Raw genomic sequence first — 113,093 nt, forward strand, 5'->3', positions numbered from 1 at the left:
CCCCTTTTTTCAACAAACATGCATTTTTTATGACATTCATATATTTCCTAGTGTTTTAGCATAGTTAGATGAAAAAATTGCGCGAACCTTAGGTCATATCGAAACTTTCTTACGCGAAATGTGGGAAAGCCCTCGCAATTTTAGTCAGGACGCCAGCACGCATCGTTGTCACCCGCCAGAATCTCGCGCGCCTTAGGTGAATTGGCGATGTTTACACAATCCAAAGGCGTACTGCGCGGGAATCGGGGGCTGTTTTCGGCGAATCTGGCCGAAAAGTCCGGAATCATACCCGAAGATTCGTGCGCGCGGTCATAGTGATGACAAATTGCCCGCCCAGAGATTCGTAATTGCGTGTTTTGCTTTGTCAGGTTTCTTGCCAGTGATTGATCTTCTTCTTTCTTATGATGTGGCCATCGCGAGGGCGGCCATTGATTTTACCGCCGCGCACCCGAAATTCGCGCAAGCGGTCCGCGCAATCGTCGACACGCCCGAAACCAAAGGGCTGATCCCTGTCTTGTGCTTTTGGTATCTGTGGATCTCGCCGCGGGCGGGCTGGCAGCAAACGCGGATGAAGCTGGTCGCGGTGCTATTTGTTTCGCTTGTTGCGATTGCGGTGGGGCGCTTGCTTGCGCTCAACCTTATGTTTCGCGCGCGTCCGTTCGCATCTGCGGCCGTGATGGGGGATGATGTTGTAACGCAAGGGCGGCTAGTGGAGTGGAGCGCAATGCCGAGCGACCATGCCGTCGCCTTTGTTGCATTGGCAACGGGCATATTGCTGGTTTCACGGGGTGCGGGGATATTGCTTTTGCTGCATGCCGCGCTGATCGTCTGCGGGTCACGAGTCTTTGCGGGGCTGCATTTCCCTGCCGATGTTTTGGTCGGGGGCGCAATTGGCCTTGTGCTTGCCGTCGCGCTTGTGCCGGTTGCAGAGCGCTGGTTTGCCAAAGCATCGTTGCAGTTTCCCCGAACCTATAACACCCTAATAAGGCCCGAAATCGGTTACCTTCTTTTGGGGGTTCTTACGTTCGAGCTCGCAACGATGTTTGACGGGATCCGCAGGTTGGGGGCTACGCTGTTCGTTTTGCTGATGTAGCGCGCCAGTTTGGCAGTGACTGCCGCAATGCAAGCAACACGATCACAAGGATAAGGTAGACAAATGGTTCAATCTGGAACCCTTTGACCAGCCACAGATAATGCACCACCGCAAACAACGCGACCGGATAGGTCAGTTTGTGCAGCTTGCGCCAAGTCGCCCCGCCAAGTTTGCGGATCGACAGGTTGTTTGATGTCAGCGCCAGCGGGATCAGCATTACAAAGCTGGCCATGCCCACGGTCACATAGGGGCGTTTGACAATTTCGGTCCAGCCCCGGCCAATTGTGCCCACATCAAGCAGCGCCCAAACAAGGAAATGCGCAAGCACCACGAAAAACGCGGTGACGCCGATCGCGCGGCGGAATTTCATCAGGTTCAGCCCGGTGAATTTGCGCAGCGGCGTGACCATCAAGCCAAGAACGATGAGCTTGAGGCCAAGCTCACCATATTCACGCTCGAGCGCATTAATCGGCTCAGGGCCCATCCGGTTGGTAGCTGCAAGGTAGAACAGCCAAACGACCCACGCGGTCCCGACTATATATATAGTCCATGTCGGGATTTTGCGCAGGGACTGGTTCAGGCGGTCGACAATCGACATCAGATATCCACCGACAGGTCCATGCCTTCGTATAAGCTGGCGACTTCGGGGTAGCCGTTGAACATCAGCGTGTCTTGACGTCCGGCGAACAAACCGCCGCCGATCAGGCGTTCCGTTGCCTGGCTCCAGCGTGGATGATCAACGGTCGGGTTAACATTGCTATAGAACCCGTATTCGCGCGCGTTGGCTTTGTTCCAGCTGGTCGGCGGCTCTTGGTCGGTCAGGGTGATGCGCACGATTGATTTGATGGATTTGAACCCGTATTTCCACGGCACGACCAGACGGATTGGCGCGCCGTTCTGATTTGCAAGTGGTTCGTCATAAAGACCCGTCGCCATGATCGTCAGCGGGTGCATCGCCTCGTCCAGACGCAGACCTTCGACATAGGGGAAATCAAGCACGCGGCGCTGCACGCCGATCATATTGTCCGGCTGCACGACAGTTTCAAAGGCCACGTATTTCGCCGTTTCCTGTACGCCGACCTTGCTGAGGATATCCGCCAGCTCGATCCCGTTCCACGGCACAACCATCGACCACGCCTCGACACAGCGGAACCGGTAGATCCGTTCTTCGACGCTAAGCCCGTCAAGCAGGTCGGCCAAGGCGTAATCACCTGGATTATCGACCAGCCCGTCCACTTTGACCGACCAGTCAGACGTATCCAGATTATGCGCGTTCTGCGCCGGATCTTCCTTGCCGGTGCCAAATTCATAGTAGTTGTTGTAGGACCGGATTTCTTCCAGCGTGTTAGGTTCCAGCGCATCCTGCGCCTGCGCCCCGCCCGCAAGACCAATCGCCCCAAGCCCCGCAGTGCCTGCCAGAATCTGGCGGCGGTTCAAATAGACAGACTTTGGCGTGATGTCTGCGAGGCTAAGGTCGTTCTTCCAGCGATAGGCCATTGTGGGGGCTCCGATTCATGCGTTTCCTGACAGTATATAGTGCAGAACCTATGAAAGAAGTCTCACGATGCCGCCAGCGCGTTGAAATGTTACATTTTCCGCGCGGATCCTTAACGGGTAATCACAGTGAGTTGACTGGAAATCAAAACATGCCCCAGCTTGGGCGAAACCCCATGCGGTCAACGGCAACGCAGAAATATTTTTTTGATCCAAACAGGGGCGCCGCGCCGTAACATCCCCGATGCTACCACGGATGCATCTGTCACTCATAGGAGATACCTAATGCTACGCAGAACTTTCACAGCCATTTCCGCTACTGCCCTGCTTGCCACCGCTGCATGTGCAGGTGGTCATTCAAAAGACATCGTCGACACGGCGATTGATGCGGGGTCTTTCTCAACTTTGATCGCGGCAACGCAGGCCGCGGGTCTTGTCGAAACCCTTAAGGGTGATGGACCATTCACCGTGTTCGCCCCAACCGATGACGCATTTGCGGCCCTTCCTGCTGGCACAGTCGAAGCATTGCTTGCCGATCCCGACGCGCTGGCCGAGATCCTGACCTACCACGTTATCGCGGGTAAAGTCATGTCAACGGATCTGAGCGACGGTATGATGGCCGCAACTGTAAACGGAGCGGATGTGACCATCACAACAATGGACGGCGTCAAGATCAATGGCGCAAACGTCATTAGCGCTGACATCGAAGCCTCAAACGGCGTGATACACGTGATTGACGCCGTGATCTTGCCACCAAGCTAAATCCCAATAAACCACTGCCCCTCCATGGGGCGGTGGGACTTCTATGACGCGAGCCAGCTTTCGGCAGCGTCACGCTCGGACATTTCAAAGCTTTTGATCGTCATCCCCGGCAAAAGCATCCCTTCGAACGCGGCAACCTTGCGCACCCATGCCGCATCAGCCAGCACAGCACATTTGCTAACTTTGCCCAATAGGCCAAAAAGCTTGGGCAGTTTTTCCATCTCGACCCCGATTGCGCCAAGCGACGGCATCGCGATATTGGTAATTGTGTAAAGCATCCGGCCATTGGTGACGCCTTCAACCTTGGCAAATAGATCATCAAGACCAGCGCGCATCATATCAGCATCAATCGCACCATCTATCGCAACATCAACGCGGGTCGGGCTTTGTTTTGTGATTTTGATCATCTGAATACTCCTGTTTCCAACAACAGGCAGTATTGCACAATTCGGCCGGCATTGCGTTGATCTTGGTCAAACTGCGCGCGCCATTACTATGCAACGGAATGGCGCGCGGCATTGTCAAAACAAATATGAAGCCTTGATCGCAAGGTTGGTCAGGTCTTTTGGATAGTCTTCCTGATCCACAAAATCGACATCATCATAGATGAGTTCAACGCGCCCGGTGGCGCCAGTAGAAAATGCGGTCTGCAGGCCAATGCCGATCGAATACCCGTAACCATATGTATCAACATATATATCCGAGCCGTCCTCGACCTGACCCGCAGCAACAACCAGGCCAGCCGAACCAATGACGTCATAGCCACCGCCAACTGGCATGCCATAAATCCCACGAACATGGCTTAGCCCATCCACCCGGCACCAATCAGGTGACGCGTTAACGCAGGCATCTGGGCCCCAATCGTAGGACATTTCGCTTTGCACGGGCAGGCTGACGTCAGCCTCTGCGCTCCAGAACCGCCCTCCCGCAAGATCCTTGCGGTAGCCGATGACCCCACCTACCGTTGGGGTGTTCACAAAGGTAGAACCAAATTCGCTTGTGCTTTCCAGCACCGAAAGCCCCACGCTGGCCCCGTAGTATATACCATCTTCGGCATGTGCGATGTTCGCGATGCTTGCCGCGCTTGAAACTACCATTGCAGCAGAGACTAGTTTTTTCATTATCTCGGAAAACCTTTATGACAGATCATATGAACTTGCTAAGACCTACTCTGTTCATTGTCGATCTGGTGTGCCGAAAATCAATCGGGGCGTCCCCGTTTTGCAACAAGCACGCCCCGTCAGATCAATGCACAACCGCGTCTTTGGGCGGCTGCCGTTTGCTAGATGACACGCGGTCACCCACCAGTAATCCGTCGGCACCGGCGCTGACTGTGATTGCGTCGCCGTCCATCACATCCCCGCCAAGGATCATTTCGGCAAGCTGGTCCTGCAGCGCCCGCTGGATCACACGTTTAAGCGGACGCGCCCCAAAGACCGGATCATAACCTTCGTCGGCCAGCCATTTCAGCGCGGCGTCATCCAGATCAAGCGTGATATTGCGCCCTGCCAGACGTTTGGCCAACAAACCGAGCTGAATCGTGACGATCCCCGCCATATCTTCGCGGGCAAGCCGGTCAAAGATGATGGTTTCATCCAGACGGTTCAGGAATTCGGGCCGGAAATGTGCGCGCACGGCGTCCATCACATCGCGTTTGGCATCAGATGCATCGGCACCGTCTGGCAACTGGCTCAGCGCTTGCGCCCCAAGGTTCGACGTCAGGATGATCAGCGTTTGCTTGAAATCGACATGGCGGCCCTGCCCGTCGGTCAGCACCCCGTCGTCAAGCACCTGCAACAGCACGTTGAATACATCCGGATGCGCCTTTTCGACCTCATCAAACAGGATCACCTGATAGGGCCTACGCCGCACGGCCTCGGTCAGTACGCCACCTTCGTCATAACCGACATAGCCCGGAGGCGCACCGATCAGCCGCGACACCGCGTGTTTCTCCATGAATTCGGACATATCGATGCGCACCATCGCGCTGTCATCGTCGAACAGATACTCGGCCACGGCTTTGGTCAATTCGGTTTTCCCAACACCCGTTGGCCCCAAGAACATGAACGACCCGAGCGGGCGATTTTCATCGTTCAGGCCCGCACGCGCACGGCGCACTGCATTGGCTACCGCCCGCACCGCAGATCGTTGCCCGATCACACGTTTGCCTAACTCGTCTTCCATACGCAGCAATTTGTCGCGTTCGCCTTCCAGCATCTTGCTGGTCGGAATGCCGGTCCAGCGTTCAACCACTTCGGCGATCTGTTCGGGGCGAACGGCCTCTTCGACCATCAGGTCTTCGTTTCCTTCGGCATCGGCCAGCTTGCGTTCCAACGCGGGGATTACACCGTAAGACAGCTCACCCGCCTTGCCCAGATTGCCTTCGCGTTTCGCGATATCAAGTTCGGCGCGCGCGCGGTCAAGCTGCTCTTTCACCTCGCGGGTGCCTTCCAGCTTGTCGCGTTCGGCCTGCCATTTCGCCGTCATTTCCGACCCGCGTTCCTGCAGATCCGCCAGTTCCTTTTCCAGCTTCGCAAGCCGGTCAACCGAGGCTTTGTCGTCTTCTTTTTTCAACGCTTCAGCTTCGATCTGGAGCTGCAAAATCTGCCGGTCCAGCGCATCCAGTTCTTCGGGTTTGCTATCAACCTGCATACGCAACCGCGATGCGGCCTCATCCATCAAATCAATTGCTTTGTCCGGCAAAAACCGGTCGGTGATATAGCGGTGCGACAGGGTTGCAGCCGCAACAAGCGCAGCATCGGCAATCCGCACACCGTGGTGCAGTTCATATTTTTCCTTGATCCCGCGAAGAATGCTGACGGTATCTGTCACGGTTGGCTCTTCGACCAAAAGCGGTTGGAACCGACGGGCGAGCGCAGCATCTTTTTCCACGTATTTGCGGTATTCATCCAATGTGGTCGCGCCGATACAGTGCAATTCACCGCGCGCAAGGGCCGGTTTGATCAGGTTGGCCGCGTCCATCGCGCCATCCGATTTTCCTGCACCCACAAGCGTATGCATTTCGTCGATAAACAGGATGATTTCGCCCGCGGCGGTTTCGATTTCTTTGAGGACCGCTTTCAGACGCTCCTCGAACTCTCCACGGTATTTCGCGCCCGCAATAAGCGCGCCCATATCCAATGCCATCAGTTTCTTGTTGCGCAGGGATTCCGGCACATCACCGTCAATGATCCGCAGCGCGAGCCCTTCGGCAATTGCCGTCTTACCAACGCCGGGTTCGCCGATCAGAACGGGGTTGTTCTTGGTGCGGCGTGATAAAATTTGCATCGCACGGCGGATTTCTTCGTCGCGGCCAATGATAGGGTCGATTTTGCCCTGCTCTGCGGCTTCGGTCAGGTCGCGCGCATATTTCGCCAGCGCCTCAAAACTATCCTCGGCGCTTGCGCTATCAGCGGTGCGCCCCTTGCGGATATCGTTGATCGCGGCGTTCAGGGCCATCGGGGTGACACCACCGGCATCCAATGCGTCTTTGGCCTTGGATTTGATCACGGCAAGCGCCGTCAGCAAGCGTTCAACAGGCACAAAACTATCGCCCGCTTTTTTGGCAATCTTTTCGGCCTCGTCGACCACTTTGGCAGTTAAATTGTCCAGATAGACCTGCCCTGCATCGCCCGTCACCTGCGGGATCTTTGCGACATTTGCATTTACGACACTGCGCACAGTGGCGGCGTCGCCTCCGGCACGGGTAATCAGATTGGCGGCAAGCCCTTCGTCATCGTCCATCAGTGATTTTAACAGATGCTCGGGCGCAAGCCGCTGGTGGTTTTCGCGCATTGCAATGGTCTGTGCAGCCTGAATAAAACCGCGTGACCGCTCTGTGAACTTGTCTAAGTTCATGAGGTATCTCCTTTGTGTCAAGCGCCCGGTCTTTTGGATGCCCACACATGCGGCACACCCTGTTCGGGCCTCGCTATTAAGATGGGGATCGCGGGGACGTTGCGCAAGAGGCACGCAAGCGTTAGACCGCGCAAAACATACAGCAAAGGAACCCGCTATGTCTGATGACCGCCTGATTGTCGCAATGGATGTCCCCAATGTCATCGCTGGGATGGAGCTCGCTGATAAGCTGGGCGATAGCGTCAGTTTCTACAAGATCGGGTTGGGAATGCTGACAGGCGGCGGGCTTGCGCTAGCCAACGAGCTGAAGCAGGAACACGGGAAACGTATCTTTCTGGATATGAAGTTTTTCGACATCGGCGCGACGGTCGAAGCCGCCGTGCGGGGGATGGCACAATTTGATCTGGATTTCCTCACTGTGCACGGCGACCCGCATGTCGTGCGCGCCGCCCGTGAAGGTGCTGGCGGGTCAGATATGAAAATCCTTGCGGTAACAATCCTGACCTCGCTTGACCGTGCCGATCTGGATGCGTCCTGTATAAAATCGGGCGAGATTGCCGATCTGGTGCAAGAACGTGCAGGCATTGCGCTGATGAACGGTGCCGATGGCGTGATTGCGTCCCCGCAAGAGGCGGCACTGATCCGCGCCTTGCCCGAAGCAAAAGGCAAGCTGATCGTCACACCCGGTGTGCGGCCGGAAGGCGCGGCATTGGGCGACCAAAAGCGGGTGATGACACCGGCACAGGCGATTGCAAACGGAGCGGATCACGTCGTGGTCGGCCGTCCGGTCTGGAAGGCGGACGACCCCCGCAAGGCCGTGCAGGATATCTTGGCAGAACTGGCATAAGCGCAAATCAAAGCCCCCGACCGCAATGGATCGGGGGCCAAAAAATTTCAATTTTTTGGGCAAAACTCTGTACCAGTGTTTTGCGTCTGACAGCGTCCTAATCGTTGATATCCGTGTCCCAGATTTTGACCTGCCCGTTGCGCAGGCCAAAAACCTTGCGCATGACCAGATAGGACGCGAGCGACAAAAGCGCGAAGATCACTAATGTCAGCGCCAGCCCTTTTGCCGACACCCCGATCAGGATCAAAAGCCCCATCACCGCCGCGCCCAGCGCAAAGCCCAGAAAAATATACCCCGGGATAATCACCTCAAGTGTGGCAAGGACCACAGCGGCCGACATCCACACCCACCATTGTGTCCAAAGTGGCATCTTAACTACGTCCTTTCAGCATTTTGAACGCGTCACCAAATGCGTCCATGGCATTTGCAGGCAGCACGATCGTCTGGTTGCCCTGCTTGGATGCAACGGCCTGAAACGCCTCGACCTGTTTCAAAGCGACCTGATATTGCGCAGCCTCAAGCCCGTTTTCGGCAATCGCCACGGCAACCACTTGGGTCGCATAGGCTTCGGCATCGGCGCGCACACGGCGGGCTTCGGCCTCTTGGGTGGCCGCGTAAAGCTCGGCCTCGGCCTGCAATTCGACCGCCCGCTTTTTACCTTCAGCTTCGGTGACTTGGGCACGGCGCGCCCGTTCGGCATTCAACTGCTGCAACATGGCTGCGCGTGTTGCCGCATCAAGGTTCACGTCCAGAATTTCGGCGCGCGTCACTTCGATGCCCCAATCGTCGACCTGCTGGGCCACCTGTTCGCGCACGGCCGCAATCAGGCTCGACCGGTTCGCCTGAACCTGATCCAGCTCCATCCGGCCAATTTCGGACCGCACGATACCCGCTACAGTCGTCGAAATCGCACCATCAACATCGCGGATCCGGTAGACCGTCTTTTCGGGTTCGATAATCCGGTAGAACACCGATGTTTCCACCTGAACCAACACGTTGTCGGACGTGATCGCGTCTTGGGACATGGCTGGCAACTGGCGCTCAAGGATCGAAACCTTGTGCCGCACACGGTCCAGGAACGGCACGATAAAGTTGATACCCGGCCCAAGAACCGACCGAAGCCGCCCCAGCCGTTCAACGACAAATTTCTGCGATTGCGGTACAATCCGCACGCCTGCAAGAATACAGACAACAATAAACACAGCCAAAAGCACGAACAAAACGTTCTGCCCGATCAGCTCTGCTATCAAATCTTCATTTCTCATAATTTACCCCTCATTGTTATGAACAATAGATAGGCACAGTGTTGGATGAATTCAATGTATACTACTGCATACAGCGAAGATTCACTTGCTGCACCTGCAACCGGTCGGCCCATGATGTTGCCCTATTGTTCGCGCAGCCCGCGCCCATTAGACTGCGCACATGCCCGCACTTTGCCGTGATTGCCTGACCACATTTGACAGCGCAACCCGCTGTCCACACTGCCGCAGTCCCCGCGTGACGCGACACGCGGAGCTGTTTGACCTTGCGATCGCGCATATGGATTGCGATGCGTTTTACGCATCGGTCGAAAAGCGTGACAATCCGGAACTGGCCGATAAACCCGTGATCATCGGCGGCGGCAAACGCGGGGTTGTGTCCACGGCCTGCTATGTGGCGCGGATCAGGGGCGTGAAATCGGCCATGCCGATGTTTCAGGCGCTCAAACTTTGCCCGGATGCTGTTGTCTTGCCGCCGCGCATGGCGGCCTATGCCGAAGCCTCGCGCGCGATCCGCGCGATGATGGATGAACTGACCCCCATCGTGGAACCGCTGTCACTGGACGAAGCGTTCATGGACCTATCCGGCACAATCCGGCTGCACGGTGCGCCGCCAGCGGTGATGCTCGCGCGGTTGATCAAGCGGATGAAAACCGAATTGGGGCTGAGCGGGTCAATCGGGCTTTCGCACAATAAATTCTTGGCCAAAGTCGCATCCGACCTTGAAAAGCCCCGCGGTTTTTCGATCATCGGCAAGGCCGAGACAACCGCATTCTTGCGCCCCAAATCGGTGCGCCTGATCTGGGGGATCGGCCCTGCGGCGCAGGTCAGCCTGAACAAGGCGGGCATTCAGACCTTTGACGATCTGCTGCGCTGGGACCGCCGCGATCTGCACGACCGTTTCGGCAACATGGGCGAGAGGCTCTATGCGCTTGCGCGGGGCGAAGACGGGCGCCGGGTATCTACGCATGCGCCCGTAAAATCGCTGACCAATGAAACCACGTTCCATGTCGACACTGCCGACCCCGAAATTCTGGACGGGCATCTTTGGCGGATGGCAGAAAAGGTCAGCGCGCGCGCCAAGGCCACAGGCAAAGCGGGGCGCGTGGTGACGATCAAGCTGAAAACATCCGACTTCAAACTGATCTCAAAACGCCAAAGCCTGCGCCACCCGACGCAGATGACCGATACGCTTTACCGCAGCGCGCGCGGGCTGTTTGATCAAGTTGCTGGGCGTGGCCCGTTCCGGCTGCTGGGCGTCGGCCTGTCAGAGATCACCAGCGCCGATAGCGCCGACCGCGAAGGCGATTTACTAGACCCAGACGCCGAAAAACGCGCGCGCGCTGAACTGGCCACCGACAAAATCCGCGCGCGTTTCGGCAAAGACGCGATCATGAAGGGGCGCGCGTTAAGGTAGGGTGGGTCTTGACCCACCGCCCCTTTACTGGCTAGGCTCGCCCCATCAGTCACGCACCACAAAGGGAGGGCACAAGCTGAACATGCGTATCATCCGCCGACTTCAGCATGGTCCCCGCGCCGCCCTGTAAATTCATTTGCAGGGCTGATCATTGGTCAACCGCCACCGATCTGTCCTTTCCGTCGCCGCCGCGCGACACGACTGTTATGATCAGAGACATCAATGACACTTATCCATATCAATGCTTTGGGCGTGACCCTTGGCGACCCGCTATTCACTGACCTGACCCTGACCCTATCCAAAGGCGACCGTATCGGGCTGGTCGCGGCCAACGGGCGCGGCAAATCCACCTTGATGGGCTGTATTGCCGGCACGTTTGAGCCGACAAAGGGCGAGATCACCCGCGCGCGCGGGCTACGCATTGGCCATGTCGCGCAGCATGTTGCGGGCGAACAATTACAACAAACCCTTTATGAATTTGTGCTGGCGGCGCTACCGCCCGAACAGGCCGATTTCGAAGGCTGGTGCGTGGATGTTGTGCTGGGTGATTTGCAGGTGCCTTATGAACTGCAGCACAAATTGCTATCCGAGCTGAGCGGCGGCTGGCAGCGCACCGCGCTTTTGGCGGCGGCTTGGGTGGTGGAACCGGATGTCTTGCTGCTGGACGAGCCGACCAACCATCTTGATCTGCACCGGATCGGCCTGCTTCAGGATTGGCTGGCCGCTTTGCCGCGCGATACACCTGTTGTGATAACCAGCCATGACCGCGCATTTCTGGATGCAACGACCAATCGGACGCTGTTCCTACGCGCCGAAAGGTCGCGGGTATTTCAATTGCCGTTTTCCAAAGCCCGCATAGCATTGGACGAAGCCGATGAAGCTGACGAGCGCCGTTTTGCAAACGATCTCAACAAAGCGAGCCAACTGCGCAAACAAGCTGCAAAGCTCAAGAATATCGGGATCAACTCTGGCTCTGACCTGCTGATCACCAAAACCAAACAGTTGAACGACCGCGCTGCCAAGATCGAGGCGGCCGCAAAACCCGCCCATCAGGACCGCAGCGCGGGTGACATTCGGCTGACAAATAGCGGCACCCATGCAAAATCGCTGATCACGCTTGACGATGTGGAGGTCACAACGCCGGATGGCCGCACACTTTATACAACGGGTAAAAAATGGATCAGCCAAGGGGACCGGATCGTGTTGCTTGGCACCAATGGCACGGGCAAAACCCAGCTTGTCAAGATGATCCACCAGGCGCTTTTGGGGGCGCAATCGCCGGTCAAATGCGCGCCTTCGGTGGTTTACGGCTATTCGGATCAACAGCTTAGCCAGTTGAACGATGCAGACACGCCGATGTTGGCCGTTGCCGGCCAGTTTGACGTGGGCGACCAGCGTGCGCGCGGGCTTTTGGCGGGTGCGGGTGTGAACATCCAGATGCAAGACACGAAAATTGCAGGACTTTCGGGCGGGCAAAAGGCGCGACTTGCGATGCTGATCTTGCGGCTGCAACAGCCCAATTTCTACCTGCTGGATGAACCCACAAACCATCTTGATATCGAAGGCCAAGAGGCATTGGAGGCGGAGTTGATCGCCCATGGCGCATCCTGCCTGCTGGTCAGCCACGACCGCAGTTTTATCCGCAATACCGGCAACCGGTTCTGGTGGATCGACCGCAAACGGCTGGTTGAGGTCGACGATCCAGAAGCGTTTCTGGCAGACGAGATCGCGATGGGTTAAAAGCCCGCCACCGCGATCCCACATTGTTTACGTGTAAGCACCATTTGAATAGGTTAGTTCATAGCTGTGGCTATACAGTTCGAACACAATGCCAAACGGGTCTTCGACATAAACCATGCGATACGGTTTTTCGTCCGGGAAATATTCTCGGACGGGCATCCGTTGTTTCCCCCCTGCCGCGAGAATTTTCTCAAGCAAGCCTTCGAGGTTTGGATCTTGGATCGCAAAATGAAATGTCCCGTGTTGGCGAAAGTTTAAATTCTCTGCGGGGGCATGGTTCCCGTCAAATTCAAATAATTCGATTCCAACACGATCAGCAGTGGCAAGGTGGGCAATACGCAGCTTCTTCCAGCCCGCGCCAAAAACATCAGTACACATCTTCCCAATATCACTGTCATCTTCGACGACTTTCGTCGGTTGCATAATGACGTAGAAGCCAAGAACCTCTGTATAGAACTTAACTGCCTTTTCGACATCGGGAACGGATAGGCCGATATGTGAAAAAGTCCGTGGTGTCGGTAACATGTTGCTTTCCCTTTTTGAATTATCTGGGGTGCATACCGCACGCATTGCGATTTGAAAAATTATCAAATATGATAATTTTCATAATTTTTTGGAATGATTATGCTGAACGCTACGTGGCTAAATACCTTTATGGTTCTTTGTGAAACCAACCACTTTACGCGTGCCGCCGACCGGCTAGGCATGACGCAGCCCGGCGTTTCACAGCAGCTCAGAAAATTAGAAAGGCAGGTTGGAAAACCACTTATCCTAAAGGACGGAAAATCCTTTTCTGTAACCCCAGTGGGCGAAGCCGTTTTGCGGGTCTGCGCAGAACGCATGGAACAGGAACGCCAACTTCAAGAGACTATATCAGCCGACGATCCATTTTCAGGGACGGTGCGCATTGGATGCTCGGGCAGCTTTGCGACATGGTTGTATCCTCACCTTATTGAACAGATGCAGCAGGCCGAACAGCTTATGATCAGTCTCGAAGCGGCACCGCAATCACGCATTGAAAGCGACGTGTTAGATGGAAAACTTGATTTAGGGATCGTTTCCGGCACCACAACGCACCCCCGCTTGCAGGCCACTAAACTTGCCTGTGAGGAGCTTTGCCTCGCGCTGCCCGCACAATATGGGCAAAAGACCATGCGCCTAAACGACCTAAATCGTCTTGGATTTGTGGCCCACCCTGATGGCTTTGCCTATGCCGATGTCTTGTTCGCAGCCAATTTTCCACAAGAGTATACAGGATCTGATCGCTTGCGAATCCGCACGTATGTTAATCAAATTGGGCAAATCCTGATGCCCGTCGCGAACGGTTTGGGGTATACGGTTTTACCGCGATCAGGCGTCAAAGCGTTTGCACAGCAAAACAACATATCAATTTATCCGCTACAGCAGGCAAAGTCGCAAGAACTGTGGCTCATTTCACGGAAAGGGCGTTCTAAATTCGCCCGGATTGCGACAGTTACAGATGTTATCAAGCAAGCGGCGTTTGCTTTGCGCTAAGCGTCTATTCGGCTGCGATTTGTTGATCTGAGGGCATTCCAATTTCGGCGATTTGCGCAATCACCCCCGATATCACCGCCTGAATATGTGCGAAATCTGGTTTCGGGGTCAGCGTGTGTTCGTTCATGTAGATACCTCGGTCGATCTCTACTTGAATTGCATGTTGTGATCGGGCGGGATGCCCATAGCGCTGCACGATATAGGCCCCAGCAAAGGGCGCATTCCGCGCGACCCGAAAACCGGCCTCTGCAAATGCGCGTTCTACCTGATCCACCACGAACGGCGCTGCCGTGCTGCCAAACCGGTCCCCAAGCACAATATCGGGATAGGTCGTGTTCTTGGTCGACATGCTTGTCAGGGCTTCGTGCGGCATGGAATGGCAATCGATCAAAACCGACTGGCCGAACATCCGGTTGCTTTCGTCCAGCAGGGTTTGCAGATTATCGTGATATGGGTACCAGTAGTTTGCGATCCGCGCATGCGCCTGCGCGAGAGAGATCTTGCCGCGATAAATATGTCGCCCGTTGGCAACTACCCGCGGGATCACGCCCAAACCGCTCGCAACACGCGGATTTTGCGGCTTGCGCTTGAGGTCCGCGATCAAGGCAGGGTCAAGCTCGTCCGCGCCACGATTGAGATCGACAAAGGCGCGCGGCGCGCAGGCCTGAATGAAAGGCGCGCCAAATTCGGGTGCTGCGGCAAACAGATGATCAACAAATGCGTCCTCGGACGACCGAATTGTGGTGGCATCTATGTCGATCTGATCCAGAAATGCAGGCGCATAAGCGCGTCCGGAATGCGGAGAAGCGAAAACAACGCTGGTGCTGCGATGGCTGGGGCGCGTGATTTTAAAGGCAAGATCGGGCAAATTCGGCTCCTTCTGGGGCAAACCATAACCTGAATTTTGTTTTTTCCAAAAGCCCTTGATCCTGCCTGCGACTCCTTTTATAGACCGCACACCTGACGCGGTTTGCCCGCGTCCTATTTCGTTATAGGGCGATGGCGGCCAAAGCTGGTAACATGGATGATTAGCTCAGCGGTAGAGCACTTCGTTGACATCGAAGGGGTCACTGGTTCGATCCCAGTATCGTCCACCATGAATTCATCGGACTTTGGTCCGCCAATGCAACCAAGGCGCAATCCGCGCGCCGCGACAAGAAGGACACGACCATGAAGGTACGTAACTCCCTCCGCTCGCTCAAGCAGCGCCACCGCGATTGCCGCATCGTGCGCCGCAAGGGCCGCGTCTATGTGATTAACAAGACGCAACCACGGTTTAAAGCCCGCCAAGGCTAATTCCGCGAATGAGCATTAATAAAAAAGGTCGCACCCTTCGGGGCGCGGCCTTTTTTATTTGGGCTAAACCTGTCGCAGCGGGCGGATTGGCACTTGGTCAGGATTTCCGCACTTTTTACTGTTTGGTCTAGTCAGGCACGGCGCATTGCGATTATCGTGGCCCTACAAGGTAGCGAAAAAGCTAGAGGAACATTTTAATGCAGTTTTTGAATATACGATCAGGCGCGCTTGCTGTGGCAATGTTGGGTGCTGCGGCACCTGCTGTAGCGCAGGACACATATTGCGGCGGTGCCGGCAATGGCGGCCAGTGGATCGGTGGCGACGCGCAATCATCAGACATTGCGACAGCCGGTTCCTATCAGGAACAAATGGCGCTTGTACTGGGCGGCAACGAATATATTTCGCTCTTCTCGCTTAGCCAGGGCACTGATGTACGCATCGAGGCCGCGGGCCGTGGCGCGGGCGATACAATTATCGACGTACTTGATAGCAATGGCAGCATCGTGGCCTCTGACGATGATTCTGGCGGCAACGCCGCGTCACGCGCCGAAACATACCTTGAAGCAGGTACATACTGCATGGCGCTGCGCAGCTATGATGGCGGCCCGATGACCGCATTTGTGCGTGTCGGCCGGCAGGAACACGAAGCCCTGACCGAAGGTGTAATGGATAGCCCCGTCAATGATGGCAGCGCCGGCGGTTGCGCGACAGCAACGCCCATGGGCGGGCTGGGCAGCAGCGTGACCGGATCAGTTGCGGATAACCCCAATTGGAGCTTCACGCTTGATGCGCCTGCGCAAATCAGCATTACCGCCGAAAACGAATCTGCGGATCCTGTGGTGACGCTATACGGCGCTAACGATATGTTTATCGCCGAAAATGACGATTACGACGGGCTGAATTCACGGATCGACGTCACCGATACGCTTGATCCGGGCACCTATTGCATCGCAATGGCCGCGCTAAGCGATGAATATGCACCTATCACCGTTTCACTGACCGAATACGACCCGGAGGCGGCGACACTTTCTCTTTATGATCGTGGCGAAGCAGCCCCACCGCTTGATGGCAGCATCCCAGTGACCGATCTTGGTGTGCTCGAATCGCGCGTCCGCCAAGACGTGCAGGCAACCGATGATGTGACTTGGTTCACACTTGAAGTGCTGGACAACAGCCTACTTGTGATCGAGGCAATCGGCGGCGGCAATAGCGACCCGTGGTTGGTTGTCTATGATGATCTGGGCCGTGAAGTTGGCATGAATGACGACTATGGCGACGGGCTGGATAGCCTTGTCATGGCGCGTGTGCAGTCTGGCACCTATATCGTCGGCGTCCGCCAGTTCGACAATACTGCGGGTCTGATCCGGCTGTTGGCCGAACGTTACGTGCGCGCGCAATAGGCGCAACCGCGACAAATTCGGGGCCGTCTGTTTGCGCAGGCGGCCCCTTTTTTTATTTGTTTGTTGTGCTAGCGCCCAAAGGTATCCGCCAAAAGCCGCGCCAGCGTCGGCTCGCTTAGGTAGCCCGTCGCGGGCAGGCCAGAGCGTGTTTGATAGCGGCTGATCGCGCCGCGGGTGTCATTATCAAACCGGCCATCAACCTGCCCCGGATTGAAACCCATCTGCGCCAGCCGGCTTTCGATCAGCCGCGCAAGCACAGGGTTGATCCGCAAATCCGCCTCTGCATCTGCGGCGGCTTGGTTGCTGGGCGTGTCGTCACGGCCGGTGCCACGGTCAAATGAAGCCATCGCATCGCGGGCCTCATCCGCAAAGATGCCGTCGGGATAGCGGTTCAAATAGGCGCGCAAACCCGCCGCGTCTCCGCGTGCGCCGGTTTCTTCCCAATAGGCGCGGTCAAGCCGTTCGGCCTGTGCGCGTCCGCGTTCTTCTTCGGCTTCGATTTCCGCCCGTTTCCGGCTGGCTTGCGCGTCGATCCGGCTGATCTGTTCGGCGGTCAGAAACGACGTCTGTGCAAAACCGTTGGACTGCTGCCAATTGCGGATGGCACGGCGGCTACCTTGGCCAAAAATACCGTCAACACCACGGGTGTTATATTCAAGCAAAGTCAAATCCCGCTGAATATTGCGCCGCGCATTGCGGGTCAGCGCCAGATCGGCCTCGGCAATTTCGGCAAGCCGCACGGGATCATTTTCGATCTCGTCCAGCCGCGCGCGCGCCTCGCTTGCGTAGGGGCTACGCGGATAGTTCAACGCAAAATCGCGATAGGCATCCGCTGTATTCAACTGCTGCGCAATGATCCAGAATTGCTGGGTCGGATCACCGACGGGGGTTGGGTCATCATCGTCACGGGCTGGCTGCATGACCAATGCCCGTGGCGCGTAGCCCGCGATATTCAGCCAGCGCGCGTCGCGGGCAAATTCCATCACATTGGCGCCCGGGACAGTGATTGCCTCCATCACGACGCCGTCGGTCGCGTTGGGTTCGCCAAATAGCACGGTCACACCCTGCGGGATTTGCAGATCGCCCACGCCTTCGCGCAGATAGACACCGATCTTGTCGGTCCCGTCCAGATCATAGCCAAGGATCAACACCGCCTGCCCAGGGGCCTGCGCAAGAACATTCAGCACGCTGTCAATCGACACCGCATCAGCCAACCCGAAATAACTGGGGTCTACGGCATCGCTCGCCAAAAGCCAGCTGCGTGTGCCATCGGTGACAAAGCGCCCAGACAGCCCCACAACCAAGCGATCCGCATCGGTGGCCGCCTGCGCAAACTGGTTCAACAGCCGCGCCATATTCACGCTTGTCCCGTTGGAAAGCGTCGTGACATCATAGCCCGCGCGTCGCAAATCCTGCGCACTATCAATGACATCCGTCGCATTGGGCACGCGGCGCAATTCTTGGTAGCGCTCGACCCCCAGTAGCAGGGCGGCGTCATCCGCCAGCGCGGGCAAGGCAAAGCCCGACAGGGCGGCGATCAGGGTTAATTTGCGCATTTGCGTGTCCTCCAGAAAACATAGCTGCGCCGGCGCAAGTACCGCCGCAGGTTGTCCCAAGGCTCGCCTGTCTGGCGCTGCTATTCAATAGCGGCGGCTAAACAAGCGCCTGATCAGCGATTTTTTCGATCCTGACAGCCGCGAATTTGAATTCGGGAATTTTGCCATAGGGATCAATGGCGGGGTTGGTTAGCGTGTTTGCGGCCGCCTCGACATAGGCGAAGGGCACAAAAACCATATCGGGCGCCACAGCCCGATCCGCCCGCGCCATGATATCAATGCTGCCACGCCGCGTGGTCAGCCGGATCATATCGCCAGGTTGCGCACCAAGCGCGCGCAATGTCGCCGGATGCAGCGAACAATTGGCTTCGGGTTCCACCGCATCAAGCACCTTTGACCGACGCGTCATCGACCCTGTGTGCCAATGTTCCAACTGCCGCCCCGTGGTCAAAATCATCGGATAATCGGCATCGGGGACCTCGTCCGGTGCGATCACATTGGCAGGCGTGAATTTCGCCCGCCCGCCCGCGCGCGGGAACCCATCCGCAAAAACAATTGGTTGGCCCGGATCGGTTGGCGATAGTGACGGGTAGGTCACGGCGTTTTCAGCCGCCAGCCGGTCCCAAGTGATATTGGCAAGCGAAGGCATGACTTGCGTCATTTCCGCAAATACATCGCGCGGGTGGCTATAGGACCATCGCAATCCCAGCCGTTTCGCCAGTTCTACTGTGATCCACCAATCTTCGCGCGCCGCTCCCGGTGGTGCCAGCGCCGCACGGCCCATTTGCACCTGTCGATTTGTGTTCGTCACCGTCCCGTTCTTTTCTGCGAATGCGCTTGCGGGCAGGATCACATCGGCGAAATTCGCGGTCTCGGTCAGGAAAATATCCTGCACGACAAGATGATCCAGCTTGGCCAAAGCAGCGCGCGCATGATCCACGTCGGGGTCCGACATCGCAGGGTTTTCGCCAGAAATATACATGCCGCGAATATCGCCTGCATGCACGGCATCCAGAATTTCGGTCACCGTCAGCCCCTTATCGGGGTGCACGCCGCCATCTTGCCAGATTTCTTGGAATGTTGTGCGCACGTCCGCATCGCCAACAGGCTGGTAATCCGGCAAAAACATCGGGATCAGCCCTGCATCGGACGCGCCCTGCACGTTGTTTTGGCCGCGTAGCGGATGCAGCCCGGCGCCCGGGCGCCCCACTTGTCCGGTCATCAGCGCAAGGCTGATCAGACAGCGCGAATTGTCGGTGCCGTGGATATGCTGTGACACGCCCATGCCCCAGAAAATCATCGCGGATTTTGCGCTTGCAAAGGTGCGGGCAACATCGCGCAGTACCTCGGCGTCAATCCCGCAAATACCCGTCATCTTTTCAGGCGCAAAATCAGCAAGATGGGCTTTCTCGGCCTCCCAATTTTCGGTGTAGGCGTCGATATATTGCTGGTCGTACAGTTTTTCAGCAACGATCACGTGCATGATCGCATTCAGCATCGACACATCAGCGCCGGGTCTGAATTGCAGCATATGGCTGGCGAACCGTTTGAGCGCCTGCCCCCGCGGGTCCATCACAATCAGCTTGCCACCACGTTTTGCGAATTGCTTAAAGTAAGTCGCGGCAACCGGGTGATTTTCAATCGGATTCGCACCGATCACAATCGCCACATCAGCGTTTTCGATTTCATTAAATGTCGCAGTCACCGCGCCCGATCCGACGTTTTCCATCAGTGCCGCAACGGATGACGCATGGCAAAGCCGTGTGCAGTGGTCGACGTTGTTGTGGCCAAACCCCTGCCGGATCAGCTTTTGAAACAGATAGGCTTCTTCGTTGCTGCATTTGGCAGACCCAAAGCCCGCAACACCCGTGCCGCCAATCGCATTCAGCCCATTTGCCGCAGCATCCAGCGCCTCGTCCCATGACGCCGCCCGAAAATGGGTTTGCCAATTGCCAGGGTCAACGTTCAACCCTTTGGCGGGCGCATCAGCGCGACGGATCAGCGGTGTGGTCAGGCGGTGATCATGGTGGATATAGTCGAAACCAAAACGGCCCTTCACACACAACCGCCCCTCATTGGCGGGGCCGTTGATGCCTTCGACGAATTTCACCTTTTCGTCTTTGATCTTGAGCGAGACCTGACAGCCGACACCGCAGAACGGGCAGATGCTGGCGACCTCGCGGTCGAAATCGCCTGTGTCGCCTTGTTGGTTTTCATCCGTCACGGTCGCGGGCAAAAGCGCGCCGGTCGGGCAGGCTTGCACGCATTCGCCGCAAGCCACGCAAGACGACGCGCCCATCGGATCATCCATATCAAACACCGGATAGGCGCCCGCCCCGCGCCCTGCCATTCCGATCACGTCATTAACCTGCACTTCACGGCAGGCCCGCACGCACAGCCCGCATTGAATACAGGCATCCAGATTGACCGACATCGCAACATGGCTGCTATCAAGCAACGGGATGTGGTTCGATTTCGGCGCAAAGCGGCTGTCGGTCACGCCCTGCTGCGCGGCCATATCCCACAGATGGCTTGATTTATCATGCGCGATTTCTTTGGCGGGCTGGTCAGCGACAAGCAGTTCCATCACCATTTTGCGCGCTTGCACTTCGCGCGGTTGATCGGTTGTGACAACCATTCCGGCCGCCGGTTCACGGATACAGCTTGCGGCCAATGTCCGTTCGCCCGCGATCGCAACCATACAGGCGCGGCAATTACCGTCAGACCGGTATCCTGGGGCAGGTTTATGGCACAGGTGCGGGATCACAAGGCCACGTCCATGCGCCACCTCCCAGATGGTTTCACCGGGCTGGGCTGTGACGGTTTTACCATCGAGAGTAAATGTAATGGGGTCTGACATCTGAATACTCCGCCGCTTTGCCCCAGTTAATCATCTGTGGGCCTCGCGCGAAAGTAGGCTGATCAGACGCGGGCGCGCGTTCAAAAGCGACATGATGGTTGACCGTTCCGAATATATCTATAAAACTAGTTTTATCGAATCAATTGCGAGAGGTCCAAAATGGATAGTGTGACAGCCGCGCAGGGGTTTTCTGCGCTTGGATCCGAATCGCGGATCGCCGTGTTTCAGACGCTTGTGCGGGCTGGCAATGGCGGCTTGCCTGTCGGCGACATCCAGCAGCGCACGGGCATCCCCGCATCGACACTGGCGCATCATCTGAAATTTCTGGCAAGCGCACAGCTGATTGTGCAGGAAAAACAGGGGCGCACGGTGATCAACCGCGCCAATTTCGACCATCTTCAAACCCTTGCAGACTTCATCCTCGAAGAATGCTGCTCAGAGGCAGGCCCAAACCATGACTGAACTGAATGCGACACATACGCCACGCATTGGCGATTACCTCAAGCGGCTGAAATCGCCGTGGACATTGACCCTCATGATCCCTGTGATCGTCGCGATCCTTGATCAGCCGAACGCCGTGCCCGTTGTCACCTTTGCGGTCCGCGCATTGCTGGGCACCCTGCCCTATATCGTTTTTGCGGTGATCATGATTGCGGGGCTAAAGGCGGCGGGTGCAGAATCTGTCATCGCGGGCATCTTTAAAGGCCGTGAAGTCAGGATGATCGTCCTTGCAGCCCTATTCGGCGGGCTGGCCCCGTTTTGTTCCTGCGAGGTCATTCCGTTTATCGCCGGTCTGCTTGCGCTTGGCACCCCGCTCGCGCCCGTGATGGCGTTCTGGCTGGCGTCACCCCTGATTGACCCGCCCACATTATTAATTGCCGCAGGCACATTGGGCTGGCCCTTTGCCATCGGCAAGGCGGTCGCCGCCGTCGGGTTGGGCCTGATGGGTGGGTTTGCGATCATGGCGTTGCAGTCACGCGGGCTTTTTACGTCGCCTTTGCGGGTCCAGCCTGCAAAACGCTGTGGCTGCGGGCCTGATCCGATGAATGGCAAACCCGCTTGGGCGTTTTGGCATGATGCGGCCCGTGTGGACACGTTCAAACATGAATTTGCCCAGAACGCGCTGTTCTTGCTGAAATGGCTGGCCTTTGCCTATGCGCTTGAGGCGCTGCTGGTCACATATGTGCCTGCCGCGCTGATTGCGGGGCTTGTCGGCGGCGAAGGCATTGTTCCCATCGCGACAGCTGCCGTTGTTGGTGTGCCTGCATATCTGAACGGGTTTGTCGCACCGGCGCTGATCGCTGGCCTGATGGAGCAAGGCATGAGCAGCGGGGCCGCAATGGCGTTTGTCATTGGCGGCGGAGTCACATCTATCCCCGCAATGGCGGCTGTCTGGTCGCTGGTCAAACGTCAGGTCTTTGTCGCCTATATCGGGCTGGGTATGGCGGGCGCAGTCCTGTCAGGGATCGTGTTTCAGCTGGTGGCCTAAGCCACCAGCTGAAACACGTCAGTGTGCAAGCGCAATCGCGTTATTATACAGGAAAATGCGCAGAATTTCGAGCCCGACAAGAACCACGATAGGCGACAGATCAACGCCCCCCAGATCAGGCATAAAGCGACGGACCCGGCTGTAAAGCGGCTCTAGGATCCGCTGCAAACCGTACCAGATCTGCGCGACAAACTCTTGCCGGACATTCAGCACGTCAAACCGGATCAGCCAGCTCATGATGAAATGGGCAATGACAAAAAACCGGACCACGCCGATCAGCAAAAGCAGGACTTGGATAATTGACAGCATTATGTAGTGAACCCTTTGATTTGTTTGCACTGAATTAAGCGCTCGCGGCCTTTCCTACAAGCCCGTGCTTTCCGTTGCGTCAAAGTTGACGTTAGCGTCAATTCGGATCATCCCTAACGGGAAACAACCCAGAGGCCCCCGATGTACCCTGTTGTGCGTGTCATCAAAGAACTGATTGTCAACAAACGGCGTCCCAAGCTGCACCCGCTGGATACGCATGTGTCCTATCACCGCTGCTGGCCCCAAGACATTGATACCTATCTTGAAATGAATAACGGGCGCATCCTGACCATCATGGATTTGGGGCGCACGGGGCTGGCCCAGCGCGTGGGGCTGATTGATCTTTTGAAACGCAAACGCTGGGGCCTGACGATGGCGGGCGTTTCTGTACGTTATCGCCGCCGTATCCGGCCTTTCGCCAAATTTCGGGTAATCAGTAAAACGGCGGGCTGGGACCACCGGTTTGTCTATCTCGACCAGTCGATCTGGATCGGCGACACCTGCGCCGCCCAAGCGATGTACCGTTCGGCGCTTACCAGCAAAGACGGGATTGTTGCACCGGACGAGGCCTTTGCCGCGCTTGGATATGACGGTGCTTCGCCCGCATTGCCTGACTGGATCAAGAACTGGATCGACGCGGACGCCACGCGCCCATGGCCACCAACCGACGCCAGCACCTAAACACTTGCTTTTGGCGTGCTTAACAGTGTCTTATCCCCGCAAAGAACACGCAGGGGCAAAACATGGCAGTCGCAAAGAAACGCATCTGGGGATGGATGGCCTTTGATTGGGCATCGCAACCGTTTTATACGCTGGGGCTGACCTTTATTTTCGGCCCCTATTTTGCGGTTGTCGCAACAGAGCATTTTCTGGCGGGCGGGTTAACCGAACAAGCCGCGGACGCGCAAGCCCAATGGATTTGGTCCGCAGGTCAGACGGTTGCGGGTCTGATTATCGCGTTCTCCGCCCCATTCCTTGGCGCTTTTGCCGATAGTTCGGGCCGCAAGATGCCGTGGATCGCATTCTTTTCTGTGGTCTATGTTGTGGCGACATTCATGCTTTGGGGGCTCACGCCTGACGGCTCGTCGCTTATCCTGATGCTGGTGATTTTTTATGTCGGCTTTATCGCTGCGGAAAGCGGGCTGAACTTTGTGAACGCCATTCTGCCATCGCTGGGCGACGAAAAAGAAGTCGGCCGCATTTCAGGGTCGGGCGCCGCATTTGGCTATTGGGGCGGGGTTGTGTCGCTTTTCATTATGCTTTTGCTGCTGGCCGAGGACGCAAATGGCGTGACCTTGCTGGGCAATCCGCCGCTGTTCGGGCTTGACCCGATCATGCGTGAAGGCACCCGCGCCGTTGGTCCGTTTATCGCCATCTGGTACGTGATTTTTATTATTCCGTTCTTTCTGTATGTACGCGACGACCGCAAGGTCGCCAAAAAAACGCCCGGGCTTGGAACGGTCTGGCGCGAATTGATCGCCACATTGCGTTCGGTTTTCCATCGCAAAAGTCTGCTGAATTTCCTTGTCGGGTCGATGTTTTACCGCGACGCGCTGAATGCGCTATATGCCTTTGGCGGCGTCTACGCGGCGCTTGTTCTGGACTGGCAGACCATTCAAATCGGCGTATTTGGGATTATCGCGGCTATCGCTGCGGCTATCACCACTTGGGTGTCAGGGTTGTGCGATCAAAAATACGGCCCGAAACCGGTGATCAAGGTCGCTGTTTGGGTGCTGATCGCGGTGTCTTGCGTCATTGTCGGCATGTCGCGCGAAACCCTGTTTGGCATTCCATTGGCCGAAGGATCGTCCCTGCCCGACATCATCTTTTACGTCTGTGGCGTTTGTATCGGCGGGGCTGGCGGGGCGCTTTACAGCTCTTCGCGCTCGATGATGGTGCGCCACACCCATCCGGAACGCCCTGCCGAAGCCTTTGGCCTGTTTGCATTGACCGGCAAGGCAACAGCATTTTTGGCACCCGCGCTTATTACACTGTTCACATTCATGACCGGCAACAACCAATTGGGCTTTTTGCCGGTGATCATTCTTTTCCTTGTCGGGCTTTTCTTGCTAGGATGGGTCAACAAAGACGGAGATCGCGCAGAATGGTCCGCATAATCGCAGCAGTATGTTTCGCCCTTGGGCTTGCCGCCTGTCAGGCCGAAGAACCCACCGTAGCTGTATCAACCCAGAACGCGGGCGACACACGTGTCGCCAAGCAGCTGTTTGGTGCCGCGACCGATGGGTCACACCAACACCCCGAGGCGCACGGCGGCTATGCCCGTGGTTGTCAGGCGGGCGCCGTGCAATTGCCCGAAACCGGCCCCACATGGCAGGCGATGCGCCTGTCGCGTAATCGCAACTGGGCGCAACCCGAAACCATTGATTTTGTCCAAGACTTAAGCCGCTTTGCCGCCACGCAACCCGGTTGGGAAGGGCTTTATATTGGTGATATGAGCCAGCCACGTGGCGGACCGATGTTGACCGGGCATGCAAGCCATCAAACAGGGTTGGACGCCGATATCTGGATGCTGCCACCTGACCGGCTGAACCTGACCGCCACGGAACGTGAAAACCTGTCGTCCATTTCGATGCGTCGCAGTGCAGGCGCCTATACCAACGATAGCTGGACGCCCCAGCACGAGGCGATCTTGCGCGCCGCGGCCTCTGACCCGCGGGTCGCACGCATCTTTGTTTTTCCTGGCGCAAAAGTTGCCATGTGCAACAGTGCGACGGGCGACCGCAGCTGGCTAAGCAAAATTCGCCCTTGGTGGGGGCATCACTACCATTTCCACGTGCGGCTGAACTGCCCTGAAGGCGATGCAAACTGCACCGATCAGGCCCCGCCGCCTGCCGGTGACGGCTGTGCCGACGCGGACCGTTGGGTGAACGATATCCTGAACCCGCCGCCGCCCGACCCCAACGCGCCACCACCAACACCGCGCGCGGAACTGACGATGGCAAACCTGCCGGGGCAATGTCTTGGCGTGCTGAACGCCGAATAAATGCGGATGATCTTGGCCCTTGTGGTCTGGGCATTGGCCGTGCCTGCACGGGCCGAGACCACATTTATCGGCAGCTACATTTGGGCGTCGGATGATGCGCGGATCGGCGGGCTATCGGGAATCGCGGTTGCGCAAGACGGGCAGGCTTTCACCGCCGTCAGCGACCGCAGTTTCTTTGTCACCGGACAGTTCGCGCGCACTGACGGGATTATCAGCGCCATCACCGATATACAGGTCATCCCGATCACCGGCACCGGCGCGCAGGGCGATAGCGAAGGCATTGCGATTGCCAGCACGGGCGATGTCTTTATCTCGTTCGAAGGGGTGCACGGGCTGCGCCATTTTGCAACACTGGACACGCAATCAACTGCATTGCCAGCCGCACCCGCGTTTGCCACGATGCAACGCAATTCATCATTAGAGGCGCTGGCAATCGACGCAAACGGCGTGCTTTACACGCTGCCGGAACGGTCGGGGCGGGCCACGCGGCCGTTTCCTGTTTACCGCTATGCAAACGGGGTCTGGGACCAGCCTTTCACAATTCCACGGCGCGGTGCGTTCTTGGTTGCGGGCGCAGATATCGGGCCGGATGCCCTTCTTTATGTTCTTGAACGGGACTTTACAGGGTTCGGGTTTCGCAGCCGCGTCAGGCGCTTTGATTTGCAAGGGCAGCGCGAAGAAACGCTGCTGGAAACCGGCACATTCACCCATGACAATCTTGAAGGGATCAGCGTTTGGAATGATGGCGTTGGGTTGCGGATCACGCTTGTATCCGACGACAATTTTCGCCGTTTCCAGCGCACCGAAATTGTCGAATACCGGATCAGCGATTGACATAGGCAGCGCATGCGCGCTAATCCGCGCCGTCCCGTGGATGATCCGCGCGGGCCAAGTGCCGCACCCTTGTCAAAACGGAAAACCAATATGACACGCATCCTTCCCGGCGTTATCGCCATGGCCATTATCGTTGTGGCCTCTAACATCCTTGTCCAATTCCTGATCCTTGATGGTCTCCTTACCTGGGGGGCGTTCACCTATCCGCTCGCCTTTCTTGTTACCGATATCATGAACCGCGTTTACGGCGTTTCTGCCGCGCGCCGCGTTGTATTTGTCGGGCTTGTGGTCGGGATCATCTGTTCGCTGATCGGGTCACAAATCATGACCGAATACGGGCCCGCCGTCGCCTTGCGCATTGCCATCGGATCCGCCACCGCGTTTCTTGTTGCGCAATTGCTTGATATTGCCGTGTTCAACCGGCTGCGCGCCGGATCATGGTGGAAGGCCCCCTTGGGCAGCACATTGGTCAGCTCGACCGTTGATACGGTCATCTTCTTTTCGATCGCTTTTGCGGCAGCTTTTAACGGGTTCAGCGCGATGGCGGCGGACCAGATCAGCTGGGCGCAGGACGCCGTGCCATTTTTGAACGCAGGCCCGTTGGTGCCACTTTGGATATCGCTGGCCGTGGCCGATTGGGGGGTGAAACTGACCATCGCGCTGCTCGCTTTGGTGCCGTTTCGCATTATTGTTGGGCGGATCACACGGGCAGACACATAATCGCGAGGTCGGGGACATTTTTACTTGAAATATACCAAATCTATGCGAACCTACTTTCAGGCGAAATTTTTGAAAGGAGGTGATCCAGTGCATCATGAGGTATTGGAGAAGTGTGTCGGGACAACTTGTGGGGGTCGCAACTAGGGCAGCCCCTAGCTGAGAAAACCACAAGGTGGTGATCCTAACCGACCCACCTCCGAAATTCAGAGAAGGGCTATCCCGTCGCCGGGGTAGCCCTTTTTCGTCGTAATTTGCGGGTGTTTGCGTGCAAATTCTTTATGTTAGCGATAGTTGCAAGTGCAGGAGCCTCCGGCGGGAGTATTTTAGGGCAAGATGATGCGGGTGAATGATCAGATCGAGATTGCGGATTGGGAGCTGACCGAGAGCTTTACCCGCGCGTCCGGCCCCGGCGGGCAGAACGTGAACAAGGTGTCGACGGCGGTGGAATTGCGGTTCGAGGCCGCGCGATCCCCCAACCTGCCCGACCCCGTGAAAACCCGGCTGCGGCGGCTGGCGGGGCAACGCTGGACGAAAGACGGGGCGATTGTGATCTTTGTGCAAGAAACCCGCAGCCAAGCCCGCAACCGCGAAATCGCACGGGACCGTCTGGCGGAACTGATCCTATCAGCCACCGTCGTACAAAAACGCAGACGGGCAACAAAGCCGACCTACGGGTCAGTGAAACGCAGGCTCGAGGGGAAAAAAGCGCGTGGAGAGGTGAAGGCGTTGCGGGGGAAGGTTGAGGAGTGAGTGACAGTCACTTATCCAATTCTTTACATTCTTACGCTTAGTATCTATTTTAAACAGTACAAGTCGGGAAGCGTCCCGGCTTTTGCGACTCTAAAGGAGACCACGTTGTGAATATTGCACTTGAACTAACACAGGTAACTTTAGGCATTTTTTGCGGGATTGCGGCAGTAGCCTTTTTTTGGGTAACCGTGAGGACCGTACTTCATGGCCGGTCAGCATATGAAGCAAACAGATCAGCTTACTATCCGGGCATTAAGCGAGCTTTCCTAGGAATCTTACGTGAACCGTCGAGCATGATCGACAGACGTACCAGCGAAGGTCTAGCTATTGGGCTCAAGTCCCGTAAATTGATTGCTCAACAGAGGCTTAGCTCAGAAGCGCTTGATGATGTAATGGGACGTAGAGTCTAGTCTGTATGAGGTTTTGTGGTTGGGTTCCGACGGTAACAGGTCATCTATCTTTTAATACTATTGGTAGTTCAAGTTATCCAACCCAAAGCATCGTAGTACGTTCGAATTTAGAGTCTTGCTTCTGTCAGACAAGAGATTTGCTTGACGTACTTGTGCCATACACCCGACATTCCGAACTCGGGGCTTACTTTCGTGAAAAGATTGCGAATTACCTAGTAGGGGTTAGCGGCAAGTTTACCTTTTTAGCTTCCACTAAAATAGAATGTGACGGAGAGGTACTAAGCGGTACGGTTTATGTACTCTCCTATACCAGCAGCCGATCCGAAATAAAAAACATACGTAAGTACCTACAAAATACTGAAACAGACAGTTTTGGGACAACAATCAATAGCCTGCATGAGCTTGCCGACGAACATTGTCTAGCACGCGCAACATTCAAGCTTTCACGTTCAGGTAAAATTGAAATAGACTGCGAACAGAGGCCCGTAGGTGTTGACGACGCCAGCGGAACTATTGTCAGGTTGCTAGCAAATCAGGTTTTCTATTTTCTAAAAGACATGGCGCATACCCACCAGCATCATGATCCGTCACACGACGCAATTACCGAACTAACCGAACACATGAGTGATACCTCTATAGAATGGGCACAACGTACTCAGCAGTCCTTGTATCGCGCGGTAATTCGTTACAAACGGTTTAGAAATGAGAAGGCACTCTTTAGAGCCTCAGGCATTCTAGCTTATGCGCGGTCGTTTGAAAAAAGCCACGCTGAAGACATTCGCAAAGCAGGTCAGAAAGAATTCAACCGAGACGAACTCAATGCGTCTCTAGAAGTTTCGCGCGCCGAGATTAAGCACTTCGACCAAAAAAAGCTTTCCAGAACCGAGTCCATACGAAATTCATTTTTTGCGCTATTTGGCTTTATAATATCAGTAACATTCTTAGCAAGAATGGACCCAGAATTCACTGTCGCTATTCACCCAGGAATCATCTGGGCAACGACCCAAATTGCTGAGAAACCGCTACATACTGTTGCGATGGTTATATTAATTTCATCTGTGTATTCATTCGCTGTTCATAAAAATGACCCGGCAGAGTTTGAATTGACTCGTACTGCAATGAGGTTGCTCCAAGGATTCCGGCTGCGTTGGAGTGTGTTATTCAACTTATTAGCGACGGCGTTTTTTAGTTGGCTTTGCTACCTCCTTCTAATTTCAGCTTTCTTCTAAACCACCACCTCAACACCTTCCTGCTCGCCTACCTCGAACACACGCTTATACCTTGCGATTTCCTCGGATGGTCCCATCGCCTTATTCGGATTATCCGAGAGTTTTACGGTGGGGCGGCCGTTGGCTTTGATGGCTTTGCAGACAAGGCTGAACGGGGCGAGCGCGTCGCCTGTCGTCAGTCCTTTGAAATCATTGGTCATCATCGTGCCCCAGCCGAAGGACACGCGCACGCGCCCCTTAAATTGCCGTTGCAGTTCGATGATTTTATCAACGTCGAGCCCGTCCGAGAAGATCACCAGCTTTTTCGTCGGGTCTTCGCCGCGTGATTTCCACCAGTTGATCGCGTTTTCGGCGCCTGTTGCGGGGTCGCCGCTGTCGATCCGCATGCCTGTCCAATCGGCCAGCCAATCAGGCGCGCGGTCAAGGAAACCTTTGGTCCCAAACGTATCTGGCAGGATGATTTTAAGGTTGCCGTCGTGTTCGTCTTGCCAATCCGACAGCACATCATAAGGCGATTGCAGCAGGGCCGCGTCGCTGTCGGCAAGGGCGGCGTAGACCATGGGCAATTCGTGGGCGTTGGTGCCGATTGCCTCGATCTCGCGCATCATCGCGATCCGGCAGTTGGATGTGCCGGTAAAGCTGTTGCCTAGCCCTTCCATCATCGCCTGCACGCACCAATCCTGCCAGAGGTATGAATGGCGGCGGCGGGTGCCAAAATCAGCGAGTTTGAGCCCCTCAATGGGCCGTAATTGCTCGACTTTTTCCCACAGTTTGGTCATGCCCCGCGCGTAAAGCACCTGCAATTCAAACCGGCCCATGTCGCGCAGCACCGCCCGCGACCGTAGTTCCATGATCGTGGCGAGCGCGGGAATTTCCCAGAGCATGACCTCGGGCCATGAGCCTTCGAATGTGAGTTCAAATTGCCCGTCGACCTTTTCAAGGTGATAGGGCGGCAGTTGCAGGTTCTCGAACCATTCCATGAAATCGGGCCGGAACATTTGTCGCTTACCGTAGAAGGTATTGCCGCGCAGCCATGTGGATTCGCCACGGGTCAGGCGGAGCGAGCGGATGTTATCCAGTTGTTCGCGCAATTCGCCTTCGTCGATCAATTCCGCCAAGCGGATCGATTTGGAACGGTTGATCAATGAGAACGTGACTTGGGTGTTCGGGTGGTTGCGAAACACCGATTGGCACATCAGCAGCTTGTAGAAATCCGTATCGATGAGCGACCGCACGATGGGGTCGATCTTCCATTTGTGGTTCCAGACACGTGTTGCGATATCAACCATTTGGTCGTCCTCCCGTTAGCGGTGTTAGACCAATTGCAGCCCAGCGTGGCAAGGGGCTGCAAAGCGGCGCGCCGCGGCTTTTTGCATTTAGTTTTGCTGGCAATTACGCCAACGTCACACCTGCCGCAGTCATGGCCTGCGTTGCAGAGGCAAGCGAGCCGTCAAAATCGATCGCGCGGCACAGATCCACCTGCACGGTTACATCAAACCCCAGTTTGGCGGCATCTACTGCCGAATAGTGCACACAAAAATCCGTAGCCAACCCGACAAGTGTTAGCTTGGAAATCTGTCTGGTGCGCAGATACCCTTTCAATCCGGTCGGTGTCTTTTGGTCGTTTTCAAAGAAGGCTGAATAGCTGTCGATTGCGGGGTTATAGCCTTTGCGAATGATAAGGTCGGCGCGGTCAACGGCAAGACCTGCATGGAACTGGGCGCCATCGGTGCCTTGAACACAGTGATCAGGCCAAAGAACCTGCGGTCCGTAGGGCATTTGGGTGAGGGTCATCGGGGCCGCATCGTGGCTGCTCGCAAAGGACGAATGCCCTGCGGGGTGCCAGTCCTGGGTCAGGACGACGGCGTCAAAATCATCCATCGCATCGTTAATTCCTGCAACGATCTGGTCACCGCCCGCAACGGCAAGCGCCCCGCCGGGGCAAAAATCATTCTGAACGTCGATGACGATAAGCGCGTGGGTCATTCTTTGGTCTCCTGTTTTGCTGCCAGACTAGCAATGAATGCGAGGTGCTGCGAGCAGGATTGCGTATTTTTCGTGGCAAATGCCGATCCGGCGGATGCAGGCTTTTGACAAAAGCCTGCATGCAAACCCTCCTGTGGATTTGACCCAATTCTTTGGACAAGAATTGGTCGGTTGACGCATCCCGTGCTGTCGCTTACATGCGCGGTCTTCTGGATAAGAGGCTTTGTTATGGCAGTATTGGGGATCGACTTTGGAACGTCAAATACCGCTGCGGGCGTTCTTGCCGGCAGCCGGCCGTTCCTGATTGAAGTTGAACCGGGGCGCAAGACACTGCCAACATCGGTGTTTTTTGATTTTGACCGCAAGGTGACGACCTACGGATCAATTGCCAATGCGGCCCTGATCGACGGGCGCGAGGGGCGGTTTATGCGTGCGCTCAAATCAGTCTTGGGCACCCCGTTGATGCACGAAAAACGGCAGGTCGCCTATGAACGCCTGACATTGATCGAGGTCGTCGCGCGGTTCTTGCGGATGATCCGCGAACGCGCCGAAGCCGCAACCGGCCAGACCTATGATATTGCCCTTTCCGGTCGCCCCGTGCGGTTTCATTCAACCGATGATGCGCGCAATGCCCAAGCCGAAATTGACCTGCGCGCAGCCTATTTGATGGCCGGGTTCAAGGACGTGCATTTCATGTATGAACCAGAGGCCGCCGCGCTGGCAAGCGGGCCGCTGGATACGGGCGAGCTTGGGCTGATCGTTGATATCGGCGGCGGGACATCTGATTTTTCGCTGTTTGAGCGCGATGGCGACGCCACCCGCATTATCGCGAGCCACGGTGTGCGCGTCGGCGGCACCGACTTCGACCGCGCCATCAGTATTGATCAGGTCATGCCGCTGCTCGGTCGCGGCTCTGAGGTGCGCAACGCCATCGGCACGGGGCGCCACACCGCCCCAAACGCGATTTTCAATGACCTTGCGACATGGCAGAAAATCCCGTTCACCTATACGCCCGAAAACAAACGCATGGCGGCAGATTTCGCGAAACTTGGCGTTGATCCGGCGCTGTTTGGCCGGTTGCAAGCGGTGCTGGATATGGAATTGGGGCATGACATTGCCTTTGCGGTCGAGGCCGGAAAAATCCACATAAACAAGCCCGATGTCGCCGAGACCGGAGTCGATTTGCGCGTGGTCGCGCGCGATCTTTGGGCGCGGTTTGACAAGGTGCAGCTGGGTCACATTCTGGCACCGCATGCGGCCGAAATCAGCACATGTGCGGCCGACACTTTACGCATGGCCGATGTGACCCCCGACAAGATCGGCAAGATCGTTTTTGTGGGTGGCTCAAGCCTGCTGCATGTCGTCGAAAACGCCATGACCACGCTATTTCCGCAGGCCGCGCTTGAACGCAGCGATGCCTTTACCGCCGTTGCGGACGGTCTGGCGATTGCGGCATCTCGTCGCTTGCCCTGACAAATCAACAGGCGTATTTGACCCCCATGTATACCGTAGCTGCACTCTATCACTTCACCCGATTCGATGACCCCGCTGCGTTGCGCGGGCCGCTTTTGGATCTGTGCAAATCCCAAGGGGTGAGCGGGACGCTCTTGCTGGCCAAAGAAGGCATCAACGGCACCATCGCAGGCAGCCGCGCCGGGATTGACGCGGTGATCGCGCATATCAAATCCCTGCCGGGTTGCGCCGATTTCATCTGGAAAGAAAGCACCGCAACCGTGCCGCCATTCCACCGGATGAAGGTGCGGCTAAAGCGCGAAATCGTCACCATGGGCCAGCCCGATGTGGACCCGATCGCCAATGGCACCGGCCATTATGTCGAACCCGCCGAATGGAACGCATTGATCAAGGCGCCCGATGTCGCCGTAATCGACACGCGCAATGATTATGAAGTCGCGATTGGCACCTTTGACGGCGCGATTGACCCGATGACAAAGACATTCGGCGAATTCCCCGCGTGGTGGGAAGAGAACAAGCACCGCTTTCACAACAAGCGGATTGCGATGTTTTGCACCGGTGGCATCCGCTGCGAAAAGTCGACAAATTTCCTAATGGGCCAAGGGGTTGAGGATGTTTACCACCTGAAGGGTGGTATCCTGAAATACCTTGAAGAAGTCCCGCAGGAAGAAAGCACCTGGGACGGTGAATGCTTTGTCTTTGACGCGCGCGTCAGCGTGGGCCACGGCCTTAAAGAAGGGCCGCATCTGCTGTGCTATGCATGCCGCCGCCCGATCCTGCCCGAAGATCGCAACCGCCCCGAATTCGAAGAAGGTGTCGCCTGCCATCAATGTGCGCACGAAACATCCGCCGACGACAAGGACCGTTTCCGTGAACGTCAAAAGCAGATCGCATTGGCCAAAAAACGCGGGACGCATCACATCGGCGGTCTCTGACAGGTTTTGCGACGCCGTTGACCTAGGCCGCTGATCGCCTTACGCCGGATGTGCAGACTACCGGAGTGATTGCGCAAATGCCCCTTGCCGACCGATCCAGAACGCAATTGCGCGCGCAGGGCTTGGCTGTCTTTATCGGGATTATCGGCGGGATATGCGCCTATCTGGCGGGGCTCCCTCTACCATGGATGCTTGGCCCGATGATGGTGACCACCGTTGCCGCCATGCTGCATGTACCGGTCCAGGCACCGATCCGTTTAAGGCCCATTGCGATTCCTGTCATTGGCGTGCTGCTGGGGTCCAGCGTGACAGCGGAAATCTTTGGCTTGCTCCAGCAATGGATCTTCACGTTGATTGCTTTGCCTGTCTATCTCGCGGTTGCGTCGGTGGTGTCATTTGCGGTTTATCGCCGGCTTGGCCGTTATGACCGGATTACCGCGTTTTATGCGGCAATGCCCGGCGGGCTGAATGAAATGTTGCTGCTTGGCGGACAGGCGGGCGGTGATGAACGGCGCATCGCGCTGGCTCATGCGGCGCGTGTTCTTTTGGTGATTGTCTTTGTTGCCTTGTTCTTCGGGCTTGTGCTTGGGGTAACAAGCGGCACGCGCGGCGCAACCCGCTGGGTGCCACTCAACGCATTGGTCTGGACAGATTACGCAATGCTGGCAGGCTGCGCAGTTTTGGGCAATTGGTCGGGAACGCGGCTGGGGATACCCGCCGCGCCCGTGTTCGGCCCAATGATCCTGAGCGCGGCAGCCCATATCGCGGGTTTGGTCACGGTTTCACCGCCAACGCTGTTTATCATCGCAGCACAGATCACAATGGGCACAATCATCGGCAGCCGGTTCGCAGGTGCAACCTTCGCCCAAGTCGGGCGCGATATCTTGCTGGCCGCAACCGCAAGCGGATGCATGTTGATCGTCGCCACCGTCTTTGCACTGACGATAGGTTGGGCAAGCGGCATCCCCATCAGCCAGGCGTTCCTTGCCTTTTCACCCGGCGGGCTGACAGAAATGGCGCTGCTTACGCTCGCGCTTGACCAAGACGTCACCTATGTCTCGGTGATGCATATCTTGCGGATCACCTGCATCATCGGCGTGGCGCCTGCGGTCTTTGGGCTATGGGTGGCACGATCCGACAAACCACCGTTATAGCGCGGCTAGAAATCCAGATGTTCGACGTTCAGCGCGTTGTTCTGGATAAATTCGCGCCGTGGTTCGACAACATCGCCCATCAGCTTGGTAAACAGATCATCCGCTTCGGCAACGTCTTCGACCTTTACCTGCAACAAGGTACGCGCATCAGGGTCCAATGTGGTTTCCCAAAGCTGGTCGGGGTTCATTTCGCCCAAGCCCTTGTAGCGTTGCAACGACAGGCCTTTTTCGCCTTCGTCCAGAATCGCCTTTAGCAGGTCCAAAGGCCCGTGAATCAGCTGGCTCCGGTCCTTGCGCACCAATGTGGCGGGCAGGTCGTAGACCTCTTGCAGGCTTTGGGTAAACGTGCCGGTCTTGCGGGCCTCGCCCGACCGGAGCATGCCGCCGTCCAGTGTGCGCACTTCTTCGACGCCGCGCAGGATACGGGCCAGCCGCATGCCCTTGTCTTGGGTAATCCGGCCTTGCCAGCCGCGTTCCCATTCCAGCGCAATCAGGTCCAGACGGGCGGCGACGCGGTCGGCGGTGCCTTGCAGATCCTGTTCGATCACGCCGGGCACAAATGCCCCTGCAATGGCGGCCTGTTCCAGAATGTGGCGCGGGTAATGCGTTGGAAATGCATCCAGAACCCGCTTAAGCTGGCGGGCGATTTCGACCACACGGCGCAGATCGGCACCGGCGATTTCTTCGCCGTTACCCTGACGCAGCATCGCGCCATCCGTGCCTTGTTCGATCAGGTATTCATCCATCGCGGCCTGATCTTTCAGGTACACTTCGGATTTGCCGCGCGACACCTTATAAAGCGGCGGCTGCGCGATATAGAGGTATCCACCTTCGATCAGTTCAGGCATCTGACGGAAAAAGAACGTCAGCAAAAGTGTACGAATATGTGCGCCGTCAACATCGGCGTCGGTCATGATAATGACCTTGTGATAACGCAGCTTGTCGATGTTAAATTCGTCGCGGCCAATTCCGGTGCCAAGCGCCATGACCAATGTGCCGATTTCCTGGCTGTTCAGCATCCGGTCAAAACGCGCACGTTCAACGTTCAGGATTTTACCCTTAAGCGGCAAAATCGCCTGTGTCTGACGGTCGCGACCCGTTTGCGCGGAACCACCGGCAGAATCACCCTCGACCAGAAAGACTTCGGTCTTTGACGGGTCTTTTTCAGAGCAATCTTTCAGCTTGGAGGCGTTGAAATTCACATCCATCGCGGATTTACGGCGGATTTCGCGGGCCTTGCGGGCTGCTTCACGGGCGGCGGCGGCCTCGACGATTTTGCCGATAATAGACTTCGCAATCGCGGGATTTTCTTCGAACCATTCGTTCAGTTTCTCGCCCATCAGGTTTTCAACGGCGGGGCGCACTTCAGAGCTGACCAGTTTGTCTTTGGTCTGGCTCGAAAACTTGGGGTCCGGTACTTTGACAGACAGCACGCAAGTTAACCCTTCGCGGGCGTCATCACCGGTAAGCGATACTTTTTCCTTTTTGGAAATGCCGGTTTCGGTTGCGTATTTTGTGATCGCACGGGTCAGCGCGCCACGGAAACCCGCAAGGTGCGTGCCGCCATCGCGCTGTGGGATGTTATTGGTGAACGGCAGCACCATTTCATTGTAACTGTCGTTCCACCACATCGCGACCTCGACCCCGATGTCATCGCGTTCGCCGGAAACATAGATCGGGGCTTCCATCAGTGGAGTCTTGGACCGGTCAAGGTATTTCACAAATTCCTTAACGCCGCCCTCATAGAATAGATCAGCCTTCAACGGCTCTGTCGGGCGCAAATCCTGCAGAATGATCCGCACGCCGGAATTCAGGAACGCCAGTTCGCGCAGGCGCTTTTCAAGAATGGTGAATTCGAAATCGCGGTTGCTGAATGTCTCTAGCGAGGCAAGGAATGTGACTTCGGTGCCTTTGCGCCCGTTTGCATCACCTTCAACTCGCAAATGTTCGGTGGTAAAGCCGCCTTCAAAACGGGCGTAATGCTCCTTGCCGTCGCGCCAGATGCGCAGTTCCAGAAAATCGGACAGCGCGTTCACAACGGACACGCCAACGCCGTGCAGACCGCCCGAAACCTTATAGGAATTGCTGTCGAATTTGCCGCCCGCATGCAGCTGGGTCATGATGACTTCGGCGGCTGACACGCCTTCTTCCTCGTGGATGCCCACCGGAATGCCGCGCCCGTTATCACCCACCGTGACCGAGCCGTCAGCGTTAATATTCACATAAACATGATCGGCGTGACCGGCCAAAGCCTCGTCAATGCCGTTGTCGACAACCTCATACACCATATGGTGCAAACCGGACCCGTCGTCAGTATCCCCGATATACATGCCGGGGCGCTTGCGAACCGCCTCTAACCCCTTGAGAACCTTAATAGAATCTGCGCCGTATTCTTCTGGCTTCTTGGTGTCGTCGACCATGTATTTTTTCCTGTATCTCTATGCGCAAAATATATGCGATATGCGCGGTATTGTCACGCCAATGCCACAAGATTTTGTGGTTTTCAGCCGACATCGAACATACCGCGCCGTCTGTGGTTTTCCGCAAGCCTTCACAGCGGCGACCGCGGGTTTGAAACCCGCCGCGAGCTCCCGAAGGCCGCGCCTATGTCAGTGCAATTACCGCGCCCACGCCGATCAACAACCAGCCCGCCGTCAGGTTCATCCGCCGCAGGGCTTTGGGCGATTTGAGCACCCCGCGCACACGGTCCACGCTAAGCCCAAGCACGAGGTTGCCGATCAAGGGCACCACAAAGCTGAGCGTGCAAATCGCGGCAATATCTAGCACTGTCATCCGCGTCAGATCAAAGAAACCGGGCAGGATACCCATATAGAAAAGTGCCGCTTTGGGGTTGCCGATGATCACGGCCAACCCGGCCACAAACCCCGCCCACATGCCTGGCCGGGTCAGGCGATTGTTGTGCGATAGCGCCTTTCCGGCGGACCGGATCAACGCGACCCCCATTAACACAAACACCACAACCGCAACCCAGCGCAGCACGTCCATAAACCACGCAAATTCGGAAACCAGCCAACTCACGCCCAGCACCGCCACCAACGGCCACAAAATATCGCCGACCGCCACGCCAATGGCCAATGGCCAAGCCGCATGAAACCCGCCCGTCATCGACCGCGCAAGCAACGCGACCCAAACCGGCCCGGGCGTGAGGAACAAGACAAACAAAGCCCCTGCATAAAGCAGCAGATCATACGCTGTGACGGTCATCTAGAATTTGCGCCCCATCAGATCGACTTCGGCCTGCGGATCCCAAGTCGTTTGGCCCGTCGCAACAACCATAAAACTATCATCAGGGCCGATCTTGATGCCCTTAGAGACACCGTTTTCAAGATCGAGACTGCGCAAACTATTTACGGCGGCTTGAAACCCGTAGCGATGATAATGCGCAGGGTCGCCGAACAGCAGCGCAAATTCTGCGGGGCTGTCACTTGCGATGTCCAGCGATTTGGTGACCAGAGTGCGGGCAACGCCTTGCCCACGATAGGTTTTATCCGTCGCAACCTCTGCCAGTCCGAGAATCGGGATCATTTTACCACCTTGCCCGATGACACGGTACGTCAGCGCAACATGTCCGGCCATTTTCCCATCTATCCGCGCAATCAGGCGCAGATGGTGACGCTGCTGAAAGAACGAACGCCCGCCGAATTCGGCACCAAATGCTTCGTGCAATAGCGCAGCAATTTCTTGGTCCTGCGCGGGCGAAAGATCAATTTCGTTTACAATTTCGATGTCCATCAATGATCACCTTTGGGCAGGGTCAGGCTGCCATCGTCATTCAGCGGCCAGAACGGATTATGGGCCAGCTCCCAGACATGGCCGTCAGGGTCGGCGTAATAGCCGGAATACCCGCCCCAAAACACCTTTTCCGGCGCCTTGAGCAATGTAGCACCCGCATCCAGCGCTTTGGCAAAGGCCGCATCAACCGCGGCCTCGGTTGCGAAATTTTGCGCCAGTGTCATCGCGCCCGTGCCTAGCGGGGCGCCAGCGCGGCCCTGATCCTTGGCCAGATCTTCCAGCCCGAAAAAGCCCAGCACCATGCCGTTAATTTGGTAGAACACCACGCCTTCGGTTTGAGATGTCGGCGCCCAGCCAAGGGCTGCGTAGAATGCCTTTGCGCGGGTCAGATCGGCGACGCCCAATGTGATTAATGTGACGCGTTGCGGTGTCATGGGCTTTCCTTTCGGGTCAGGGTGGATTGCCCTGCAGTTTCAGTCACTTCGGCATATTGGGCGCGCGCGCCCAGCTCTGCAAATAATTCAGGTCCGGTGCCCGTCATAAACGCCTGTGCGCCCAGATTGCAGATTTCATCATAAAGGGCGGCGCGGCGGGTCGCGTCAAGATGGGCTGCGACCTCGTCCAAAAGCAAGATAGGCGGCGCGCCGAATTCAGCAGCCAAGGCGCGGCAATTGGCCAGAATAAGACTGATCAAAAGCGCCTTTTGTTCACCGGTTGAGCAATCTTTCGCATCAACACCCTTATCCGCGAAAACAGCGTGCAAATCAGCGCGGTGCGGCCCGATCAACGTGCGGCCAGCCGCCATATCGCGGCTGCGGTTATCGGCCAGCAATGCGCGCATATCTTCCGGAATCGGATCCGGACTGGTCAGGGCCAGTGCAGCCGTTGGAAAGGCGGTCGTTGCGGCTTCTTGCGCTTTGATCAGCGCCGCAATTGTGCGGGCGCGGTTGGCTTGAATCAGCGCGCCCGCGTCAGCCATCTGCGCCTCGAGCGCCGCATACCAATGCGCGTCACGCACCATGTCCTTGAGCAGGCGATTGCGTTCGCGCATGGCTTTTTCATAGGCAAGAACGGCCTCGGCATGGCGCGGCTCAAAGCTGAGCGTGGCGCGATCCAGAAACCTGCGCCGCCCGTCCGCGCCTTCGATCCACAGCCGGTCCATTGCCGGAACCAGCCACAAGATGCGCGCGACACGCCCCAGCGCCGTTTGCGGGGCGGCTTTGCCGTCGATCCGCAATTGTCGCGCCGATCCGGTTTCCGCCCATGTTTCGATCTCGTGGACCTGCTGCAGGGATTGCAATGTCGCGTTGATTTTCCAGCCCAGCGCTTCGGGGCGGCGGGTCAAATCATCGGTGGCCGCGCGGCGCAATCCGCGGCCCGGAGACAAAAGCGAAATCGCTTCGATCAGATTGGTTTTGCCCGCGCCATTGGGACCAAACAGGGCCATCGGGCGCGCATCAAGGTCAATCGCAACCCGTTTGTGCGACCGAAAGTGCGAAAGCACCAGTTGAGAAAAAGCAAGACCTGTCATATCTGGCGGCAAGGATTTGGGACAAATCCTTGGGCAAAAATTCTAAGAATTTTTGGACCCGTCAAACCCGCATTGGCATGACGACATAAACTGCCGACATGTCGTTGCCTTCGCGCATCAATGTCGGATCGCCCGAAGAATTGAACATGAACACGGCGTTTTCACGGTCTACCTGGCTGGCAATTTCCAGCAGATATTTGGCGTTAAACCCGATTTCCAGCCGCTCGTCACCATAGGCCACGGCCAGCTCTTCTTCGGCGGCACCGCTGTCAGGCGCGTTCACGGACAGGATCAGGCGGTCCTCATCCAAAGACAATTTCACCGCGCGCGACCGCTCGGACGATACTGTCGCAACACGGTCTACGGCTTTGGCAAATTCGCTCGCGTCGACTTCCATGCGACGCGTGTTGCCCTGCGGGATTACGCGTGTGTAATCGGGAAAGGTGCCGTCGATAACCTTTGAAATCAACGTGATATCGGGCGTCGCAAAACGGATCTTTGTCTCGGACACAGATACCGCGACCTGCATTTCATCGTCGTCAAGCAGCTTGCGCAGCTCGCCAACCGTTTTGCGCGGCACGATCACGCCGGCCATTTCAGCGGCCCCTTCAGGCAATTCGGCGTCGATGCGCGCCAGACGGTGACCATCTGTCGCGACACAGCGCAGAACCTTGCCGCCATCTCTTTCGGCGACATGCATATAGACGCCGTTCAGGTAATAGCGGGTTTCTTCGGTCGAGATCGCGAATTTCGACTTATCGAACAGGCGGCGCAGCACCGGTGCGGGCGCTGCAAAATTCGCGGCATATTCGGATGTCGCCATCACGGGAAAATCTTCTTTGGGCAATGTCGCGAGTGAGAAATTCGACCGCCCGGCTTCGATAGTGAGCCGCCCTGATGCGCCGTCTTCGGTCAATGACACCAGTGCACCGTCAGGCAGTTTGCGCACGATTTCGTTCAGCGTTACGGCAGATACGGTTGTGGCCCCTGCGCGCTCCACCATTGCGGGGGCGCGGTCGACAACTTCGATGTCAAGATCGGTTGCGCGGAACTGGACTTCGGCGCCTTCGGCCTCGATCAGCACGTTGGCAAGGATCGGGATCGTGTTGCGCCGCTCAACGACGGATTGGGCCTGTGCGACCGCCTTTAACAGGGCTGCGCGTTCGATGCTGAATTTCATGTCCCAATGCTCCGCATATCTTGGTGGCCTGGCCGCCGGGACGGGAAATGTACTGCATTTCCCGCGCGGCTCAAGTGCTTTTGTTCAACTGTTAACGATGGGTGCACCCGCGTCAAGCGAGCTTACTCCTCGAGCGCGCGGCGCAAGAGTTCCAGATCATCCGCGATCTGGCTGTCGGTGATTTTCAGCTCTTCGATCCGTTTGACGCCGTGCATGACGGTCGTGTGATCGCGCCCGCCAAACCGCCGCCCGATTTCGGGCAGTGACCGGCTGGTCATCCGTTTGGCCAGATACATGGCGACCTGCCGCGGCCGCGCATAATTGCGCACGCGCTTTGGCCCGATCATATCGGACAGGCGGATGTTGTAATGCTCTGACACTTTGCGCTGGATTTCTTCAACGGTAACCTTGCGATCCGATGCCTTAAGCACATCCGACAGGCAATCTTGGGTCAGCTCAAGCGTGATTTCGCGGCCCACAAGTGACGCAAATGCGAACAGCCGTGTCAGCGCGCCTTCAAGGACGCGCACGTTGGTTGAAATCCGGTGCGCGAGAAATTCCAGAACGCCGTTCGCAATTTCCAGATCGGGGTATTGCGCGGCGTAAACTTCGACCTTGGATTGCAGGATGCCCAGACGCAATTCGTAATCGGTCGGGTGCAAGTCTACGACCAGCCCGCATTGCAGGCGCGATTTGATCCGCTCTTCGAGATCTTTGATTTCGCCGGGCGCACGATCGGCCGAGATAATGATCTGCTTTTGCCCGTCGACAAGCGCGTTGAAGGTGTGGAAGAACTCTTCTTGGGTGCTGTCCTTGCCGCCGATGAATTGCACGTCATCCACCATCAGCACGTCGACCGACCGGAAAAGCTGTTTGAAATCCATCATTTTGCGTTCGCGCAGGGCCGTGATGAACCGGTACATGAATTGTTCGGCCGACAGGTAAAGCACGTTCAATTCAGGCGAACGCTGTTTCAATTCATGCGCGATGGCGTGCATCAGATGGGTTTTCCCAAGCCCGACACCACCATAAAGAAAAAGCGGGTTGAACGTCACGGGTCCGCCATCGGCGACACGGCGGGCGGCGGCATGGGCCAGTTCATTAGGCTTGCCCACGACAAAAGTATCAAAGGTAAACCGCTGGTCCAACGGCGCGCCGGAAATATCTGCCGTCGCCGTAGGTTTGGGCGCGGTGGCGGTCTTGGGCGCCGATACGGCAGAGGCTTTGTTGGCTGGCACGGCAAATTCCAGCCGGCGCACAGCGGCGCCTTTCTGGTTCATATGATAGATGATCTGGTCACCGAAATTTTGCGACACATAGTTGCCGATAAAATTGGTCGGCACGTGAAAGGTCATGACGCCCGCCGAAAGATCCGAGAACGCCAGCGGCTCGATCCAGCTCGAAAAGTTATTCGCGCCCAGCGCACCTTTTAACGTTGATTGTACTTTTGCCCAAGTATCGTGCGTCATCTTCAATATATGTCCCCAAACACATGCCGTCATCACCGGGCCAACGCCCGCTGCGGTCCACATGTTTCAACAGACAAAAGATCACCTGTGCTTAGATGTGTCCCCACCTAAACAAGAATCATTTATCAAATTCATAGGCCTGAACGCCCAGCTACCAAACCAAATTGGTAGAACGGCGCCTGAGCGGCAGACAGGGCAACATAACTGGCAAAATCACCAAAGAGCAGCCTTTGGCAAAAGTGCAGACCTGCACACGCTGAAACAACCCGAAGACGGTTTGGTTCCAACCAGCACAGCATGAGAAGTTGCAACAATTACCATCCGGTAAAACGTATACGTTTTACCCTCGAAAAAGCCGCTCATCCCTCATGTCCCCCCGGAACGATGTGAATCGCTCGGACAAACTAGCAAGCTCTGCGCGGCACCTTCAACATAACATCGTCCTTGACTCTGAGATTGGGCAAAAAGAATCTGTCGGCCTGCTGAAATCAGAGAATTTTCGCGCAAATAGACAACACTAAATAAAAAAAGACGCGCCCCGCTTGGGACGCGTCTTTTGGCGATTTTCCGCCGCGAGTAGCGCGGAGAATCAGAAGATTTAGGCGATTGCTTTTACACGTGCAGCCAGACGCGAAATTTTGCGGGCTGCTGTGTTTTTGTGAACAACGCCTTTGGTCACGCCGCGCATCAGTTCAGGTTGCGCAGCCTTCAAAGCTGCTGCTGCTGCTGCCTGATCGCCGGATGCAATCGCTTCTTCAACAAAGCGCAGGTAAGTGCGGATGCGCGAACGGCGCATTTTGTTGACTGCAAAGCGGGCTTCGTTTTGACGGGCGCGTTTTTTCGCCTGTGGTGAGTTTGCCATGTGGTCTTTCCCTTCGTCGGGTCAAATTAAAATTCAATAGCGCAATAAGCCCCGACCGGGTTCAGAACCGGTTGTTCTAGCCAAAGCGGGCCTCACACGCATGTATGACGGGGCTATTAGGCGAGATTCGCCAGAAAAGAAACCCCTAAACGACTAGCGATCGCGGAACTGTGGTTCACGTTTCTCTAGGAATGCTGCCATGCCTTCGGATTGGTCCTCGGTTGCGAACAGGGCCTGAAAGGCGCGGCGTTCGTAATTCAGGCCTTCGGCCAAAGTTGTTTCATACGCGCGCAATACCGCGTCTTTGGCAGCAATCACGGCGATCTGGGATTTCTCGGAGATTTTTTCGGCGCTTGCCCGAGCTTCGGAAAGCAGTTTTTTGGCAGGTACGACACGGCTAACCAGCCCGCTGCGCTCGGCTTCTTCGGCGTCCATGAACCGCCCTGTCAGATGCATTTCCATTGATTTCGCCTTGCCGACAAACCGCGTCAGACGCTGTGTCCCGCCCATGCCTGCAATGATGCCCAGATTGATTTCAGGCTGTCCGAACTTGGCGTTATCCGCAGCGATAATGAAATCGCACATCATGGCAAGTTCACAGCCACCGCCCAGCGCATAGCCCGATACGGCCGCGATGATCGGCTTGCGTGTCTTGTTGAACCGCGTTGTTTCCGGCTCGAACAGTTGGGACGTATACATATCGACAAACGATTTGTCGGCCATTTCGGCAACATCCGCACCGGCGGCAAAGGCCTTTTCCGATCCGGTAATAATGATGCAGCGCACCTTGGAATTTGCGTCCGCCTGCTCGAGCGCCTTGCACAATTCACGCAGCAACGGACCGTTTAGCGCATTCATCGCGTCGGGGCGGTTCAATGTGATCGTCGCAATATTATCGCTGACGTCGACAATGATGTTTTCAAAGGCCATGCCTATGCTCTCTTTTACCATATGTTGCCTTAGTGCTTAGCAAAGGCGGGGCATGGTGCAAGCTATCTTTGGCATTGCGGGCAAAAGAAAGTTGAGCGTCCGGACTGCACGATTCGCTGAATTGTCTTTTTGCATCCGGATGTTAGGCATGGTTTGCCTTCCTGACCGTAAACCTGAAAAACATGCTGAAAGTATCCCAGTTCACCATCCGATTGCCGGTAATCGCGCAAGGATGACCCGCCTGCGGCGATCGCTTCGGCCAGAACGGTGCGGATCAGCGGCACAAGGGTCGCGACGCGGCGCGCGCTGATTTGTCCGGCTTTGCGTTTAGGGTGGATGCCCGCGCGAAACAGCACCTCGCAGACATAGATATTGCCCAAACCCGCAACAATCCGTTGGTCCAGAAGCGCCGTTTTGATCGGGGAATTTTTGCCGCGCAAACGGTCAACAAGATAGGTTTCGTCAAATGTATTGCCCAAAGGTTCCGGCCCGATGTCACGGATCAGCCAGTGATCATCTTGGGTTGCCGTATCCAGCAGGTCCATCGCGCCAAAGCGCCGCGCATCATTGAACGTGACCCGCGCCCCGTTTTCCATATGCAGCACAACATGATCATGTTTTGCGGGCGCCGGATGCGGATGATGAAATTCACCTATCTTCACGCCCGACACCAACATGCGCCCCGACATCCCCAGATGGATAAGCAGAGTTTCCCCGCGGTCCAGATCCGCCAGTATATATTTCGACCGCCGCCGCAGCCCCAACACGCGCGCGCCCGTCAGCCGTGCCGCCATGTTTTCAGGGAACGGCCAACGCAGGTCAGGGCGGTTCACATCCGCGCGCAGGATCCGCTGGCCTTCCATCGCGGGCGCGATGCCCGCTTTGACCGTCTCGACTTCGGGGAGTTCCGGCATCTACGCACCCTTTTGATTGCATTGGCCCTGCGCGCAGAAAAACCCGAAATGCCGCCACTTTCACCCGTGGCAGATTGACAGTTTGTCTCTGGCGCGAACTGCGTATAACTCATTGCTAACACTTGAGCCGAAAGAATGACATGAGCCAGCGCGAAGATAAAACCACCCATTTTGGATTCGAGACCGTCCGCGAAGACGAAAAAGCAGGCCGTGTGCAGGGTGTGTTCTCCTCTGTGGCCAGCAAATACGACATCATGAACGATGTCATGTCTGTCGGCATTCATCGGGTTTGGAAAGACGCAATGATGGATTGGCTGGCCCCGCGCCCTGATCAGCGCCTGCTTGATGTGGCGGGCGGCACCGGCGATATTTCATTCCGGTTTCTCAAACGGGCCGGACGCGGGCATTCGACAGTGCTTGATATTACCGAATCCATGCTGATCGAGGGGCGCAAACGCGCCGAAGCAGAACGCATGTCGGACAGTCTGGACTGGGTTGTTGGCGATGCGATGGCGCTGCCGTTTGATGCCAATACATTCGACGTTTACACGATCAGCTTTGGCATCCGAAACGTGACCCGCCCGCAAGAGGCATTGAACGAAGCCTTCCGCGTGCTGAAACCTGGCGGGCGTTTGATGGTGCTTGAGTTCAGCCAGCTACCCAACCCGATGATGCAGGCGGCCTATGACGCCTATTCGTTTAACGTGATTCCGCGCATGGGGCAGCTGATCGCGGGCGACCGTGACAGTTACCAATATCTTGTCGAATCGATCCGCAATTTCCCCGATCAGGATACGTTTCTTGGCATGTTGCGCACGGCGGGCTTTGGGAACGCGAAATATCGCAACCTGTCGCTCGGGATCGCGGCGCTGCATTCGGGTTGGAAACTATAGATGCGCGGCCCGCACAACATCATCCGCCTGATCCGTACCGGCGCCACATTTGAACGCACCGGCGCGATGAAAATCGTGCTTGATGCCTTTGACGCAGGGCCTTTGCTGTGGATCACCTTGCGTGCGCTGGTCTGGCCGTTTCAATGGCTGGGCTACAAGGGTGATCTGTCGATGCCGCCAGCGACGCGCGCGCTCACGGCGCTCGGGCCTGCCTATATCAAATTCGGGCAGGTACTTTCGACCCGCCCCGATGTGGTTGGCGATGATATGGCCCAGCAATTGCGGGTGCTGCAAGACCAGCTACCGCCGTTTTCAATGGACAAGGCCAAAGCCACCATCGCCCGCGAATTGGGCGCATCTGCCGAAGACCTGTTCACCACGTTTTCAGAACCTGTCGCGGCCGCATCATTGGCGCAGGTCCATAAGGCGCATCTGGCAGATACAGGCGAGGCCGTTGCCGTAAAAATCCTGCGCCCGGGCATCGAAAAAGCATTCCGCAAGGATATCGACGCCTTTTATTTCGCTGCGCGCACCATCGAATTCCTGTCGCCCGCTTCACGGCGCTTGCGGCCCATGGATGTCATCACCCATTTCGAAGGCATAGTGATGGGCGAGTTGGATCTGCGGCTCGAAAGCTCTGCCGCGGCGGAATTTGCAGTTAACACAGACGGCGACGACGGGTTTCAGGTGCCGCGCATTCGCTGGCATCTGTCCAGCCGCAGGGTGATGACGCTTGATTGGGCGGCGGGCGACAGCATTGGTGATAATGCCGCCCTTGATGCGGCGGGGCATGACCGCAGCGTGCTGGCCACGCGTGTGCTGCAACTGTTCCTGAACCATGCGCTGCGCGACGGTTATTTTCACGGCGACATGCACCAAGGCAACCTTAAGGTCGCGGAAAACGGCGATATTATCGCCTATGATTTCGGCATCATGGGCCGGATTGATGAATACACCCGCCGTGTCTATGCCGAAATTCTGTTTGGCTTTATTCGCAAGGATTACCAGCGCGTCGCCGAGGTGCATTTCGAGGCAGGCTATGTCCCCGCCGATCAGGATGTGGATGAATTCGCCCGCGCACTGCGCGCCGTCGGAGAGCCGATTTTCGGGATGGACGCCAGCCATATTTCGATGGCCCGCTTGCTGAGTTACCTGTTTGAAGTGACTGAACGTTTTGGCATGGAAACCCGAACCGAATTGATCTTGCTGCAACGGACAATGGTTGTTGTCGAAGGCGTTGCGCGGTCACTTGATCCGCATATGAATATCTGGCAGGTCGCAAAACCCGTTGTCGAAAGCTATATCAAACAAAGCATCGGACCAAAGGCGCTGCTGCGTGATCTTGGCAAAACCGCGATGATTCTGTCGCGGTTCGGGCCGCAATTGCCGCGCCTCGCCGAAGAGGCGTTGATCCGCCGCAACAACCCTATCCCGCCGCAAAGACCGACAACCGCACGCGAACAGTTCCGCTGGATGGCGCTTGGGGGCGTCTTGGTTGGCTGCGGGATTTGGCTGGGCACTTTGTTCTAGGAAACCGGATCACGCAGGGCGCTGACTTGGGTTGCGGCAACCGCAACGCCGCCCTTCAGAATCAGGATCGTTTCGCCGGCCTGCGCGCGTACTTCTGTGACTGTGCTATAAACTTCGACCGCATCCTGGGTCAGCACTTCACCCTCCAAAGAGCTGATGAGCTCGAACGAATAAAGCCCATCCGCAAACGGATAACCACCCGTACCGACCCCCGCCCATTCGACCGGTTCCGCGCTGATCGGCACATCAAACCGCTGCACTTCGACCCCGCGTTCATTGCGCACAATTATTTCCGCATGATCCGCCAAAGCCGCGGGATTTGGCGCCAAGGTAACTGGCTGGCCGGTAAAATACGCTGGCGTCGCGGCGCGCGCCTGCTTGCCGACCCAAGCCGCCATATCCGCAAGCCCCCCCGATGTTAGCTGCGCGCTCAGCGCCTTTAGCAAATCATTTGTCATCACTGCCTGTTCGACGCCGGAAAAAGTTGCAAGCTGTGTTGCATAATCCGTTGAATCAACAGGGTTTAACGGATCCTGATTTTGCATTTGCACTGTCAGCATCTTGAGAAACATTTCAAAATCCGCGCTGATCCCTGTCGCCGCCGCTGCAGGTGTGGCCGCGCCAATGGCCTGTGTTGTAGTCGCTACGTCCATTGTCGGCTCCTATAATTTGATGTCCAGACCGCTGGTTGCGACCAAATGAACGGTTTCCGGCGCAGCGGTTTCTTCGTTTTCGATCGCGGGGCGGCCCGTAGCCGCAAGGCGTTCAGGCTCTGCATCAGGCGCATCGCCATGGTTCGCGAACGAAAACGAGATATCGCTGTAACCAAGATCTTTGAACTCTTGCGCCAAGGTTTCGATATGGCGGCGCAACAGGTCAGCGGTTTCCTGACGCTCAGCGGTGACAACCAAAGTGAGCGATGTATCAACCGCCGACATTGTCATGCGCACGCGCCCCAATTCTTCGGGGTTGAGAGCGATTTCGGTCGGGCGGCCCGCTCGCTCTGTGACAGCGACCGCGATCTGGGCGGCCGCATGACGCGCGGTTTCAGCTGGCATTGCAGACGTTTGCACATGCGACGTTTGCGACTGCACATGCGCTGCGCGTTCCACCGGCGCCGCAAAAAGCCCCTCTAGCGCTGCGGGCGCGGCGATGGGCTGGGGCGCCGTGACTTCATGCTGAAACGTGACCGCAATTGGTGCGCCCGTTGGCACCGGTCGCTGAAGCAGCGCGGCGGATTCGATGGTTTCCTGACGCCCCCTAGGTCGCAGGTGCGCCTCGTTATAATCACTTTTTGCTGCCAGCTTACGAACCGGCGGCACCATCGCAACCGCGAGGTTTTTTTGCAGGTTCGGCCCGTCTGCGGGCGCACCCCAAATTCTCTGAGAAACACGCTCTACTTCCCCGAACACCGGTTTCTCTGCGGGCGGAATTGGGGATAAATTACTCTCGAACACGGTCTGTGCGCGGCTTGCAAGGGGCGGCGCGGATTTGCGGGTGCTATTATCGCTATCGGAGAGATCGGCGGCAGGCCCTGTCGGCGACTTTGCCGGAATTTCCAAAGGCACCGAATCGCGCAGCGCAATTTCTGGCTGCGGCGACAGTTCGGCTTCGGTCAGTTCGGGGTTTTCTGGTTCTTCGGCGCTTTGCTCTGGCACGTCCAAAGGCGTATCGGACGGCACAAAATCTTCAACGTTTAATAGGTTTTCTTCGGCCGCCGCCACGCGGAACCCGTCCAGCATTTCGGCAAAGGTCAACGCATTGACGTCCAGCAATGGCGTTTGCGCTGCAACGCCTGCTTGCACGGCTTTGGCTGACGGCTCGGGTAGCAAAAAGGGTATCATCGGTGCTCCGATAGAATCTGTGCACGCCCTTTTTCGTCCAAAATACTTACTGATTGTTTACGGATCGCTGCCACAGTGTAAAAAACTTTCGACGGAGTCCCACATGACAGCCATACCCGCATTGCCTGCGCCGCGATCCGCGCCACAGCTGCCAGACTATATTACCGACGACGCAAAACTGCGCGAAGCCGCGCAACAGCTCGAGGTTTCATTCCTCGCGGAAATGCTGAAATCGACGGGGCTCGGGGCGCAAAACGGGCCATTCAGCGGCGGCCCCGGAGAAGAGCAATTCGGATCGTTTTTGCGCGAAGCACAGGCCAATGAAATGGTGAAGGCGGGGGGAATCGGACTGGCCGAAGCGTTGTTCGAGGCGATGAAGGCGAAATGGCATGCATGATTCGGAAATAACGGCGCTGATCGCGACCTTGCAAGCAGAGCGCGCGGCACTTCAGTCTGGCAAATTCGGCCAGCTCTTGGCCTTAGAAAACACCAAATCTGCGCAGCTTCAGGCGCTGGAAAACCGGCAGCCTAGCAAGCAGAGCATTCAGACGATTCGCGACATGCTCGCGCAAAACCAGAGACTGTTTGCCGCAGCAATTGCGGGCGTAAATGCCGCGCGCAAAAGGATCGACGCGTTACAGACGGTCCGCAGCGGGTTGAATATCTATGATCAGTCGGGTGCGTTGGCCATGGTTCCCGTGCAGCAATCTGCCGTCGAAAAGAAGGCGTAAATTAGATCAAATTGTTTGTTCATGCGGTACCGGCATTAACGCATTGTTCAGTGAAGTTTGGTCAACCTAACGACATCGCCAAAACGGCTAGCTGCCCACCCACTTTGGTGCAGTGACCTCGTCAGAACGACGTTTCATTCCGTGGGAAATCCACGGTTTCCTGAATAAACCCGGCGCAAAATGCGCCCCTCAAATAGGACCATGAAACATGTCCAGTATTCTGACAAACAACAGCGCAATGGTCGCGCTGCAAACACTGAAATCCATCAACGGCGATCTCTCAAAAACCCAGTCGATGATTTCGACAGGGAAAGAAGTCGCATCAGCCAAAGACAATTCGGCGATCTGGGCGATCTCAAAGGTCATGGAATCCGACGTTGCGGGTTTTAAGGCGATTTCAGACAGCCTTTCGCTTGGCGAGTCGACTGTGGCGGTTGCATCCGCCGGTGCAGAACAGATCGTTGAAACCCTCAAGGAAATGAAGCAGTTGGCCGTTGCGGCCCAGTCTGAAAACGTCGATTTTGCCAAAATTCAGGCGGACATGGATGAAAAGGCTGCGCAAGTTGCGTCAATTGTCGCCGCTTCGCAATTCAACGGCGCGAACCTGTTGGCAACAGATGTCGACGGCAACGGCGGCACCGGGCTTAACGTGTTGTCTTCACTTGACCGCGTGGGCACAGCGGCACCGACGCCGACACTTATCACCGTAGATAGCGTCGATTTTGAAGCCGACGTCGATCTGGTCGGCAACCTGACCGCAATCACCGACACAGCAACGGCCGCCACCGCACTTGGTGAACTTGAAACGTTTTTGACCACCGCAATTGATGGCGCAGCGGCGCTTGGTGCATCGGCGAAACGGATCGACAGCCAGAATTCATTCGTCAGCAAGCTTTCTGACGCGTTGAAGTCTGGGATCGGCACCATGATTGACGCTGACATGGAAGAAGCCTCGGCGCGCTTGCAAGCGCTGCAAGTGCAGCAACAACTTGGCGTTCAGTCCCTGTCAATCGCCAACCAGGCACCGCAAACGATCCTGTCGTTGTTCCGGTAAATTAACACATTGGCGCCGCAAAAGTGGCGCCAATGCCCAATTCGCCGCGGAAAACCCGCGCCTCGTTCGAATTCGTGCCGGAAGGACATCACGTGAACGTCATAGATCAAGCTCGGCAGGCATATGCCCCTACACAGGTTTCCATCAGAACAGACCGCTCTGTCGAGGCGCAGCTCGTCAGCCAGGTAACCGCGCGGCTACGGGCCGCAATGGCGCGCCAACCCGCAAATTTCCCGGGCCTTGCTAGTGCGGTCCACGACAACCGCCGCATGTGGACGACAATGGCCGTTGATGTGGCTGGCAACGAAAATGCACTGCCCAGCGCACTGCGGGCGCAAATTTTCTATCTTGCGGAATTTACCGAACATCACAGCCGTCGCGTTTTGCGGCGCGAAGCAGATGCCACCGCGCTGATCGATATCAACACCGCCATATTACGTGGCCTCAATGGTCGGGCGGCAAACTGATGTCGGGACTTGTGCTCAAACTGAACCCCAAAGAACGTGTACTTGTGAATGGTGCGGTGATCGAAAACGGGGACCGGCGCAGCCGCCTGTCGATCTTGACACCTAACGCGAATATCTTGCGGCTGCGCGATGCGATCCGCCCGGATGAAGTCAACACACCTGTCCGCCGTGTCTGCTATATTGCGCAGCTTGTGTTGTCGGGTGACGTTGCTGAATCCGATGCGCGCCAGCAAATCATGCGCGGCATTGAACAGCTAAGCCAGGCACTGCGCGATGACGATAGTCGCCAGCATCTTGATGCGGCCACCAACGCCGTTGCAAACAACGATTTTTACAGATCACTCAAGGCACTCAGAAATCTTCTCCCCCGAGAAGCACGCCTTTTGGCCGGTCATCCCGCATGAGTTTCCAACCTATCCTTCCGAATACGGGCTACAGCGGCTGGCTGTTTCTCGACCGGACAATGGAAAAGCAGCAAGAGACCTTTTCCAACAGCCAGGTGGTGGTTGGCGATACCGATTATTTTCGCGAAAACATCGCGTCAGTAAGATCTGCTGAAGACCTGGTGAGCAATCCGCGGCTGCTGCGCATTGCCTTGGGGGCATTCGGGCTCGACGATGATATCAATAGCCAGTTCTTTATTCGCAAGATCCTTGAAGAAGGAACAACATCGGATGAAGCGCTTGCAAACCGCCTTTCTGACAACCGGTATGCCGATCTAAGCACTGCATTCGGACTTGACGGGATTGCCACATCGCCCACGCAAAATACTGATTTTGCAGAAAATATAATCGCGCGCTATGAAGTGCGTCAGTTTGAACGGGCAGTCGGCGCGCAAGACAATGACATGCGTTTGGCAATGAGCGTCAAAGAAGGAATTTCGGATATCCTTGGCCGCAACAGCACAAAGGCCGGTCAATGGTATTCCATTTTGGGAAACCCGCCAATGCGCAGCGTCTTTCAAACGGCGCTTGGGCTGCCCGACAACAGCGCGAGTATCGACCTCGAGCGACAGGTGGAAATATTTCAGACACGTGCGCAATCGGTATTGGGCACTGATGACTTGTCCGACTTTACCGACCCTGAAGTCCAAGAAAAGCTGATCCGGATGTTCTTGATCAGATCCGAAGCCGAAAAATTTTCGGCACTTTCAGGCAACTCAACCGCGCTTACATTGCTTCAATCCGTGCCCTCGCTTTACTAGCTGGTAACTATTGCGCTTTCTTTCCCAGATCTTCTGTCTTCATCCGGCTCGCCGCGGCGCTCATGGCTTGCCGTAGTTTTGCAAAATGTGACAGGGTCTCGCGCCCGTCCTTGATTGACAAAAATTCGTCAAGAGCAGGCGCACAAGCTATCGCCGCATCAAGTTTCGGATCCGAACCCGCGGCATAAAGCCCTGATTGTATCATCAGCTCGGACCGGCCATAAGCGCCCAAATGCGCGCGCGCCTGACTGATCAGCGCATTCTCTTGTGTAGATGCAGCATCCGGAAGCGACCGCGAAACGGACCGCAAAACATCAATGGCGGGAAACCGGCCCCTTTCCGCGATTTCACGGTCGAGAACAATATGCCCGTCAAGCACCCCGCGCAGCATATCAGCAACCGGTTCATCCATATCGGAACCCGCGACCAGAACTGAAAACACCGCCGTGATGTCGCCGGCATCACCGGCCCCCGGGCCTGCACGTTCGCACAAAGCGGCAATCGCGGGGCCTGTTGACGCCGGAAAGCCGCGCAAACCGGTGGCCTCGCCGGCGGCAACGGCAACCTCTCTGTGGGCCTCGCAGAACCTTGTGACGGAATCGATCATCAAGAGAACCTGCTTGCCCATGTCGCGAAAATGTTCGGCGACGGCCGTTGCCGCCCAGGCACAACGCCGCCGCACTTGCGGTGCTCGCTCTGACGTTGCGGCGACAATAACTGCGCGTTTCATGCCCTCAGGGCCCAGTACCGCCTCAACAAAATGGCGCACTTCGCGGCCCCTTTCCCCGACAAGCGCAATCACAATGACATCGGCCGTCACACCGCGCGCCAGATCGGCAAGCAAGGTCGATTTGCCCACCCCAGACCCCGCAAAAAGCCCGACGCGCTGCCCCTGAACGATTGGCAAAAGCGTATTGAACGCGGCAATCCCCGTTTCAAGCCGTGCACCCATTCCCCGTCGTTGATGTGCGGGGGGTGGATCCGCACGCAACCGCCGCGCCGCCACCCCCGGCAAGAGAGGAAACCCGTCAATCGGGCACCCGTCAGGGTCAATAACCCGCCCGATCCAACTGGCGTCAGGGGCAAATACCGGCGGGCGTTCAAACACCACGCGATCCCCCAGACAAACCCCGTCAAGCGCACCGTCCAGCAGCACATACGTGGCCGATTGTTCAAGGCGCACGACTTCTCCGGCGATTTCGCGGGTGGCAGTAAAGACGCGCGCACGGTCACCAACGGTGGCCGAATCGCCCACATTGCCGACCTGAATTGTGCCGCCATGAACGCCCGTCACGCGCCCGACATTGCGCAAAACCACAAGGTTTTCGACCGCATTTGTCATCTGTTGCAGGATATTTTGCGTCATATTTGCGCCCTTCGCTGTCTCACTCACCTCTTCTTAAGGAATCACCATTAATGCTTCGTTGAAACCAAACGAGGGAGAACCCCCGATGCTCGAAACTTTGGATATTTTCAGAACGGCCAGCGCGATGGCCAGCCACGCAGGCGCACGGCAGGCCGTTGTCGCCCGCAACATCGCCAATGCAGATACCCCGAATTTTCGCGCGCAAGACGTTACACCGTTTGCACGCGCGTATGAAAACACGACACATCAGCTGCGCGCCACGCGACCGGATCATATCAACACGCGTGCAAGCACCTTTGCCGCGCAGATTATTGATACCGGCGCTGAACCCTCACCCAATGGCAATACGGTCGCGCTGGAAGATGAATTGCTGAAATCCGTTTCCGTCAGCCGCGACCACGACAAGGCATTGGCGATCTACCGCCATGCGATGACAGTGCTGCGCACCAGTCTGGGCAAATTGTGAGGACACAAGATGACAGATTTTAGCGAAGCAATGGCCGTCGCGTCCAGCGGCATGAAAGCACAGGCCAACCGGCTGCGTCATGTGTCTGAAAATATCGCCAATACCGATACCCCCGGCTACCACCGCAAGACCGTCTCGTTCCAAGAGGTGATCGACGCGGGGCGGACAACGGGTGCGGTGGAAACGGGCCGTGTGCAACTGGATCAAACGGCGTTGCCCCGCATCTATGATCCTACAAACCCGCTCGCGGATGAAACGGGGCATTTTGACGGCTCGAACGTCAATTTGCTGATTGAAATTGCGGACGCCCGCGAAGCCCAGCGCAGCTACGAAGCCAACCTCAAAATGTTCGACCAGGTGCGGCAGATGTCCTCCGCGCTGATGGACCTATTACGCAAATAAGGAGAATCCCGATGAACATCAGTTCACTCGTTGCGCAAAACTATGCGGCCAGCAAAACAGCCACGGCACCCGAAACCGCAGGCAGCCAGAATGCCTTTCTTGGTGCGGCTAGCGATTTCATGGCAACGCTTCAGGCGAGCGAAAATACGGCCATGCGTGCAATGACCGGCGATGCGGACCCGCATGCTTTGGTCACGGCGCTCGCTCAGACGGAACTGGCGGTGCAAACCGCTGTGACAGTTCGCGACCGTGTGGTCGAAGCGTATCAGGAAATCCTGCGGATGCCTGTCTAATGTCGGATGCGTTGTTTTACGACACATTGCGACAGGGGTTGTGGACGGCGTTTGTCATTTCGATCCCGATCCTGACCGTCGCTTTGGCCACCGGTCTTGTTGTCGGCCTGTTTCAGGCGCTGACCTCGATTCAGGAAATGACGCTAACGTTTGTGCCCAAACTTGCCGCAATCATCGGCACGTTCTGGATCACGATGAATTACATGTCTGAATCTCTTGTCAGCCTGTTCAAGGGCACGCTGATCCCCATCATCGCCGGAGGATAATCATGGATAACGCATCATACACCGCACTGACCCGCCAGTCCGGGTTGATGCGCGAAATGCAGGTCGTCGCCAACAACATCGCCAACGCGTCGACAACCGGATTTCGTGCCGAAGGCATCATGTTTTCCGAACATATTAAGGCACTTGGGCCCGAAACAGAATCGCTTTCGATGGCGGCGGCGCAGGTGCGCGACACGGTGATGACCCAAGGCAGCCTGACCCAGACCGGCGGCACCTTTGACCTTGCGATCGAGGGTGAAGGCTTTTTTGTCGTTGAAACACCCAATGGTCAACGGCTGACGCGCGCTGGTGCATTTAGTCCAAATGAAAACGGCGATTTGGTCACGCCTGACGGTTATCCGGTGCTTGATGCCGGTGGTGCGCCGCTGTTTGTCCCGCAAGGCGTGGGGCGTGTTGGCATCGGTACAGATGGAACCATCAGCGCCGACGGGCGCCCCATCGGGCAGGTCGGCATCGTTTTACCTGACGATCCCACGCAAATGCTGCGCGAAAGCGGCGTCATGTTTGATGCCCGTGGCGGTTTTGCCCCTGCACCCGACGGGCGCATTCTGCAAGGTTTTCTAGAGGAATCTAACGTGAACCCCATTCTGCAAGTCAGTCGCATGATCGAAGTGCAGCGCGCTTACGAGCTGGGACAGGGTTTTCTGGACAATGAACATGAACGCATTCGCGGCGTCATCAAATCAATCCGCTAACAGAGGAGGACCACCATGCGCGCACTTGAAATCGCAGCTGCCGGCATGTCGGCGCAACAAACAAGGGTCGAGGTTATTTCAAACAATCTCGCCAATATGAGCACGACCGGCTACAACGCACGGCGCGCCGAATTTGCCGATTTGCACTACCAGCAAGTCGCGCGTCCGGGAACGATTAACGCCTCTGACGGGACATCGCTGCCGACCGGCGTGCAGCTTGGGCTTGGCGTGCGGACAACCGCCGTATCCGTGATGCTTTCGCAAGGGTCTTTGGGTGCGACAGGCGGCGATCTGGATCTTGCAATCGAAGGCGACGGCTATCTTGAAGTGACCCTGCCGTCCGGTCTTTCGGCCTATACGCGCGACGGCGGATTAAAGTTAACGGGCGACGGGCAGGTGGTTACCTCGGACGGCTATCCGGTCGTGCCCGATATCACGATCCCGCGCGATACCCGCTCGATTTCGATCAATGCCGAGGGTGAGGTTTACGGATATTTCAACGATCAGGTTGAACCGCAACTGCTCGGGCAATTTACCATGGCCGGATTTACCAACCCCAAAGGGCTTGAAGCGATCGGGTCAAACCTGTTTCTTGAAACTTCGGCTTCGGGTCCCTCGCTTGTCGGCACCCCGGGCGAAGACGGGCTTGGCGTATTGCGGCAGGGCTATCTCGAAAGCAGTTCGGTTGACCCCGTGCGCGAAGTCTCGGATTTGATCGCGGCCCAGCGTGGTTACGAGCTTAATTCAAAAGTGATTACCGCGGCTGATCAAATGCTTAGTTCCATGGTGCAGGTCCGATGATCCGTGCGCTATTGATCCTGTGCTTGTTCGCATCGCCGGTTTGCGCTGATACGGTGCTGGCCGCGCGCACAATTCCGGCCAATACAACCATCCTCCCCGAGGACATTATCGTTAATAGCCGGACGATCCCCGGGGGTGTCACGGACCCTCAAACCATCATCGGAATGGAGGCCCGCGTGGCGCTTTATGCCGGGCGCCCGATCCGTGCGGGCGACGTCGGGTTTCCCGCTGTCGTTGAGAGGAACCAGATTATCGCGCTGCATTATCAACAACATGGGCTTGTGATCAGTACCGAAGGGCGCGCGCTTGGCCGTGCCGGACCGGGTGACATCATCAGGGTTATGAATATCAGTTCGCGCAGCACGGTCACCGCCCAAATCGGGGCCGACGGCGCCGCCTACGTGTCTCGCTAGGGGGAAACATGCGTATATATCTGGGATTATTGATTTTTCTTACGGGGTGTTCAACGACACCGATCGGGCGCGCGCCCGATTTTACACCACAAGAACGGACAGCCGAACGTGAGGCGATGTTCAATCCAAGCATGCCTGACCCCGTCGCATCCACGCGGCTTGGGCCGACATCGCAGGCATCGCTTTGGTCGCGCGACCGTGGTTCACTGCTGGGTGATCGGCGGGCAATGCAGCGCGGTGACATCCTGACCGTGGTGATCGAAATCGACGATAGCGCGGAAATTTCGAACTCTTCTGCGCGTTCCAGATCTGCATCGCAACAGGCTGGAATTCCCCAACTTGCCGGCATTCCGCAGCGTATCGATCCGCAGTTGCCCGAAGGCGCGTCTTCTGCGGCACTCGTTGATCTTAGTTCAGATAGCAGCGCGTCAGGCGATGGGTCTGTGCGAAGGAACGAAAAACTGACGCTACGCGTGGCGGTGACCATCACGGATGTTTTGCCCAATGGCATTTTGGCCATTACGGGACAGCAAGAGGTACGCGTTAACTATGAACTGCGCGAATTGATCGTGACCGGCTATGTGCGCCCCGAAGACATCACTCGCCAGAATGAAGTCACTTATGACAAAATTGCCTCGGCGCGGATTTCATATGGTGGCCGCGGCCAGATTACTGACATGCAGCAACCGCGCTACGGGCATCAACTGCTTGAAAACGTGCTACCTTTTTAGCCGGTCACAATAGGAGCCACCATGAAGAAACTATTATTGCCCCTGTTGTTATTGGTGCTTGGGATTGGTGGCGGTGTTGGCGCGGGGCTATTGCTCGCGCCACCGCCCGCGCCCGAATTAGTTGCCGAACAGCTCGCGGATGGGAATCCCTGCGGTGATATCGCTTCCGAAACCCATGAAACGGCTGATCACGCAAGTGTCGTTGATATCGGCGATGCGCGTGAATACGCGAAACTTAACAACCAGTTTGTAATCCCCGTCGTCGATGACGGGTTGGTGACGGCGCTGGTCGTGATGGCGATTAGCCTCGAGGTCACGCCGGAATCGACAACCGCCGTCCTTGCGTCGGAACCCAAGCTGCGCGATGCGTTTCTGCAGGTGATGTTCAATCACGCAAATATCGGCGGCTTTTCGGGGAATTTCACGACCGGCACGAATATGCGCGCATTGCGCACCGAACTGTTACGCAACGCGCAACGCATTTCAGGTGAAAGCGTAACGGATGTGCTTATCACCGATATCGTGCGTCAAGATTCGTAATATTTGCGCCGTAAGTCTATGGTCATACGCGTTTTTTCAAGGCGATCTATAACAGATTTTGCTGCTTGATCGCGCCCGAAAGCCTGCCCGAGCTGGGCGTGGTATTGCGATTTTAGCGCCAAAACCTGCGCCAGTTCTGTATTGATGACGCGGCGACGCTGATCGACCCAGTGTTGCCATCTAACATTTGCACCCGCAGCAAGCGCCGCGTCAACCATGGACCCCGGCGCAAATCCGGGTTGGTCGCGTTGCTGCACAAGTTGGGCAAGGTTTTCGCGCAAGCCCGTTTCACGCGTGACAAGTGCGGCCATTTTCGCCTGTGCTGCATGCAGGGAAATACTAGTTAATTCCGCAAGGGCTTTGGCCTGTTTGATACGCGTCATCGATGGCCTGCCTTCTTGCGCATGGCCTCCGCAAACCGGATCGCGGCGGCCACAGCGCGGTAATGCTCTGGCGCAATTGCCTGGCCAATATCAACGCTCGCGTGCAAGGCGCGCGCGGTCGGCGGATCAGAGTGAACCGGCACCGCATGTTCAAAGGCAAGTTCGCGGATCTTGGCGGCCATTTCATCGACACCTTTGGCCACGCAGATCGGGGCCATTTGCTCTGCTTTGTTCCAGCTTAGCGCAACGGCGTAATGGGTTGGGTTCACCACAATAACATCAGCGGTCGGCACATCGGCAAGCATCTTGTTCATTGCAATTGATTGCCCCTTCATGCGGCGCTGATGCTTCATCATGGGGTCACCCTCGGACTGCTTGATTTCGTCCATCATGTCTTTGCGGCTCATCCGGTTTTTGCGGATATGTTCAGCGCGTTGCCACAAAAAATCGCCCCCCCCCAGCACAAGCGCAATACAAAGTACGATCCCCATAAGTTGCACAAGCATGCCGCCAAGCACCATCACGACCAGACCCGGCGGCAAGTGCATCGCGCCAACGATCCGGTCGATTTGCGACCGCAAGAATACTGCCATAATCATGCAATAGATCAGTAATTTGGTGAGGCTTTTTGCAAATTCGAACAGCCCCTGCCGCCCGAATTTGTTTTTTATCCCTGCGATCATGGATATCCGGTTGAGCTTTGGAATGATCTTGGTCGGGGTCACGACAAACGCGCGCTGGGCAATGATCGAAAGTATCGCAAATATCGCCGGCAATGCGAACCAAGGCGCGGCACCCAACCCGACATCAACGATCAGCCCCCCCATCGTCGGAGACGCGGGACCGTCAAATAAAACAGTGCTAAGCCCCGATGCCTGCGCCAACATCGTGCTTAATGTTGCGCCCGTATGTTGTAGGGCGGGCGGTCCGATGGTTAACGCAACTAATAGAATTCCCGCATAACCCGCCGCCGTGTTCAGGTCGGCCGATTTTGCGACTTCACCTTTTTCACGCGCATCATCGAGCTTTTTCTGACTGGGCTCGAACTGCTTTTCACCGGCTTCCGTCTCCTCGCTCATGGTATCGGCCCAAATGGCGCCGCCATGAAACCGACAAACGCACCATGCCACAAACCCAGCAAAATTGGCGCGGTCAATAACAGCAATATCATCCCTCCCGCAGTGATCGCGGGCGCCCCGACAAATGACACAATCAGCTGTGGCATCGCGCGATTGATCACGCCCAAAACGACATTGTAGACAAGCGATGCGATTAGAAACGGTGCGGAAAGCGAAAAGCCGAGCTCGAAAATGCGCCGCACCTCGCCAAGTCCCAGAGAAATAACCTGATCGCCAGCGAGCATCACGCCGACAGGCACCATTTCGTAGGTCAGGATCATATAGGCCGCCACCTGAACGTGCAGACCCAGCATAGCTGCAAGCGCCGTTCCACCGACAACCAAAAGATGTCCGATCGCGGGCAACGGATCCACGCCGGCCGAACCGCCAAAAAGCTGTGACAAGGATGTCGATTGCGCCGCAATCGACCCGACAATCTGCAGCGCCAGAATAAAGAACCGCAAGAATAGGCCAAAAAACAGCCCCGTGACCACTTCGGGCCCCGCCTGCGAAACCGCGCGCAAAAGCCCACCGGGGTATGGAGAGATGGTCGGAGCGATTGCCGGCGCGACAATAAAGGTAAATGCTAACGAAAGCGCGAGCCGTACGCGGATCGGGACGGCCTGGTCACCAAAGGCGGGCATTGCAGCCATCATAGCGCCCACGCGCAAAAAAACGACAAACCCCGTCCACAACGCAGATTGCGAAAGTGGAAACAGATACATAAGATCCGCGATCATGCCGGAACCAGACCGACAAGCGCGGGCCGCGCGTCAATGCCGATCTCTTCAAATGACAAAACAGGGTTCATGATCCCCTTGGCGGCCATTACCGTGCGCAGAAATCGACGCCGGCGCATAGATGTCACAACCGCCGCATAAGCACCGGCGTTTGCAGCTTGCCCCAGTTTTTCCGCGATCCCATCCGCCAATGCGTTAAAGCTTTCGGGTGGCAGCGCGACATCCCCGCCGCCCCGTTCTGTCCTTATTTCATAGGTCGCAAAGGTCTCCTCCCACTCGGGCGCGAGCTGTACGAGCGGGATCGTGCCATCAGGCCGACGCATTTCAGCAACAAGCTGGAAACCCAAACGTTGGCGCACATGTTCGGTGATCCCGTCAACGCTCGCATGCAATTGCCGACCTTCGGCTGCCGCCTCGATAATTAGTGAAAGATTGCGGATCGATACCCGCTCTTCCAACAGAAGGCGCAGTACCGAAAGCAGCAGTTCAAACGGGATTTTATCGGGGATCAGTTCATCAAGCATCTTACGGTTTGCTTCGGCGCGCGCGGGGTCGCTTAGATTGACCATTTCTTCCAGCCGCCGGCGCAGTGCCTTGAACGTAAGAAGTCGGGGGAAATTCCGCTTTACGACTTCGAGCAGATGCGTCGCGAGGACTTCTGCCGGCTGGACAGTCGTTAATCCGGCAAGTGCTGCGTCTTCCTGACGGTCCGGCGCGATCCATTTTGCCGGCGCGCCATAAACGGGTTCATCGACAAAGTCGCCGGGCACATCTGACGGATCGCCATCGCTGACCAACGCCAATATCTGATCCGGTCGCAATTTGTCGCGGACCTGTTCAACCCCTTGAACATGAACAACATAGCTGCCGGGTGGCAAGGATGCGTTATCGGTTAGCCGGATTTCAGGCAACAAAACACCAAATGACGTTGCAACATAACTGCGCATATTCGCGATCCGCGCATCCAGCCCCGTGCCCGGATCCAAAACCATATCGACCAAATCAGGCGCGAATTCGACATGAATGTCGTCAAGATCCAGAACATCACCCATCGACGATTTGACAGGTTTGACGACCGCCTCGCTGGATTTTGCCGCTTCCTTTTGCGCGGCGGTTTTTGCTGCGGCCGCCATCGCAAAGGCGCTCCCTCCCAAGGCAGCTGCGCCCAAGATAAACGGCACAAACGGCAAGCCCGGCACAAGCGCAAAAAGCGCCATAAGAACACCAACTGTAGCCAAGGCCGACGGATGCCGCCCCAATTGCGCGACCAAGGCCAAATCGGTCGGCCCCGTTGCGCCGCCGCGCGCAAGCAGTAGCGCAGAGGCGATCGAAATGACCACCGCCGGAATTTGCGAAACCAGACCGTCACCAACAGTTAATATTGCATAAGTTTCAAATGCTTGGGACAGCGGCATATCGTTCACGACAACGCCGATAATCAACCCCATGATCAGGTTGAGCGCGGTGATCAGCAACCCCGCCACCGCGTCGCCTTTGACAAATTTCGACGCCCCGTCGAGCGATCCAAAAAACGTGGTCTCGGCTTGTTCTTGTTCCCGCCGCGCCTTTGCTTCTTGGTGGTTGATAACGCCAGCCGACATATCGCTATCAATTGCGAGCTGCTTGCCTGGCATCGCATCCAATGCAAACCGTGCGCCGACTTCGGCCATCCGGGTCGCGCCTTTGTTGATCACGACAAAATTGACGATCAAAAGCACACAAAACACGACGAGCCCCAACAAAACATTGCCGCCCATCACGAACATGGCAAAGCCTTCGATCACATCGCCGGCTGCATTTGTTCCGGTATGCCCTTCGCCAATAATAAGCTTTGTTGACGAAACATTCAGCGACAACCGCAGCATCAAGGACGCAAGCAAGACAGTTGGAAACGCCGAAAAATCCAACGGGCGGTCGATGAACAATGTCACCGTGAACATAAGGATCGCGAGCGCAAACGACGCCGCCAGACCAATATCAAGCAGCCAGGCCGGAACCGGAAGGATCATCATAACGATGACCGCCATCAACGCGAGAGCGAGAAGGATCGTCGGTTGAAAAAATGCGCGCAGCGACAAACCGTTCATTGCGCAAAATTCAATGCAGTAACCGCGGCACGATTATGCGTGTTGCGAGCCAATGCCAAGTAGCTGCCGCACATCACGGCGCGTTGCCAATCGGGACAAAGGATAATCTGGATTCGGGTCGGCATTCTGCCAATCATGTCGCAGCTCATTTCTTGCTATCGGTTCATTCTAGCAAGCAAATCGTTGATAATTCGTAAGCGGCAGCGGAGCGGCTATAGATCGTTTGGCGCGGGAAACTGGCTCAGGATTGTTGCAAGGCTTTCGCGGGTTTCTTGCGACTGCGTCAACAAATATCGGCCGTTAGAAAGCGGGGCATCAAGCACGTTATTCAAGACCTGTTCGGACGTGACGCCTTGCAATCCGGCAGGCGGCGAAACACTGGAAGGCGTGTCAATTATTCTGGGGCTCTGGGGCAATGCACTGGCGGCCCCAATAACACCCGCAACCACTTCGCCAATTTCAGGTGTGAACCCGTTTTCAGGCACAAAAACAACGGCGCGCTCTGGAAAGCCCAGTTCAACTAGCCGCGCGGCGATATCGCTTGCTGCGTCATCGGAATAGTTTTCGGGCGATGCGTCGAATGCAAACGTCAAAAATGCAGCGTCTTCGTTTGACTGCACGAAAAAACTTGCCAAAGCATCGTTCAACGCGAGAACACGAACATCTCCTAGTGCATCGGATTCTTCGGCAATCAAACGCTGCAACTGGTCGATATTGCCCTGCATCAGATAGCCTCGGCCTTGTGCATAGGTCAGGTCACCCGCGATCGGCAGATGCGCATGTTCAAAGCGTAGAGCGTCGGCCAGCATGAAATCAGAATCTTCAATTTCACGATTATTTTCAACGGCGTCCGTCAAGAATGCGATCATGACATCCGGGGTGATTCGCGCATTCTCTCGCACAGCAGTCGCGACGGCGATTTCAACGCTCGTTTCATTCCCCAAGGCATGATCAAGCTCTGCCTCGGCGAGTGTTGCGTCAAGCGTCTTCGTGTCAGCACCGCGTCCGGCATCGAGCGTTTGAAGTGCGCCGTCATGATCCCCGATTGCGATAAACCGTTCTGACAGCATCGGACCGATATGGCGCTGCAAATGAATGGGCAGCGCCTTGAACGCGTGTAAAACTGCCGCACGGTCAAGCTGGGCGTCCATTGGCCCATCTTTAATCGCAAGTGCGGCCCAAAGCGCCACGGACGAAGAACAGCTGACCTGCTCGGCAAACAAATTTTGTTGCGCGCGCTCTGCGTCAATAATCCGCGCAATCTGTGCAAGATATGTACGTTCCTGCGACCGTACCCCATCTATTTCGAGCGTGCGCAGCGCCTCTCTACCAAAGCCGAAATACACGTAGGTCCTTGCGAGCCGCAGCACAGCCGTTTCATCCGGCTGGCCGACCTCGGTCACAATTTCACTGCGGGCTTGCGCCAGTTGGGTTGAAAACGGCTGTGCATCGCCCCAGTTGGGGATATCAAAATATGCGGCCGGCAAACACCGTTGACCGGATTGGGTTTTGGCAATTTCTGGCGTGATTGGGCGCGCGTTTTCATCCTGGTTTGTCCGTGTCCCGATGCCGGGGATCGCCGTATGCGCGGCGCGCAGCGCGTCTCGTATGGTTTCATCAATGCCTGCCACATTGCCCGCATTCTGCAAGTCCTGCGCGAGCACCCCTTGTGTTAAACCTTGGGCAAGACTTGCAACAATTGATGTCTCAAGCGCCGATAAATCAGCATCAAATGCCTGTGGGACTGGTGCGGGTTCCGCACGCGCCACTGCAACATCATTCAGGGGCGCCGGTGGCGGCGCGGTTTGCAAGGGGCTCGCACCAAAGACGGGGAAGATCGCATTTTCCGGAACGACATATGGCTGGGCAACCGGCGTAGCGGCAATATCCGATGCATCTAACCTTTGTTCAAACGGCGAACTAGCGAGCGGAGAACCGTCAGAAACATCAATCACAAGCACATCATCGCCGACAAGAAAAGCCTCGGCGCGGCAATCACAGGGGACATCGAAAACGAATTCTCCGGCGCGCGGCTGCGTTATCTGGGCGATTCTATCCTTTGGAATCCGGTCAAAAAAGCCCTGCAAATCATAACTTTGAGAAGTTGGCAGCAATAACATATACCCGTCATCTGCACGCCCAAGCGTCCATTCAGAACCCGGCGCGATACGAAACACCATGCGCGTGAATTGCGCATGTTCACCGGTGAGAACTCGAACCGGCGCAGCCATAGCTGTGCAGGGCGCAAGAACAAGCAATAGAATAGAGATAACGTGTTTCATGCCGCACTTTGCTTTGTCGCTTTCAAAGCATCCTCCATATCCGCAAAACTGGGACGATATGCGCTCGGCATATTCTGTCGCCCAACCTCGATGCAGATATTGGGCGCGTGGGCGTAAAGGTTAGCGACAAGCACTTCGCGAATTAATTGATGGAAATGCGCATCTTCCTCGATGACTGCCTTCACCTTCACCGAAAACGGGCCGACAATACCATAGGCCAGAAACACGCCCAGGAATGTCCCGACAAGCGCACCGCCGATCAGTTTTCCCAAGACTTCGGGCGGTTGGTCGATCGAGCCCATTGTCTTGATAACGCCCAGAACCGCGGCCACGATCCCCAATGCCGGCAACCCGTCCGCCACGGTTTGCAGCGCATGGGTTGAATGCATTTTGTGGTGCAGCGTTGCCTCGATCCGTTTTTCGAGGACCTCTTCAACCTGATGCGGATCGTCGTAATTCATCGACGCAGACCGCAAGGTGTCGCAGATCAATGCAATGGCTTCCCCGTCGTCCAGAATTTTCGGGTATTTGCCAAATATCGTAGACGAATCAGGTGCTTCGATGTGGCTTTCAAGCGCCACGGGATTGGTCCGCGCAACCCGGATCAATTCGAACAAAAGGCACAAGACGTCGCTATAGTCCTGCGCATTCCACTTTGGGCCTTTGAACACTTTGCCGATGTCTTTGACGGTGTGCTTAATCGCGGCGCCATCATTGCTAATTGTAAATGCGCCAATCGCAGCGCCACCAATCATGATCATCTCGAACGGCAGCGTCTTGAGAATGATCGCCATCTTCCCACCGGCCAGCAGATAGCCCCCGAAGACCGTTACAAAGACAAAAACGACACCAATCAAGCCAACCATTCAGGACTGCCCCCTTCGTTCAATCGCCACCATTGGCATTCGAATCTATGCTACCGCAAAGGTGTTAAGTTTCTCTCAGCGCTATTGCGTCGGGACATTTGCATTGCGTCCAGCCAACACGACGCTAAACGAATAGGCCGTTTCGGGAGCAAGCTCGGTCATGATTAGTGCAGCTGCATCGGGTCGCATCATCCCTAAAAACCCTGCCGCAAACTGCGGTGACATCTCGGCAAAAAGTGCGGCTGCTTCTTTGGGTTTCATGTTTTCATAAACAGTGGTGAGCCGCTCAAGATCGGTTGATGCGGCGCTGTCGGCAAGCGCGATTGTCGCGCGCAATGCTTCCTCGGCGGCCACAAGCGCCTGCAATTTCACCTCGATTTCGACCTCGGCATCACGCAGTGCCTGCATACGGTTGCGCAATTGCGCCTCGCGTTCGTCCAGTCTGGCTTCACGGGCTTGCAGCGCCGCAAACAGGGCGCCCGTCCCATCACCGGCCTGCGCGGGTTCAATGATGCTATCGACATGTTCGCGATCACTGTTTGCAAGGGCGGGTCCGGCATAAACACCCATGCGCACCACGGCAGACGCAATCAGCATGCATGATATGATGTGCAATGTACCGCGCCCGGCACGCCGTTTTGCCGGGCGCGTCATTGGTTGCCCTCAGGGCCGCTTGGACGGCGCACAAAAAACGGGCTTTCGGTTTGTTTTGGCGTTGCGGGTTCGGGCAAGTCATGAAGCGATGCAACAAGCAGCTCCAGGCGATGTCCGGCGGCCTCTGCACGGCTGCTGACACTATCAAGGGTGTCCACCGATGATTTGGCGGTGGCCTGGGCTTGGGTCAGGGTTTTGGTCAGATCGTCAACCTGCACGGACAACACAGCAACTGCGCCGCCAACACCTTTTTCAAGATCCGTAAAACGGCGCAAACGCCGCGATAATACAAGGCAATAGAAACCTGCGGCCAAAGCCCCGGAAATTAACAAAACATCTGCAATCATGGTCATCTTGATCCCCTAGCTTAGCACAAATTCCATAATGAGCAGGTCGCGAACCCGCCCTTCTCCGGCAACAATCTGTATCCGCCGCAGCATCTGCCCGCGCAGTCGCGTCAACGCTGCCGGATCCTCGAGTTCGGCCAGATCTACCGCGCGCAAATAGCCATTAATGACATCCACGATCCGGGGTTTGATCGCGGCTACCTCTTGGGCGTACTGCGGTGCGACTTCAAGCTGCGCAGAAAACCGCAAATGATCACGCCCGCCACTGCGCGGCAGCGAAATCACGAGCGGATCAAGCGCAACAAAAGTCGCAATTTCGACGGCCGGCGCAGGCGATTCGTCGGCATGCGCGGTCGCGTCCTGCCCATGCTCTGCCCCGCCTAGAACACCGGATTGCACAGCGAAAAACCCGCCACCGCCACCCAACAAAGCAAGCACAATACCAATCAAAAGCGGCTTTTTGGACCCTTTGGCAGGTGTATCTTCGGGGGTGTCCGTTTCTTCCGGCATCACACTGTCCTTTTTGTTCTTTGATGAAATCTACATAAACTGTGAAGCCCTAACCGATTGTTAAGGCTCGTGGTTCAAACTCGGCCTATCGGCAGAATGCCAAAGCGATGGAGAACCAGTTTGCAAAGCCTCAGCACCGTTTGGACCGCGCTCGATGCGCGCCGCAGAATTTTTGTCCTGTTTGCAACTGTTGCGGTCTTTGCTGCCATTTTGGCATTGGCCAAGGGCGCCGGAACCAAGGATATGTCACTGTTATTTGGCGGAATTGAAGGCCGCGCCGCAGGTGACGTGATAACAGCGCTGGACCAGCGCGGCGTCGCATACGAGGTGCGCGGCAATGCAATCTACGTGCCGACGGGCCTGCGCGATACGTTGCGCATGGGGCTGGCCGGCGAAGGACTACCCGCAAGCGACAGCCAAGGGTATGAACTGCTTGATTCTCTGTCAGGGTTCAGCACGACATCGCAGATGTTCGATGCGGCATACTGGCGTGCAAAAGAAGGCGAACTCGCGCGGACAATTCTAGCGAGCACACATATCCGCGCTGCGCGGGTGCATATATCGACACCCGCAGCACGGTCGTTCCAGCGTGATCAGACACCCACCGCCGCTGTGACCGTCACAACGGCTGGCGGCACGCTATCTGCGCCACATATCAAGGCTTTGCAGTATCTTGTTGGCGCCGCCGTACCTGGGCTTTCGCCAGATTCGGTTGCGGTCATCGATGATAACGGCGGTCTATTGTCAGACACGGACGGGAACGCGGTTTTGCCCGGTTCGGACGAACGGGCCGACGCGCTGCGCCAAAGGGCAGAGCGTCTTCTTGCTGCGCGGGTTGGGGTCGGAAACGCCGTCGTCGAAGTAACCGTAGACACGGTTACCGAAACCGAAACGATCTCGGAAAGGCGCGTCGACCCCGAAAGCCGAATCGCGATCAGCACCGATGTGACCGAAAGCACAGGCACATCAAACGACAGCCGCGGCGGCGATGTTACCGTCGCGTCAAACCTACCGGATGGCGACGCAGCAGGAACATCCGGGGCTTCGAGCAATGAAAATAGCGAAAGCCGCGTGTTAACCAATTATGAGGTTTCCCAGACTGATCGGCAATTGCTGCGTGCGCCGGGCGCAATCAAACGGCTGACCGTCGCAGTATTGGTTAATGATGTCATGACAACAGCAGCCGACGGCGCCCAAACATCCAGCCCGCGCAGCGCAGAAGAGCTGGCAGCGTTGCAAGAACTTGTCGCCTCGGCCATCGGAATCGACCCTGCGCGCGGTGACGTCATAACGCTGAAATCAATGCCGTTCGAACCGATCGCGCAGCTCGGCACTCAGGCTGGACCCTCCGTCGCGGGGGTGGCGCTTGATTCAATGCAGCTCATTCAAATCGCGGTCCTCGCAATTGTTGCCTTGATCCTCGGGCTGTTTGTTGTGCGACCGATACTAGCACCGGTCGCCATATTACCCGCGCCGGGCGTAAATGATGACGATGGCGCGCTTGCCGAAATTGCGCCGCCGATTGCGATGGCGCTCAGCGATGACAGTCTGGGGGATTTCATGGGCGGCGATCTTGGTTCGATGTCCGGTGATGACGACCCAGTTTCACGGCTTCGCCAGATAATTTCCGACCGTGAAACCGAGACAATACAGGTCCTGCAGGACTGGATCGAAGACCCGGCACCAAAGGTTAATGCATAATGGCACAGCAACTTGCGCTCGAATCGTTCGAACACGGCTTGGATTCCGCGGATTCGGCCGAATTTGAGACCGGCTATCAAGAAGGCTATGCCGCGGCGCTTGCCGTGGCCAATGAAGAAAAAAGCGCGCGCGATGACGCATTTATTCAAGCAATTACCGATATTGAATTTTCCTATTCCGAAGCCCAAACGCAGATTCTTGAAATGCTTTCGCCACTGTTTACGGCGGTTATCGAAAAACTATTGCCACGTATCAGCGTTGAAAGCTTTGGCTTGCTGCTAATCCAGACAATTCATGAGGCAGCGCAAATTGATACGGCCAAAATGCCTGTCATTCACCTCCACCCCAGCCAGCGGCAAAACGCTCAGAACCTCGCGCGCGAACATGGGTTGGAGATCGTGATTGAGGACGATCCGGATTTGTCGCCACAAGCAGCCTGGATCGGGCAGGGAAAAACAGAAACTTACCTCGATCTGGACGGTTTGCTTGCACAAACACGCGCGACGCTTAGCGCAATTTCCGACGTAAACAGAAGGACAAGCCCACATGAATGACACGACAAATGATCTCCGCGCTGCGGGTGACGGAAACCCGCTCCGCCGTATCCCGATCGAAATTTCAGTCTCTGTTGGCAAGGCGCGGCCACTCGTGCGTGATCTGCTTTCGCTTGGCGAAAACGCAATCCTTGCGCTCGACAAGCGCATTGAAGATCCCGTCGAGCTCTATATCGGTGACCGGTTGATCGCGCGCGGAGAACTGCAAGAACTTGACGGCGGCGAGCCTGGTCAGCTTGCCGTGCGGTTGACCGAAGTTGTGTCCGACACTGACGAGCTAAGCTAGCATGCTCAGACAAATCTTTTGCTGCGCGATTGCATTAACCATCACTGCTACCCCTGCGTTCGCACAAGATGTGGCGATTACATTTGGCAACGACGGATCACTTGCCACGCGTTCGGTTCAGCTCATCATTGTCATGACAGTGCTAAGCCTCGTGCCCGGTATTGCCATTATGGTTACCTGCTTTCCCTTCATCGTCACCGTTTTTGCAATTCTTCGGCAGGCAATCGGGCTGCAACAGTCGCCGCCCAACATGCTTATCGTCAGTCTTGCACTATTTCTGACCTATTTTGTGATGGAACCGGTCTTTCTTGAGGCCTGGAACGCTGGCATTGAACCAATGATGAACGGCACACTACCGCTTGAGGAAGCGTTCTTGCGCGCGATGGAACCGCTGCGCGCATTCATGACGGGCCGCATTGACCCGGATACATTTGTCGCAATGGCAGAATTGCGGCCCGATGTCGGTGCGCAAACTTCGGCTGCGGATGCACCGCTTTCGGTTCTGGTTCCATCTTTCTTGCTAAGCGAAATGGCGCGCGCCTTTGAAGTTGGTTTTCTGATCTTCTTGCCGTTTCTGATCATTGATCTTGTCGTCGCCGCGGTCTTGATGTCGATGGGTATGATGATGGTCCCTCCGGCCATTGTTTCCCTGCCGTTTAAGCTTGCTTTCTTTGTTGTCGCGGATGGCTGGGGGCTTATCGCCGCCAGCCTTGTTCAGAGCTACACTTAAAGGGCGCGATCCTTGCGGTTCAACGTCGGCAATCAACGCCCTAACGCACAATAAACTCGGCATGCAATGCACCGCTCGCTTTGATGCTTTTGAGAATATCGATCATATCACGCGGTGCCACGCCTAGTGCGTTTAGCCCTGCGACAACCTCGCTTAGCGACGTGCCTTCAGATACCTCGGCAAGGCCGATGCCTGGTTCGTCAACGATTGCAGCATTTGTGCGAGGGACAACCACAGTTTCGCCCGGCGAAAACGGGTTTGGCTGTGACACGATCGGCGCTTCTTGTATACGCAAAGTAAGATTACCCTGGCTGACCGCGACGCGGCTGATCCGCACATCTTCACCCATCACAATCGTTCCGGAACGCTGGTCGACAACCACACGCGCGCGGCGTTCAGGTTCGACAAGTATGTTTTCAATCCGCCCCAATGCATGTGCTGGCGACGGCATGCGGGTCGCCGCAATGTTCAATTCAACCGTGCCGGCATCCAGCATGACAGCAACGCCGTGCCCGAAATCTTGGTTAATTGCCTGCTCGATGCGCCCGGCAGTCGTGAAATCCGGAGTTCTGAGCGCCAAACGCAGCATGGTCATACCTGCAAAATCAAACGCCACTTCGCGTTCGACCGTAGCGCCCGACGGTATCACGCCTGCCGTAGGCACGCCCTGCACAACACTCGCGCCATCACCGGTTGCCGCAGCGCCGCCTGCGATAATTGTGCCCTGCGCCACCGCGTAGATATCGCCATCCGCCGCGTTCAGTGGCGTCATGATCAGCGTACCCCCCAAGAGGCTATTTGCATCGCCGATCGCGGATACGGTTACATCAATCGGGCTTCCTGCGCGCGCAAATGGCGGCAGGCTCGCTGTTACAATGACGGCTGCAACATTTTTCGGGCGGAACTGTTCGCCCGTGACATTCACGCCCAATCTTTCAAGAACGCTACTCAGGATTTCTTCGGTGAACGGTGCATTTCGCAACCCGTCACCGGTTCCGTTCAACCCGACAACCAACCCGTAGCCGACCAGATCATTTGAACGCACGCCGTCAAATTCGACCAAATCCTTAATGCGTATCGGTGCCGCCTGAAGCAAAATTGGCAGGCAAACAGCAACAAGTAAGGTGAACAGTTTGATGATTTTCATTACATATGGCTCAACAAGCTTAGCCGTGACAAACGCGCGGTCACAGCATAATGGGTTTCTAGCTGCAGCTGCATCGCTTGCAAACGCGAGGCCGTATCAAACGGATCGGCCGAAACATGGTCATTCTTCGCAATTTCGAGCGCTGTAATCTGTGCAGAGATTTCAGCCTGTTCGCGCCCAACGCTTTCTTCGGCAAATCCGATTCGCGCCTGCACTGCGACGAGCCCGCTCGTGGCGCCAAACAATCCGATTCCGGCCTCTTGCAGCAAGCCCGAACGGGTGCCAACCGCAAGACCCGGCATTTCATGTGTAACAGCAGCAAGCGCCGCCGACTTTAGGGTCGATTTGAGCGCCGGATCATCGGCGCGCACATCTATTGTCAGCGTTGTGTTTTCAGAAATCCGTTTTTGAACGGCGGGACCTGTATCGCCCTCATAGCCCATCGTCGCAAAGCCACCCAATGGATCGTTGAACCAGGTGTCGACGGCTGCCGAAATCGCGGCCTGACCTGTCGCGCCACCAATTGCCGCCTGGATGCTTGCGATCATATCCGCAGCATTTGCAAGTGGCGCAGACGCGACCTCTGCGCCACCAAACAATGACCGTTCGGCCACACGTGCATTCAACAGATTCACCATTGTATCAAATGTCGAGCGCGCCGCGCGTGCAGCCTCGGTCACCTGATTTTCATTGCTACTATCGCTTATCAACAGCAACTGGCTGCTTGTTGCATCCCCGGCGGCCTGCATCTGGCCCAGCATTGTCTGCATCTGCCCCAAGCTGTGTCCCGTCTCGGAAGCGGTAGCGGCATAACTGTCGAGCAGCGCAAGGCTATGGTTAATGCCTGAATATCGCGCAGTATCGCCGCCCAAATGCTGCACAATATCTGTTACCCGCCCCGTCGAAAGGCTTTGCGCTAGGTTGGATAAGTCTGCTTTGATGGCTGATCCATTGCGCATCGAGATGAATTGCCGGGCCATATCGCCCACGGGGTTTACGGGCATCTTATATCTCCATCAATCGTTGCATCATGAAGTCTGCCGTTTCGATCACCTTGGCGTTTGCAGCATAGGCCTGTTCAATCAGCATCAAGGTTTGCAGTTCAATGTCTGTATCGACACCGTTTGCCAATTCAGCTTCGTGCAGTGTGTCCCAACGCGCCGCCGCATAGCTAAGTTTTTCCTGCGCCCCCAAGCGCATCGTGCCCAATTGGGATGTAAAATCAGCAATGCGGCCAAATGCCGATGTTATGGCTGCGCCGGGCAGATCTGCACGGGGGACTTGCAATGCATCGAGCAGATTGTTGAATTGCGCGGGATTCCCGGTCGGACCGGCTGTCGCGGCATTCAGCCCGTCGCGCAGCAGGCTTGGGTCGCCGCCATTCTTGTAATCAATCGCCGCATTTATCGCGATTCGCCCCGCAAGACCGGGAATATCGGCCAAATCCAGTGGGCCACCTTCATCCGTCAAAAGGCCAGTGTCCCCCGGAACCAGCGTCGGGTCTGTTGCGGGGTCCTCAAAGCGCGCTATCAGGTCAGCCGCAATTTCATCAAGTGACGACTGGACAGTAACCAAAGTCGAATCGCGCAGTTCAAATGATGCACCCAATGACCCGCCGCCAAGCCGCCCGATTCCGGTAGCAGGGTCAATCGCCACACCATCTAGCGTGATCCCCGAAAGCGCCCCGGACGCAAAGGTCATGTCGCCGGTGATGGTCGGGGTGCGCACAAATCCGAATTCAACCGCCCGCGCGTCAAGCAATGTTGTCCCGTTGGGTGTCATAAGTGCAATTGTACCATTGTCGCGTTCAATCTGGCGCAGCGGCACGATATCCGCAATCTTGTCGACGATCTGCTGGCGAGCATCAAAAAGCGCCGATGGGTCTGCGCCGGAACTTTTTAGCCGCAACACATCTTTGTTAAGTTCGCCAACCTGCACCAGCGCCGCATTCAGTTCATTGATGTCCTTGTCAATCGCGGCGTCTGCGGCTTGCCTTGATCCTTGCACGGCTTGTGTATTGTCGCGCAGCACCTGCGCCACATCGCCCAGGCGCAGGGCAACATCCGCAAGCCGCAGATCCGACGCGGGATCGCTGGCCGCACGAATAAGTGCCGTTTCAAAGGCGGCCAATTTTGCACCGATTGATCCAGCATCATCAGGTCCGCCAATCTGCTGTTCCAGCCTTGTGAGCGCATCTACGGATTGTTGGTTTGCAGACATCGCCGCGTCTGCCAGTCGCCGGTCAGCCAGCAACCCCGCATCAACAAAACGATTGATCCCCTCTACCCGCACGCCGCCACCAAACTGGCCCAGTTGCAGCGATGAAAGCTCTACCGAGCGCCGCCCGTATCCGTCGGTCATCACGTTTGACAGGTTGCTTGATACAACCTCGGCCATGCGCGAAGATGCGGTAAGGCCCGTGATCGCATTATTGAGTGCGCTGGAAATGCTCATCGCGTGTCGCTCCTACCGTTTAGCGTTTGATATTCGTGGTCTCTTGCAGCATTTCATCCACGGTCTGGATGACCTTTGCGTTTGATGAATAGGCGCGCTGCGTCTGGATCAGTTCCGTCAGTTCGCCGGCGACATCTGTCGCGGATTCTTCGCGTGCATAGCTGACGATATCACCGGTTGGCCCATCGCCGGCATCCCACAGGAAAAATGTCCCGCTATCGGGGGTGACCCGATAGCTTTGCTGGTCCAGCGCCTCGAGCCCGTTTACGTTCGGCACATCAACCAGCGGGATCTGGTAAAGCACCCTATTAATTCCGATATCAAAACTGGCCCGCACATAGCCGTTTTCGTCGATTTCGATAGAGGTCATACTGCCAACCGGCGTGCCGTTTTTCGAAATCGAGACCGGTGCAAATGCATCCGATAGCTGTGTCAGCCCGATAGAGCTGCCAAGCTCGCCGATATTGATGTCCATCGGCCCACCATCAACGGCAATTGTCAGCGCGCCGGTGACCGGATCATAGGCACCACCCGGACCAACGTTGACGACACTGGCAAGCGTCCCGCCACCGCCGCGGCTGTCATCAAAGGTCAGGGTATATATGCCGACAATATCGGGAATGCCGTTCAGGTCGACATCAGATTCGCTGTCGCGAATTTCCATCGTCCATTCATTTGACGCGCCGGTCGCAGGGACCGTTGGCGTAAAAGTAATGCCAAGGTTTGATGAGGCGCCAAGGTTGTCAAAATATTCGACCGTCAGCGTTTCAATCTCGCCTGCTGATCCTTCGCGTGTGGATGTCGCGGGCAGGTTGACCGATAGATCGACGCGTGTTGTCGCCTCTCCCGCGAATTGGTTGGCGTTGATCTGCACAGGCACAAGCCCGTCAATCGAATCGCGCGGGTAATTGGGGATTGTGCCGTCCACGGCCGCCGGCACACCAAGCAGGACCATCCCGCCGGGCGTGCGCAAATAGCCTTGCGCATCGGGTCGGAACGATCCTGTTGTTGTTAGAAACAGGGGGTTTTCACCATTATTGACGGCGACAGATGTCTCGCTTGTGACAGGCAGCATGCCGCGCCCGCGCACGGCCAGATCGGTCGGGTTGCTGGTCGAAACCAGCGCACCGCGCTCATCGACAAGCCGCGAAGTCGTTGTTCGCACGCCACCCGCAGAATAGGTGCCCTGCCCGCTTTCGATGACCATAGAATGGAAATCCGTGACGACCCGTTTGTAACCATAGGTCGAAGAATTCGAAATATTGTCGGAAATCGTCGCGAGCCGCGAGGCATTCGCCCGTAGCCCAGCAACACTGGCGTTCAAAGAAGATGAAATGGTCATGGCGGAGCCTTTCTGCGTCGGAAATCATGCCTTCTCATCGTGCTTAAACGCCCAGACTTAATATGGCCCTAACGCATAAAATTCACCGCAGTTTTCAAATATCCGAACGCAGCAGGATAATTTCGATCCGGTTGTTGCGCGGCGCGGTCGAATCGGCGACAGCGGGCGCACGATCACCGGCACCGGCCAATTGCGCGATCCGGCGCGGATCAAGCCCGCCGTCTTCGAGCAGCAACCGCATTTGCGCCGCGCGCGCCATCGACAAGTCCCACATCGGGTTTTCGACAGCAAGAATTGTGCGCGCGCGCAAATGCCCCCTGATCTCGACGGGGTTTTTTACCGAATCAAACAGGCGGGCCAGGATCGCGGCAATTTCAGCCGTGATAGGATGGGGCGTTGCGGTATCGGCAAGGAAAATTTCAGCATCGGGTAGATCAAATATCTCGATGATCAGCCCTTCATCGGTGAGTCGCGTCACGATATGCCGCAATGCCTGATCCGACACCATGCTTTCACCGCCCGCCCCCATTAGCACGGCCTCGATGTCGCGCAGCGCGGCAACCTGCGCAGCAACTGCGGCGGCTTCGCCGTCGGTGGTGTCTTCGACGCGCACAGGGTTCTGACCGATTGTCGGCTGGCTGATTCCGGTGCCGCTTTGTGCCAGCGAATCTTCGGTGAAAATATCAGCGCCACCAAAGGCGCCCGAGCCGCCACCCGAAATCCGGTTGATCGGGATCGTCGGCGAAAAATAGTCGGCAATCCCCTTGCGTTGCTGTTCGGTGGTCGCGTTCAGCAGCCACATCAGCATGAAAAAAGCCATCATCGCGGTCACAAAATCTGCATAGGCCACTTTCCATGCGCCACCGTGGTGACCACCGCCGCCCACAATTTTTTTCCGTTTGATTATCACCGGAGCATTGGAATTTGCACCCATTTCGCCACCTCATCATTCACCCAGTTTCCCTGATAGGGCCGCGGGTATGAAAGGAGACTTAAAGCTTTGGTTTATAATAAATTGTAAGCAGATTACTGGTCAAGAACCTCTTGCGCGCGCGCGAGTTGGTCATTGACCAGCAGCGGTGCGCCAAGCTGCGCGTCAATCTCGGAACGGACTGTATCCAGCGTATCACGTGCCGCCAAAAGCGCGCGCGTAAGCGCGACAAATGGCACCCCGAATTCGCCACGCTCATCACAGGCACGCAGATCCTGTTCGAGCACATAAAGATCACACCGCGCCGCATAAAGACGCCCCCAAAGCCGTTGCAATTCAACGTCTTGCGGCAAAATACGTTCGGCAAGACGGTCAAGCAGCGCCTTTTGCCTGACCGTCACCCCATAGTCGGAATCATGCGCGGCTGTTTCCAGTCGCAGTTGCAACACAACAATCCGGTCGATCAAATCGGCAGCCGCCAAGGGGACAAGTATCTCGTTCATGTCAAACCTTCCCATTCGCCCCGAGGCTATTCTGAAAACCTTTCCGGAATGTGTTCAAAAACCAGACCCGCTGCCCCATCCCACGGATGAAACAGATCCCGCATGCAACAAAAAGTCAAAAAGGGCACCGTACGGTGCCCCCATCAAAACGCTTGATCGCGGATGCCGTCTGTGTCTGAACACACGACAATGCAAAACGCCGCAGGCTGCGGGCCGGTTTATGCGCACGCGCATTTTGCGGCAACTGTCCCGAAACGCTGGTCGCTGCGGGGTGCAATCTGGCAAAAGCACGGCTATAGCTGCGCCAAGATATTGGGGCTTTGGTCATGGCAAAACAAATGATTCCCGCTTGGGTCGGCGGCACGCTTACCCCTGTCGAGAAACTCGAAGTTCACGAAAAGGGGCTGAAACACAAGGCCGTCAGCGTATTCTTGCTGCAACACGACCGGATATTGATCCAGCAAAGGGCGCTGGAAAAATACCATACGCCGGGGCTATGGGCGAATACCTGCTGCACGCATCCGCTTTGGGGGGAAACGGATGCAGATTGTGCGCAGCGACGCCTGCAAGAGGAGCTCGGAATTCAGGGGGTGGCGCTGACCTACCGCGATACGATCACCTATCGGGCCGATGTTGGAAACGGGTTGATCGAACACGAGGTCGTTGCGATATTTACAGGGGTGGCGCGTGATGATCTGGCGTTCACCCCCAACCCTCATGAGGTCATGGCGACGCGCTGGATCAGCTTGGCCGATCTCGCGGCCGACATGAACCGCGCGCCGCAAAACTACACCCCTTGGCTGCATATTTATCTGCGCGACCACGCAGCAAAGATACTGGGCGATCCGCGCTAGGGGTTTTCGTGCGGGCCATTCCGGTGTTTATGGGGGCAGGCAAAAGGGATTTATCATGGCGCTTTGGGTTTTTGGATACGGATCACTGTTGTGGAATCCCGGCTTTACACCCGTCAAATCCGTCAAAGCCTGCCTGCATGACTATCACCGCAGTTTTTGCATGCTATCGATCCACCACCGCGGCTCTGAAACTGAACCCGGGCTGGTGCTTGCACTTGACGCGGCAATGGGCGCGCGCTGCACGGGGGTTGCGTTTCAGGTGGCGGCCGAGGAAGAAGAAAGCGTTTTGCGCGAATTGCGCGAACGTGAACTGGTGTCCTCTGCCTATTTCGAAGAACATGTTGATCTGCATATCGAAAACGGCGAAACCCTGCGCGCGCTGGCCTATGTGATCGACCCCGACCACGTGCAATACTGCCAGTTCGACCTTGAAAAACAGGCGCAGATGATCGCCACGGCCGTCGGCCGGCGCGGGCCGAACACGGAATATCTGTTCAATACAGCCGCACATCTGGACCAGATGAACATCCGCGACCCCGATATGAAATGGCTGGTTGATCGGGTGCGTGCCTTGACGGCAACATGAATTGGTCGCCATTATAATTTATATGCGCCGTAATTCGCCGTTAATGATATGGGGCAATAAAGTCATTCAGGAATAAGGACTCCCATTCTGTGTCGGACAAACGGGAAGCCAAAGCGCAGCCGCAATTTTCGCAGCCAATTCGGCAAATCTTTTTCATGCTCGTCGTTTTGGGGCTGGTGGGGTCAGGGTTCTATCTTGGGCTTAGCCAGATCATGGCGATCTATAATTCGAACCCCTATCTGAATGCCGTGATCCTTTCGGTGTTCGGGCTTGGGGTGTTGTCGTGCATCAATCAGGTGTTCCAGCTGATGAAATCGGTGCGCTGGATCGAACATTTCGCCAAGGAAACGGGCGGGCACAGCTTTACCAAAGCGCCTTCACTGCTGGCGCCTTTGGCGACACTGCTGCGGTCACGCGGGGCACGGACCCAAGTGTCATCCGTTTCGGGTCGGTCGATCCTTGATTCCGTCGCGCAGCGGATCGACGAAGACCGCGAAATCACGCGCTATATCGGTAACGTACTGATTTTCCTTGGACTTTTGGGAACCTTCTACGGGCTTGCAACAACCGTGCCTGCCTTGGTTGATACCATCCGGTCACTTAATCCGGGCGAAGGCGAAAGCGGCGCGGACATTTTCGGGCGGCTGCAAGCAGGGCTTGAGGCACAGCTTGGCGGCATGGGCACCGCGTTTTCAAGCTCGCTTTTGGGGCTTGCCGGATCGCTGATTGTCGGGCTGCTTGAACTGTTTGCGGGTCACGGGCAAAACCGTTTCTACCGCGAGCTGGAAGAATGGCTGTCGACAATCACCCGCGTCGGGATCGAAGGCGAAGAAGGCGGTGGCATTACCGGACTTGATGCCTTTGCAGAGCAGCTCAGTGAACTGATGGACACGATGCAGATGACCATCGGCCAGAACGATACCGACCGCGAACAGACCGAACAACGGTTTTCACGGCTCGCGGCGGCGGTCGAACAGCTTGCACATATCACCACCGCCAACAGCAATAACAATGTGTTTGAACGGATCGCCGCGGGTCAGGAAAAGCTGATCAAAAAGATGGACGATAGCGGCATGGAAGGGATCGACGCAGAAAGCCGGATGCGTCTGCGGTCGATCGATGTGCAGATGCTGCGTATCCTTGAAGAAATGTCCGCAGGCCGCCAGGAAAGCATTGGCGATCTGCGCATGGATCTGGCCAATTTGGCCAGTGCGATCCGGGAACGGGGCTAGGCAATGGCGCTCAGCCGGAGATCATCGAACCGTTTTCAAAACGCCATCTGGCCGGGATTTGTTGACGCAATGACCGGGCTTTTGCTGGTGTTGATGTTCGTGTTGACGATTTTCATGGTGATCCAATTTGTGCTGCGCCAGACAATCACCGGCCAAGAAAGCGAACTTGACGCGCTGAACCAAGAGGTCGCCGCGCTGGCCACCACGCTCGGGCTTGCCCAAGACCGAAACAGCGCGCTAACCGCTGATCTGGACGCCGCCAATGCCGAATCCACGCGGCAAGCTAACCGGATTGTCGCGCTATTGGCAGATCGCGAGGCACAAGATGCCGCGCTCGCGCAGGCGCAATCCGACATCACACAGTTCGAGGCGCAGGTCGCAGGGCTTTTGGCGGATCGGGACGAAGCGCTTGCAAATGTTTCAACACTCGAGGCCGAAAAAGCGCAGCTTTTGACCGATCAAACAGCGCTTTTGTCGCAGCAAGAAGCGCTCAATCTGGCCTTGGCGCAGGCCCGTGACGAAATTGACAGCAACGTCGAAGAAGCACGGCTTGCCGCTGCACGTCGCGAGGCGCTTGAATCGATGATTGCCGATCTCGAATCCACCGCTGATGCACAATCTGCGCAGCTGGCAGAGCAAAACGCGCAATTGTCCGCGCTTGAAGTTGCGCAATTGGCGGATGCCGCCGCCGCCGAGGCACTGCGCGAACGGTTGGCAAACGCGGATACGGAACTGACCGCGATGACCCTGAACCTTGAACGGCAGCGGCGCGAAGCGGAAGAAACGCTAACGTTGCTGGCGGCTGCGCGCGCGGCACAAGATGAGCTGAACCTGCTGCGCGGTCAGGCAAACACCGAAATCGAAGCCCTGCAACTGGCACTGGCCGAGGCCCGCGCCGCATTGGCGCAGGCGCAAGGCAACCAGAACGCAAGATCAACCGAAGCCGCGCGTCAGGCGCAGTTGCTGGCCATGGCCAACGAAGCACTGGCCAACGAAGAGGCGCTTTCAGCCGAGGCGCAGCGGCAGGTCGCATTGATGAACGAACAAATCTCTGAAATGCGGGCGCAGGTTGCCAATTTGCAAACCCTGCTGAACCTTGCCGAAGAATCCGACCGCGAAGCGCAGGTGCAGATCGAAACGCTAGGGTCGCAGTTGAACACGGCATTGGCCCGCGTCGTATCCGAAGAACGCCAGCGCCGCGCGCTTGAAGAGGCCGAACGCATCCGGCTCGAGGCCGAAGCCGTCAGGCTCGCGCAGGAGGCCGAACGCCTGCAAGCCGAAGCGCAGAACCTTGAACAGTTCAAATCCGATTTCTTTGGCGAATTGCGCCAGATCCTTGAAGGCCAGGACCGCGTGCGGGTTGAAGGCGACCGGTTCGTGTTTTCGTCCGAGGTGCTGTTTGAACCCGGCAGCGCGCAGTTGTCACCGCTGGGCGAAGCGGAAATCGCCAATATCGCAGACATCTTGCGCAGCATCGCCGATGATATTCCTGCGGGGATCGACTGGGTGATCCGCGTTGATGGGCATACCGACAATATCCCCGTGGGCGGCGGCGGGCGCTACCGCGACAACTGGGAACTCAGCCAAGCACGGGCGTTATCTGTTGTGCGGTTCATGTCCGAAGACTTGGATATCGACCCGCGCCGTCTGGCCGCCAACGGCTTTGGTGAATTCCAACCGATCAACCCTGCTGACACCCCCGAAGCCCGCGCCCAAAACCGGCGCATCGAACTAAAGCTGACAGAACGCTAGGTGGGCGCGAAACACTTGCGGGAAAACCGAATTTAGTGCTTAGCTTTTGCATCCGCAATTGCACGCGACGGGTGGCCAGATGACTGAACAATTGCAACAGACGCCACGGCTTATGGATCAGCCCAACTGGGTCTATCTGCTGCGTGAAATCGATTCGCTCTACCGGTTTTGGTCTGACGGAGGCAGCGTGCCCATTCGCAGCCACCGCAAACGTGTGCGTGACCGGCTGTCTGCGGCAATCGCGCAAAACCCTGTGTTGATCGACAGACCCGCCATGCAAAAACCCGTGACCGCACATTTTGCCCGCGCGCTTGATCTCGGTGAACGCGGTGCCATGCAAGGGATCGCGCGCGCATTACGCGAAGTGCGCGACGACCTGACATGGGAATACGGATACGAAAAAGTCACCAGATCACTTAGCCAGAAATACGCCTATTGTGAAATTCTGGGTCCGCAAGGGCCGGTTTACTGCGAAACACTTATCTTGGGGTTTGTCCTGTTTGCGCCAAACACGACCTATCCACAACACAGCCACCAAGAAATCGAAGAAAGCTATATTTCGGTGGCCGGAGCATGGTCGGAAAACAATAGCGCGGTCTATGCGCCGGGGTCGTTGATCTTTAACCGTCCAGCTGATGAACACCGCATTACCACAGGCGACCGCGATCCATGTCTGCTGGCCTATGCATGGGTGGGGCCAAATGCGCGGCTAGCGAGCCCGCAAATGAAACTATCGGCGCCGCGCAAGGCAAAGTAGCGCGGCTGCGAAAAATGCCCGCCAGAGCGGCGGGCATTCATATGGTTATTCTGCGGTCAAAAGTGGAGGCTTATCACCGCCGCCTTCGATTTTCCCTGGTTCAGGTGCTTCATAGGTCAGGGCAAGCGCGCCCTTCTTGACGCCGACCTTCACGATCCCGCCCTTCATCAGCTTGCCGAACAGCAACTCCTCTGCGAGCGGTTTTTTGATGTGCTCTTGAATCACACGACCTAGCGGGCGCGCGCCCATTTTGGCGTCGTAACCTTTGTCAGCCAACCATTCGGCGGCGGCCGGGGTCAGGTCAATATGCACGTTGCGATCAATCAATTGCGCCTCAAGCTGAAGAACGAATTTTTCGACGACTTGCATGATCACAGGTTTCGGCAGCGCCCCAAAGCTGATCACCGCATCCAGACGGTTGCGGAATTCAGGGGTAAACGTGCGTTCAATCGCGGCTGTGTCTTCGCCCTCGCGCGATTCACGGCCAAAGCCCAGCGCGTTTTTCGACATTTCCGCCGCACCCGCGTTAGAGGTCATGATCAGGATCACATTGCGGAAATCGGTTGTCCGCCCGTTGTGATCGGTCAGCTTTCCGTGGTCCATGACCTGCAGCAGGATGTTATAGACATCCGGATGCGCCTTTTCCATTTCATCAAGCAAAAGCACACAATGCGGGTTCTGGTCGACACCATCGGTCAGCATGCCGCCCTGATCAAACCCGACATAGCCCGGAGGCGCGCCAATCAGGCGTGAAACGGCGTGTTTTTCCATGTATTCGGACATATCAAACCGCAGCAGTTCAACGCCCAGCGTATCCGCCAGTTGTTTTGCAACCTCGGTCTTGCCGACACCCGTTGGCCCTGCGAATAGGTAGTTACCAATCGGTTTTTCAGGTTCACGCAGCCCTGCGCGGGCAAGTTTGATCGCCGAAGACAGCGCAACAATCGCGGCGTCCTGACCAAAGACCACACGTTTCAGCGATTTCTCAAGATCCTTAAGAACCTCTGCATCGTCTTTTGATACGTTCTTGGCGGGGATGCGCGCAATTTTTGCAACAACGGCTTCGATGTCGCTTGCGTCTATCGTCGCTTTGCGGTCCGCCTCTGACAACAGATGCTGGGCCGCGCCCGCCTCGTCGATCACGTCAATCGCCTTATCGGGCAGCTTGCGGTCATTGATATAGCGTGCGGACAGTTCCACCGCCGTTTTGATCGCATCAGAGGTATATTTGACGCCGTGATGCTCTTCGAAATAGGGCTTCAGCCCTTGCAGGATCTTGATCGCATCAGGCACCGATGGTTCGGTCACATCGATTTTCTGGAACCGGCGCGCAAGCGCGCGGTCTTTTTCGAAATGCTGGCGGAATTCCTTATAGGTGGTAGAGCCCATGCAGCGCAGTTTTCCGCCCTGCAACGCCGGTTTGAGCAGGTTGGACGCATCCATTGCACCACCAGACGTGGCGCCCGCGCCAATAATCGTGTGAATTTCGTCGATAAACAGCACCGCATCGGGGTGGTCTTCAAGTTCTTTCATCACGGCTTTCAGCCGCTCTTCGAAATCGCCGCGATAGCGGGTGCCAGCCAAAAGCGCGCCCATATCAAGCGAATAGATCGTCGCCCCCGCCAAAACTTCGGGCACTTCCTTGTTGACAATCTTATGTGCCAGCCCTTCGGCAATTGCGGTTTTCCCGACGCCCGGATCACCCACAAGCAGCGGGTTGTTCTTGCGGCGGCGGCACAGCACCTGAATACAGCGTTCTACTTCGTGGTTACGGCCGATCAGCGGATCAACGTCACCTTTGGACGATTTTGCGTTCAGGTCGACACAATATTTGGCAAGCGCACTTTCCTTGGCTTCAGCTTCGCCCGCGGTAAATGTTTCGCCTTCGTCGTGGGAACCGGTAACCGGACGCTGTTCGCCGAATGCGGGGTCTTTGGCCACGCCATGCGCAATAAAATTGACCGCGTCATAGCGGGTCATTTCCTGTTCTTGCAAGAAATAGGCCGCGTTGCTTTCGCGTTCGGCAAAGATCGCAACCAACACATTGGCGCCCGTGACCTCATTGCGGCCCGAAGATTGTACATGGATCGCCGCGCGCTGGATCACACGTTGGAACGCGGCTGTTGGCACAGCTTCGGACCCTTCGACATCAGTGATCAATGTGGAAAGGTCATCGTCGATGAAATCCTCAAGATCTTTGCGCAGATCTTCCAGATTGACCGCACAGGCACGCATCACGCGCGCCGCATCCGGTTCATCAATCAGCGAAAGCAAAAGATGCTCTAGCGTGGCAAGTTCATGTTTGCGATCATTCGCAAGGGCCAGCGCCCCGTGAATGGCTTGCTCTAATGTTGTCGAAAATGATGGCACTTTTGTGCTCCTTCATATCGGGGTCAGCGGGTGCCTGGGCACATGCTCACCGTGGCCTCTTATCCTTAAGGTTTGGTTTTATGTCGGAACCTTCAAGGACTTTTTTTCATTTTGGCTTCACAAATTGCGTGAAACACTGTTTTTTCGGCAAATATTCACAAGACCCGCGCGCGCGCGGGTTAAAATTTGTCTTTCAGCGCCCTGATATGTGCAAAGACGGCGGCATCATCCGCCGTTTCCATCCCTAACGTCGCTTTGAACACTTGCACATCGGCGCGCAAAAACGGGTTCGTCCGCCGCTCTTCGCCCAAATTGGAGGGAACTGTCGGTTTTCCTGCGGCACGTGCTGCGTTGATCTGCGCCGCGCGCGTCACTAGCGCGGGGTTTTCGGGATCAACCGACAGCGCAAAGCGCGCATTGGATTGCGTATATTCATGACCGGAACAAACCAGCGTGTCATCGGGCAGCGCGCGCAGCTTTTGCAGGCTTTCCCACATTTGCGCCGGCGTGCCTTCGAACAGCCGCCCGCAGCCAAGCGCCATCAGGCTATCAGCGGTAAACGCATAGCCCGCATCCGGCATATAGACCGCGACGTGCCCCAAAGTATGCCCCGAGACATCAAACACCTGCGCAGGCGATCCGCACAGGGTCAGATCATCGCCCTCAGCCACCGCCAGATCAAGCGTGGGCAAACGGTGCGCGTCGGCCTTGGCGCCGATCACGCGGGCCGTGCCGCGCAGCGATTCAACCCCGTCGATATGATCGGGGTGGTGATGGGTCAGAAAAATGTCGGTCAGAACCCAGCCGCGCGCATCCAGCGCCGCTTTGATCGGGGCGGATTCTGGCGCGTCGATCAATGCTGTCTCGCGGGTTTGGCTATTGTGCACAAGAAACGCGTAGTTATCTGCAAGGCACGGCACAGTTACCAATTCCAGCGTTTTTGATGTGTTTCCCATAGCAATGTGCCTTTCTGTTGGTATGGTTCAAAGTAATCTTTGCCTAAGGAACTACAACCGCAATGCATCTGGATGTCCTGAATTTGCGTCAATTCTATTACCGCAGTGCGCTTGGGCGGGCCGCACAAAAGGTGATCCGCGACGAGCTGGCCCAAATCTGGCCCGAGGCAAAAGGGCAAATGGTGGTTGGTTTTGGTTTTGCGGTGCCGCTTTTGCGCCCCTATCTGGCGGATGCGCGGCGGGTAATCGGGTTGATGCCCGGACCGCAAGGCGTGATGCCCTGGCCACCTGGAGAGCGGAACCTGAGCGTACTTTGCGAAGATACGCTCTGGCCGATTGAAACGGGCCATGTCGACAAGCTGGTGATGATGCACGGGCTGGACACCACCGAACAGCCCACCGCCCTGCTGGACGAGGCCTGGCGCGTGCTGGGTCCCGGCGGGCGGGCGGTGTTTGTGGTGCCAAACCGCGCGGGGCTTTGGTCGCGGTCGGACAAAACGCCGTTTGGTTACGGGCGCCCCTATTCGCTGGGCCAACTAGAGGCGCAGTTGCGCCAGCACCAGTTCGTGATCGAACGAACGCTATCGACCTTGTATCAACCCCCTTCAAGCGGGCGGATATGGCGCAAATCAGCAGGGCTTCTTGAACGCGTTGGTCATGCCCTGCCATTGATCGCGGCCGGTGGCGTGCTGATGATCGAGGTCAGCAAACAAAAAGCCGCAACACCGCCCAGCGGGTTAACCGCGACTGTGCGCAGGCCGTTGCGGGTGCTGGAAGGCATCGCCAAACCAGCCGCAAACCCTGAAACGGCGCGGCGACCGACCTAAGCATTTGCTTGCATGCGGCGGCGTTTTCAGGTCATGCAAGCAAGATGGATCAATTCGAAATCTTTATGACCGGAACTCCGGGGCTAGAGGCTGCGCTGCATGCCGAAGCCATCGCAAACGGCTTTGCCGACGCCAAACTTGTTCAGGGTGGCGTGACTATCACAGGCGGCTGGCCCGATGTGTGGCGCGCCAATCTGAAAATGCGCGGGGCCACCCGTATACTGGCGCGTGTCGGATCGTTCATGGCGTTCCATCTTGCGCAGCTTGATAAGCGCGCACGCAAGTTCCCTTGGGGTGATTTATTAGACCCTAAACTGCCAGTTAGGGTCGAAGTTTCGACCAGCCGCAAGTCGAAAATCTATCATGCAGGGGCCGCGACCCAGCGGATCGAAACCGCCCTGCGCGAAAGCCACGGCATGGAAATCAGCGCCGAAGCAACCATCGTGATCAAGGCGCGTATCGACGACAATCGGGTGACAATCAGCCTCGATACTTCGGGCGAAAGCCTGCACAAACGCGGCCACAAAGAAGCGGTAAACAAAGCCCCCATGCGTGAAACATTGGCGGCGCTGTTTTTGCGTGAATGCGGCTATGACGGCAAAATGCCCGTGTTAGACCCGATGTGCGGCTCTGGCACGTTCCTGATCGAAGCCGCCGAAATCGCGCGCAGGCTTGATCCGGGGCGGACGCGCAATTTTGCGTTTGAACAATTTGCCAGCTTTGACGCCGACAAATGGGCACAGATGCGTGTGCAAAGCCCCACGCAAACCGACCAGCATTTTTATGGCAGCGACCGCGACGCTGGCGCCATCCGCATGAGCGAGGCCAACGCAAACCGCGCCGGTGTGGACGACCTGATCACGTTCCAAAACCATGCGGTCACTGACCTGCAACGCCCCAAAGGCCCGCCCGGATTGATCATCTGCAATCCACCCTACGGTGGGCGCATCGGCAATCCGAAACTGCTGTTCGGGCTTTATGGTAGTCTTGGCAAGACCTTGAAAGACCAGTTTTCCGGCTGGCGCGTGGGTATCGTGACCAGTGACGCGGGGCTGGCCAAGGCGACAGGCCTGCCGTTCAAACCTGCCGGTCCGCCTGTGCCACATGGTGGGCTAAAGGTCTGGCTGTTCCAAACCGGACCGCTTTAGCCCTGCACCTGCAACGTGATGATGTCACCGCCCGCAGCGGCGGCATCCTCGGCATCATGTGTGACCATCAGAACAGGCAGTGCCCGTGCCTTGGCGCGCGCAAAAACCAGATCGCGGACCTGCGCGCGCAACGCGGCATCAAGCCGCGAAAACGGCTCGTCCAACAGCAATGCGCAGGGCTCTGACAGCAACATGCGCATCAAGGCGACGCGCGCCTTTTGACCGCCCGAAAGGGTCGCAGGATCCCGGTCCGCGAAACCGGCCAAATCGACCTCGGCCAGTGCTTGCGCGATCTTTTCATGCCGCGCGGATTTGGTGCCGCCGGGGGCCAGCCCAAACGCAAGGTTTTCACCTACCGACAAATGCGGAAACAGCAGATCATCTTGAAACAATATCCCAACGCGGCGCTTATGCGCGGGAAAATGGGTAATATCCTGGCCATCAAGCTGCACTGTCCCACGCGCGGAAAAATCCGACGACAGCGTGCCGGTAATAAACGCAAGCAAGGTCGATTTGCCCACGCCGGACGGCCCCATCACCGTTAAAACCGTACCAGGCGCAATGTCATGCGACAGCGCAAGCAGGCGCTTACCTTGCTTAGAAATTTCCACATTCCGCAGGAATAGACCCTTATCCATCGCTTAATCCTTTCCTGTTGCGCCAGACAATGGCCGGAATCGCCAGTGCCAGCGCAAAGGGCAATAGCGCCGCCCCCGTTTGCATCAGCCCGTAGACGCCAATCGCGCGGCGATCCGCGCCTGATGCCAATGCGACGGCTTCGGTGGTCAAGGTTGTGACCCGACCGCCACCAATCAATAGCGTTGGCAAATATTGCCCCACCGACACGGCCAATCCGACGGCGAGCGCTGTAAGTATCGGGCGCAAAAGCATCGGCAGACGCACCCGCCAAAGCACCGCGTCGGGGCTAGCGCCCAGCGCTGCCGCAACCGTGCCTGTCCGCGCGTCCCATGCCCGAAACGGCGATGACAGCGACAAGAACACATAGGGCAACACAAACACCAGATGCGCCAGCATCACGGGCACACGCCCGTTTTCGGCGCCAATCCCCAGCATAAGTGTCTGTAGACCTGGCAAGAATGCGGTTTGCGGCACCAAAAGCGGCAGGTATAGCAACCATATCCCGCGCTGCGTGACTCGTAGCCCGAAACGATATTCTGCCTCGAGACAACCAATGGTCAGGATCAACGCCGCCATTGCCACAATGCCCGCAATCAGCGCCGTTTCCCCCAGTGCCGCAAGCGACCCCGGCCCGTGCCGCATCCAATTGCGCAGGGTGAACCCGTCAGGAATTGCATCGGGAAAACCCCAGTACCCTGCGAACGACCAAAGTGTCAGTACGACAAGCCCCAAAAACACGGCTGCGGCTGAAACGCCCCCCAAGAATAGGGCGGATTGCGCAAGAATAGGGTCACATTTTCCACGCGCACCCGTATCAATCCAATAGCGCCCGATGCGGGCGATCACGGCTTCGGCGATCCGCCAACAAACAAGCGCGCCGACTACCAGCGCCAGTTGCAGCAACGCGCCCGCAGCCGCCAATAGCCGCATGTCCAAGTCTGGGTCAGACATCCATTTGACGATTTGCACCGACAATGTGGGCGGTGTGTTCGGCCCCAAAATCACCGCCACATCCACAACCGACATCGCATAGGCCAGCACCACATAGACCGGCAATCTTATCTGCGCATATACGCGGGGAAATACGGTTTTCAGCCAGCCCGTGACCCGCCCATAGCCCAAGGCTTGCGCGATCTTCAGGCTGCTTTGGCTTTGCGCCTGACCCAATGCGGCGATGCTGATCAGGATCAGAAACGGAATTTCTTTGACCACAAGCCCTGCCATCATGGTCAACCCCCACGGGTCTTGGACAATCAGCACATCTGGCGGGCGGTCCCAACCCGTTATCGCGGGCGATAAAACCCGCGCGATCCAGCCCGAAGGTGCGATCAGAAACGCCAAGCCAAACGCCGCCGCCGCATGTGGCACCGACAATAGCGGCGAAAGTAATCGTTCAAGAACGCCAAACGCCCGCGTGCCCGACCATCCGGCAAGCAAAAGCATGACAACCGCAAGCGCAATAACGGTCGCACCGACCCCGGTGCTGAGCGACAATAGCATCGCACGCGGTAGACCCGGCCAGTCAAACACCGCTTGAAACGGATAAAGCGAGGGGCCAGTCAGCCCTGCCGCTGGCAAATGCCCGAACGCAGGCAGCACCGCCCCCCATAGCCCTGCCGCGACAGGGCCGAGCATCAGCAAAAGCGTCAGCGCAGGCAGAATCGGCAAAACGGGACGCCGCATCAGATCAAACGCCCCGCACGCATGTTACTGTGTGACCCCGTAACGCTGCGCCCAGTCATCGGCGATGCGGGTCATCCAGCTTGGGTGCGGCTCTGCCTGAACGGTGCCTAGATCGGCAGGTGTCAGGGTGGCAATGCCCAATTCCAGCCCGTCAAACACCGCGCGATCTGCATCATTCAGCGCATCCATGTTTAGCACTGTGCCATAACCCAAAATCGCGGGGTCTTGGGCGCGGGCTTGGGCTTCGGGGGATAGCAGGAAATCGGCGACGACCATCGCCCCTTCTTTGGATCCTGAATTATAGGGGATTGCGACAAATGACGCGTTACCGATGGTGCCTTTGTCCAACACAAAGGTGCGCACGCTATCGGGCAATTCATAGTTTGCAATCGCGGTGGACGCCGCACCGGGGCTGAATGAAATCGACAGGTCAATCTCACCGTCCGCGATCAGCGGGAACATGGCGGTTCCAGTGGCAGGGTATGCTTTGCCTTCGCGCCACAGATTTGGTGTCAGTTCGTCCAGATAGGCCCAAAGCGGGGCGGTCACCGCATCGTAATTATCGTCGGTCGCTGGCATTTGCAGCAGGGATGGATCGTCGGAAATATCCACCAGCACCTGTTTCAGAAACGTGGTCCCCAAGAAATCAGGCGGTTGCGGATAGCTAAAGCGGCCGGGGTTCGCCTGCGCCCAGTCTTGCAGCGCCTGCATTGACCCCAAGCGGTCCGGCATGGTGGCGGTGTCATGCACAAAGACGACCTGCGCCATCGCCCAAGGGCTTTCAAACCCGTCCGTGGGCACGGTAAAATCGGTCTGCACGGCCTTGCCCGCAACATCAACCAGCGCCCAGTTCGGTAGGCTTTCCGCATAGGGGCCAAACAGCAGGCCGGCATCCTTCATTGCTGCAAAATTTGATCCGTTAATCCAGATCATATCAATCGCGCCATCGTCATTTTCGCCCGCTTGTTTTTCGGACAGCACGCGGGTCACAGCATCGGCAGTATCGGTCAGTTTCACATGTTCAAGCGTCACACCGTATTCGGCCAGAACGCGATCACCGACCCAAGCGATGAATTCATTTGTGGTGGTCGATCCGCCCCAAGCGTTCCAATAAACGGTCTGCCCGTCAGCGGCCGCAACAACGGCATCCCAATCATTCGGGTCTACATCGGCCAGCGCGGGCAATGGCGCGAAAAGCGCGGCAACAACAGAAAGATGTTTCATCAGGTGGTATCCTTTATGCGGTGTAAATCTGTTTGGCGGCGTTGATCCGCAGGCAAGCCGTTGCAAAGCAAAGTGCGCCGAAAATCCATGAGAGCGGGGCGAAATATGCGGGCAAAAGGCAAAGTAGCACAAAAAACGCAATGGTTTCCGTGCCTTCAAGAATGCCGTTAGAATAGTATAGCGACTTTTGCCCTTGGGCGTCGGTCTTTTGTCCGTGTTTCTCAGCCAAAATCGCATAGCCAAGAAAGCTCGCGCCGTTGAAATAAAAGGCGGTCAGCAAAAACGCCCCCGCTGCGCCATTGGTTGCTGGCGACAGCCACACAAACCCCATCGGGATCGCCCCGTAGAACAAGAAATCAGCCGTAATATCAAGATAACCGCCAAAGTCGGTTTTGCGCGTCGCGCGCGCTACGGCGCCGTCCAGCCCGTCGGCGATCCGGCTCGCCAATAGTGGGACCAACGCCAGCGCAGGCGCGCCAAGCGCGATCACAAGCGCCGCCAACAGCCCCAGCGCAAGCCCGACCAGCGTTACGAAATTGGCCGTCATTCCGCGCGCCGCCAGTCCGCGGCCAAGCCGGTTTAGCGGCGGGTCAATGATCTGGCGTGCATAACGGTCGAGCATTCATTCATCCCCAAGGTCCGTATCTTTACGCTGATGCGACGGCCCAGCGCAATCTGACTGACACGAATGTGAGGAAGCTGACACATTAGCCCTTGGCGATACGCGGGCGGCCTGACGCTGTGACCTTAATGACCGTCTCAATATGCATCTGTTTGCCCGCAATAGTTGCCTGTTTGGTGTCATGCGCGACCGTAATGCGCGGGGTGTCGACGCCAGCGATTTCGGCCTGTGCGGTGACCTGCGCGCGCAGATGTGTTTCAAGCGCTGCCAGCCCGCTATCAAGCGCAGCAAAATGCTGCGGCCCCTGTGGCAAATGCGCGGTGAAACCGCCGTTTTCGGCTGTCGCCAATGTGCCCCTGCGCGTGATCCGCACCTGTCCGACCACTGCACCAATCGCGTTGGCCACAGCGCCATGCGCGGGCAAAATCATCTGCGCCCCCAACCGCGTGCCAACAGCGCCGTAATATGTGGCGGCAGAGGCCCCGACCCCGATCACAGGCACGCCCAACCGCAGTTGCATTTGCAAAATGCCTGCGTGCCCGTCCAGCCCTGCACGGGTCAGCGCATGGGCGGATAATTGTGCTGGATCACCGGAAAATCCGTCCTGCGCAAAACCTGCCTGCAACAGACAATCGACGGTTTGCGCGACCAGCTGGTCGATGATCATCTGCGCCAGCGCCGCAGCATCAGGTGCGATCGGCAGCCCTGCACCGCTGCGCCGCCGCGCAAATAGTGTCAGGGCTTTGGTTGCGGCGTCTCGGTCCCAACTATCGGCCAGCCCCAACACATGCGCCGCATCCGACGGGGTCATCCCTGCGAGCATCACAAATCCGCGCTTGATCAGCCGCAACAGCGCGGGATTTTCATTGCGGTTTTGTACCGCTTCGCCCAACCGCCGCGGCCCCGTGGCAAGCCGTTGCACAATGCCCGTTTCGCGCGGATCAAGCCCCATGGGCGGCGCCGTCCATTGGGGGATCACAAACTGCGCGCCGTCTGCTGGTGGGATGTCATGCGCCAAGGCGCGATCAAGCGCCGCATGAACCAATGCAGGAAATTGAACAGCGGCCAGCGACAGCGGCATCAACCGGCGCGGGCCAAGCCACAGGGTGCCATTCAGCCCCTCTGCCACATGCACCTCACTGTCACCGCCAAGGCCCGTTGTGCGCATCGCGACAGCTTCGACCATGGTGCGAAACGGGCCAACACGCGCGCCTTGCGGGTCGATCTGCGGGCGGCCGCCTTGCAACAGACAAATATCCGTGGTGGTGCCGCCAATATCGCTGACCAGCGCATTCGCTTCGCCCGTCAGCCAGCTTGCCCCTGCAACAGATGCGGCGGGGCCGCTCAGGATCGTTTCAATCGGTTTTTCGCGGGCAACTTCGGCGCTGATCAACGCGCCATCGCCGCGCACAACCATCAGACGGGCGCCAATGCCGCGTGTTTTCAGATGGGTTTCACAAGACGCAATCAACCCGTCGATCAGCCCGATCAACCGCGCGTTCAGCACTGCCGTCAACGCGCGTTTCGGGCCGCCAAGCACCTGTGACAATTCGTGCGAACAGGTGACAGGCTTGCCCAAATGGCGGCGCAGGGCATCACGCACCGCGATTTCATGCGCAGGGTTGCGGGTTGCAAAGCTGGCAGCAACGGCAAAGGCGGTCACGTTCGGATCAAGCTGATCCAAGCCCGCATTAAGCGCCGCCAGATCTAGCGGTGCGACCTCTGCGCCGCCATGATTGTGGCCACCTTGCACGGCAATCACCGGATCGCCGCCCATGGCTTCGGCCAATCCGGCACGCTGCAAATCCGCTGCATCGAAACCGATGGCGATCAGCGCGACACAGCCGCCCTGACCTTCGACCAATGCGTTCGTTGACAATGTTGTCGACAGCGAAACCAGCGCGATATCTGCGGGCGCAACCGCCGCTTGCGCCAGAACCGCATCAATCGCCGCCCCCACGCCTTTGGATAAATCAGGCCGTGTTGTCAGTGACTTGGCGGTTGCGATCACTTTGTCTGATGATTCATCCAGAATGACAGCATCGGTATAGGTTCCGCCTGTATCGACGCCCAATGAATAAGCCATGGCTGCCGCTACCGCTGGATTTCAAACAGCATTTGTTCGTCATTGGACAAAGCAACCGGACGGAGCCAATCCACGCTATCGCCTGTTGCCAACCCGCGGGCAAATGCGCCTTTGTAGGAATATCCACGGCACAACAACAGATGGGTTGCGGATGTCGCTTGCACATAGGCTTTCATATCGGGACCATCCATCGCAAATGGCACAATCCCGTTCATGAACGCCTCTGCGCTGCGGTGATACGGGGCGGAGATCGTTGCATGATGCGTCCCCCAAAGCAGCGCTGGACCAAAGTTGATATGCGTCAACATCACGACAGGGGGAACCGCGTTCAATGCATCAAGCGACGAACGCGTGTCACAATCTGCCTGGGTGGTTGCAGGCTGTGTTGCGTGCTGCGGCAGGATTGGCGTCAGCGCCAGCACAATGCTCGTTGGCGAAAAGACACATAAAGCGACCACCAATCCCAGCAGCCCGTCACTGAGGTTGCGCAATGCCAGATAGCGCTGCGCAAAATACGCAATCACCACGCCCGCAATTACCGGCGCCACAGAGGCGGCAATGATGATGGTCCGCATCTGCAATAACATCATTGGCACGCCAATCCAGCACAGCAGCAACAGCAGGCCCAAACGCTTTCCGCGGGGTTCATGCCGCATCTGCGCCCACAAGATGCTGCCAAAAACCAGCGTGACAAAGATCGGGATGACAAACGCCAGCGCGGTTTCGGGCATGGATTGCGCATAAACCAGTCCGGGTTTTGCCTCGGTGATCTGGGTGCTGATCAGATGTTGCAGCTCGGGCGGGATCTGCGCATATGGCCCCGCAAGACAATGCCCCAGCATAGGCCACGCCAGCACAAGCCCGCCCAGCGTTACAACGGCGGCCGCAGCCAGACTGCGCAACGGGTGCGCGCCATGCCTTGCGACCGCAATCGCCAGAAAACTGGCGGCCATCGCAATCGCAACCAAGCCAAGCGTCGGCAGCCCAAGCTGGTCACACATCAATTCCATCCGCATGGCGGGGCCGGTCTGACCCAGCCACAACACCACGCTGCCGCCACCCAAGGCAAGGCAGAACGCGACCAGCATGCGGCGCGAGTGATCGTCGGGTGTCACCGCCGCGCGCACCAGCACCACCAGACCCACTGCGACAATAAAGACAAGGCTCTCAAGACCTACCGCCAGTGAAAACGCGCCAGCAAATCCGCCAACAACCCCCCCAGCAATCGGGCGGCTGGGCCAGACCACGGCAAACGCCATGATGATCATCATCAAAAGCTGGATATTGTGGTGATCAAGATTGCCTGCATTTGCATGCAAAGACCCTGTTAACGGCCAAAGCACGGCACAAAGCATCGCAACACAGCCTGCGCCGACGCCAAAAATACGGCGAGTGCCGAAACCGAACGCAAGCAAGGTGATCAGCATGATCAGCGTCGGCCAGACGGTTACAGTGATTTGCTCTGCGGTTTCGGGGCTGAAAAACCACCCCATCGGGACAAGGATCGCCGCGATACCTGCATCAATGTAGCGCGACCAATGCAAGGATACACCTTCGGGGGGGACCAGCCGGTACTGCCGCACATCGAACCACGCCTGCCCCGCCAACCAGTCACGCACCGAAATCAGCCGCATAATATCGTCATTGCCCTTGGTGCCGAATTCTTCGCGCAGGGGTATGCCGGCCGCAATCGCCTTGCCGATAACAAGCGCCGCACAAGCCAGCAAGACAAGCAAAAAGGCGTTGTCGCGCAGAACGCGTGGAATAGAAATGCGGGTCATTGCGGCATCCTTTGTGGCGTTGGCGCGGTGCATATCATTTTATTCGTGCGCGCGAAATGTAATCTGGCGCGCGCCCCAGAAATTCAGGAACATCCCGACAAACGATCCCCCCACAAGGGCGGTTGCGATCATCTGCCCGCTGGCACCAAAAAGGTGAATTATGGTGGAATAGACACTGTAATTTGCTGCCGCCCCCACCAGTTGCACTACCACATAGCTGCCAAGCTGGCGGCGTTTTCCAGGCCGTCCCGCGCTTGCAAATGTCCACATCCGGTTCAACGCCCAAGTCACCACAACAGCCACCGGAAACGACAGCGCGCGCGCGCCGTAGGGGTTCAACCCTGCTGAAAGCAGCAGCCAGAGCATGCCGGCGTCAACGATAAACCCAATACCCCCGACCACGCCAAAGCGCATGATTTGTCGGGCAAGACCGGCGGACATCATGCGCTAGTCATCGTGCGGCGCGGGGTGCGACAGATAGGCAAGCCGCTTCATCTCGCGACGGCCACGGGTCACGGTATCAAGGATCAAACCGGCCATAAACGACAGTGTTGCGATGATCATGATCGCCGATGCCAGAATTGCCGACGGAAAGCGCGGGACAAGCCCTGTTGCGATGAATTCCGTCAGGATCGGATAGCCAATGACCACCGACAAAAGCGCCAGAAACACGGCCAGCCCACCAAAAAACGGCAACGGGCGTTCCTCTTTGACCAGCGAAACGATCACCCGCAAAATGCGCACGCCGTCACGAAAGGTGTTCAGTTTGCTGTCCGATCCGGGCAGGCGGTCGATATAGGCGGTATCATGGTCGGCAATCGGCATTCGCAATTCCAGCGCATGCACGGTCAGTTCGGTTTCAATTTCAAACCCGTGCGACAGGGCCGGAAAGCTTTTGACAAAACGGCGCGAAAACACGCGGTAGCCGGTCAGCATGTCGCGGGTCCTGCGGCCAAAGATCGACGCAACCAGCCCCGTCAGCATCCAGTTGCCAAGCCGGTGACCGGGGCGGTAGGCCTCTTGAATTTCGGTCACGCGGCAACCGCTGACCATATCAAGGCTCTCGGTCTTGAGCTTGGCGATCATGTCACCTGCGGCGGCGGCCTCATAGGTGTTGTCACCATCAACCAACACGTAAATATCGGCTTCAATATCGGCGAACATCCGGCGCACGACATTGCCTTTGCCTTGCTGTGGCTCGGTCCGGACAATTGCGCCGGCGGATTTGGCCACTGCAATCGTGCCGTCGGACGAATTATTGTCATAAACATAGATTTCGGCGGTTGGCAGCGCCTTTTTGAAATCCGCGACAACAAGGCCGATTGGTTTGGCCTCGTTATAGCAGGGGATCAAGACAACGATTTTTTCATCGGTTTGTGGCACGTGCATATCCGTCAAAGGGCAAAGTTTACCCGATTATAGACAAGCAATCAGAAGCTTAACAGGATTAACCGCGCACAGCCTTCTAGCGGCAAAAACAGGTGGCAATGCTGCCGCAGCTACGCCGCGATATTGTCGATCAATCGCACACCCGCCAGCCATGCCGCAGCGAACAGACGTGCGCCGGGCTGGGTTTTGTCCAAAAGCCCCAAATCGGTCCCGTCGCGCAGTTCAAGGTAGTCGATTTCATTGAATCCGGCCGCCAGAATACGCGCGCGCGCCTCTGCGCCGACTTCGGTCATGGCGGCCCCGTCACGCAGTTGCGCGCGCAAGTCTGTCATTACCTCGGCAAGGATCGGGGCAAAGATGCGCGACCGGTCCGATAGCAAAAGGTTGCGCGACGACATCGCGAGACCGTCTTCTTCGCGGATGGTCGGGCAGCCAACGACCTCAATCGGGATGTCCAGATCTTTGGCCAGACGGCGCACGATCTGCAATTGCTGGTAATCTTTTTCGCCAAAAAACGCCTTATCGGCGCTTGTTTGCAAGAACAGTTTCGGCACAACGGTAGCCACGCCTTCGAAATGGCCAGGGCGTTTGGCGCCGCACAGCATATCGGTCAGGCCGGAAACTGTTACAGTCGTCGCAAAGCCGTCAGGGTAGATCTGATCCGCGTCCGGCACATAGATCAGATCAACCCCCGTTGATTCCAGCTTGGCTGCATCGTCGTGTTCGGTGCGCGGATAGTTTTTTAGATCGTCCGGATTGTTGAACTGCTTGGGGTTCACAAAAATCGTCACAATGACACGGTCGCAGGTTTCGCGGGCAGCGCGCGCCAGCGACAGATGCCCCTGATGCAGTGCGCCCATCGTAGGAACAACACCAATCGATTCGCCAGCCTTGCGCCAAACGGCGGTCTGCGCCCGTAACCCCGTCAGGGTCCGTTCAATCGGTGCGATCATGTCTTTGGGGCCTCGTCTGCGAAAATATGTTCGGGCGCGGGGAATGTCCGCGCGCGGACTTCGGCGGCATAGGCGGCAATCGCCTGTTCGGCTTCATCGCCCAGATGTGCGTAACGTTTCACGAATTTGGCCTTAAACGCTGTAAACAGGCCCAGCATATCGTCGACCACCAAGATCTGACCATCACAGCCGGCGCTTGCCCCGATCCCGATTGTCGGAATATCGATTGTCTTTGTGATGTCATTGGCAAGCGTTTCCGGCACTTTTTCCAGCACCACGCCAAAGGCCCCCGCATCAGCCACGGCCTGTGCATCAGCGATCAAAGCAACAGCACCTTCGTTGCCGCGCCCTTGGACCTTGTAACCGCCAAGCGTGTTCACCGATTGCGGCGTTAGACCGATATGCGCCATCACAGGGATGCCGCGCGCAACCAAAAACGCAATCGTTTCGGCCATCGCCACGCCGCCCTCAAGTTTCACAGCACCAGCATGGGTTTCGCGCATCAATCGGGCTGCGTTGCGAAACGCCTGTTCGGGGCTTTCCTCGTAGGAACCGAATGGCATGTCGATCACCATCATCGCGCTTTTGAGCCCGCGCGCGACGGCCTGACCGTGCATGATCATCATTTCCATCGTCACGCCAAGCGTCGACGGCAACCCATGCAGCACCATGCCAACGCTGTCGCCAACCAGCACAAAATCGCAATGATCATCCATCATCTGCGCCATCGGGGTGGTATATGCGGTAAGGCTGACCAAAGGCGTGCCACCCTTTGCTGCCAGAATATCGACAGGCAGTGGGGCTCGTTTTTTTGCTGTTGCGCTCATCTGGTCCTCCGAACGGATGCGTCAGTTAACCCCCGTTACCAGCGAAACACCGCGCTTTCCAGCGGCTAGCGACGCAAACCCGCCATTTTGACCTGACGTAGAAACGATTCTGGCCGCGTTAGCGCAATCAAAAACAATGCGGGCGCCGGAATGACCCGACGCCCGCAAGATGCAATCTTTTGGCAGCTTAGTTCAGCGCGGCATCTGTGATGATGCTTGTCCATGCGCCAACCGGCTCGGCCGAGATCACCGGATCAGAACCACCAGCAAGCAACGTATCAACGGTGCGCTGGTAGTCAGCTGGGTCCAATGCGCCGTTTGACCCTGCGGTCAGCTTGGCGATTTCACCCATCATACGGACCTGCGCCGCTTCGGTCTGTGCGCCTGTTTCATCGTTATCAAGCACGATGCCTGCGGCGGCTTCTGGGTTTTCTTCGGCCCATTTCCAGCCTTCCATGGAAGCGCGGACAAAGCGGACCATTTTGTCAACGAACACAGGATCTTCTAGGTTTTCTTCGAGCGCGTAGATACCGTCTTCGAGCGTCGCAACACCTTGATCTTCATACATGAATGTAATCAGCTCGTCCGGAGAAACACCTGCATCAAGCACCTGACCATATTCGTTATAGGTCATTGTGGAAATACAGTCAGCTTGGCGTTGTAGCAGCGGATCAACGTTAAAGCCTTGTTTCAGAACGGTTACGCCGTCTTCACCGCCTTCGGTTGGAATGCCTTCTTGGGCCATCCATGACAGGAATGGATATTCGTTGCCAAAGAACCAAACGCCGATGGTTTTGCCGGGGAAATCTGCAACGCTTTCAATGCCGGAATCTTTCCAGCAGGTCAGCATCAGGCCAGATGTCTTAAACGGCTGCGCGATGTTCACGACGGGCAGACCTTTTTCACGCGCAGCAAGCGCAGATGGCATCCAGTTCAGCATCACGTCAGCGCCGCCACCGGCCAGAACTTGGGGCGGTGCGATGTCAGGACCGCCAGGCAGGATTGTCACATCCAGCCCTTCTGCCTCGTAGAAACCTTGGTCTAGCGCGACGTAGTAGCCCGCGAATTGGGCTTGGGTGACCCACTGCAATTGCAGCGTCACATCGTTTTCGCCCGCAATCGCGGGGCTTGATAGACCAGCGGCAAGCGCCGCAGCTGTCATCAGTTTTTTCATTTTGACCTCCAAGTCAGTTTGCGCCCAATTGCGGGCATTGTTATTTTCTTTGCGACGGGTGCCAGAATGTCACCCGTCCTTCGATCCACGCCATCAGCCCGTAAAGCGAACTGCCAGCAATCGCTGCAATCACAATTTCGGCCCAGACCATATCTAACGCAAGCTGCCCGACACTGGTTGAGATACGAAATCCCATTCCAACCGTCGGAGAGCCAAAAAATTCAGCAACAATCGCGCCAATGAGCGCCAGAGTTGTGGCGATTTTCAAGCCGTTAAAGATAAACGGCATTGCCGCAGGCAGGCGCAGTTTAAACAAGGTCGGCCAATAGCCGGCCCCATAGGTACGCATCAGGTCGCGCTGCATGACTGTCGTGTCACGCAGTCCCGCAACAGTATTCACAAGGATCGGGAAAAACACCATCACGCCGACAACAGCCGCCTTTGATTCCCAATCGCTGCCCAGCCATTTTACAAAGATAGGCGCGGTCCCAACAATGGGCAGTGCGGCCATAAATCCACCCACAGGCAGAATGCCACGCGTCAAGAATTCGGACCGATCCGCAAGGATTGCCACGCCAAAGGCAGCGATCCCACCGATGATATATCCTGTCGCTGCACCTTTGATGACCGTCTGTTCGAAATCAGCCCAAAGTCGGGGCCCCTCTTGCATCAACCGTTCGCCAATGACCGAAGGCGCCGGCAGGATGACGGCCGAAACCTCGAGCATCCGCACCAGCCATTCCCACATCAGCAGCAGGGTCACGCCAAAGATGATCGGCACCAAAAGTTGCACAAAACGCGTGCTTGATTGCGGCCCATTGGCCAGCCTTGTGTTGATAAACCAACCCACGGCCCAAATGCCAAGCGCACCGATAATACCAGCCCAAATCATGCCTGCACCATCCCCATCCGACGCAATGTCAGACGCTCTAACAGGCTAAACAACCCGACCAAGGCTGCAGCCGTGATCGCCGCTGCAAACAGTGCGGCCCATGTCACCAGCGGTTGCCCGTATTGATCGCCCACCAGCATCCGCGCACCAAAACCGGCGCGTGCACCTGTTGGCAATTCCGCGACAATTGCACCGACCAAAGATGCCGAGATGCCGATTTTAAGCGATGCAAATAGATAAGGCACAGACGCAGGCAGGCGCAGTTTCCAGAACCCTTGTGACGGGCTGGCGTGATAGGTGCGCAGCAGGTCCAGCTGCATCCCATCGGGGCTGCGCAAACCTTTGACCATGCCGACAACAACGGGGAAAAAACTGAGATAGGCACTGATAATCGCCTTGGGGAACAGCCCCTGAATGCCGATCGACCCCAGCATCACAATAATCATAGGCGCTAACGCAAGGATCGGAATTGTCTGGCTGGCAATGGCCCAAGGCATCACGCTCATATCCATCGCGCGATTGTAAACAATCCCGACAGCCAACAATATCCCAAGGCTCGTCCCGATTCCAAAGCCAAGCAAAGTCGCCGAAAGCGTGACCCAGCCGTGATAGACAAGCGACCGCTTCGAGCTGATCTTTTGCAAAACAATTGTATTCCACATCTCAACGGCGACCTGATGCGGGGATGGCAGGCGCGGGCGTTCTTGGACAAAGGTTGCCGTGATCAGCGCGGGGTTGCGCAGGGTCAGACCAAAACCAGAATACTCCTGCCGCGCATTGGGGGTGTCCGGCGACACGACCAACCCGTCACGCTGCGCCTGATCCGCCGTCAGATGCATGTTCATCGGTATGACAGCCAGCACCCAAAGCAACAGGATCGCGCCAATAATGGTCAGGACAGGAAGGATCGATTTCATTCATCATGCCCCGCACGCAACCCGTCGCGAACACGGTGCGCGATTTCGATAAATTCGGCGCTATCGCGAATATCCAAGGGGCGTTCTTTCGGTAACGGGCTTTCGATCACATCGGTGATCCGTCCGGGGCGCGGGGACATCACAACGATCTTGGTCGAAAGATACACGGCTTCGGGGATCGAATGGGTGACAAAACCGATGGTTTTTTCGGTGCGCGCCCAAAGCTGCAGCAATTGTTCGTTCAAATGGTCGCGCACGATTTCGTCAAGCGCCCCGAACGGTTCATCCATCAGCAAAATATCGGCATCAAACGCCAGCGCCCGCGCGATTGACGCGCGCTGCTGCATCCCGCCCGACAATTGCCATGGGAATTTCTTTTCAAATCCGGCCAGATCGACCAGTTCCAGCACGCGCGCGACCCGTTCGGCCTGTTCGGCTTTGGAAAAGCCCATGATCTCCAGCGGCAGCTTGACGTTGCCGCCGATTGTGCGCCACGGATAAAGCCCCGCCGCCTGAAACACATACCCGTAGGCGCGGGCGCGGCGGGCGTCTTCGGGGGTCATCCCGTTCACGGTAAGCTGCCCCGCAGTCGGCGTTTCCAATCCCGCCATACAGCGCAGAAACGTGGTTTTTCCGCAGCCGGACGGACCAATAAAGCTGACAAAATCACCTTTATTGATCTCGAGGCTCACGTCTTTCAGCGCATGCACAGGGCCGTCGTTGGTTTGAAATGTCAGGTCCAAACCCTGCGCATGGATGATCGTTTGCTGGCTCACTGCTGGCACCTTCTTTAGTTCTTATACGCCGCTTGCCGGAATACCCGACCGCTGCACGGGACGCGGATTTGTGACTTCTTTCCAAGACGATAGCGCCTTGTTCACGGCTGTATTCGCCTCGCGTTTGACAAATTTACCGTGACCTTCTTGGGCACGCATTTCACCGTCATAAATCGCGACATGCCCGCGGGTCAGGGTAAAGCGCGGCAGGCCTTTGACCTCTTTTCCTTCAAAGACGTTGTAGTCAATCGCCGATACTTGGGCCGCAGCAGTGATCGTCTTGGTTTTTTCGGGATCCCAGACCACCAGATCCGCATCGGCACCAACCAGAACGGCCCCTTTTTTCGGGTAGCAGTTCAAGATTTTCGCGATGTTTGTGGACGTTACTGCAACAAATTCGTTCATCGTCAGACGCCCCGTATTTACCCCGTGCGTCCATAGCATCGGCATCCGGTCTTCCAACCCGCCGGTCCCGTTTGGAATTTTCGTGAAATCACCCACGCCATAGCGCTTTTGCTCGGTTGTGAACGCGCAGTGATCGGTTGCAACGACGGACAAAGATCCGCTTTGCAGACCGGCCCACAGGTTGTCTTGGTGTTGCTTATTCCGGAATGGGGGCGACATCACGCGGCGCGCGGCATGGTCCCAATCTTGGTTGAAATATTCAGATTCGTCCAAAGTCAGATGCTGGATCAGCGGCTCACCCCAGACGCGTTTGCCTTGCATACGCGCGCGGCGGATCGCCTCGTGGCTATCCTCGCAAGACGTGTGCACCACATAGAGCGGCACGCCCGCCATATCGGCAATCATGATCGCGCGGTTTGTGGCTTCGCCTTCGACCTGTGGCGGGCGGGAATAGGCGTGGGCCTCGGGGCCGGTGTTGCCTTCGGCAAGTAGTTTCGCGGACAGCTCCGCAACCACATCGCCGTTTTCAGCATGCACCATCGCGATACCGCCCAATTCGCCCAGACGTTTGAACGACGCATACATTTCATCGTCATTCACCATCAACGCGCCCTTATAGGCCATGAAGTGTTTGAACGTGTTGATGCCGCGTTCCTTGATCACGCTTTCCATCTCATCAAAGACTTGCTCGCCCCACCATGTCACCGCCATGTGGAAGGAATAATCGCAGGCCGCGCGGCCTGATTTATTGTCCCACATTTGCAGCGCGTCATGCAGACCCTGACCGGGTGAGGGCAGCGCAAAATCGACAACCATTGTCGTGCCGCCAGCAAGCGCCGCACGCGTGCCGCTGTCAAAATCATCGGTGGAATAGGTGCCCATAAACGGCATCTCAAGGTGCGTATGCGGGTCGATCCCGCCGGGCATGACATAGCAACCCGTTGCATCCAATTCCTCGGACCCCGAAAGGTTTTGGCCGATCTCGATGATCGTGCCATTTTCAATCAACACATCCGCCTTATAGGTCAGGTCGGCTGTGACGATGGTTCCGTTCTTGATGACAGTGGTCATGGCGTGGCTCCTTTAGGCGCTTATATCAGGGTGGCAAATCGGGGTGCCGGACGCGTCGTTGACGGTAAACAGGCTGGCCCCGTAAGTATAGAAATAGCAACCGTTTGTGTCGCGGTTCACTTCGGACATATCAATGTCGGCTGGGATATAGTCGGCGACATCAGCGGGTATCGCAATCGGGTCGACGGATGGCAAAGCGCAGGCCGAAAGCAGCGCAAGGGCGGTCAACACCGCACCGCTTTTCGCTGTATTGCTTTGCCTATTTCGCATTATCAGCTGACGATCTGCGCGGTTTCAACAACCGCATGGAACAGCACATCAGCGCCAGCGGCAGCCCATTCGGGGCTGATATCTTCGGCTTCGTTATGCGACAGCCCATCAACACAAGGGCACATCACCATCGCCGTTGGCGTCAACCGGTTGATCCAGCAGGCATCATGGCCCGCGCCGGAAATGATATCCATATGCGAATAACCCAGACGTTCAGCCGCATCGCGCACGGCTTTTACGCAAGTGGGGTCAAACGTGACCGGATCAAAGTGACCGACGGCTTCGATTTCCATTTTTAGACCCAATTCCTGCGCAATTGGCACTGCTTCCGCTTCTAGGCGGGCTTTCATTCCGTCCAGTTTCTCCTGATCGGGTGACCGGAAGTCGATGGTAAACACCACCTTGCCCGGGATCACGTTGCGCGAATTGGGGTAAACGTCACAATGCCCGATCGCGCCAACCGCGCCGGGCTGGTTTTCCATCGCGATCGTGTGGACCAATTCGGTAATCCGCGCCATGCCAAGCCCCGCATTAACCCGCATATTCATCGGGGTAGACCCTGTATGCGCGTCTTTGCCGGTTAGCGTCACCTGCAACCACCACAACCCTTGGCCGTGGGTGACAACGCCGATTTGTTTATTTTCGGCCTCAAGAATCGGGCCCTGTTCGATATGCAATTCAAAGAACGCATGCATCTTGCGGTCACCGGTGGTTTCTTCACCTTTCCAGCCGATACGGGCCAGTTCATCACCGAATTTCTTGCCTTCGGCATCTTTTCGGTCATAGGCCCAGTCTTGGGTATGCATACCCGCAAACACGCCAGAGGCCAGCATCGCAGGCGCAAACCGCGTACCTTCTTCGTTGGTCCAATTGGTCACAACGATGGGATGTTTCGTTTTAATATCGAGATCATTCATCGTGCGCAGCAATTCAAGCCCGCCCAAAACACCCAAAATGCCATCATATTTGCCGCCGGTCGGCTGGGTATCCAGATGCGATCCGACATAGACGGGAAGCGCGTCGGGGTCGGTACCTTCGCGACGGGCAAACATATTACCCATCTGATCCAAACCCATTGTGCAACCCGCGTCCATGCACCATTTCTGGAACAAATGGCGGCCTTCGCTATCCGCATCGGTCAGGGTCTGGCGGTTATTGCCGCCTGCGACACCGGGGCCGATTTTCGCCATCTCCATCAGACTATCCCACAAACGCGCACCGTTGATCTTTAAGTTCTGGCCTGGGGCTGTCATGACGTAACTCCGCAATTGTTGGTCTTGATTTGACCATCTGGTCAAAGTGAGGCTATCAGAGACCAGCATTCAGTCAAGTTTTCTGCGCAATGATTGTACATATGCTGTAAAAGAAATCAGTTGCGCCAAATAGTGATCGCCACCGCCAAAAAAATGAGCAGTTACAAACCATGAGCAAGCCAAAAACCCGCATTCAACAACGCAATCGCGCAGCAATTATGTCTGCCGGGCTTGAGATTTTTTCGCAATATGGCTTGCGTGGTTCCACGCTTGACCGGATTGCCGAAACCGCAGGGCTGTCAAAACCGAATTTGCTATATTATTTTCCGTCCAAAGACGCGATCTATACCGCGCTGTTAGAAAAATTGCTGGAAACCTGGCTTGATCCGCTTGTGAAAATGGACGCCGAAGGTGACCCCATTCGCGAAATTCTGGGCTATGTACGCCGCAAATTGACCATGAGTCGCGATTTCCCCCGCGAAAGCCGCCTGTTTGCGAATGAAATCTTGCAAGGCGCGCCGCATATCGAAGAGCACCTCAGCGTAGATCTGCGCGCGCTTGTCGCGGAAAAAGCCGTGGTCATCAAAAAATGGGAAGCGGCCGGAAAAATTGCGCCGGTGGACCCCTATCACCTGATCTTTTCGATCTGGTCTACAACGCAGCACTATGCCGATTTCGATGTGCAGGTACGGGCTGTTTTGGGCGGCGATGATCCGTTCGACGATGCGATGAATTATCTTGATACGCTATTTCGGCGGATGCTCACGCCGCCAAAGCCGTAAACGAAAAAGGCCTTGGCAGTTTTTCCGCCAAGGCCCAAATCAGTGTCTATTCCGCCGCAAAATTGGCAGGATTATTGGGGTGGGTAGTCCAGTTCCCATAATCCTTTTCGACGACCTTGCCTGTGCGCGGGTCAATTTCACCCGGCGTCATTGCTTCCATCGTGATGCAATTTTCGATCGGGCAAACGTCAACGCAAAGGTTACAGGCAACGCATTCTTCGTCGATCACGCTGAATGTGCGGTCGTCGGACATGGCGATGGCCTGATGGCTGGTGTCTTCGCAGGCCGCGTAGCATCGGCCGCATTTGATGCAATCATCCTGATTGATCTTGGCCTTGGCCACGTAGTTCAGGTTCAGATACTGCCAGTCGGTCACATTTGGGACGGCCATACCGACAAAGTCGGATGTAGAGGTGTAGCCTTTTTCATCCATCCATTGTGACAACCCGCTGATCAGCTCTTCGACAATCTTGAAACCATAGGTCATCACTGCCGTACAAACCTGCACGTTGCCGCAGCCCAGCGCCATGAATTCTGCAGCATCGCGCCATGTGGTGACACCGCCGATGCCGGAAATTGGCAGACCATGCGTGCCAGGATCGCGGGCGATCTCGGAAACCATGCTCATCGCAATCGGTTTTACGGCTGGGCCGCAATAGCCGCCATGCGTGCCTTTGCCATCAATCGTTGGCTGTGGCGCCATGATATCAAGATCAACGCTGGTGATGGAATTGATCGTGTTGATCAGGCTTACCGCATCCGCGCCGCCGTCTTTGGCCGCTTGGGCCGGTTTGCGCACGTCTGTGATGTTTGGCGTCAGTTTTACGATGACGGGTTTGTCATAATATTTCTTGCACCATTCGGTCACCATCTGAATATATTCAGGCACCTGACCAACAGCCGATCCCATGCCGCGTTCAGCCATGCCGTGCGGGCAGCCAAAGTTCAATTCAATCCCGTCAGCGCCGGTTGCGGCGACTTTCGGCAGGATGGCTTTCCATGCTTCTTCTTCACAAGGCACCATGATCGACACGATGATCGCGCGGTCGGGATAATCGGCCTTAACACGCGTGATTTCGTCAAGGTTGGTTTGCAGATCGCGGTCGGTGATCAATTCGATATTGTTCAGACCCAGCAAACGCCGGTCGGCACCGTAAATCGCACCATAGCGCGGGCCGTTCACGTTGACCACGGGTGGGCCTTCGGCCCCCAGTGTTTTCCAGACGACACCACCCCAACCTGCCTCGAAGGCGCGGCGGACGTTGTATTCTTTGTCTGTTGGCGGGGCAGAGGCCAGCCAGAACGGGTTTGGTGATTTAATGCCCAAAAATTCTGTTGTGAGATCAGCCATCTTAGTTGCTCCCCATCAAGGTTGCATGAATATCCATCGCCGCATCGCGGCCTTCGGCAACTGCGGTCACCGTCAAATCATCGCCGCCCGAGGCACAATCGCCCCCGGCCCAGACACCCGCAACGCTTGTGCGCCCCGCGCCTGTCACGGCGATTTTGCGACCCGACAGTTCAAGACCTGCATCAGTCGTCAGGGTCTGACCGATAGCCTTGAACACCTGATCCGCTGGCAGCCGGATCATTTCGCCTGTGCCTTTTAGGCCGGTGCCGTCGTCGCTTGTGTATTCCAATTCAATCTCGCGCACCGCGCCATTACCGTGCACGGCAACGGGCTGCACGTTGAACAAAAGCCGCACGCCTTTCGACGCGGCAAGGTCTTGCTCGAACGGGCTTGCGCTCATCGCGTCGCGGTCGCGGCGGTAGGCGATGGTCACGTTCAGCGCACCCAGCAGTTTTGACTGCACAGCGGCGTCAACGGCTGTCATCCCGCCACCGATAACCACGACATCGCGACCAACGGGCAGCTTGGTCAGATCGGTGGACTGGCGCAACGCCTTGATGAAATCAACGGCATCAATGACACCGTTCTTGTCTTCGCCTTCCGTGCGCAGCGCATTCACGCCGCCCAGACCAACCCCGAGGAACACCGCGTCATAGTCAGCCTGTAGCTGGGCCAGCGACAATTCTGCGCCCAACCGTTTGCCGTTTTCAACGGTGATACCGCCGATGCCCAGCAGCCAGTCAACTTCGCGGGCCGCGAAATCATCGGTCGATTTATAGGCCGCGATCCCGTATTCATTCAGGCCGCCGGATTTTGGCAGCGCATCAAACATCACAATATCATGGCCCTGCATCGCCAGACGGTGCGCGCAGGCAAGCCCCGCAGGCCCTGCACCAACCACAGCAACAGTTTTGCCGGTGCTGGCCGCGCGATTGTAAGGGTGGCTTTGCTTTGCCATCAAAATATCGGTCGCATGGCGCTGGAGGCGGCCAATCTCAACCGGTTTGCCTTCGGCGGCTTCGCGCACGCAGGCCTGTTCACACAATTCTTCGGTCGGGCAGACGCGGGCGCACATGCCGCCCAGAATATTCTGGTCAAAGATCGTTTTCGCCGCAGCCTCGGGGGTGCCGGTGCTGATCTGGCGGATAAACAAGGGGATATCAATCGACGTCGGGCAGGCCGTCATGCAGGGCGCATCATGGCAAAAATAGCAGCGGTCTGCGGCAACGGATGCTTCGTGCGGCGCGAGAGGTTCATGCAAATCGGCGAAATGCGTTTTCACGGTCTCGGAGGGTAGCCGCGCTGCGGCGATACCGGGGGTCATCGGGCTGGACATTTTGGCTTCCTGTCGTGGCTTCTGGGGACAGCTTGGCACAGGTTTATTTTTTATCAAATGGTAAATTTTTGGCTTGAACAAAAAATCTGCGTTGGGCCGGGTGCGCACACGATACAAATTCCGAATATTTTCGTTCTATTACAACAGTTTAACAAAAATTCATTGCTCCTTGTTGCTGGTCCGCCCGCCAAACACCAGCGAATGTATTGGGTAAAAATTAGGCGCTATGTCATGAATTTCAGCAAAAACCAGACGAATCCGCGCGCAGATTGCGCAGCTGCACATGGCCATGGGCTTGCGATTATCGGGCGACTGCGGCACGACTGGCACATGGGATATACAGTTCTGACATTCGGGTACGGCTATAGCGCGCAGGCGCTCGGGCGGGTGTTGCTGCCACAGGGGCATAAGATGCTTGGCACGACCCGTGGTGCGCCCGCACCTGCGGATGGTGCGCAAATTGTGCAATGGCCAGATGCGGATATGACAGAAAGCCTGGATCGGGCGACGCATCTTTTGGTATCAATCGCCCCCGATGCCGAAGGTGATCCGGTGCTTGCCGCGCTGCGGGCCGAAATCATCGCCCGTGCACATCGGTTCAAATGGGTTGGCTACCTGTCCACCACTGGCGTTTATGGCGATCATGGTGGCGGTTGGGTCGATGAAACCACCCCGCTGACACCCGCGACCAAACGCGGAATCGCGCGGGTCAAAGCCGAGGCCGCATGGGCCGCAATCCCCGACCTGCCACTGCATATTTTCCGCCTTGCGGGGATCTATGGCCCCGGACGTGGCCCCTTTGCCAAAGTCCGCAATGGCACTGCGCGGCGTATTATCAAAAAGAACCAAGTCTTTAGCCGCACCCATGTTGATGACATCGCCCAAGTTCTGGCCGCCTCAATGGCGCAGCCCAATCCCGGCGCTGTCTATAACGTCTGCGACGATGACCCCGCCCCGCCCGAGGATGTGATCGGCTATGCGGCGGAACTGCTGGGCCTGCCAATGCCCCCTGCAGTCGATTTTGCGACCGCTGATCTGACCCCTATGGCACGCAGTTTTTACGCCGAAAGTAAAAAAGTGCGCAACGACAGGATCAAATCGGAACTGGGGGTGAAACTGCTTTACCCTGATTACCGTTCTGGGCTTAAGGCGCTTCTGGCGCAGGAAAAATCCGCCTGATACCCCAAGCGATTGCGGCAAACAACAACAGCAAAATCACGGCAATCGCGATGTTTGATCCGTAAAAGACCATCCGTTGTGGCAATTCAAGATCGTTCAGGAAACGGTAGGGCAGCCCGCTTGTCACTGTGCCAACGGGCGTTGCGTTTGTAGGGCTGACCACCAGTTCGGTCCACAAAACATAGGTGCCAATCACGCCAACCAACCACGCGAATGCCGCGCCAAGCCGCCGATAGCTGCGGTGGATAAAGATCGTGTCGATCAATTGCAAAAGCGGCCCGAACAGATGCAGATACAGTTCCAGATGCCATGCCATCAATTGCCCGTCGCTGGTCACCGACGTTGGATCACCAAAATAGAGCCGCCAGAACAAAAACACGACCATCGCATTGATCACCGCTGTCATGCACACAAACCCGTCCCAACGGCTTTCACTGCGCCCTTCCTGAATGGCCATCATCCGGCTGGCCGCAAAAAACGATGCAAACAGCGCCCAAACGGTGAGATAGCGCGCAGGTCCGCCAAATCCGTCATAGCCGCCAAAGACAAGCGTCCGCAGGACATAGCCCCCCGCCAGCAAAAAGACCGCCCAACGGTAGATGTGAATAAAACCTGCCATTGCAATTCCTCCCGCGCGGACGGTGCGATGATCCGCGCGCCATGGCTATCATGACGTTGCGTCGGCACGGGTTTGGACAAACCGCGCCGGATTGGCATGATTTCGCACAAAGATCGGTGACGCCCCTTGTCGCGCCCAACCAAAGACCGCATATCAGCCCTGATTTTGCACCCAAAGGACCGACCATGACTTTGCGCCAAAGAACCGCAGCTTTGCTAAACATGCCTTTGACGCGCAACCTGATCGTCGGGGTGATTGTGTTTAACGCGGTAATCCTCGGGTTGGAAACCTCTGGTCAGGTAATGACGCGCTTTGGCGGGTTCATTACATTTCTTGACCGCCTGTGCCTGAGCATCTTTGTGATTGAACTATCAGCCAAATTGTTTGCCCATGGGCACCGGTTTTTCCGTGGTGGCTGGAATATCTTTGATTTTGCGATTGTTGGCGTGTCGCTGGTCCCTGGTGGTGGCGGCATGTCGGTATTGCGCGCGCTGCGCATCTTGCGGGTACTGCGGGTTATTTCGGTGGTGCCATCCCTGCGCCGCGTGGTCGAAGGGTTCATCACCGCGTTGCCGGGCATGGGGTCCGTGTTTTTGCTGATGGGTATCGTGTTTTATATCGGCGCCGTCATGGCCACAAAACTGTTCGGCGACAGTTTTCCCCACTGGTTTGGTGACCTTGGCCAATCGGCCTATACGCTGTTCCAGATCATGACGCTTGAAAGCTGGTCGATGGGGATCGTGCGCCCTATCATGGAGGTCTACCCCTTTGCTTGGGCGTTCTTTGTGCCTTTCATCATGGTGACAACATTTGCCGTTGTGAACCTTTTGGTCGGCCTAATTGTCAATTCCATGCAAGACGCCCATGCCGCAGAAGACCACGCCGCAACGGACGCCCACCGCGACGAGGTCATGGCAAAGCTGGTCGCAATTGAAAAGCGGCTGGAGCAGTTGGGAAAATAGCTGGCGCTAGGCCCGCTTTTCCAATGTCGCCACGCC

The 113,093-nt window shown here is 56.7% G+C and carries 117 protein-coding genes and 1 tRNA gene (1 of these 118 running past the window's edge); 53 read left to right on the forward strand and 65 right to left on the reverse strand.

The genetic code is table 11. The features are described 5' to 3' along the window. Positions 1-379: 379 nt before the first annotated feature. Positions 380-1,093 carry a phosphatase PAP2 family protein gene (locus tag BM320_RS11905; RefSeq protein ID WP_090200638.1) on the forward strand — a complete coding sequence of 238 codons (714 nt, stop codon included), beginning with the start codon at positions 380-382 and terminating at the stop codon, positions 1,091-1,093. Here BM320_RS11905 and msrQ read toward each other — a convergent pair. Both msrQ and msrP read right to left on the reverse strand, forming a co-directional pair. Further along, entirely contained in the window at positions 1,068-1,691 is a 624-nt protein-coding gene (gene msrQ, locus BM320_RS11910; protein WP_090200639.1) for a protein-methionine-sulfoxide reductase heme-binding subunit MsrQ, read from the reverse strand. The two genes, BM320_RS11905 and msrQ, sit on opposite strands and share 26 nt — an antisense overlap. Further along, positions 1,691-2,590 (reverse strand): protein-methionine-sulfoxide reductase catalytic subunit MsrP, encoded by a 900-nt coding sequence (gene msrP, locus BM320_RS11915; RefSeq protein WP_090200640.1) that lies wholly within the window; start codon positions 2,588-2,590, stop codon positions 1,691-1,693. The genes msrQ and msrP overlap by 1 nt, the downstream gene beginning before the upstream one ends. 282 nt (positions 2,591-2,872) lie before the next feature. Between msrP and BM320_RS11920 the strand changes: the two genes are divergently transcribed. Continuing rightward, positions 2,873-3,349 (forward strand): fasciclin domain-containing protein, encoded by a 477-nt coding sequence (locus BM320_RS11920; RefSeq protein WP_090200642.1) that lies wholly within the window; start codon positions 2,873-2,875, stop codon positions 3,347-3,349. Positions 3,350-3,390: 41 nt separating this feature from the next. Here the strand turns inward: BM320_RS11920 and BM320_RS11925 are convergent, their stop codons facing one another. The 3 genes from BM320_RS11925 to clpB form a co-directional block, all read right to left on the reverse strand. Then, positions 3,391-3,756, reverse strand: coding sequence for a SpoIIAA family protein (locus BM320_RS11925; RefSeq protein WP_090200644.1), 366 nt, complete (start codon positions 3,754-3,756; stop codon positions 3,391-3,393). A gap of 114 nt (positions 3,757-3,870) precedes the next feature. Beyond that, complete coding sequence (locus BM320_RS11930; RefSeq protein WP_131802410.1) at positions 3,871-4,470, reverse strand: hypothetical protein; 600 nt, start codon at positions 4,468-4,470, stop codon at positions 3,871-3,873. 124 nt (positions 4,471-4,594) lie between these two features. Then, positions 4,595-7,207, reverse strand: a complete 2,613-nt coding sequence (clpB, locus tag BM320_RS11935; RefSeq protein WP_090200647.1) for an ATP-dependent chaperone ClpB — start codon at positions 7,205-7,207, stop codon at positions 4,595-4,597. A 157-nt stretch (positions 7,208-7,364) separates the two neighbouring features. Here clpB and pyrF point away from each other — a divergent pair, with 157 nt between their 5' ends. Continuing rightward, positions 7,365-8,054 carry an orotidine-5'-phosphate decarboxylase gene (gene pyrF, locus BM320_RS11940; protein ID WP_090200649.1) on the forward strand — a complete coding sequence of 230 codons (690 nt, stop codon included), beginning with the start codon at positions 7,365-7,367 and terminating at the stop codon, positions 8,052-8,054. A 97-nt stretch (positions 8,055-8,151) separates the two neighbouring features. On the opposite strand, the gene BM320_RS11945 is transcribed toward pyrF, so the two are convergent. Next, positions 8,152-8,424, reverse strand: a complete 273-nt coding sequence (locus BM320_RS11945) for an NfeD family protein (protein WP_090200650.1) — start codon at positions 8,422-8,424, stop codon at positions 8,152-8,154. A gap of 1 nt (position 8,425) precedes the next feature. Then, a complete protein-coding gene (locus tag BM320_RS11950; protein WP_090200652.1) occupies positions 8,426-9,319 on the reverse strand; it encodes an SPFH domain-containing protein in 894 nt (297 codons plus the stop codon). Positions 9,320-9,479: 160 nt separating this feature from the next. Between BM320_RS11950 and BM320_RS11955 the strand changes: the two genes are divergently transcribed. After that, positions 9,480-10,733 (forward strand): DNA polymerase IV, encoded by a 1,254-nt coding sequence (locus BM320_RS11955; protein WP_090200653.1) that lies wholly within the window; start codon positions 9,480-9,482, stop codon positions 10,731-10,733. 222 nt (positions 10,734-10,955) lie between these two features. Then, positions 10,956-12,473, forward strand: a complete 1,518-nt coding sequence (locus tag BM320_RS11960) for an ABC-F family ATP-binding cassette domain-containing protein (RefSeq protein WP_090200655.1) — start codon at positions 10,956-10,958, stop codon at positions 12,471-12,473. Between the two features lie 27 nt (positions 12,474-12,500). Here BM320_RS11960 and BM320_RS11965 read toward each other — a convergent pair whose 3' ends face one another. Next, positions 12,501-12,998: a lactoylglutathione lyase family protein gene (locus tag BM320_RS11965; RefSeq protein ID WP_090200657.1), complete on the reverse strand. Its 498-nt coding sequence runs from the start codon at positions 12,996-12,998 to the stop codon at positions 12,501-12,503. A gap of 99 nt (positions 12,999-13,097) precedes the next feature. Between BM320_RS11965 and BM320_RS11970 the strand changes: the two genes are divergently transcribed. Next, the gene (locus BM320_RS11970) at positions 13,098-13,988 is read left to right on the forward strand and encodes a LysR family transcriptional regulator (protein WP_090201533.1); all 891 of its coding nucleotides are present in this window, start codon (positions 13,098-13,100) and stop codon (positions 13,986-13,988) included. A gap of 4 nt (positions 13,989-13,992) precedes the next feature. Here the strand turns inward: BM320_RS11970 and BM320_RS11975 are convergent, their stop codons facing one another. Then, positions 13,993-14,856, reverse strand: a complete 864-nt coding sequence (locus BM320_RS11975) for an N-formylglutamate amidohydrolase (protein ID WP_090201534.1) — start codon at positions 14,854-14,856, stop codon at positions 13,993-13,995. 154 nt (positions 14,857-15,010) lie between these two features. Between BM320_RS11975 and BM320_RS11980 the strand changes: the two genes are divergently transcribed. The 3 genes from BM320_RS11980 to BM320_RS11990 all read left to right on the forward strand — a co-directional run bounded on the left by BM320_RS11980 (position 15,011) and on the right by BM320_RS11990 (position 16,684). Next, positions 15,011-15,085 (forward strand) — tRNA-Val (locus tag BM320_RS11980). Positions 15,086-15,158: 73 nt separating this feature from the next. Further along, the gene (gene ykgO, locus BM320_RS11985; protein ID WP_037210500.1) at positions 15,159-15,284 is read left to right on the forward strand and encodes a type B 50S ribosomal protein L36; all 126 of its coding nucleotides are present in this window, start codon (positions 15,159-15,161) and stop codon (positions 15,282-15,284) included. Between the two features lie 197 nt (positions 15,285-15,481). Further along, positions 15,482-16,684, forward strand: a complete 1,203-nt coding sequence (locus BM320_RS11990) for an ABC transporter substrate-binding protein (protein ID WP_242651047.1) — start codon at positions 15,482-15,484, stop codon at positions 16,682-16,684. 68 nt (positions 16,685-16,752) lie between these two features. Here BM320_RS11990 and BM320_RS11995 read toward each other — a convergent pair whose 3' ends face one another. Together BM320_RS11995 and fdhF are read right to left on the reverse strand one after the other, a co-directional pair. Continuing rightward, positions 16,753-18,240 carry a peptidoglycan-binding domain-containing protein gene (locus BM320_RS11995; protein ID WP_090200659.1) on the reverse strand — a complete coding sequence of 496 codons (1,488 nt, stop codon included), beginning with the start codon at positions 18,238-18,240 and terminating at the stop codon, positions 16,753-16,755. 97 nt (positions 18,241-18,337) lie between these two features. Then, on the reverse strand, positions 18,338-21,100 hold the full coding sequence (gene fdhF, locus BM320_RS12000; RefSeq protein ID WP_090200661.1) for a formate dehydrogenase subunit alpha: 2,763 nt from the start codon (positions 21,098-21,100) through the stop codon (positions 18,338-18,340). Positions 21,101-21,259: 159 nt separating this feature from the next. Between fdhF and BM320_RS12005 the strand changes: the two genes are divergently transcribed. Together BM320_RS12005 and BM320_RS12010 are read left to right on the forward strand one after the other, a co-directional pair. Next, the gene (locus tag BM320_RS12005) at positions 21,260-21,562 is read left to right on the forward strand and encodes an ArsR/SmtB family transcription factor (RefSeq protein ID WP_090200663.1); all 303 of its coding nucleotides are present in this window, start codon (positions 21,260-21,262) and stop codon (positions 21,560-21,562) included. Then, positions 21,555-22,589, forward strand: coding sequence for a permease (locus BM320_RS12010; protein WP_090200664.1), 1,035 nt, complete (start codon positions 21,555-21,557; stop codon positions 22,587-22,589). Before BM320_RS12005 ends, BM320_RS12010 begins: the two co-directional genes overlap by 8 nt. 18 nt (positions 22,590-22,607) lie before the next feature. Here the strand turns inward: BM320_RS12010 and BM320_RS12015 are convergent, their stop codons facing one another. Then, on the reverse strand, positions 22,608-22,898 hold the full coding sequence (locus BM320_RS12015) for a YggT family protein (RefSeq protein WP_090200666.1): 291 nt from the start codon (positions 22,896-22,898) through the stop codon (positions 22,608-22,610). Positions 22,899-23,039: 141 nt separating this feature from the next. Between BM320_RS12015 and BM320_RS12020 the strand changes: the two genes are divergently transcribed. The 7 genes from BM320_RS12020 to BM320_RS12050 all read left to right on the forward strand — a co-directional run bounded on the left by BM320_RS12020 (position 23,040) and on the right by BM320_RS12050 (position 29,845). Beyond that, a complete protein-coding gene (locus tag BM320_RS12020; protein ID WP_090200667.1) occupies positions 23,040-23,579 on the forward strand; it encodes an acyl-CoA thioesterase in 540 nt (179 codons plus the stop codon). A 62-nt stretch (positions 23,580-23,641) separates the two neighbouring features. Further along, positions 23,642-25,015, forward strand: a complete 1,374-nt coding sequence (locus tag BM320_RS12025) for an MFS transporter (protein WP_090200669.1) — start codon at positions 23,642-23,644, stop codon at positions 25,013-25,015. Next, positions 25,003-25,902, forward strand: coding sequence for a penicillin-insensitive murein endopeptidase (gene mepA / locus BM320_RS12030; RefSeq protein WP_090200670.1), 900 nt, complete (start codon positions 25,003-25,005; stop codon positions 25,900-25,902). The genes BM320_RS12025 and mepA overlap by 13 nt, the downstream gene beginning before the upstream one ends. Further along, positions 25,903-26,736, forward strand: a complete 834-nt coding sequence (locus BM320_RS12035) for an esterase-like activity of phytase family protein (RefSeq protein ID WP_090200672.1) — start codon at positions 25,903-25,905, stop codon at positions 26,734-26,736. A 90-nt stretch (positions 26,737-26,826) separates the two neighbouring features. After that, positions 26,827-27,456: a queuosine precursor transporter gene (locus tag BM320_RS12040; RefSeq protein ID WP_090201536.1), complete on the forward strand. Its 630-nt coding sequence runs from the start codon at positions 26,827-26,829 to the stop codon at positions 27,454-27,456. A gap of 333 nt (positions 27,457-27,789) precedes the next feature. Then, complete coding sequence (gene arfB / locus BM320_RS12045) at positions 27,790-28,206, forward strand: alternative ribosome rescue aminoacyl-tRNA hydrolase ArfB (RefSeq protein WP_090200674.1); 417 nt, start codon at positions 27,790-27,792, stop codon at positions 28,204-28,206. A 547-nt stretch (positions 28,207-28,753) separates the two neighbouring features. Next, complete coding sequence (locus BM320_RS12050) at positions 28,754-29,845, forward strand: hypothetical protein (RefSeq protein WP_090200675.1); 1,092 nt, start codon at positions 28,754-28,756, stop codon at positions 29,843-29,845. On the opposite strand, the gene pncB is transcribed toward BM320_RS12050, so the two are convergent. Then, complete coding sequence (gene pncB / locus BM320_RS12055; protein ID WP_090200677.1) at positions 29,842-31,134, reverse strand: nicotinate phosphoribosyltransferase; 1,293 nt, start codon at positions 31,132-31,134, stop codon at positions 29,842-29,844. The two genes, BM320_RS12050 and pncB, sit on opposite strands and share 4 nt — an antisense overlap. A gap of 103 nt (positions 31,135-31,237) precedes the next feature. Further along, positions 31,238-31,831, reverse strand: a complete 594-nt coding sequence (gene pncA, locus BM320_RS12060; RefSeq protein WP_090200678.1) for a bifunctional nicotinamidase/pyrazinamidase — start codon at positions 31,829-31,831, stop codon at positions 31,238-31,240. Between the two features lie 228 nt (positions 31,832-32,059). Between pncA and BM320_RS12065 the strand changes: the two genes are divergently transcribed. The 3 genes from BM320_RS12065 to BM320_RS12075 all read left to right on the forward strand — a co-directional run bounded on the left by BM320_RS12065 (position 32,060) and on the right by BM320_RS12075 (position 35,393). Further along, complete coding sequence (locus BM320_RS12065) at positions 32,060-33,304, forward strand: Hsp70 family protein (RefSeq protein WP_090200680.1); 1,245 nt, start codon at positions 32,060-32,062, stop codon at positions 33,302-33,304. Between the two features lie 26 nt (positions 33,305-33,330). Beyond that, positions 33,331-34,239: an oxygen-dependent tRNA uridine(34) hydroxylase TrhO gene (gene trhO, locus BM320_RS12070; protein ID WP_090200681.1), complete on the forward strand. Its 909-nt coding sequence runs from the start codon at positions 33,331-33,333 to the stop codon at positions 34,237-34,239. A 77-nt stretch (positions 34,240-34,316) separates the two neighbouring features. Beyond that, complete coding sequence (locus tag BM320_RS12075) at positions 34,317-35,393, forward strand: AbrB family protein (protein WP_090200683.1); 1,077 nt, start codon at positions 34,317-34,319, stop codon at positions 35,391-35,393. Positions 35,394-35,398: 5 nt separating this feature from the next. Here BM320_RS12075 and gyrB read toward each other — a convergent pair whose 3' ends face one another. The 10 genes from gyrB to mutM all read right to left on the reverse strand — a co-directional run bounded on the left by gyrB (position 35,399) and on the right by mutM (position 46,032). Next, a complete protein-coding gene (gene gyrB / locus BM320_RS12080; protein WP_090200685.1) occupies positions 35,399-37,813 on the reverse strand; it encodes a DNA topoisomerase (ATP-hydrolyzing) subunit B in 2,415 nt (804 codons plus the stop codon). Between the two features lie 184 nt (positions 37,814-37,997). After that, entirely contained in the window at positions 37,998-38,618 is a 621-nt protein-coding gene (locus BM320_RS12085) for a LysE family translocator (RefSeq protein WP_090200686.1), read from the reverse strand. Then, positions 38,619-39,146, reverse strand: a complete 528-nt coding sequence (locus tag BM320_RS12090) for a GNAT family N-acetyltransferase (RefSeq protein ID WP_090200687.1) — start codon at positions 39,144-39,146, stop codon at positions 38,619-38,621. It lies immediately after the preceding gene. Continuing rightward, positions 39,146-39,580, reverse strand: coding sequence for a VOC family protein (locus BM320_RS12095; RefSeq protein WP_090200689.1), 435 nt, complete (start codon positions 39,578-39,580; stop codon positions 39,146-39,148). The genes BM320_RS12090 and BM320_RS12095 overlap by 1 nt, the downstream gene beginning before the upstream one ends. Next, positions 39,577-40,677, reverse strand: a complete 1,101-nt coding sequence (gene recF, locus BM320_RS12100; RefSeq protein ID WP_090200691.1) for a DNA replication/repair protein RecF — start codon at positions 40,675-40,677, stop codon at positions 39,577-39,579. Before recF ends, BM320_RS12095 begins: the two co-directional genes overlap by 4 nt. Before the next feature lie 61 nt (positions 40,678-40,738). Continuing rightward, the gene (gene dnaN / locus BM320_RS12105; protein ID WP_090200693.1) at positions 40,739-41,857 is read right to left on the reverse strand and encodes a DNA polymerase III subunit beta; all 1,119 of its coding nucleotides are present in this window, start codon (positions 41,855-41,857) and stop codon (positions 40,739-40,741) included. Between the two features lie 122 nt (positions 41,858-41,979). Continuing rightward, positions 41,980-43,326: a chromosomal replication initiator protein DnaA gene (gene dnaA, locus BM320_RS12110; RefSeq protein ID WP_090201537.1), complete on the reverse strand. Its 1,347-nt coding sequence runs from the start codon at positions 43,324-43,326 to the stop codon at positions 41,980-41,982. A 598-nt stretch (positions 43,327-43,924) separates the two neighbouring features. After that, the gene (rpsT, locus tag BM320_RS12115; RefSeq protein ID WP_090200696.1) at positions 43,925-44,188 is read right to left on the reverse strand and encodes a 30S ribosomal protein S20; all 264 of its coding nucleotides are present in this window, start codon (positions 44,186-44,188) and stop codon (positions 43,925-43,927) included. Positions 44,189-44,341: 153 nt separating this feature from the next. After that, the gene (locus BM320_RS12120) at positions 44,342-45,118 is read right to left on the reverse strand and encodes an enoyl-CoA hydratase (RefSeq protein WP_090200697.1); all 777 of its coding nucleotides are present in this window, start codon (positions 45,116-45,118) and stop codon (positions 44,342-44,344) included. A 62-nt stretch (positions 45,119-45,180) separates the two neighbouring features. Continuing rightward, on the reverse strand, positions 45,181-46,032 hold the full coding sequence (gene mutM, locus BM320_RS12125; RefSeq protein ID WP_090200699.1) for a bifunctional DNA-formamidopyrimidine glycosylase/DNA-(apurinic or apyrimidinic site) lyase: 852 nt from the start codon (positions 46,030-46,032) through the stop codon (positions 45,181-45,183). Between the two features lie 140 nt (positions 46,033-46,172). Between mutM and ubiE the strand changes: the two genes are divergently transcribed. Both ubiE and ubiB read left to right on the forward strand, forming a co-directional pair. After that, entirely contained in the window at positions 46,173-46,925 is a 753-nt protein-coding gene (gene ubiE, locus BM320_RS12130) for a bifunctional demethylmenaquinone methyltransferase/2-methoxy-6-polyprenyl-1,4-benzoquinol methylase UbiE (protein ID WP_090200701.1), read from the forward strand. Further along, a complete protein-coding gene (ubiB, locus tag BM320_RS12135; protein ID WP_090200703.1) occupies positions 46,926-48,455 on the forward strand; it encodes a 2-polyprenylphenol 6-hydroxylase in 1,530 nt (509 codons plus the stop codon). It abuts the gene before it with no gap. On the opposite strand, the gene BM320_RS12140 is transcribed toward ubiB, so the two are convergent. After that, positions 48,452-49,108, reverse strand: coding sequence for a flagellar hook capping FlgD N-terminal domain-containing protein (locus BM320_RS12140; RefSeq protein ID WP_090200704.1), 657 nt, complete (start codon positions 49,106-49,108; stop codon positions 48,452-48,454). The genes ubiB and BM320_RS12140 overlap by 4 nt on opposite strands. 9 nt (positions 49,109-49,117) lie before the next feature. Continuing rightward, on the reverse strand, positions 49,118-50,299 hold the full coding sequence (locus BM320_RS12145; protein WP_090200706.1) for a flagellar hook-length control protein FliK: 1,182 nt from the start codon (positions 50,297-50,299) through the stop codon (positions 49,118-49,120). A gap of 103 nt (positions 50,300-50,402) precedes the next feature. Between BM320_RS12145 and BM320_RS12150 the strand changes: the two genes are divergently transcribed. The 6 genes from BM320_RS12150 to BM320_RS12175 all read left to right on the forward strand — a co-directional run bounded on the left by BM320_RS12150 (position 50,403) and on the right by BM320_RS12175 (position 53,755). Next, the gene (locus BM320_RS12150) at positions 50,403-50,696 is read left to right on the forward strand and encodes a rod-binding protein (RefSeq protein WP_090200708.1); all 294 of its coding nucleotides are present in this window, start codon (positions 50,403-50,405) and stop codon (positions 50,694-50,696) included. Next, a complete protein-coding gene (locus tag BM320_RS12155; protein ID WP_090200710.1) occupies positions 50,689-51,030 on the forward strand; it encodes a hypothetical protein in 342 nt (113 codons plus the stop codon). The genes BM320_RS12150 and BM320_RS12155 overlap by 8 nt, the downstream gene beginning before the upstream one ends. Positions 51,031-51,238: 208 nt before the next feature. Then, positions 51,239-52,084 carry a flagellin N-terminal helical domain-containing protein gene (locus BM320_RS12160; RefSeq protein ID WP_090200712.1) on the forward strand — a complete coding sequence of 282 codons (846 nt, stop codon included), beginning with the start codon at positions 51,239-51,241 and terminating at the stop codon, positions 52,082-52,084. 92 nt (positions 52,085-52,176) lie between these two features. Beyond that, a complete protein-coding gene (gene flaF / locus BM320_RS12165) occupies positions 52,177-52,551 on the forward strand; it encodes a flagellar biosynthesis regulator FlaF (RefSeq protein WP_242651048.1) in 375 nt (124 codons plus the stop codon). Next, positions 52,551-52,955, forward strand: a complete 405-nt coding sequence (gene flbT / locus BM320_RS12170; protein ID WP_090200715.1) for a flagellar biosynthesis repressor FlbT — start codon at positions 52,551-52,553, stop codon at positions 52,953-52,955. The genes flaF and flbT overlap by 1 nt, the downstream gene beginning before the upstream one ends. After that, the gene (locus BM320_RS12175) at positions 52,952-53,755 is read left to right on the forward strand and encodes a DUF1217 domain-containing protein (protein WP_090200716.1); all 804 of its coding nucleotides are present in this window, start codon (positions 52,952-52,954) and stop codon (positions 53,753-53,755) included. The genes flbT and BM320_RS12175 overlap by 4 nt, the downstream gene beginning before the upstream one ends. A 7-nt stretch (positions 53,756-53,762) precedes the next feature. On the opposite strand, the gene BM320_RS12180 is transcribed toward BM320_RS12175, so the two are convergent. Further along, the gene (locus BM320_RS12180) at positions 53,763-55,121 is read right to left on the reverse strand and encodes a FliI/YscN family ATPase (RefSeq protein ID WP_090200718.1); all 1,359 of its coding nucleotides are present in this window, start codon (positions 55,119-55,121) and stop codon (positions 53,763-53,765) included. Positions 55,122-55,206: 85 nt separating this feature from the next. Here BM320_RS12180 and BM320_RS12185 point away from each other — a divergent pair, with 85 nt between their 5' ends. Genes BM320_RS12185 through BM320_RS12225 form a run of 9 tightly spaced genes read left to right on the forward strand, consistent with a single transcriptional unit; the run spans position 55,207 to position 59,749 of the window. Continuing rightward, positions 55,207-55,587 (forward strand): FlgB family protein, encoded by a 381-nt coding sequence (locus BM320_RS12185; protein WP_090200720.1) that lies wholly within the window; start codon positions 55,207-55,209, stop codon positions 55,585-55,587. A gap of 9 nt (positions 55,588-55,596) precedes the next feature. Then, positions 55,597-55,989 carry a flagellar basal body rod protein FlgC gene (gene flgC / locus BM320_RS12190; RefSeq protein WP_090200722.1) on the forward strand — a complete coding sequence of 131 codons (393 nt, stop codon included), beginning with the start codon at positions 55,597-55,599 and terminating at the stop codon, positions 55,987-55,989. An 11-nt stretch (positions 55,990-56,000) separates the two neighbouring features. Further along, entirely contained in the window at positions 56,001-56,282 is a 282-nt protein-coding gene (gene fliE / locus BM320_RS12195) for a flagellar hook-basal body complex protein FliE (protein ID WP_090200723.1), read from the forward strand. Further along, positions 56,282-56,548, forward strand: coding sequence for a flagellar biosynthetic protein FliQ (locus BM320_RS12200; protein ID WP_090200726.1), 267 nt, complete (start codon positions 56,282-56,284; stop codon positions 56,546-56,548). The genes fliE and BM320_RS12200 overlap by 1 nt, the downstream gene beginning before the upstream one ends. 2 nt (positions 56,549-56,550) lie before the next feature. Next, the gene (locus BM320_RS12205; RefSeq protein WP_090200728.1) at positions 56,551-57,264 is read left to right on the forward strand and encodes a flagellar hook-basal body complex protein; all 714 of its coding nucleotides are present in this window, start codon (positions 56,551-56,553) and stop codon (positions 57,262-57,264) included. A gap of 15 nt (positions 57,265-57,279) precedes the next feature. Continuing rightward, complete coding sequence (gene flgG / locus BM320_RS12210; protein ID WP_090200730.1) at positions 57,280-58,065, forward strand: flagellar basal-body rod protein FlgG; 786 nt, start codon at positions 57,280-57,282, stop codon at positions 58,063-58,065. After that, on the forward strand, positions 58,062-58,478 hold the full coding sequence (gene flgA / locus BM320_RS12215; RefSeq protein ID WP_090200732.1) for a flagellar basal body P-ring formation chaperone FlgA: 417 nt from the start codon (positions 58,062-58,064) through the stop codon (positions 58,476-58,478). The genes flgG and flgA overlap by 4 nt, the downstream gene beginning before the upstream one ends. Positions 58,479-58,486: 8 nt before the next feature. Continuing rightward, a complete protein-coding gene (flgH, locus tag BM320_RS12220) occupies positions 58,487-59,209 on the forward strand; it encodes a flagellar basal body L-ring protein FlgH (RefSeq protein ID WP_090200734.1) in 723 nt (240 codons plus the stop codon). A 21-nt stretch (positions 59,210-59,230) separates the two neighbouring features. Beyond that, complete coding sequence (locus tag BM320_RS12225; RefSeq protein WP_090200736.1) at positions 59,231-59,749, forward strand: flagellar basal body-associated FliL family protein; 519 nt, start codon at positions 59,231-59,233, stop codon at positions 59,747-59,749. On the opposite strand, the gene BM320_RS12230 is transcribed toward BM320_RS12225, so the two are convergent. From BM320_RS12230 to BM320_RS12270, 9 genes are all read right to left on the reverse strand, one after another. Continuing rightward, positions 59,737-60,132 carry a hypothetical protein gene (locus BM320_RS12230; protein ID WP_090200738.1) on the reverse strand — a complete coding sequence of 132 codons (396 nt, stop codon included), beginning with the start codon at positions 60,130-60,132 and terminating at the stop codon, positions 59,737-59,739. The two genes, BM320_RS12225 and BM320_RS12230, sit on opposite strands and share 13 nt — an antisense overlap. Further along, positions 60,129-61,211 (reverse strand): EscU/YscU/HrcU family type III secretion system export apparatus switch protein, encoded by a 1,083-nt coding sequence (locus BM320_RS12235; RefSeq protein ID WP_090200740.1) that lies wholly within the window; start codon positions 61,209-61,211, stop codon positions 60,129-60,131. The genes BM320_RS12230 and BM320_RS12235 overlap by 4 nt, the downstream gene beginning before the upstream one ends. After that, entirely contained in the window at positions 61,208-61,990 is a 783-nt protein-coding gene (locus BM320_RS12240) for a flagellar biosynthetic protein FliR (RefSeq protein WP_090200742.1), read from the reverse strand. The genes BM320_RS12235 and BM320_RS12240 overlap by 4 nt, the downstream gene beginning before the upstream one ends. Continuing rightward, positions 61,987-64,077: a flagellar biosynthesis protein FlhA gene (gene flhA / locus BM320_RS12245; RefSeq protein WP_090200744.1), complete on the reverse strand. Its 2,091-nt coding sequence runs from the start codon at positions 64,075-64,077 to the stop codon at positions 61,987-61,989. The genes BM320_RS12240 and flhA overlap by 4 nt, the downstream gene beginning before the upstream one ends. Positions 64,078-64,289: 212 nt before the next feature. After that, entirely contained in the window at positions 64,290-66,359 is a 2,070-nt protein-coding gene (locus tag BM320_RS12250; protein ID WP_131802412.1) for a hypothetical protein, read from the reverse strand. After that, positions 66,356-67,225 carry a flagellar motor stator protein MotA gene (motA, locus tag BM320_RS12255; protein WP_090200749.1) on the reverse strand — a complete coding sequence of 290 codons (870 nt, stop codon included), beginning with the start codon at positions 67,223-67,225 and terminating at the stop codon, positions 66,356-66,358. Before motA ends, BM320_RS12250 begins: the two co-directional genes overlap by 4 nt. A gap of 81 nt (positions 67,226-67,306) precedes the next feature. Further along, a complete protein-coding gene (locus BM320_RS12260; protein WP_090200751.1) occupies positions 67,307-67,879 on the reverse strand; it encodes a MotE family protein in 573 nt (190 codons plus the stop codon). Further along, a complete protein-coding gene (locus tag BM320_RS12265; protein WP_090200753.1) occupies positions 67,876-68,232 on the reverse strand; it encodes a hypothetical protein in 357 nt (118 codons plus the stop codon). Before BM320_RS12265 ends, BM320_RS12260 begins: the two co-directional genes overlap by 4 nt. 9 nt (positions 68,233-68,241) lie before the next feature. Continuing rightward, positions 68,242-68,736, reverse strand: coding sequence for a flagellar basal body-associated FliL family protein (locus BM320_RS12270; RefSeq protein ID WP_090200754.1), 495 nt, complete (start codon positions 68,734-68,736; stop codon positions 68,242-68,244). Between the two features lie 120 nt (positions 68,737-68,856). Between BM320_RS12270 and fliF the strand changes: the two genes are divergently transcribed. From fliF to fliP, 4 genes are read left to right on the forward strand one after another with little or no spacing between them, the layout of a single operon-like run. Beyond that, positions 68,857-70,437 (forward strand): flagellar basal-body MS-ring/collar protein FliF, encoded by a 1,581-nt coding sequence (gene fliF, locus BM320_RS12275; protein ID WP_090200756.1) that lies wholly within the window; start codon positions 68,857-68,859, stop codon positions 70,435-70,437. Further along, positions 70,437-70,991: a FliH/SctL family protein gene (locus BM320_RS12280; protein WP_090200758.1), complete on the forward strand. Its 555-nt coding sequence runs from the start codon at positions 70,437-70,439 to the stop codon at positions 70,989-70,991. The genes fliF and BM320_RS12280 overlap by 1 nt, the downstream gene beginning before the upstream one ends. Beyond that, positions 70,984-71,277 carry a FliM/FliN family flagellar motor switch protein gene (locus BM320_RS12285; protein ID WP_090200759.1) on the forward strand — a complete coding sequence of 98 codons (294 nt, stop codon included), beginning with the start codon at positions 70,984-70,986 and terminating at the stop codon, positions 71,275-71,277. The genes BM320_RS12280 and BM320_RS12285 overlap by 8 nt, the downstream gene beginning before the upstream one ends. Position 71,278: 1 nt before the next feature. After that, the gene (fliP, locus tag BM320_RS12290; RefSeq protein WP_090200761.1) at positions 71,279-72,007 is read left to right on the forward strand and encodes a flagellar type III secretion system pore protein FliP; all 729 of its coding nucleotides are present in this window, start codon (positions 71,279-71,281) and stop codon (positions 72,005-72,007) included. 40 nt (positions 72,008-72,047) lie between these two features. Here fliP and BM320_RS12295 read toward each other — a convergent pair whose 3' ends face one another. From BM320_RS12295 to BM320_RS12320, 6 genes are all read right to left on the reverse strand, one after another. Next, positions 72,048-73,154, reverse strand: a complete 1,107-nt coding sequence (locus BM320_RS12295; RefSeq protein WP_090200762.1) for a flagellar basal body P-ring protein FlgI — start codon at positions 73,152-73,154, stop codon at positions 72,048-72,050. Next, entirely contained in the window at positions 73,154-74,158 is a 1,005-nt protein-coding gene (locus tag BM320_RS12300) for a flagellin (protein ID WP_242651049.1), read from the reverse strand. Before BM320_RS12300 ends, BM320_RS12295 begins: the two co-directional genes overlap by 1 nt. A gap of 1 nt (position 74,159) precedes the next feature. Beyond that, on the reverse strand, positions 74,160-75,608 hold the full coding sequence (flgK, locus tag BM320_RS12305; RefSeq protein ID WP_090200764.1) for a flagellar hook-associated protein FlgK: 1,449 nt from the start codon (positions 75,606-75,608) through the stop codon (positions 74,160-74,162). A 19-nt stretch (positions 75,609-75,627) separates the two neighbouring features. Further along, positions 75,628-76,950 (reverse strand): flagellar hook protein FlgE, encoded by a 1,323-nt coding sequence (locus tag BM320_RS12310; RefSeq protein WP_090200765.1) that lies wholly within the window; start codon positions 76,948-76,950, stop codon positions 75,628-75,630. 94 nt (positions 76,951-77,044) lie between these two features. Further along, entirely contained in the window at positions 77,045-77,884 is an 840-nt protein-coding gene (locus BM320_RS12315; protein WP_090200767.1) for a flagellar motor protein MotB, read from the reverse strand. 92 nt (positions 77,885-77,976) lie between these two features. Then, entirely contained in the window at positions 77,977-78,384 is a 408-nt protein-coding gene (locus BM320_RS12320; RefSeq protein WP_090200768.1) for a hypothetical protein, read from the reverse strand. 171 nt (positions 78,385-78,555) lie between these two features. Between BM320_RS12320 and BM320_RS16435 the strand changes: the two genes are divergently transcribed. From BM320_RS16435 to BM320_RS12350, 6 genes are all read left to right on the forward strand, one after another. After that, complete coding sequence (locus BM320_RS16435) at positions 78,556-78,726, forward strand: hypothetical protein (protein ID WP_165615051.1); 171 nt, start codon at positions 78,556-78,558, stop codon at positions 78,724-78,726. Further along, positions 78,711-79,238: an isopentenyl-diphosphate Delta-isomerase gene (gene idi, locus BM320_RS12330; RefSeq protein WP_242651050.1), complete on the forward strand. Its 528-nt coding sequence runs from the start codon at positions 78,711-78,713 to the stop codon at positions 79,236-79,238. Before BM320_RS16435 ends, idi begins: the two co-directional genes overlap by 16 nt. 55 nt (positions 79,239-79,293) lie before the next feature. Further along, a complete protein-coding gene (locus BM320_RS12335) occupies positions 79,294-79,824 on the forward strand; it encodes a gamma-glutamylcyclotransferase (RefSeq protein WP_090200773.1) in 531 nt (176 codons plus the stop codon). Positions 79,825-79,979: 155 nt separating this feature from the next. After that, positions 79,980-81,056, forward strand: a complete 1,077-nt coding sequence (locus BM320_RS12340) for a biopolymer transporter ExbB (protein WP_090201539.1) — start codon at positions 79,980-79,982, stop codon at positions 81,054-81,056. A gap of 3 nt (positions 81,057-81,059) precedes the next feature. Continuing rightward, a complete protein-coding gene (locus BM320_RS12345) occupies positions 81,060-82,808 on the forward strand; it encodes a peptidoglycan -binding protein (protein WP_090200775.1) in 1,749 nt (582 codons plus the stop codon). Positions 82,809-82,887: 79 nt separating this feature from the next. Continuing rightward, a complete protein-coding gene (locus BM320_RS12350; protein WP_090200776.1) occupies positions 82,888-83,565 on the forward strand; it encodes a dimethylsulfonioproprionate lyase family protein in 678 nt (225 codons plus the stop codon). Positions 83,566-83,610: 45 nt separating this feature from the next. On the opposite strand, the gene clpA is transcribed toward BM320_RS12350, so the two are convergent. Continuing rightward, positions 83,611-85,935: an ATP-dependent Clp protease ATP-binding subunit ClpA gene (gene clpA / locus BM320_RS12355; RefSeq protein ID WP_090200778.1), complete on the reverse strand. Its 2,325-nt coding sequence runs from the start codon at positions 85,933-85,935 to the stop codon at positions 83,611-83,613. 179 nt (positions 85,936-86,114) lie between these two features. Further along, positions 86,115-86,891, reverse strand: coding sequence for a hydroxyacylglutathione hydrolase (gene gloB, locus BM320_RS12360; protein ID WP_090200780.1), 777 nt, complete (start codon positions 86,889-86,891; stop codon positions 86,115-86,117). Positions 86,892-86,953: 62 nt separating this feature from the next. On the opposite strand from gloB, the gene BM320_RS12365 reads away from it, so the two are divergent. Then, entirely contained in the window at positions 86,954-87,718 is a 765-nt protein-coding gene (locus BM320_RS12365) for a methyltransferase domain-containing protein (RefSeq protein ID WP_090200782.1), read from the forward strand. Positions 87,719-87,762: 44 nt separating this feature from the next. Continuing rightward, positions 87,763-88,866, forward strand: coding sequence for a THUMP domain-containing class I SAM-dependent RNA methyltransferase (locus tag BM320_RS12370; RefSeq protein WP_090201540.1), 1,104 nt, complete (start codon positions 87,763-87,765; stop codon positions 88,864-88,866). On the opposite strand, the gene BM320_RS12375 is transcribed toward BM320_RS12370, so the two are convergent. The 17 genes from BM320_RS12375 to BM320_RS12455 form a co-directional block, all read right to left on the reverse strand. Further along, entirely contained in the window at positions 88,863-89,504 is a 642-nt protein-coding gene (locus tag BM320_RS12375; protein ID WP_090200783.1) for an ATP-binding cassette domain-containing protein, read from the reverse strand. The genes BM320_RS12370 and BM320_RS12375 overlap by 4 nt on opposite strands. Next, entirely contained in the window at positions 89,497-91,188 is a 1,692-nt protein-coding gene (locus BM320_RS12380) for an ABC transporter permease (RefSeq protein ID WP_090200785.1), read from the reverse strand. Before BM320_RS12380 ends, BM320_RS12375 begins: the two co-directional genes overlap by 8 nt. 24 nt (positions 91,189-91,212) lie before the next feature. Then, on the reverse strand, positions 91,213-92,412 hold the full coding sequence (locus tag BM320_RS12385; RefSeq protein ID WP_090200786.1) for an ABC transporter substrate-binding protein: 1,200 nt from the start codon (positions 92,410-92,412) through the stop codon (positions 91,213-91,215). A gap of 13 nt (positions 92,413-92,425) precedes the next feature. Continuing rightward, positions 92,426-93,034 (reverse strand): CDP-alcohol phosphatidyltransferase family protein, encoded by a 609-nt coding sequence (locus BM320_RS12390; protein ID WP_090200788.1) that lies wholly within the window; start codon positions 93,032-93,034, stop codon positions 92,426-92,428. 85 nt (positions 93,035-93,119) lie between these two features. Further along, the gene (locus BM320_RS12395; protein WP_090200790.1) at positions 93,120-95,120 is read right to left on the reverse strand and encodes a hydantoinase/oxoprolinase N-terminal domain-containing protein; all 2,001 of its coding nucleotides are present in this window, start codon (positions 95,118-95,120) and stop codon (positions 93,120-93,122) included. A gap of 8 nt (positions 95,121-95,128) precedes the next feature. Beyond that, positions 95,129-96,901, reverse strand: a complete 1,773-nt coding sequence (locus tag BM320_RS12400; RefSeq protein ID WP_131802414.1) for a hypothetical protein — start codon at positions 96,899-96,901, stop codon at positions 95,129-95,131. 39 nt (positions 96,902-96,940) lie between these two features. Further along, complete coding sequence (locus BM320_RS12405) at positions 96,941-97,345, reverse strand: GtrA family protein (protein ID WP_090200793.1); 405 nt, start codon at positions 97,343-97,345, stop codon at positions 96,941-96,943. A 3-nt stretch (positions 97,346-97,348) separates the two neighbouring features. Then, entirely contained in the window at positions 97,349-98,284 is a 936-nt protein-coding gene (locus BM320_RS12410; protein WP_242651051.1) for a glycosyltransferase family 2 protein, read from the reverse strand. Between the two features lie 116 nt (positions 98,285-98,400). Then, entirely contained in the window at positions 98,401-99,243 is an 843-nt protein-coding gene (gene panC / locus BM320_RS12415; protein WP_090200796.1) for a pantoate--beta-alanine ligase, read from the reverse strand. Beyond that, entirely contained in the window at positions 99,240-100,070 is an 831-nt protein-coding gene (gene panB, locus BM320_RS12420; RefSeq protein WP_090200798.1) for a 3-methyl-2-oxobutanoate hydroxymethyltransferase, read from the reverse strand. The genes panC and panB overlap by 4 nt, the downstream gene beginning before the upstream one ends. 187 nt (positions 100,071-100,257) lie before the next feature. Then, entirely contained in the window at positions 100,258-101,244 is a 987-nt protein-coding gene (locus tag BM320_RS12425; protein ID WP_090200800.1) for an ABC transporter substrate-binding protein, read from the reverse strand. Positions 101,245-101,284: 40 nt separating this feature from the next. After that, positions 101,285-102,136, reverse strand: coding sequence for an ABC transporter permease (locus BM320_RS12430; protein ID WP_090200802.1), 852 nt, complete (start codon positions 102,134-102,136; stop codon positions 101,285-101,287). Beyond that, positions 102,133-103,053: an ABC transporter permease gene (locus BM320_RS12435; protein WP_090200804.1), complete on the reverse strand. Its 921-nt coding sequence runs from the start codon at positions 103,051-103,053 to the stop codon at positions 102,133-102,135. The genes BM320_RS12430 and BM320_RS12435 overlap by 4 nt, the downstream gene beginning before the upstream one ends. Then, positions 103,050-103,829, reverse strand: coding sequence for an ABC transporter ATP-binding protein (locus BM320_RS12440; RefSeq protein WP_090200806.1), 780 nt, complete (start codon positions 103,827-103,829; stop codon positions 103,050-103,052). The genes BM320_RS12435 and BM320_RS12440 overlap by 4 nt, the downstream gene beginning before the upstream one ends. A gap of 21 nt (positions 103,830-103,850) precedes the next feature. After that, the gene (hydA, locus tag BM320_RS12445; RefSeq protein WP_090200807.1) at positions 103,851-105,305 is read right to left on the reverse strand and encodes a dihydropyrimidinase; all 1,455 of its coding nucleotides are present in this window, start codon (positions 105,303-105,305) and stop codon (positions 103,851-103,853) included. 12 nt (positions 105,306-105,317) lie between these two features. Next, complete coding sequence (locus tag BM320_RS12450; protein ID WP_131802416.1) at positions 105,318-105,536, reverse strand: hypothetical protein; 219 nt, start codon at positions 105,534-105,536, stop codon at positions 105,318-105,320. Positions 105,537-105,577: 41 nt separating this feature from the next. Beyond that, a complete protein-coding gene (locus BM320_RS12455; RefSeq protein ID WP_090200811.1) occupies positions 105,578-106,828 on the reverse strand; it encodes a Zn-dependent hydrolase in 1,251 nt (416 codons plus the stop codon). Between the two features lie 170 nt (positions 106,829-106,998). On the opposite strand from BM320_RS12455, the gene BM320_RS12460 reads away from it, so the two are divergent. After that, positions 106,999-107,610 (forward strand): TetR family transcriptional regulator C-terminal domain-containing protein, encoded by a 612-nt coding sequence (locus BM320_RS12460; RefSeq protein WP_090200813.1) that lies wholly within the window; start codon positions 106,999-107,001, stop codon positions 107,608-107,610. A 46-nt stretch (positions 107,611-107,656) separates the two neighbouring features. Here BM320_RS12460 and preA read toward each other — a convergent pair whose 3' ends face one another. Together preA and BM320_RS12470 are read right to left on the reverse strand one after the other, a co-directional pair. Beyond that, the gene (gene preA / locus BM320_RS12465; protein ID WP_090200815.1) at positions 107,657-108,961 is read right to left on the reverse strand and encodes an NAD-dependent dihydropyrimidine dehydrogenase subunit PreA; all 1,305 of its coding nucleotides are present in this window, start codon (positions 108,959-108,961) and stop codon (positions 107,657-107,659) included. 1 nt (position 108,962) lies between these two features. Further along, positions 108,963-110,297 (reverse strand): NAD(P)-dependent oxidoreductase, encoded by a 1,335-nt coding sequence (locus BM320_RS12470; protein ID WP_090201541.1) that lies wholly within the window; start codon positions 110,295-110,297, stop codon positions 108,963-108,965. A gap of 330 nt (positions 110,298-110,627) precedes the next feature. Here BM320_RS12470 and BM320_RS12475 point away from each other — a divergent pair, with 330 nt between their 5' ends. After that, positions 110,628-111,476 (forward strand): SDR family oxidoreductase, encoded by an 849-nt coding sequence (locus BM320_RS12475; RefSeq protein WP_090201542.1) that lies wholly within the window; start codon positions 110,628-110,630, stop codon positions 111,474-111,476. On the opposite strand, the gene BM320_RS12480 is transcribed toward BM320_RS12475, so the two are convergent. Next, positions 111,442-112,095 (reverse strand): androgen-induced gene 1 family protein, encoded by a 654-nt coding sequence (locus tag BM320_RS12480; RefSeq protein WP_090200817.1) that lies wholly within the window; start codon positions 112,093-112,095, stop codon positions 111,442-111,444. The two genes, BM320_RS12475 and BM320_RS12480, sit on opposite strands and share 35 nt — an antisense overlap. Positions 112,096-112,280: 185 nt before the next feature. Between BM320_RS12480 and BM320_RS12485 the strand changes: the two genes are divergently transcribed. Further along, positions 112,281-113,057, forward strand: a complete 777-nt coding sequence (locus BM320_RS12485; RefSeq protein ID WP_090201543.1) for an ion transporter — start codon at positions 112,281-112,283, stop codon at positions 113,055-113,057. A 6-nt stretch (positions 113,058-113,063) separates the two neighbouring features. On the opposite strand, the gene dxs is transcribed toward BM320_RS12485, so the two are convergent. After that, on the reverse strand, positions 113,064-113,093 hold the 3' portion of the coding sequence (gene dxs, locus BM320_RS12490; protein ID WP_090200819.1) for a 1-deoxy-D-xylulose-5-phosphate synthase. Its footprint extends 1,884 nt past the window's final position; the window shows 30 of its 1,914 coding nt (coding positions 1,885-1,914); its start codon lies off the right edge, out of view — the gene reads right to left on this strand; it ends in the stop codon at positions 113,064-113,066.

The sequence above is a fragment of the Yoonia tamlensis genome, assembly GCF_900115105.1.
Lineage (GTDB): Bacteria > Pseudomonadota > Alphaproteobacteria > Rhodobacterales > Rhodobacteraceae > Yoonia > Yoonia tamlensis.

Bases quoted from the DNA above. Each gene is read 5' to 3' on its own strand.
- msrQ (WP_090200639.1), bottom strand. From the start codon at position 1,691: ATGTCGATTGTCGACCGCCTGAACCAGTCCCTGCGCAAAATCCCGACA.
- msrP (WP_090200640.1), bottom strand. From the start codon at position 2,590: ATGGCCTATCGCTGGAAGAACGACCTTAGCCTCGCAGACATCACGCCA.
- BM320_RS11920 (WP_090200642.1), top strand. From the start codon at position 2,873: ATGCTACGCAGAACTTTCACAGCCATTTCCGCTACTGCCCTGCTTGCC.
- BM320_RS11925 (WP_090200644.1), bottom strand. From the start codon at position 3,756: ATGATCAAAATCACAAAACAAAGCCCGACCCGCGTTGATGTTGCGATA.
- BM320_RS11930 (WP_131802410.1), bottom strand. From the start codon at position 4,470: ATGAAAAAACTAGTCTCTGCTGCAATGGTAGTTTCAAGCGCGGCAAGC.
- clpB (WP_090200647.1), bottom strand. From the start codon at position 7,207: ATGAACTTAGACAAGTTCACAGAGCGGTCACGCGGTTTTATTCAGGCT.
- pyrF (WP_090200649.1), top strand. From the start codon at position 7,365: ATGTCTGATGACCGCCTGATTGTCGCAATGGATGTCCCCAATGTCATC.
- BM320_RS11945 (WP_090200650.1), bottom strand. From the start codon at position 8,424: ATGCCACTTTGGACACAATGGTGGGTGTGGATGTCGGCCGCTGTGGTC.
- BM320_RS11950 (WP_090200652.1), bottom strand. From the start codon at position 9,319: ATGAGAAATGAAGATTTGATAGCAGAGCTGATCGGGCAGAACGTTTTG.
- BM320_RS11955 (WP_090200653.1), top strand. From the start codon at position 9,480: ATGCCCGCACTTTGCCGTGATTGCCTGACCACATTTGACAGCGCAACC.
- BM320_RS11960 (WP_090200655.1), top strand. From the start codon at position 10,956: ATGACACTTATCCATATCAATGCTTTGGGCGTGACCCTTGGCGACCCG.
- BM320_RS11965 (WP_090200657.1), bottom strand. From the start codon at position 12,998: ATGTTACCGACACCACGGACTTTTTCACATATCGGCCTATCCGTTCCC.
- BM320_RS11970 (WP_090201533.1), top strand. From the start codon at position 13,098: ATGCTGAACGCTACGTGGCTAAATACCTTTATGGTTCTTTGTGAAACC.
- ykgO (WP_037210500.1), top strand. From the start codon at position 15,159: ATGAAGGTACGTAACTCCCTCCGCTCGCTCAAGCAGCGCCACCGCGAT.
- BM320_RS11990 (WP_242651047.1), top strand. From the start codon at position 15,482: ATGCAGTTTTTGAATATACGATCAGGCGCGCTTGCTGTGGCAATGTTG.
- BM320_RS11995 (WP_090200659.1), bottom strand. From the start codon at position 18,240: ATGCGCAAATTAACCCTGATCGCCGCCCTGTCGGGCTTTGCCTTGCCC.
- fdhF (WP_090200661.1), bottom strand. From the start codon at position 21,100: ATGTCAGACCCCATTACATTTACTCTCGATGGTAAAACCGTCACAGCC.
- BM320_RS12005 (WP_090200663.1), top strand. From the start codon at position 21,260: ATGGATAGTGTGACAGCCGCGCAGGGGTTTTCTGCGCTTGGATCCGAA.
- BM320_RS12010 (WP_090200664.1), top strand. From the start codon at position 21,555: ATGACTGAACTGAATGCGACACATACGCCACGCATTGGCGATTACCTC.
- BM320_RS12015 (WP_090200666.1), bottom strand. From the start codon at position 22,898: ATGCTGTCAATTATCCAAGTCCTGCTTTTGCTGATCGGCGTGGTCCGG.
- BM320_RS12020 (WP_090200667.1), top strand. From the start codon at position 23,040: ATGTACCCTGTTGTGCGTGTCATCAAAGAACTGATTGTCAACAAACGG.
- BM320_RS12025 (WP_090200669.1), top strand. From the start codon at position 23,642: ATGGCAGTCGCAAAGAAACGCATCTGGGGATGGATGGCCTTTGATTGG.
- mepA (WP_090200670.1), top strand. From the start codon at position 25,003: ATGGTCCGCATAATCGCAGCAGTATGTTTCGCCCTTGGGCTTGCCGCC.
- BM320_RS12035 (WP_090200672.1), top strand. From the start codon at position 25,903: ATGCGGATGATCTTGGCCCTTGTGGTCTGGGCATTGGCCGTGCCTGCA.
- BM320_RS12040 (WP_090201536.1), top strand. From the start codon at position 26,827: ATGACACGCATCCTTCCCGGCGTTATCGCCATGGCCATTATCGTTGTG.
- arfB (WP_090200674.1), top strand. From the start codon at position 27,790: ATGATGCGGGTGAATGATCAGATCGAGATTGCGGATTGGGAGCTGACC.
- pncB (WP_090200677.1), bottom strand. From the start codon at position 31,134: ATGGTTGATATCGCAACACGTGTCTGGAACCACAAATGGAAGATCGAC.
- pncA (WP_090200678.1), bottom strand. From the start codon at position 31,831: ATGACCCACGCGCTTATCGTCATCGACGTTCAGAATGATTTTTGCCCC.
- BM320_RS12065 (WP_090200680.1), top strand. From the start codon at position 32,060: ATGGCAGTATTGGGGATCGACTTTGGAACGTCAAATACCGCTGCGGGC.
- trhO (WP_090200681.1), top strand. From the start codon at position 33,331: ATGTATACCGTAGCTGCACTCTATCACTTCACCCGATTCGATGACCCC.
- BM320_RS12075 (WP_090200683.1), top strand. From the start codon at position 34,317: ATGCCCCTTGCCGACCGATCCAGAACGCAATTGCGCGCGCAGGGCTTG.
- gyrB (WP_090200685.1), bottom strand. From the start codon at position 37,813: ATGGTCGACGACACCAAGAAGCCAGAAGAATACGGCGCAGATTCTATT.
- BM320_RS12085 (WP_090200686.1), bottom strand. From the start codon at position 38,618: ATGACCGTCACAGCGTATGATCTGCTGCTTTATGCAGGGGCTTTGTTT.
- BM320_RS12090 (WP_090200687.1), bottom strand. From the start codon at position 39,146: ATGGACATCGAAATTGTAAACGAAATTGATCTTTCGCCCGCGCAGGAC.
- BM320_RS12095 (WP_090200689.1), bottom strand. From the start codon at position 39,580: ATGACACCGCAACGCGTCACATTAATCACATTGGGCGTCGCCGATCTG.
- recF (WP_090200691.1), bottom strand. From the start codon at position 40,677: ATGACAGGTCTTGCTTTTTCTCAACTGGTGCTTTCGCACTTTCGGTCG.
- dnaN (WP_090200693.1), bottom strand. From the start codon at position 41,857: ATGAAATTCAGCATCGAACGCGCAGCCCTGTTAAAGGCGGTCGCACAG.
- dnaA (WP_090201537.1), bottom strand. From the start codon at position 43,326: ATGACGCACGATACTTGGGCAAAAGTACAATCAACGTTAAAAGGTGCG.
- rpsT (WP_090200696.1), bottom strand. From the start codon at position 44,188: ATGGCAAACTCACCACAGGCGAAAAAACGCGCCCGTCAAAACGAAGCC.
- BM320_RS12120 (WP_090200697.1), bottom strand. From the start codon at position 45,118: ATGGCCTTTGAAAACATCATTGTCGACGTCAGCGATAATATTGCGACG.
- mutM (WP_090200699.1), bottom strand. From the start codon at position 46,032: ATGCCGGAACTCCCCGAAGTCGAGACGGTCAAAGCGGGCATCGCGCCC.
- ubiE (WP_090200701.1), top strand. From the start codon at position 46,173: ATGAGCCAGCGCGAAGATAAAACCACCCATTTTGGATTCGAGACCGTC.
- ubiB (WP_090200703.1), top strand. From the start codon at position 46,926: ATGCGCGGCCCGCACAACATCATCCGCCTGATCCGTACCGGCGCCACA.
- BM320_RS12140 (WP_090200704.1), bottom strand. From the start codon at position 49,108: ATGGACGTAGCGACTACAACACAGGCCATTGGCGCGGCCACACCTGCA.
- BM320_RS12145 (WP_090200706.1), bottom strand. From the start codon at position 50,299: ATGATACCCTTTTTGCTACCCGAGCCGTCAGCCAAAGCCGTGCAAGCA.
- BM320_RS12150 (WP_090200708.1), top strand. From the start codon at position 50,403: ATGACAGCCATACCCGCATTGCCTGCGCCGCGATCCGCGCCACAGCTG.
- BM320_RS12155 (WP_090200710.1), top strand. From the start codon at position 50,689: ATGCATGATTCGGAAATAACGGCGCTGATCGCGACCTTGCAAGCAGAG.
- BM320_RS12160 (WP_090200712.1), top strand. From the start codon at position 51,239: ATGTCCAGTATTCTGACAAACAACAGCGCAATGGTCGCGCTGCAAACA.
- flbT (WP_090200715.1), top strand. From the start codon at position 52,551: ATGTCGGGACTTGTGCTCAAACTGAACCCCAAAGAACGTGTACTTGTG.
- BM320_RS12175 (WP_090200716.1), top strand. From the start codon at position 52,952: ATGAGTTTCCAACCTATCCTTCCGAATACGGGCTACAGCGGCTGGCTG.
- BM320_RS12180 (WP_090200718.1), bottom strand. From the start codon at position 55,121: ATGACGCAAAATATCCTGCAACAGATGACAAATGCGGTCGAAAACCTT.
- BM320_RS12185 (WP_090200720.1), top strand. From the start codon at position 55,207: ATGCTCGAAACTTTGGATATTTTCAGAACGGCCAGCGCGATGGCCAGC.
- flgC (WP_090200722.1), top strand. From the start codon at position 55,597: ATGACAGATTTTAGCGAAGCAATGGCCGTCGCGTCCAGCGGCATGAAA.
- fliE (WP_090200723.1), top strand. From the start codon at position 56,001: ATGAACATCAGTTCACTCGTTGCGCAAAACTATGCGGCCAGCAAAACA.
- BM320_RS12200 (WP_090200726.1), top strand. From the start codon at position 56,282: ATGTCGGATGCGTTGTTTTACGACACATTGCGACAGGGGTTGTGGACG.
- BM320_RS12205 (WP_090200728.1), top strand. From the start codon at position 56,551: ATGGATAACGCATCATACACCGCACTGACCCGCCAGTCCGGGTTGATG.
- flgG (WP_090200730.1), top strand. From the start codon at position 57,280: ATGCGCGCACTTGAAATCGCAGCTGCCGGCATGTCGGCGCAACAAACA.
- flgA (WP_090200732.1), top strand. From the start codon at position 58,062: ATGATCCGTGCGCTATTGATCCTGTGCTTGTTCGCATCGCCGGTTTGC.
- flgH (WP_090200734.1), top strand. From the start codon at position 58,487: ATGCGTATATATCTGGGATTATTGATTTTTCTTACGGGGTGTTCAACG.
- BM320_RS12225 (WP_090200736.1), top strand. From the start codon at position 59,231: ATGAAGAAACTATTATTGCCCCTGTTGTTATTGGTGCTTGGGATTGGT.
- BM320_RS12230 (WP_090200738.1), bottom strand. From the start codon at position 60,132: ATGACGCGTATCAAACAGGCCAAAGCCCTTGCGGAATTAACTAGTATT.
- BM320_RS12235 (WP_090200740.1), bottom strand. From the start codon at position 61,211: ATGAGCGAGGAGACGGAAGCCGGTGAAAAGCAGTTCGAGCCCAGTCAG.
- BM320_RS12240 (WP_090200742.1), bottom strand. From the start codon at position 61,990: ATGATCGCGGATCTTATGTATCTGTTTCCACTTTCGCAATCTGCGTTG.
- flhA (WP_090200744.1), bottom strand. From the start codon at position 64,077: ATGAACGGTTTGTCGCTGCGCGCATTTTTTCAACCGACGATCCTTCTC.
- BM320_RS12250 (WP_131802412.1), bottom strand. From the start codon at position 66,359: ATGAAACACGTTATCTCTATTCTATTGCTTGTTCTTGCGCCCTGCACA.
- motA (WP_090200749.1), bottom strand. From the start codon at position 67,225: ATGGTTGGCTTGATTGGTGTCGTTTTTGTCTTTGTAACGGTCTTCGGG.
- BM320_RS12260 (WP_090200751.1), bottom strand. From the start codon at position 67,879: ATGACGCGCCCGGCAAAACGGCGTGCCGGGCGCGGTACATTGCACATC.
- BM320_RS12265 (WP_090200753.1), bottom strand. From the start codon at position 68,232: ATGACCATGATTGCAGATGTTTTGTTAATTTCCGGGGCTTTGGCCGCA.
- BM320_RS12270 (WP_090200754.1), bottom strand. From the start codon at position 68,736: ATGCCGGAAGAAACGGACACCCCCGAAGATACACCTGCCAAAGGGTCC.
- BM320_RS12280 (WP_090200758.1), top strand. From the start codon at position 70,437: ATGGCACAGCAACTTGCGCTCGAATCGTTCGAACACGGCTTGGATTCC.
- BM320_RS12285 (WP_090200759.1), top strand. From the start codon at position 70,984: ATGAATGACACGACAAATGATCTCCGCGCTGCGGGTGACGGAAACCCG.
- fliP (WP_090200761.1), top strand. From the start codon at position 71,279: ATGCTCAGACAAATCTTTTGCTGCGCGATTGCATTAACCATCACTGCT.
- BM320_RS12295 (WP_090200762.1), bottom strand. From the start codon at position 73,154: ATGAAAATCATCAAACTGTTCACCTTACTTGTTGCTGTTTGCCTGCCA.
- BM320_RS12300 (WP_242651049.1), bottom strand. From the start codon at position 74,158: ATGCCCGTAAACCCCGTGGGCGATATGGCCCGGCAATTCATCTCGATG.
- flgK (WP_090200764.1), bottom strand. From the start codon at position 75,608: ATGAGCATTTCCAGCGCACTCAATAATGCGATCACGGGCCTTACCGCA.
- BM320_RS12310 (WP_090200765.1), bottom strand. From the start codon at position 76,950: ATGACCATTTCATCTTCTTTGAACGCCAGTGTTGCTGGGCTACGGGCG.
- BM320_RS12315 (WP_090200767.1), bottom strand. From the start codon at position 77,884: ATGGGTGCAAATTCCAATGCTCCGGTGATAATCAAACGGAAAAAAATT.
- BM320_RS12320 (WP_090200768.1), bottom strand. From the start codon at position 78,384: ATGAACGAGATACTTGTCCCCTTGGCGGCTGCCGATTTGATCGACCGG.
- idi (WP_242651050.1), top strand. From the start codon at position 78,711: ATGGCAAAACAAATGATTCCCGCTTGGGTCGGCGGCACGCTTACCCCT.
- BM320_RS12335 (WP_090200773.1), top strand. From the start codon at position 79,294: ATGGCGCTTTGGGTTTTTGGATACGGATCACTGTTGTGGAATCCCGGC.
- BM320_RS12340 (WP_090201539.1), top strand. From the start codon at position 79,980: ATGCTCGTCGTTTTGGGGCTGGTGGGGTCAGGGTTCTATCTTGGGCTT.
- BM320_RS12345 (WP_090200775.1), top strand. From the start codon at position 81,060: ATGGCGCTCAGCCGGAGATCATCGAACCGTTTTCAAAACGCCATCTGG.
- BM320_RS12350 (WP_090200776.1), top strand. From the start codon at position 82,888: ATGACTGAACAATTGCAACAGACGCCACGGCTTATGGATCAGCCCAAC.
- gloB (WP_090200780.1), bottom strand. From the start codon at position 86,891: ATGGGAAACACATCAAAAACGCTGGAATTGGTAACTGTGCCGTGCCTT.
- BM320_RS12365 (WP_090200782.1), top strand. From the start codon at position 86,954: ATGCATCTGGATGTCCTGAATTTGCGTCAATTCTATTACCGCAGTGCG.
- BM320_RS12370 (WP_090201540.1), top strand. From the start codon at position 87,763: ATGGATCAATTCGAAATCTTTATGACCGGAACTCCGGGGCTAGAGGCT.
- BM320_RS12375 (WP_090200783.1), bottom strand. From the start codon at position 89,504: ATGGATAAGGGTCTATTCCTGCGGAATGTGGAAATTTCTAAGCAAGGT.
- BM320_RS12380 (WP_090200785.1), bottom strand. From the start codon at position 91,188: ATGCGGCGTCCCGTTTTGCCGATTCTGCCTGCGCTGACGCTTTTGCTG.
- BM320_RS12385 (WP_090200786.1), bottom strand. From the start codon at position 92,412: ATGAAACATCTTTCTGTTGTTGCCGCGCTTTTCGCGCCATTGCCCGCG.
- BM320_RS12390 (WP_090200788.1), bottom strand. From the start codon at position 93,034: ATGCTCGACCGTTATGCACGCCAGATCATTGACCCGCCGCTAAACCGG.
- BM320_RS12395 (WP_090200790.1), bottom strand. From the start codon at position 95,120: ATGGCTTATTCATTGGGCGTCGATACAGGCGGAACCTATACCGATGCT.
- BM320_RS12400 (WP_131802414.1), bottom strand. From the start codon at position 96,901: ATGACCCGCATTTCTATTCCACGCGTTCTGCGCGACAACGCCTTTTTG.
- BM320_RS12405 (WP_090200793.1), bottom strand. From the start codon at position 97,345: ATGATGTCCGCCGGTCTTGCCCGACAAATCATGCGCTTTGGCGTGGTC.
- panC (WP_090200796.1), bottom strand. From the start codon at position 99,243: ATGATCGCACCGATTGAACGGACCCTGACGGGGTTACGGGCGCAGACC.
- panB (WP_090200798.1), bottom strand. From the start codon at position 100,070: ATGAGCGCAACAGCAAAAAAACGAGCCCCACTGCCTGTCGATATTCTG.
- BM320_RS12425 (WP_090200800.1), bottom strand. From the start codon at position 101,244: ATGAAAAAACTGATGACAGCTGCGGCGCTTGCCGCTGGTCTATCAAGC.
- BM320_RS12430 (WP_090200802.1), bottom strand. From the start codon at position 102,136: ATGATTTGGGCTGGTATTATCGGTGCGCTTGGCATTTGGGCCGTGGGT.
- BM320_RS12435 (WP_090200804.1), bottom strand. From the start codon at position 103,053: ATGAAATCGATCCTTCCTGTCCTGACCATTATTGGCGCGATCCTGTTG.
- hydA (WP_090200807.1), bottom strand. From the start codon at position 105,305: ATGACCACTGTCATCAAGAACGGAACCATCGTCACAGCCGACCTGACC.
- BM320_RS12455 (WP_090200811.1), bottom strand. From the start codon at position 106,828: ATGACAGCCCCAGGCCAGAACTTAAAGATCAACGGTGCGCGTTTGTGG.
- BM320_RS12460 (WP_090200813.1), top strand. From the start codon at position 106,999: ATGAGCAAGCCAAAAACCCGCATTCAACAACGCAATCGCGCAGCAATT.
- preA (WP_090200815.1), bottom strand. From the start codon at position 108,961: ATGGCTGATCTCACAACAGAATTTTTGGGCATTAAATCACCAAACCCG.
- BM320_RS12470 (WP_090201541.1), bottom strand. From the start codon at position 110,297: ATGTCCAGCCCGATGACCCCCGGTATCGCCGCAGCGCGGCTACCCTCC.
- BM320_RS12475 (WP_090201542.1), top strand. From the start codon at position 110,628: ATGGGATATACAGTTCTGACATTCGGGTACGGCTATAGCGCGCAGGCG.
- BM320_RS12480 (WP_090200817.1), bottom strand. From the start codon at position 112,095: ATGGCAGGTTTTATTCACATCTACCGTTGGGCGGTCTTTTTGCTGGCG.
- BM320_RS12485 (WP_090201543.1), top strand. From the start codon at position 112,281: ATGACTTTGCGCCAAAGAACCGCAGCTTTGCTAAACATGCCTTTGACG.